The sequence below is a fragment of the Sphingosinicella sp. BN140058 genome (assembly GCF_004135585.1).
In the GTDB taxonomy this organism is placed as follows: domain Bacteria; phylum Pseudomonadota; class Alphaproteobacteria; order Sphingomonadales; family Sphingomonadaceae; genus Allosphingosinicella.
Genome location: NZ_CP035501.1, coordinates 2624517 through 2733845, shown reverse-complemented (window position 1 = coordinate 2733845; position 109329 = coordinate 2624517). Strand labels below are relative to the sequence as shown.

General features: G+C 65.7%; 117 protein-coding genes, 2 tRNA genes and 2 pseudogenes (2 of these 121 running past the window's edge). 57 read left to right on the top strand and 64 right to left on the bottom strand.

The annotated features are described in order from the left end of the window. Window positions 1-2295: the 5' portion of a pitrilysin family protein gene (locus tag ETR14_RS12455; RefSeq protein WP_129384939.1), read on the bottom strand. Its footprint begins 567 nt before the window's first position; the window shows 2295 of its 2862 coding nt (coding positions 1-2295); it begins with the start codon at window positions 2293-2295; the stop codon falls past the left edge of the window. A gap of 333 nt (window positions 2296-2628) precedes the next feature. Here ETR14_RS12455 and ETR14_RS12450 point away from each other — a divergent pair, with 333 nt between their 5' ends. From ETR14_RS12450 to ETR14_RS12440, 3 genes are all read left to right on the top strand, one after another. Beyond that, window positions 2629-3345 (top strand): Crp/Fnr family transcriptional regulator, encoded by a 717-nt coding sequence (locus tag ETR14_RS12450; RefSeq protein WP_129384937.1) that lies wholly within the window; start codon window positions 2629-2631, stop codon window positions 3343-3345. 83 nt (window positions 3346-3428) lie between these two features. Further along, a complete protein-coding gene (locus ETR14_RS12445) occupies window positions 3429-3611 on the top strand; it encodes a hypothetical protein (RefSeq protein WP_129384935.1) in 183 nt (60 codons plus the stop codon). A 111-nt stretch (window positions 3612-3722) separates the two neighbouring features. Continuing rightward, window positions 3723-3923: a hypothetical protein gene (locus ETR14_RS12440; protein WP_129384933.1), complete on the top strand. Its 201-nt coding sequence runs from the start codon at window positions 3723-3725 to the stop codon at window positions 3921-3923. A gap of 27 nt (window positions 3924-3950) precedes the next feature. Here the strand turns inward: ETR14_RS12440 and ETR14_RS12435 are convergent, their stop codons facing one another. Further along, window positions 3951-4841, bottom strand: a complete 891-nt coding sequence (locus ETR14_RS12435) for a DMT family transporter (RefSeq protein ID WP_129384931.1) — start codon at window positions 4839-4841, stop codon at window positions 3951-3953. Window positions 4842-4874: 33 nt separating this feature from the next. Here ETR14_RS12435 and ETR14_RS12430 point away from each other — a divergent pair, with 33 nt between their 5' ends. Then, a complete protein-coding gene (locus tag ETR14_RS12430) occupies window positions 4875-5201 on the top strand; it encodes an HNH endonuclease (protein WP_243455886.1) in 327 nt (108 codons plus the stop codon). 16 nt (window positions 5202-5217) lie between these two features. On the opposite strand, the gene ETR14_RS12425 is transcribed toward ETR14_RS12430, so the two are convergent. Beyond that, a complete protein-coding gene (locus ETR14_RS12425) occupies window positions 5218-5784 on the bottom strand; it encodes an HNH endonuclease (protein ID WP_129384929.1) in 567 nt (188 codons plus the stop codon). Between the two features lie 166 nt (window positions 5785-5950). Between ETR14_RS12425 and gluQRS the strand changes: the two genes are divergently transcribed. From gluQRS to ETR14_RS12385, 8 genes are read left to right on the top strand one after another with little or no spacing between them, the layout of a single operon-like run. Continuing rightward, on the top strand, window positions 5951-6817 hold the full coding sequence (gene gluQRS / locus ETR14_RS12420) for a tRNA glutamyl-Q(34) synthetase GluQRS (RefSeq protein WP_129384927.1): 867 nt from the start codon (window positions 5951-5953) through the stop codon (window positions 6815-6817). 9 nt (window positions 6818-6826) lie between these two features. Next, the gene (locus tag ETR14_RS12415) at window positions 6827-7030 is read left to right on the top strand and encodes an HIG1 domain-containing protein (protein ID WP_129384925.1); all 204 of its coding nucleotides are present in this window, start codon (window positions 6827-6829) and stop codon (window positions 7028-7030) included. A 3-nt stretch (window positions 7031-7033) separates the two neighbouring features. Further along, entirely contained in the window at window positions 7034-7606 is a 573-nt protein-coding gene (locus ETR14_RS12410; RefSeq protein WP_129384923.1) for a cob(I)yrinic acid a,c-diamide adenosyltransferase, read from the top strand. Between the two features lie 46 nt (window positions 7607-7652). Next, window positions 7653-8936, top strand: a complete 1284-nt coding sequence (gene egtB / locus ETR14_RS12405) for an ergothioneine biosynthesis protein EgtB (protein WP_129384921.1) — start codon at window positions 7653-7655, stop codon at window positions 8934-8936. After that, on the top strand, window positions 8933-9895 hold the full coding sequence (gene egtD, locus ETR14_RS12400) for an L-histidine N(alpha)-methyltransferase (protein WP_129384919.1): 963 nt from the start codon (window positions 8933-8935) through the stop codon (window positions 9893-9895). The genes egtB and egtD overlap by 4 nt, the downstream gene beginning before the upstream one ends. Before the next feature lie 57 nt (window positions 9896-9952). Then, window positions 9953-10249, top strand: coding sequence for a YggT family protein (locus ETR14_RS12395; protein ID WP_129384917.1), 297 nt, complete (start codon window positions 9953-9955; stop codon window positions 10247-10249). Between the two features lie 7 nt (window positions 10250-10256). Then, window positions 10257-11147, top strand: a complete 891-nt coding sequence (gene folD, locus ETR14_RS12390; protein WP_129384915.1) for a bifunctional methylenetetrahydrofolate dehydrogenase/methenyltetrahydrofolate cyclohydrolase FolD — start codon at window positions 10257-10259, stop codon at window positions 11145-11147. A 16-nt stretch (window positions 11148-11163) separates the two neighbouring features. After that, window positions 11164-11787 (top strand): MarC family protein, encoded by a 624-nt coding sequence (locus tag ETR14_RS12385; RefSeq protein ID WP_129384913.1) that lies wholly within the window; start codon window positions 11164-11166, stop codon window positions 11785-11787. A gap of 3 nt (window positions 11788-11790) precedes the next feature. On the opposite strand, the gene ETR14_RS12380 is transcribed toward ETR14_RS12385, so the two are convergent. Beyond that, window positions 11791-13557, bottom strand: coding sequence for an AcrB/AcrD/AcrF family protein (locus ETR14_RS12380; protein WP_129384911.1), 1767 nt, complete (start codon window positions 13555-13557; stop codon window positions 11791-11793). A 115-nt stretch (window positions 13558-13672) separates the two neighbouring features. Between ETR14_RS12380 and ETR14_RS12375 the strand changes: the two genes are divergently transcribed. Continuing rightward, window positions 13673-14074, top strand: coding sequence for a GtrA family protein (locus ETR14_RS12375; RefSeq protein ID WP_129384909.1), 402 nt, complete (start codon window positions 13673-13675; stop codon window positions 14072-14074). After that, window positions 14074-14802: a bifunctional 2-polyprenyl-6-hydroxyphenol methylase/3-demethylubiquinol 3-O-methyltransferase UbiG gene (locus ETR14_RS12370; protein ID WP_129391792.1), complete on the top strand. Its 729-nt coding sequence runs from the start codon at window positions 14074-14076 to the stop codon at window positions 14800-14802. Before ETR14_RS12375 ends, ETR14_RS12370 begins: the two co-directional genes overlap by 1 nt. Here ETR14_RS12370 and ETR14_RS12365 read toward each other — a convergent pair. The 6 genes from ETR14_RS12365 to ETR14_RS12340 all read right to left on the bottom strand — a co-directional run bounded on the left by ETR14_RS12365 (window position 14736) and on the right by ETR14_RS12340 (window position 21937). Continuing rightward, window positions 14736-15806 (bottom strand): glycosyltransferase family 2 protein, encoded by a 1071-nt coding sequence (locus ETR14_RS12365; RefSeq protein ID WP_206186033.1) that lies wholly within the window; start codon window positions 15804-15806, stop codon window positions 14736-14738. The two genes, ETR14_RS12370 and ETR14_RS12365, sit on opposite strands and share 67 nt — an antisense overlap. Further along, window positions 15806-17371: a hypothetical protein gene (locus ETR14_RS12360; protein WP_129384905.1), complete on the bottom strand. Its 1566-nt coding sequence runs from the start codon at window positions 17369-17371 to the stop codon at window positions 15806-15808. The genes ETR14_RS12365 and ETR14_RS12360 overlap by 1 nt, the downstream gene beginning before the upstream one ends. Window positions 17372-17516: 145 nt before the next feature. Beyond that, window positions 17517-19469, bottom strand: a complete 1953-nt coding sequence (locus tag ETR14_RS12355; RefSeq protein ID WP_129384903.1) for an HWE histidine kinase domain-containing protein — start codon at window positions 19467-19469, stop codon at window positions 17517-17519. A gap of 132 nt (window positions 19470-19601) precedes the next feature. Continuing rightward, a complete protein-coding gene (locus ETR14_RS12350; protein ID WP_165356421.1) occupies window positions 19602-20189 on the bottom strand; it encodes a septation protein IspZ in 588 nt (195 codons plus the stop codon). Beyond that, window positions 20186-21370, bottom strand: a complete 1185-nt coding sequence (gene rlmN / locus ETR14_RS12345; RefSeq protein WP_206186032.1) for a 23S rRNA (adenine(2503)-C(2))-methyltransferase RlmN — start codon at window positions 21368-21370, stop codon at window positions 20186-20188. Before rlmN ends, ETR14_RS12350 begins: the two co-directional genes overlap by 4 nt. A gap of 78 nt (window positions 21371-21448) precedes the next feature. Beyond that, on the bottom strand, window positions 21449-21937 hold the full coding sequence (locus ETR14_RS12340; RefSeq protein ID WP_129384897.1) for a hypothetical protein: 489 nt from the start codon (window positions 21935-21937) through the stop codon (window positions 21449-21451). Window positions 21938-22068: 131 nt separating this feature from the next. Between ETR14_RS12340 and ETR14_RS12335 the strand changes: the two genes are divergently transcribed. From ETR14_RS12335 to ETR14_RS28345, 6 genes are all read left to right on the top strand, one after another. Next, on the top strand, window positions 22069-22746 hold the full coding sequence (locus ETR14_RS12335) for an outer membrane protein (RefSeq protein ID WP_129384895.1): 678 nt from the start codon (window positions 22069-22071) through the stop codon (window positions 22744-22746). Window positions 22747-22889: 143 nt separating this feature from the next. Continuing rightward, window positions 22890-24002, top strand: a complete 1113-nt coding sequence (dnaN, locus tag ETR14_RS12330) for a DNA polymerase III subunit beta (RefSeq protein WP_129384893.1) — start codon at window positions 22890-22892, stop codon at window positions 24000-24002. Window positions 24003-24118: 116 nt separating this feature from the next. Beyond that, window positions 24119-24778: a hypothetical protein gene (locus tag ETR14_RS12325; protein WP_129384891.1), complete on the top strand. Its 660-nt coding sequence runs from the start codon at window positions 24119-24121 to the stop codon at window positions 24776-24778. A 92-nt stretch (window positions 24779-24870) separates the two neighbouring features. Further along, a complete protein-coding gene (gene recF / locus ETR14_RS12320) occupies window positions 24871-25929 on the top strand; it encodes a DNA replication/repair protein RecF (protein ID WP_129384889.1) in 1059 nt (352 codons plus the stop codon). A 53-nt stretch (window positions 25930-25982) separates the two neighbouring features. Beyond that, window positions 25983-27254, top strand: coding sequence for a M48 family metallopeptidase (locus tag ETR14_RS12315; protein ID WP_243455885.1), 1272 nt, complete (start codon window positions 25983-25985; stop codon window positions 27252-27254). Between the two features lie 19 nt (window positions 27255-27273). Continuing rightward, on the top strand, window positions 27274-27414 hold the full coding sequence (locus ETR14_RS28345) for a hypothetical protein (protein WP_165356420.1): 141 nt from the start codon (window positions 27274-27276) through the stop codon (window positions 27412-27414). Window positions 27415-27434: 20 nt separating this feature from the next. On the opposite strand, the gene ETR14_RS12310 is transcribed toward ETR14_RS28345, so the two are convergent. After that, window positions 27435-28334: a DMT family transporter gene (locus ETR14_RS12310; protein ID WP_129384887.1), complete on the bottom strand. Its 900-nt coding sequence runs from the start codon at window positions 28332-28334 to the stop codon at window positions 27435-27437. A 10-nt stretch (window positions 28335-28344) separates the two neighbouring features. Next, window positions 28345-29346: a low specificity L-threonine aldolase gene (locus tag ETR14_RS12305; RefSeq protein ID WP_129384885.1), complete on the bottom strand. Its 1002-nt coding sequence runs from the start codon at window positions 29344-29346 to the stop codon at window positions 28345-28347. 144 nt (window positions 29347-29490) lie between these two features. On the opposite strand from ETR14_RS12305, the gene ETR14_RS12300 reads away from it, so the two are divergent. Both ETR14_RS12300 and ETR14_RS12295 read left to right on the top strand, forming a co-directional pair. Continuing rightward, entirely contained in the window at window positions 29491-29919 is a 429-nt protein-coding gene (locus ETR14_RS12300) for a PilZ domain-containing protein (protein ID WP_129384883.1), read from the top strand. Window positions 29920-29922: 3 nt separating this feature from the next. Beyond that, a complete protein-coding gene (locus ETR14_RS12295; protein WP_129384881.1) occupies window positions 29923-30246 on the top strand; it encodes a PilZ domain-containing protein in 324 nt (107 codons plus the stop codon). Between the two features lie 37 nt (window positions 30247-30283). Here ETR14_RS12295 and ETR14_RS12290 read toward each other — a convergent pair whose 3' ends face one another. Then, complete coding sequence (locus tag ETR14_RS12290) at window positions 30284-30589, bottom strand: hypothetical protein (RefSeq protein WP_129384879.1); 306 nt, start codon at window positions 30587-30589, stop codon at window positions 30284-30286. Further along, window positions 30564-31349 carry a Crp/Fnr family transcriptional regulator gene (locus ETR14_RS12285; RefSeq protein ID WP_243455884.1) on the bottom strand — a complete coding sequence of 262 codons (786 nt, stop codon included), beginning with the start codon at window positions 31347-31349 and terminating at the stop codon, window positions 30564-30566. Before ETR14_RS12285 ends, ETR14_RS12290 begins: the two co-directional genes overlap by 26 nt. Window positions 31350-31633: 284 nt before the next feature. Here ETR14_RS12285 and ETR14_RS12280 point away from each other — a divergent pair, with 284 nt between their 5' ends. From ETR14_RS12280 to ETR14_RS28340, 3 genes are all read left to right on the top strand, one after another. Further along, window positions 31634-31840: a cold-shock protein gene (locus tag ETR14_RS12280; protein WP_129384878.1), complete on the top strand. Its 207-nt coding sequence runs from the start codon at window positions 31634-31636 to the stop codon at window positions 31838-31840. Between the two features lie 82 nt (window positions 31841-31922). Then, on the top strand, window positions 31923-32123 hold the full coding sequence (locus ETR14_RS12275) for a hypothetical protein (RefSeq protein WP_129384876.1): 201 nt from the start codon (window positions 31923-31925) through the stop codon (window positions 32121-32123). A 197-nt stretch (window positions 32124-32320) separates the two neighbouring features. Then, window positions 32321-32494 carry a hypothetical protein gene (locus ETR14_RS28340; protein WP_165356419.1) on the top strand — a complete coding sequence of 58 codons (174 nt, stop codon included), beginning with the start codon at window positions 32321-32323 and terminating at the stop codon, window positions 32492-32494. Between the two features lie 37 nt (window positions 32495-32531). On the opposite strand, the gene infA is transcribed toward ETR14_RS28340, so the two are convergent. From infA to ETR14_RS12255, 4 genes are all read right to left on the bottom strand, one after another. Beyond that, on the bottom strand, window positions 32532-32795 hold the full coding sequence (infA, locus tag ETR14_RS12270) for a translation initiation factor IF-1 (protein WP_129391783.1): 264 nt from the start codon (window positions 32793-32795) through the stop codon (window positions 32532-32534). Window positions 32796-33122: 327 nt separating this feature from the next. Beyond that, entirely contained in the window at window positions 33123-33329 is a 207-nt protein-coding gene (locus ETR14_RS12265; protein WP_129384874.1) for a hypothetical protein, read from the bottom strand. A gap of 134 nt (window positions 33330-33463) precedes the next feature. Next, window positions 33464-33538: transfer RNA gene (locus ETR14_RS12260), tRNA-Thr, on the bottom strand. Window positions 33539-33794: 256 nt separating this feature from the next. Then, window positions 33795-35588 (bottom strand): aminopeptidase P family protein, encoded by a 1794-nt coding sequence (locus tag ETR14_RS12255; protein ID WP_129384872.1) that lies wholly within the window; start codon window positions 35586-35588, stop codon window positions 33795-33797. Between the two features lie 166 nt (window positions 35589-35754). Here ETR14_RS12255 and ETR14_RS12250 point away from each other — a divergent pair, with 166 nt between their 5' ends. Both ETR14_RS12250 and ETR14_RS12245 read left to right on the top strand, forming a co-directional pair. Then, the gene (locus ETR14_RS12250) at window positions 35755-37830 is read left to right on the top strand and encodes a S9 family peptidase (protein WP_129391780.1); all 2076 of its coding nucleotides are present in this window, start codon (window positions 35755-35757) and stop codon (window positions 37828-37830) included. 65 nt (window positions 37831-37895) lie between these two features. Then, window positions 37896-38288, top strand: coding sequence for a thioesterase family protein (locus ETR14_RS12245; RefSeq protein WP_129384870.1), 393 nt, complete (start codon window positions 37896-37898; stop codon window positions 38286-38288). Between the two features lie 18 nt (window positions 38289-38306). Here ETR14_RS12245 and ETR14_RS12240 read toward each other — a convergent pair whose 3' ends face one another. The 7 genes from ETR14_RS12240 to ETR14_RS12210 are packed head-to-tail and all read right to left on the bottom strand — an operon-like array spanning window position 38307 to window position 44419. Further along, entirely contained in the window at window positions 38307-40391 is a 2085-nt protein-coding gene (locus ETR14_RS12240; protein ID WP_206186031.1) for a S9 family peptidase, read from the bottom strand. Window positions 40392-40416: 25 nt separating this feature from the next. Beyond that, complete coding sequence (locus tag ETR14_RS12235) at window positions 40417-41559, bottom strand: GNAT family N-acetyltransferase (protein ID WP_129384869.1); 1143 nt, start codon at window positions 41557-41559, stop codon at window positions 40417-40419. Then, window positions 41552-42295: a glycerophosphodiester phosphodiesterase family protein gene (locus ETR14_RS12230; RefSeq protein ID WP_129384867.1), complete on the bottom strand. Its 744-nt coding sequence runs from the start codon at window positions 42293-42295 to the stop codon at window positions 41552-41554. Before ETR14_RS12230 ends, ETR14_RS12235 begins: the two co-directional genes overlap by 8 nt. Further along, complete coding sequence (locus tag ETR14_RS12225; protein ID WP_129384865.1) at window positions 42267-42728, bottom strand: RidA family protein; 462 nt, start codon at window positions 42726-42728, stop codon at window positions 42267-42269. The genes ETR14_RS12230 and ETR14_RS12225 overlap by 29 nt, the downstream gene beginning before the upstream one ends. A gap of 31 nt (window positions 42729-42759) precedes the next feature. Further along, complete coding sequence (locus ETR14_RS12220; RefSeq protein WP_129384863.1) at window positions 42760-43521, bottom strand: SDR family NAD(P)-dependent oxidoreductase; 762 nt, start codon at window positions 43519-43521, stop codon at window positions 42760-42762. Continuing rightward, window positions 43518-44156: an HAD family hydrolase gene (locus ETR14_RS12215; protein ID WP_206186030.1), complete on the bottom strand. Its 639-nt coding sequence runs from the start codon at window positions 44154-44156 to the stop codon at window positions 43518-43520. The genes ETR14_RS12220 and ETR14_RS12215 overlap by 4 nt, the downstream gene beginning before the upstream one ends. Next, window positions 44153-44419 (bottom strand): DUF3572 family protein, encoded by a 267-nt coding sequence (locus ETR14_RS12210; RefSeq protein ID WP_129384861.1) that lies wholly within the window; start codon window positions 44417-44419, stop codon window positions 44153-44155. Before ETR14_RS12210 ends, ETR14_RS12215 begins: the two co-directional genes overlap by 4 nt. Before the next feature lie 16 nt (window positions 44420-44435). Here ETR14_RS12210 and ETR14_RS12205 point away from each other — a divergent pair. Next, window positions 44436-44795, top strand: a pseudogene (locus ETR14_RS12205) (response regulator); the annotation flags it as partial. Window positions 44796-44914: 119 nt separating this feature from the next. Here ETR14_RS12205 and ETR14_RS12200 read toward each other — a convergent pair. Next, a complete protein-coding gene (locus ETR14_RS12200; protein ID WP_129384857.1) occupies window positions 44915-45382 on the bottom strand; it encodes a MarR family winged helix-turn-helix transcriptional regulator in 468 nt (155 codons plus the stop codon). Between the two features lie 88 nt (window positions 45383-45470). On the opposite strand from ETR14_RS12200, the gene ETR14_RS12195 reads away from it, so the two are divergent. Further along, the gene (locus ETR14_RS12195) at window positions 45471-46211 is read left to right on the top strand and encodes a thioredoxin family protein (RefSeq protein ID WP_129384855.1); all 741 of its coding nucleotides are present in this window, start codon (window positions 45471-45473) and stop codon (window positions 46209-46211) included. Window positions 46212-46221: 10 nt separating this feature from the next. Continuing rightward, entirely contained in the window at window positions 46222-46887 is a 666-nt protein-coding gene (locus ETR14_RS12190) for a glutathione S-transferase family protein (RefSeq protein WP_129384853.1), read from the top strand. 149 nt (window positions 46888-47036) lie between these two features. On the opposite strand, the gene rpmG is transcribed toward ETR14_RS12190, so the two are convergent. Then, a complete protein-coding gene (gene rpmG / locus ETR14_RS12185; protein ID WP_008602901.1) occupies window positions 47037-47204 on the bottom strand; it encodes a 50S ribosomal protein L33 in 168 nt (55 codons plus the stop codon). Between the two features lie 195 nt (window positions 47205-47399). Here rpmG and ETR14_RS12180 point away from each other — a divergent pair, with 195 nt between their 5' ends. From ETR14_RS12180 to ETR14_RS12165, 4 genes are read left to right on the top strand one after another with little or no spacing between them, the layout of a single operon-like run. After that, complete coding sequence (locus ETR14_RS12180; protein WP_129384851.1) at window positions 47400-47732, top strand: hypothetical protein; 333 nt, start codon at window positions 47400-47402, stop codon at window positions 47730-47732. A 4-nt stretch (window positions 47733-47736) separates the two neighbouring features. Then, the gene (locus ETR14_RS12175; protein ID WP_165356418.1) at window positions 47737-48303 is read left to right on the top strand and encodes a TMEM165/GDT1 family protein; all 567 of its coding nucleotides are present in this window, start codon (window positions 47737-47739) and stop codon (window positions 48301-48303) included. A gap of 60 nt (window positions 48304-48363) precedes the next feature. Continuing rightward, window positions 48364-50319, top strand: a complete 1956-nt coding sequence (locus tag ETR14_RS12170) for a S9 family peptidase (RefSeq protein ID WP_129384848.1) — start codon at window positions 48364-48366, stop codon at window positions 50317-50319. 54 nt (window positions 50320-50373) lie between these two features. After that, entirely contained in the window at window positions 50374-51972 is a 1599-nt protein-coding gene (locus tag ETR14_RS12165) for a cisplatin damage response ATP-dependent DNA ligase (RefSeq protein ID WP_129384846.1), read from the top strand. Window positions 51973-52007: 35 nt separating this feature from the next. Here ETR14_RS12165 and ETR14_RS12160 read toward each other — a convergent pair whose 3' ends face one another. Next, window positions 52008-52760 (bottom strand): DUF1134 domain-containing protein, encoded by a 753-nt coding sequence (locus ETR14_RS12160; RefSeq protein WP_129384844.1) that lies wholly within the window; start codon window positions 52758-52760, stop codon window positions 52008-52010. A gap of 193 nt (window positions 52761-52953) precedes the next feature. On the opposite strand from ETR14_RS12160, the gene ETR14_RS12155 reads away from it, so the two are divergent. Then, window positions 52954-53046: transfer RNA gene (locus ETR14_RS12155), tRNA-Ser, on the top strand. Window positions 53047-53945: 899 nt separating this feature from the next. Here ETR14_RS12155 and ETR14_RS12150 read toward each other — a convergent pair. From ETR14_RS12150 to ETR14_RS12125, 6 genes are all read right to left on the bottom strand, one after another. Further along, on the bottom strand, window positions 53946-54788 hold the full coding sequence (locus ETR14_RS12150) for an HNH endonuclease (RefSeq protein WP_165356417.1): 843 nt from the start codon (window positions 54786-54788) through the stop codon (window positions 53946-53948). Window positions 54789-55325: 537 nt separating this feature from the next. Beyond that, window positions 55326-55739: a hypothetical protein gene (locus ETR14_RS12145; protein ID WP_129384840.1), complete on the bottom strand. Its 414-nt coding sequence runs from the start codon at window positions 55737-55739 to the stop codon at window positions 55326-55328. Between the two features lie 22 nt (window positions 55740-55761). Continuing rightward, complete coding sequence (locus ETR14_RS12140) at window positions 55762-59988, bottom strand: RHS repeat-associated core domain-containing protein (RefSeq protein ID WP_129384838.1); 4227 nt, start codon at window positions 59986-59988, stop codon at window positions 55762-55764. A 64-nt stretch (window positions 59989-60052) separates the two neighbouring features. Further along, entirely contained in the window at window positions 60053-60280 is a 228-nt protein-coding gene (locus ETR14_RS12135) for a hypothetical protein (RefSeq protein ID WP_243455883.1), read from the bottom strand. 174 nt (window positions 60281-60454) lie between these two features. Next, window positions 60455-61051 carry an SOS response-associated peptidase family protein gene (locus tag ETR14_RS12130; RefSeq protein ID WP_243455882.1) on the bottom strand — a complete coding sequence of 199 codons (597 nt, stop codon included), beginning with the start codon at window positions 61049-61051 and terminating at the stop codon, window positions 60455-60457. A 106-nt stretch (window positions 61052-61157) separates the two neighbouring features. After that, window positions 61158-61502, bottom strand: coding sequence for a hypothetical protein (locus ETR14_RS12125; protein ID WP_129384837.1), 345 nt, complete (start codon window positions 61500-61502; stop codon window positions 61158-61160). Window positions 61503-61738: 236 nt separating this feature from the next. Here ETR14_RS12125 and ETR14_RS12120 point away from each other — a divergent pair, with 236 nt between their 5' ends. Further along, window positions 61739-62833: a phosphatase PAP2 family protein gene (locus tag ETR14_RS12120; RefSeq protein ID WP_206186028.1), complete on the top strand. Its 1095-nt coding sequence runs from the start codon at window positions 61739-61741 to the stop codon at window positions 62831-62833. 93 nt (window positions 62834-62926) lie between these two features. Here the strand turns inward: ETR14_RS12120 and ETR14_RS12115 are convergent, their stop codons facing one another. Together ETR14_RS12115 and ETR14_RS12110 are read right to left on the bottom strand one after the other, a co-directional pair. After that, window positions 62927-63364 carry a hypothetical protein gene (locus ETR14_RS12115; RefSeq protein WP_129384834.1) on the bottom strand — a complete coding sequence of 146 codons (438 nt, stop codon included), beginning with the start codon at window positions 63362-63364 and terminating at the stop codon, window positions 62927-62929. Between the two features lie 327 nt (window positions 63365-63691). Continuing rightward, on the bottom strand, window positions 63692-64837 hold the full coding sequence (locus ETR14_RS12110; RefSeq protein ID WP_206186027.1) for a GGDEF domain-containing protein: 1146 nt from the start codon (window positions 64835-64837) through the stop codon (window positions 63692-63694). A gap of 268 nt (window positions 64838-65105) precedes the next feature. On the opposite strand from ETR14_RS12110, the gene ETR14_RS12105 reads away from it, so the two are divergent. Both ETR14_RS12105 and ETR14_RS12100 read left to right on the top strand, forming a co-directional pair. Continuing rightward, window positions 65106-65666 (top strand): GAF domain-containing protein, encoded by a 561-nt coding sequence (locus ETR14_RS12105; RefSeq protein ID WP_129384832.1) that lies wholly within the window; start codon window positions 65106-65108, stop codon window positions 65664-65666. Between the two features lie 54 nt (window positions 65667-65720). Beyond that, entirely contained in the window at window positions 65721-67550 is a 1830-nt protein-coding gene (locus ETR14_RS12100; RefSeq protein ID WP_129384831.1) for a diguanylate cyclase, read from the top strand. Window positions 67551-67597: 47 nt separating this feature from the next. Here the strand turns inward: ETR14_RS12100 and ETR14_RS12095 are convergent, their stop codons facing one another. Then, entirely contained in the window at window positions 67598-68866 is a 1269-nt protein-coding gene (locus tag ETR14_RS12095; RefSeq protein ID WP_129384830.1) for a trehalase family glycosidase, read from the bottom strand. Between the two features lie 59 nt (window positions 68867-68925). Next, a complete protein-coding gene (locus ETR14_RS12090; RefSeq protein WP_165356416.1) occupies window positions 68926-71427 on the bottom strand; it encodes a TonB-dependent siderophore receptor in 2502 nt (833 codons plus the stop codon). 153 nt (window positions 71428-71580) lie between these two features. On the opposite strand from ETR14_RS12090, the gene ETR14_RS12085 reads away from it, so the two are divergent. From ETR14_RS12085 to ETR14_RS12060, 6 genes are all read left to right on the top strand, one after another. Further along, on the top strand, window positions 71581-72489 hold the full coding sequence (locus tag ETR14_RS12085; RefSeq protein WP_129384828.1) for a LysR substrate-binding domain-containing protein: 909 nt from the start codon (window positions 71581-71583) through the stop codon (window positions 72487-72489). 111 nt (window positions 72490-72600) lie between these two features. Further along, window positions 72601-73932, top strand: coding sequence for a glycerate kinase (locus ETR14_RS12080; protein WP_206186026.1), 1332 nt, complete (start codon window positions 72601-72603; stop codon window positions 73930-73932). Next, on the top strand, window positions 73929-75185 hold the full coding sequence (locus tag ETR14_RS12075) for an MFS transporter (protein ID WP_129384827.1): 1257 nt from the start codon (window positions 73929-73931) through the stop codon (window positions 75183-75185). Before ETR14_RS12080 ends, ETR14_RS12075 begins: the two co-directional genes overlap by 4 nt. After that, window positions 75185-76234, top strand: a complete 1050-nt coding sequence (locus ETR14_RS12070) for a zinc-binding dehydrogenase (protein ID WP_129384826.1) — start codon at window positions 75185-75187, stop codon at window positions 76232-76234. Before ETR14_RS12075 ends, ETR14_RS12070 begins: the two co-directional genes overlap by 1 nt. Further along, window positions 76231-77205 (top strand): Gfo/Idh/MocA family protein, encoded by a 975-nt coding sequence (locus ETR14_RS12065; protein ID WP_129384825.1) that lies wholly within the window; start codon window positions 76231-76233, stop codon window positions 77203-77205. Before ETR14_RS12070 ends, ETR14_RS12065 begins: the two co-directional genes overlap by 4 nt. Next, complete coding sequence (locus ETR14_RS12060; protein WP_129384824.1) at window positions 77202-78896, top strand: glycoside hydrolase family 36 protein; 1695 nt, start codon at window positions 77202-77204, stop codon at window positions 78894-78896. The genes ETR14_RS12065 and ETR14_RS12060 overlap by 4 nt, the downstream gene beginning before the upstream one ends. Before the next feature lie 60 nt (window positions 78897-78956). On the opposite strand, the gene ETR14_RS12055 is transcribed toward ETR14_RS12060, so the two are convergent. The 3 genes from ETR14_RS12055 to ETR14_RS28335 all read right to left on the bottom strand — a co-directional run bounded on the left by ETR14_RS12055 (window position 78957) and on the right by ETR14_RS28335 (window position 81368). Further along, on the bottom strand, window positions 78957-79337 hold the full coding sequence (locus tag ETR14_RS12055; protein WP_129384823.1) for a hypothetical protein: 381 nt from the start codon (window positions 79335-79337) through the stop codon (window positions 78957-78959). 211 nt (window positions 79338-79548) lie between these two features. After that, window positions 79549-81144, bottom strand: coding sequence for a PAS domain-containing protein (locus ETR14_RS12050; RefSeq protein ID WP_129384822.1), 1596 nt, complete (start codon window positions 81142-81144; stop codon window positions 79549-79551). A gap of 83 nt (window positions 81145-81227) precedes the next feature. Continuing rightward, the gene (locus ETR14_RS28335; protein WP_165356415.1) at window positions 81228-81368 is read right to left on the bottom strand and encodes a hypothetical protein; all 141 of its coding nucleotides are present in this window, start codon (window positions 81366-81368) and stop codon (window positions 81228-81230) included. Window positions 81369-81592: 224 nt separating this feature from the next. Between ETR14_RS28335 and serS the strand changes: the two genes are divergently transcribed. Together serS and ETR14_RS12040 are read left to right on the top strand one after the other, a co-directional pair. Then, window positions 81593-82852, top strand: coding sequence for a serine--tRNA ligase (gene serS / locus ETR14_RS12045; RefSeq protein ID WP_129384821.1), 1260 nt, complete (start codon window positions 81593-81595; stop codon window positions 82850-82852). A 121-nt stretch (window positions 82853-82973) separates the two neighbouring features. After that, window positions 82974-83525 (top strand): alpha/beta fold hydrolase, encoded by a 552-nt coding sequence (locus tag ETR14_RS12040; protein ID WP_129384820.1) that lies wholly within the window; start codon window positions 82974-82976, stop codon window positions 83523-83525. Between the two features lie 9 nt (window positions 83526-83534). Here the strand turns inward: ETR14_RS12040 and ETR14_RS12035 are convergent, their stop codons facing one another. Beyond that, entirely contained in the window at window positions 83535-83834 is a 300-nt protein-coding gene (locus ETR14_RS12035; protein WP_129384819.1) for an SEL1-like repeat protein, read from the bottom strand. Window positions 83835-83926: 92 nt separating this feature from the next. After that, entirely contained in the window at window positions 83927-84769 is an 843-nt protein-coding gene (gene panC / locus ETR14_RS12030) for a pantoate--beta-alanine ligase (protein ID WP_129384818.1), read from the bottom strand. Between the two features lie 87 nt (window positions 84770-84856). Between panC and ETR14_RS12025 the strand changes: the two genes are divergently transcribed. The 4 genes from ETR14_RS12025 to ETR14_RS12010 are packed head-to-tail and all read left to right on the top strand — an operon-like array spanning window position 84857 to window position 87747. Further along, entirely contained in the window at window positions 84857-85663 is an 807-nt protein-coding gene (locus ETR14_RS12025) for a division plane positioning ATPase MipZ (RefSeq protein WP_129384817.1), read from the top strand. Further along, window positions 85629-86090 (top strand): DnaJ domain-containing protein, encoded by a 462-nt coding sequence (locus ETR14_RS12020; protein WP_243455881.1) that lies wholly within the window; start codon window positions 85629-85631, stop codon window positions 86088-86090. The genes ETR14_RS12025 and ETR14_RS12020 overlap by 35 nt, the downstream gene beginning before the upstream one ends. Window positions 86091-86119: 29 nt before the next feature. Further along, the gene (gene pgmG / locus ETR14_RS12015; RefSeq protein WP_129384816.1) at window positions 86120-87502 is read left to right on the top strand and encodes a phosphoglucomutase/phosphomannomutase PgmG; all 1383 of its coding nucleotides are present in this window, start codon (window positions 86120-86122) and stop codon (window positions 87500-87502) included. Beyond that, window positions 87502-87747: a hypothetical protein gene (locus tag ETR14_RS12010; RefSeq protein ID WP_129384815.1), complete on the top strand. Its 246-nt coding sequence runs from the start codon at window positions 87502-87504 to the stop codon at window positions 87745-87747. Before pgmG ends, ETR14_RS12010 begins: the two co-directional genes overlap by 1 nt. 110 nt (window positions 87748-87857) lie before the next feature. Here ETR14_RS12010 and ETR14_RS12005 read toward each other — a convergent pair whose 3' ends face one another. After that, on the bottom strand, window positions 87858-88859 hold the full coding sequence (locus tag ETR14_RS12005) for a ligase-associated DNA damage response exonuclease (protein WP_129384814.1): 1002 nt from the start codon (window positions 88857-88859) through the stop codon (window positions 87858-87860). A 64-nt stretch (window positions 88860-88923) separates the two neighbouring features. Here ETR14_RS12005 and ETR14_RS12000 point away from each other — a divergent pair, with 64 nt between their 5' ends. Beyond that, window positions 88924-89109, top strand: a complete 186-nt coding sequence (locus tag ETR14_RS12000) for a hypothetical protein (protein WP_129384813.1) — start codon at window positions 88924-88926, stop codon at window positions 89107-89109. Between the two features lie 45 nt (window positions 89110-89154). Next, on the top strand, window positions 89155-91608 hold the full coding sequence (locus ETR14_RS11995) for a ligase-associated DNA damage response DEXH box helicase (protein ID WP_129384812.1): 2454 nt from the start codon (window positions 89155-89157) through the stop codon (window positions 91606-91608). Window positions 91609-91643: 35 nt separating this feature from the next. Here ETR14_RS11995 and ETR14_RS11990 read toward each other — a convergent pair whose 3' ends face one another. The 6 genes from ETR14_RS11990 to ETR14_RS11965 form a co-directional block, all read right to left on the bottom strand. Beyond that, entirely contained in the window at window positions 91644-92750 is a 1107-nt protein-coding gene (locus tag ETR14_RS11990) for a YihY/virulence factor BrkB family protein (RefSeq protein WP_129384811.1), read from the bottom strand. 33 nt (window positions 92751-92783) lie between these two features. Continuing rightward, window positions 92784-94175 (bottom strand): M20/M25/M40 family metallo-hydrolase, encoded by a 1392-nt coding sequence (locus tag ETR14_RS11985; protein ID WP_129384810.1) that lies wholly within the window; start codon window positions 94173-94175, stop codon window positions 92784-92786. A gap of 82 nt (window positions 94176-94257) precedes the next feature. Continuing rightward, window positions 94258-94815, bottom strand: coding sequence for a cation transporter (locus ETR14_RS11980; protein WP_129384809.1), 558 nt, complete (start codon window positions 94813-94815; stop codon window positions 94258-94260). Between the two features lie 83 nt (window positions 94816-94898). Next, window positions 94899-96041, bottom strand: a complete 1143-nt coding sequence (gene ispG, locus ETR14_RS11975) for a flavodoxin-dependent (E)-4-hydroxy-3-methylbut-2-enyl-diphosphate synthase (RefSeq protein ID WP_129391760.1) — start codon at window positions 96039-96041, stop codon at window positions 94899-94901. A gap of 79 nt (window positions 96042-96120) precedes the next feature. Next, window positions 96121-96339: a toxin-antitoxin system HicB family antitoxin gene (locus ETR14_RS11970; protein WP_129384808.1), complete on the bottom strand. Its 219-nt coding sequence runs from the start codon at window positions 96337-96339 to the stop codon at window positions 96121-96123. 7 nt (window positions 96340-96346) lie between these two features. Beyond that, complete coding sequence (locus ETR14_RS11965; protein ID WP_371416798.1) at window positions 96347-97261, bottom strand: SPFH domain-containing protein; 915 nt, start codon at window positions 97259-97261, stop codon at window positions 96347-96349. Between the two features lie 137 nt (window positions 97262-97398). Between ETR14_RS11965 and ETR14_RS11960 the strand changes: the two genes are divergently transcribed. Both ETR14_RS11960 and ETR14_RS11955 read left to right on the top strand, forming a co-directional pair. Further along, a complete protein-coding gene (locus ETR14_RS11960) occupies window positions 97399-98325 on the top strand; it encodes an isoaspartyl peptidase/L-asparaginase family protein (RefSeq protein WP_129384807.1) in 927 nt (308 codons plus the stop codon). Window positions 98326-98390: 65 nt separating this feature from the next. After that, window positions 98391-99242: a S1/P1 nuclease gene (locus ETR14_RS11955; protein WP_129384806.1), complete on the top strand. Its 852-nt coding sequence runs from the start codon at window positions 98391-98393 to the stop codon at window positions 99240-99242. Between the two features lie 86 nt (window positions 99243-99328). Here the strand turns inward: ETR14_RS11955 and pal are convergent, their stop codons facing one another. Genes pal through ETR14_RS11925 form a run of 6 tightly spaced genes read right to left on the bottom strand, consistent with a single transcriptional unit; the run spans window position 99329 to window position 103809 of the window. Further along, on the bottom strand, window positions 99329-99868 hold the full coding sequence (gene pal, locus ETR14_RS11950; protein WP_243455880.1) for a peptidoglycan-associated lipoprotein Pal: 540 nt from the start codon (window positions 99866-99868) through the stop codon (window positions 99329-99331). A gap of 18 nt (window positions 99869-99886) precedes the next feature. Further along, window positions 99887-101224, bottom strand: coding sequence for a Tol-Pal system beta propeller repeat protein TolB (gene tolB, locus ETR14_RS11945; protein ID WP_129384805.1), 1338 nt, complete (start codon window positions 101222-101224; stop codon window positions 99887-99889). Beyond that, window positions 101221-102216, bottom strand: a complete 996-nt coding sequence (locus ETR14_RS11940; protein ID WP_129384804.1) for a cell envelope biogenesis protein TolA — start codon at window positions 102214-102216, stop codon at window positions 101221-101223. Before ETR14_RS11940 ends, tolB begins: the two co-directional genes overlap by 4 nt. Then, window positions 102216-102659 carry a biopolymer transporter ExbD gene (locus tag ETR14_RS11935; RefSeq protein WP_129384803.1) on the bottom strand — a complete coding sequence of 148 codons (444 nt, stop codon included), beginning with the start codon at window positions 102657-102659 and terminating at the stop codon, window positions 102216-102218. Before ETR14_RS11935 ends, ETR14_RS11940 begins: the two co-directional genes overlap by 1 nt. A gap of 2 nt (window positions 102660-102661) precedes the next feature. Further along, a complete protein-coding gene (gene tolQ, locus ETR14_RS11930) occupies window positions 102662-103351 on the bottom strand; it encodes a protein TolQ (RefSeq protein ID WP_243455879.1) in 690 nt (229 codons plus the stop codon). A gap of 2 nt (window positions 103352-103353) precedes the next feature. Continuing rightward, on the bottom strand, window positions 103354-103809 hold the full coding sequence (locus ETR14_RS11925) for a YbgC/FadM family acyl-CoA thioesterase (RefSeq protein ID WP_129391748.1): 456 nt from the start codon (window positions 103807-103809) through the stop codon (window positions 103354-103356). A gap of 124 nt (window positions 103810-103933) precedes the next feature. Here ETR14_RS11925 and ETR14_RS29550 point away from each other — a divergent pair, with 124 nt between their 5' ends. Genes ETR14_RS29550 through ETR14_RS11915 form a run of 3 tightly spaced genes read left to right on the top strand, consistent with a single transcriptional unit; the run spans window position 103934 to window position 104700 of the window. Beyond that, on the top strand, window positions 103934-104068 hold the full coding sequence (locus tag ETR14_RS29550; RefSeq protein WP_256370206.1) for a hypothetical protein: 135 nt from the start codon (window positions 103934-103936) through the stop codon (window positions 104066-104068). Further along, window positions 104061-104273: a helix-turn-helix transcriptional regulator gene (locus tag ETR14_RS11920; RefSeq protein WP_129384802.1), complete on the top strand. Its 213-nt coding sequence runs from the start codon at window positions 104061-104063 to the stop codon at window positions 104271-104273. The genes ETR14_RS29550 and ETR14_RS11920 overlap by 8 nt, the downstream gene beginning before the upstream one ends. Before the next feature lie 7 nt (window positions 104274-104280). Then, window positions 104281-104700, top strand: a complete 420-nt coding sequence (locus tag ETR14_RS11915) for a hypothetical protein (protein WP_129384801.1) — start codon at window positions 104281-104283, stop codon at window positions 104698-104700. Here ETR14_RS11915 and ETR14_RS29545 read toward each other — a convergent pair. The 8 genes and pseudogenes from ETR14_RS29545 to ETR14_RS11880 form a co-directional block, all read right to left on the bottom strand. Further along, window positions 104642-105409 (bottom strand): DUF3089 domain-containing protein, encoded by a 768-nt coding sequence (locus tag ETR14_RS29545; RefSeq protein ID WP_256370205.1) that lies wholly within the window; start codon window positions 105407-105409, stop codon window positions 104642-104644. The two genes, ETR14_RS11915 and ETR14_RS29545, sit on opposite strands and share 59 nt — an antisense overlap. Before the next feature lie 109 nt (window positions 105410-105518). Further along, a pseudogene (locus ETR14_RS29735) lies at window positions 105519-105845 on the bottom strand (DUF3089 domain-containing protein); the annotation flags it as partial. Between the two features lie 17 nt (window positions 105846-105862). Beyond that, on the bottom strand, window positions 105863-106885 hold the full coding sequence (gene ruvB / locus ETR14_RS11905) for a Holliday junction branch migration DNA helicase RuvB (RefSeq protein WP_129384800.1): 1023 nt from the start codon (window positions 106883-106885) through the stop codon (window positions 105863-105865). Beyond that, window positions 106882-107484 carry a Holliday junction branch migration protein RuvA gene (gene ruvA, locus ETR14_RS11900; RefSeq protein ID WP_129384799.1) on the bottom strand — a complete coding sequence of 201 codons (603 nt, stop codon included), beginning with the start codon at window positions 107482-107484 and terminating at the stop codon, window positions 106882-106884. Before ruvA ends, ruvB begins: the two co-directional genes overlap by 4 nt. After that, on the bottom strand, window positions 107481-107978 hold the full coding sequence (gene ruvC / locus ETR14_RS11895; RefSeq protein ID WP_129384798.1) for a crossover junction endodeoxyribonuclease RuvC: 498 nt from the start codon (window positions 107976-107978) through the stop codon (window positions 107481-107483). Before ruvC ends, ruvA begins: the two co-directional genes overlap by 4 nt. Window position 107979: 1 nt before the next feature. Then, complete coding sequence (locus ETR14_RS11890; RefSeq protein ID WP_243455878.1) at window positions 107980-108399, bottom strand: endonuclease domain-containing protein; 420 nt, start codon at window positions 108397-108399, stop codon at window positions 107980-107982. 50 nt (window positions 108400-108449) lie between these two features. Beyond that, complete coding sequence (locus ETR14_RS11885; protein WP_129384797.1) at window positions 108450-109193, bottom strand: YebC/PmpR family DNA-binding transcriptional regulator; 744 nt, start codon at window positions 109191-109193, stop codon at window positions 108450-108452. Between the two features lie 130 nt (window positions 109194-109323). Next, window positions 109324-109329, bottom strand: partial view of a DUF2312 domain-containing protein gene (locus tag ETR14_RS11880; RefSeq protein ID WP_106511960.1) — the end only. It continues 237 nt past the right edge of the window; 6 of the gene's 243 nt are visible here — the last part of the coding sequence; the start codon falls outside the window, past its right edge; the stop codon is at window positions 109324-109326.

Genomic DNA, 109329 nt, shown 5'->3' with positions numbered 1-109329 from the left:
ATCGGCTGCGCCCCGGGCCAGCGAGGGCAAGGCTGCGATCACCGCGGCCTGTCCCGAACCCGGCATGTCGACGATGATCGTGCGCACCGGCCGAGCCTCGCCGGCGCGTGCCGCCGGTGCCTGCGGCGCCGGCCCCGCGCCTTGCCAGCCGCCGAACAGCGCCTGGGCAAGCGCGGTGGAGCGGTCCGCATCGATCCCGCCGGAGACGATGAGAGCGGCATTGCCCGGGTGCCACCAGGTTCGATGATGGCGGACGAGATCGTCGCGGGTCAGGGTCTGAAGCGACGTCGGCGTTCCGTTGGCGATCGTTCCGTACGGCGCGCTGCCGTAGACGAGCGGCGTCACCACCAGGCTGGCGAGGGCGCCCGGATCGCGCACCGCGATCGACAGTCCGTCGAGCGCCCGCTTGCGTTCACGCGCCAGTTCCGCCTCGGGGAAGGTCGCATGGGTGGCAACGTCGAAGAGGATGCGCCCGGCCGCTTCGAGATTCGCCACCGGAGCGGAAATCGACAGGAAGGCGCCGTCGGGACCGGCACCGCTGCCGATCTCCGCGCCGAGCGATTCGAGCTCGGCGGCGATCTGCTGGGCAGTGCGGGTCGGGGTGCCGCGGGTGGCAAGCGTCGCGGCCATCGACGCCAGGCCTGCCTTGGCTCGTGGATCGGTCGATGCGCCCCCCTTCACCACCAGCAGCATGGACGCGATCGGAACATCACCGGTCCTCGCCGTGACGACGCTCAGGCCGTTCGGCAGCTTCTCCTGTGCGATCACCGGCGGCGTGACCGGCACTGCGGCGCTGGGCACGGGCGGCTGTTGCCGCGCGCCCTCGTCGGCGAGGCTGTGCGGCGGCCGTGTCGCTGCCGGAACGCGTCCGAAGGCCGGCATCGGCACCGGATTGGCCCAGGCGTCCGCCGCGCCGGCCGGACGCTGCGCCTCGCTCAGATAGCGAAAGTCCACCGCCGCGTTCGGCGCCAGATAGGTTCGTGCAACCCGCTGGACGTCCGCCACGGTGACCTTCTGCACGGCGGCGAGACGCGCGTCCGCCGCGCGCGGATCGCCGGTGCGGACCAAAGCTTCGCCAAGCTCGAACGCGCGCCCGCTGAAGGTTTCGCGTTCGCGCAGGGCGGCCGCGAGCAGTTCGGTCTTGGCTTCGGCAAGTTCGGCGGCGGTCACCGGCGCCTCGCGGACGCGGGCGATCTCGCCGGCGAGGGCGGTCTCGACCTCTTCGACCCCCTTGCCGCCGGCGAGGATTGCGTAGGGGGCATAATAACCCTGCTCCTCGACGTCGCTGAGATCGCCGACGATCGAGGTGGCAAGCTGCCGGTCGTAGACGAGGCTGCGGTTGAGCCGCGAGCTGTCCCCGGCGGTCAGGATCATGTCGAGCACGGCAAGCGCCGGCATATCGGGGTGGGCCGAGCCGGGGATCCGCCACAGCGAGCCGACCACCGGCAACGGCACGTTGGGCGCGTACATGGTGACTTTGCGGGGTGCCGAGGGCATCGGATCGCGCGCCGTGATCGCAAGCGGGATGCGGTTCGGCCGGCTCGGGATGGCGGCGAAATAGGTATCGACCCAGCGCTGCAGCTGCGCCTCGTCGAAATTGCCCGACACGATCAGGGTCGCCGTGTCCGGACCATAAAAGGCCTCATGAAAGGCGCGCGCGTCAGCGAGTGTGGCCGCATCGAGCTGCTCGATACTGCCGATGCCGGGCCGCCGGTGCGGCATGCGGTCCCAGCCCTGCTCGTTCAGCAACAGGCGAAGCCGTCCGTACGGCGGCGCAAGCACACGCTGGCGCAGTTCCTCCTTGACCACGTTGCGTTCGGTCTCGAACACATTCTCGTCGACGACGGGCAGGGCCATCCGCTCGGCATGCGTCCACAGCATCGTCTCAAGATAGCGGGCGGGAACGATCTCGTAATAATTGGTCCGGTCGTACCAGGTCGACGCGTTGCGGACGCCGCCCACATCCTCGGTGAGCTTGTTGATCATGTTATAGGGCATGTTCCGCGTCTTGCGCGACAGGATGTGCTCGAACAGGTGCGCAAAGCCGGAGCGCCCTTCCGGATCATGCTTCGAGCCGACCTCGTACCAGACGGACACCGCGACGTTGGACGTGCTCGCATCCTTGATCGTGATCACCCGGAGGCCATTGGCGAGCCGCCTTTCCTTGAAGGCGATCGGCGGAACGGCGATCGCCTGAGCCGCTTTGGCGGGGCGCGCAGCCGTATCCCGGGCGCCTGCCGGGGCTGGGGCGATCGCCAGGATCATGCCCATCCCCAGCAAGCCGGCTTTCGTCATCCCGCGCATCCCAGCCTTCCTCTCTCTCTCCCTTGCGTGTCGCAGCGATAGGGCGAAGCGGAAGACGCGGCCAGCGCCAAGGCGGCACAGTTTTGGCGATTCTTGCTTTTCGAATGCAGCGACGCTTCCCGGCGCCGTGCCAATCGTGCCCGAAAAGCCGCAACATCCGGAAATTGGAGGAGAAAGACTCGCAGCTAATCTAGATAAGCGCGCGCCATATCGGCACCACTTATGCACCTGCGCCGGGCGGGGGGCGCACGCGATTGGCGTGTCCGGAATTCCTCGTCCAAGCGAGGAGTAGACGTGCCGGACGTGCATCCGACATTCGGGAAAATGATCAAGCGGCTCGAAAGCCGTTCGCCGCTCTCGGACTCCGATCGGGAGGCCCTGGCGTCCCTTCAGCACAGTGTCCGCAAGGTGCCGACCGGCGGCCATCTGGTCCGCGACGGCGAGCCGCCGGTGCACTGCGCGCTGCTGCTCTCCGGTTACGCCTATCGCTACAAGATTACCGGCGAAGGCGCGCGGCAGATCGTCTCTCTGCACATGGCCGGAGAATTCGTCGACCTGCAGAACAGCTTCCTTCAAATCTCCGATCACAGCGTGCAGACCCTGACCGAAGCCGAGGTGGCCTTCGTGCCGATGCAGGCGATCCGGGACATCACCCTCGCCCATCCAGGCGTGGCCCGCGCGTTGTGGGTCGACACTCTGATCGATTCATCGATCTTTCGCGAGTGGGTCGTCAATGTCGGCCGCCGCGACAGCCGGACCCGCGTCGCCCACATATTGTGCGAATTCTCGCTGCGGCTGGAGGCCGCCGGTCTTGCCAAGGACCATCGCTACGAATTGCCGATGACCCAGGAACAGCTCGCCGATGCCGTCGGCCTCACCTCCGTCCACGTCAATCGGGTGCTGCGCCAGCTGGGCGAGGAAGGCCTGATCAGCCGAGACCGGCGATCGATCACCATCGAGAATTGGCCCCGGCTAAGGGAAGCGGGCGACTTCAACGAACGCTATCTCCACCACGATTTCGTCGCGGCGGCACGGAACTGATCCATCTTGTTGCGCGTGGTACCTGTTTGGGATCACGGTGGCGCTTCGCTTTGTAGAGTTCCACCCCGAGTCGGAGCGGGGCCATGTCCAGAAGAGAGTCGATCCGCCACCACGCCGATCGTGCATTTCAGGAGCTCGAACGGGCGCGGTCAGCATCCACCGAGGAAGCAGCGATGGCGCATCTCGAGCTGTCCGAACTGCATCTCGGGCGAATGCACAGCCTGACCGAGGCGCCGGTTGCACACCTTCAGGTGGTGCCCAACTAAACGCCGTTCCCGCCAGGAAGCTCGGCAAACTCTAACGCACGTGAGTGCAGTCCTCGCGTGAACCGTGCACAAACCGAGTCTCGACATTGCGTCACTGGGGACAGGTGAACGATGCGCATCGGCGACGAGATCAGCTTTCACTCGCAGCGCGCCAGGATCGAACTCGATCTGGCGGCACGGGCGGGGTGTGCCCGTGCGGCCCAGGCCCATTTCGGACTTTCGCAGCTGCACCTGGACCGCATGCGGGATCTTGCCGAGACCCGCGACAGGTCGCCAAAGCCGCGGCGCCCATCCCTCTCCGCCGCGACTTGAGGGGCGCGCTCCGCCGAGCGCGTCCCTCTACCCCTCTTCGGGCTCCGGCAGCCGGATAAGCACCAGCGCCGCGGCGATCAGAACGGCGCCGATCGCGTCGGCTGCGCCGAGCCGCTCGCCATAAGCGAACCAGCCGATCACCGCCGTCGCCGCCGGCTGGGTAAGCAGGGTCAGGCCGACGACGACCGGCGACAGATGCCCGACCGCATAGACGAGCAGGCCCTGGCCGATCAGCTGGCTGCCGAGGGACAGCAGGATCAGCGGAGTCCAGGCCTCGGGCAGGATCGCCTCGCCGAGCAAAGCTGCGAACAGCAGCAACGGTATCGCACCGGCGATCGTGGCGATGGCGAGCACCGGCATCGGTGCCACCGTGCGCCGCGCCCGATCGATGACGACGAGGTAGAGAGCGTAGAAGAAGCCTGCGAGCAGGGCGAACAGATCGCCGCGCAGGTTCTTCGGCGACATTTCGTAGCTCGAGCCGAGCAAAAGGGCGGCACCGGCGCCGGCGAGCGCCAGCGCGACCCACTGTATCCTCTGCGGCAGCTTGCGCAGCACGACGAAGCCGTAGAGCATCAGCAGGAAGCTCGAGCAATTGCCAAACAGGGTGGCGTTGGCGAGCTTGGTCATGTGGATGCCGACATGCCAGGCGGCGAGATCGGCCGCGAAGAACAGCCCGCTGACCGCGATCACCGCAATCAAGCCCAAAGACGGCGCCGCCGTCCCCCGCAGGCCCGGCCGGGCGAGGATGAGCAGGAACGGCGCGGCAAGGGCGAGACGCCAGAAGCCGGCCGCGACCGGCCCGACGTCGGCGAGCCGCACCATCCACGGCCCGAAGGCGAGCATCAGGTTCGACACCAGCAAGGCCGGAAAGGCGAAACGCGCCGCGCGTGCGGCCTGAAGGCGAGTGGCGTCGTGCATGAATCCGTCGCTCCGGCTAAGGGTGCCGGTACCATGCCGTCAAGGAAAGCCCGCCTGCAGGACCGTCAAACGCCGTCCCCGGTGGAGGCGCCTGCCGGCTGCTTTTTATGCGAACGGCCGCTCGGACAGCGGATCGAGTGGCACCACCCGGTGCCGAAGAGCCGGGGCGGGCGGGAGACGGTTGCCGTTCATCCGATCTGTCACCGCACCATTCATGCGGCACTCGACAACACGGCGCTGGCGCGGGACTTTGCCAGTGCGGATGCCCTGCGCGCCCATCCGGAGATCGCACGATTTCTCGGCTGGGTGAAGGACAAGGCACCCGATTTTCACGCTCCGACCCGGCGGAAGCGGCGCTGACCGACGCGGTCCCTCCCTACGCCTCCAGCTCGATGTCCCAATAAAGGTAATCGCGCCAGCTCTCGTGGAGGTAGTTGGGCGGGAAGCTGCGGCCATTTTCCTGAAGCTGCCAACTGGTCGGGCGGTAGGGCCGCCGGAACAGATGCATATGCGCCTCGGCGGGGGTCCGCCCGCCCTTGCGCAGGTTGCAGGGCGCGCAGGCGGTCGCGACATTCTCCCAGGTCGTGCGCCCGCCCTGGGCACGCGGCACGACGTGATCGAAGGTAAGCTCGCGGATGTCGCCGCAATATTGGCATTCGAAGCGATCGCGCAGGAACAGATTGAACCGGGTGAAGGCCGGGTTTTCCGACGGCTTCACATATTGCCGAAGCGCGATCACCGACGGCAGCTTGAACGAGCGGGTGGGGCTGTGCACCTCGCGCGCATATTGAGCGACGATGTCGACCCGCTCCAGGAACACGGCCTTGACCGCGGTCTGCCATGGCCACAGGCTGAGCGGATAATAGCTCAGCGGCGTGTAATCGGCGTTCAGCACCAACGCAGGGCATGAATCAGGATGTCTGAGAAGGTCGGGATGGTACATGCGCTCGGCGACGGCCTCCGTGTCCCGAGGAACGACCTCGAACGACCCCGCCTGTCGCACCCAGGACGGAGAACGAAGCGTCCCCTGTCCAGCACCTCCTTTCATGAGAAGGTGACATGCGCATGACAGCATGGCCGGTGACTCGCGGTCAAGGGGCAAAGCACTGATGCAGATCGTTTCTCGGTTCGCGCCGAGCCCGACCGGGCGATTGCATCTCGGCCATGCCTATTCCGCCCTGCTCGCGCACGATCATGCGCGAGAGCGCAGCGGCGCCTTTCTGCTGCGCATCGAGGACATCGATCCCGGACGCGCCCGCGCCGTCTTCGTCGACGGGATCATCGAGGATCTGATCTGGCTCGGCCTCGAATGGGACGGCGAAATCCTGTTCCAGTCGGAACGCCTGCCGATCTACGCCGAGGCTCTGGACCGGCTGAAGGATCGCGGCCTGGCCTATCCCTGTTTCTGTACGCGCTCCGAAATCGCGGCCGAGGTCGCGGCAAGTGCGTCGGCGCCGCACGGGCCGGACGGACCGCTCTATCCCGGCACCTGCCGGCGGCTCGACGCCGGAGAGCGGGCGCGGCGCATCGCGGCCGAGCCGCATGCCTGGCGGCTCGATACGGCTCGCGCGATCGCCGCCACCGGGCCGCTCTACTGGCATGACGGCGACACCGAGGTGCTGGCGGAGCCGCAGGCGTTCGGCGACGTCGTGCTCGCCCGAAAGGACGCGCCGACCAGCTACCATCTCGCCGTCACCGTGGACGATGCCGCCCAGGGGGTCACCGACGTGGTGCGCGGCCGAGATCTCTACGCCGCCACCGACGTGCACCGGCTGCTCCAGGCCCTGCTCGACCTCCAGACGCCGCTCTACCACCATCACGCTTTGCTCACCGGCAGCGACGGCCGGCGCCTTGCCAAGCGCAATGGGGCCCCGACCCTCGCCAGCTTGCGGGAATCGGGCACCGATCCGGCGGCGCTGATCGCCGATCTGCGCATGGGCCAATTGCCAGGTGGATATTCTACGGCGGGCGCCTAGATAGGGGCGATGGACGTCTTTCTCTTCCTGCTGATCCTCCTCGCCGCCGGCGCGACCCTGTTCGTCCTCGCCAAGGGTGTGATCGGGATGGCGCAGCAGAAGGATCTGACCGGCGAACGCTCGCAGCAACTGATGCGCAAGCGGATCATGTATCAGGCGATCGCGATCGTGTTCATCATCCTGTTCTTGATGATGGCGAGCGGAAGGTCCTGATCGCTGGTCCGGCTCAATCGAATCTACACCCGCACGGGTGACGAAGGCCTGACCGGGCTCGCCGACGGATCGCGCATCTCCAAGGCGCATCCGCGGGCGCAGGCGATCGGCGACGTCGACGAAGCCAATTGCGCGATCGGCATCGCTGCGCTCCACGTCAGGGGCGCCGACCATCAGGCGATGCTCGGCGCGATTCAGAACGAGATGTTCGATCTCGGCGCCGATCTCGCCACCCCGGGCGAGGATTTCGCGCCGACCGAGATGAGCCTGCGGATCGTGCAGGCGCAGATCGATCGTCTGGAAGCGGAAATCGACGCGATGAACGCCGCGCTGGAGCCGCTCCGCAGCTTCATCCTCCCCGGGGGCAGCGGCGGCGGCGCCCACATTCATCTCGCCCGCGCCATCGTCCGCAGGGCCGAGCGCTCGGCGGTTGCCGCCGCGGCCGAGATGCCCCTCAACCCGCTCGCACTCACCTATCTGAACCGCCTCTCGGATCATCTGTTCGTGCTCGCGCGCCGCGTCGCGCAGGCCGATGGCGGCGATATTCTCTGGCAGCCGGGCGCGACGCGCGGTTAACCTGCATCAGGATGATGGCAAGACTCCTCGTCCGGGGGGAAAGACAATGGCGACACAGGTTACCACTTCGCAGGGCTCATCCCTTTCGCAGGGCTCATCGCTTCGCGACCGCTTCGAGGCGGTGCGGGCGCTGAGCCGCGGGATCGCGGCACCGCTTTCCGACGCCGACGCGACCCTTCAACCCTGCCCCGATGCTTCCCCGGCGAAATGGCATCTCGCCCACACCACCTGGTTCTTCGAGACCTTCGTTCTGCGCGACCATGTCGAGGGCTATCGGCGGCAGGACGAGCGCTGGGCCTATCTGTTCAATTCCTATTATGATGGCGAGGGCGCGCGGCATCCCCGCGCCAAGCGCGGCATGCTCAGCCGCCCGTCGCTCGCCGAGATCCTCGACTATCGCGAGCGCATCGAGGAGGCGGTGCTCGGCGCCTTCACCCTGCTTCCCGCGCCAGCGCTGCACTTGCTCGAGCTCGGCCTCCATCACGAACAGCAGCATCAGGAATTGATGCTGACCGATCTGCTCGCGACCTTTTCGGAAAACCCGCTCGGCATTGCGCTCTGGCCGCGCGAGGAGGAGCGACCCGACGCCGCCGAAGCGATGGGCGGAGCCCGCTTCGGCGGGGGAACTGCCGAAATCGGCAATGGCGGCGACGGTTTCGCATTCGATTGCGAGACGCCGCGCCACCCGGTTCTGCTGCGGCCGTTCGAACTTGCCGACCGCGCCGTCACCAGCGGCGAGTGGATCCGCTTCATCGAGGCGGGCGGGTACGAGACGCCCGGCCACTGGACTGCCGACGGCTGGGACTGGGTGAAGCGCAATGCCATCCGCGCGCCGCTTTACTGGGATGCGGGCGCCGACGGTTATTTCCGCTACGGGCTGGACGGGCTCCACCCGGTCGATCCCGCCGAGCCGGTCGCCCATGTCAGCTGGTACGAGGCGGACGCGTTCGCCCGCTGGGCGGGCGCGCGCCTGCCGACCGAAGCGGAGTGGGAAGCCGCCGCCACGGGCTGCGATCCGCTCGCCGGCAACCAGCTGGATCGGCCGGGCGCCGTTCGCCCCCGGCCAGCCCACGGCGAGACCCGGCTGAAGCAGATGTTCGGCGATGTCTGGGAGTGGACGGCCAGCCCGTTCACGCCCTACCCCGGCTTCCGTGCCGCCGAAGGCACGGTCGGCGAATATAACGGCAAATTCATGGTCAATCAGTTCGTGCTGCGCGGCGGCAGCTGTGCGACGCCGCGGGGGCATGTGCGGGCATCCTACCGCAACTTCTTCTACCCCCACCAACGCTGGCAATTTTGCGGCCTGCGCCTCGCAAGGGACATCCGATGAACGAGCTTCGCCGCCCGCCGACCGATCCTGCATTCCGGGCCGACGTGCTGGCCGGCCTCGCCGCGCCGATCCGGGCGATCCCGGCGCGCTGGCTGTACGATCATCGCGGATCCGAATTGTTCGAGGCGATCACCGAATTGCCCGAATATTATCTGACCCGCACCGACTTCGCCCTGCTCGACAGGCACGCCGGCGATGTCGCGCGGATCGCCGGCACCGGCGACGTGGTCGTCGAGTTCGGCTCCGGCTCATCCACCAAGACGCCATTGCTGCTCCGCGCCGTCGCGCCGGCGGCCTATGTGCCCGTCGACATTTCCGGCGCGTTCCTGCGCCAGTCAGCGGACGCGCTGCAGGGGCTGTTCCCAAGCCTTCCCATCCACCCGGTCGAGGCCGATTTCATGCGGCCCTTCCAACTGCCGGCGGCGGTCGCGATGCGGCGGAAGCTCGGCTTCTTTCCCGGTTCGACGATCGGCAACATGGTGCCCGGCACGGCGGTCGACCTGCTGCGGGCGATGCGCCAGACGCTCGGCGTCGGCGCCTTTCTGCTGATCGCGATGGACCGGGTGAAGCCGATCGAGACCCTGCTCGCCGCCTATGACGATGCCCAGGGTGTCACCGCAGCGTTCAACCTGAACCTCCTCCACCGGATCAACCGGGAGCTCGACGGCGATGTGCCGGTCGAGGCCTTCGCGCATCGCGCGATCTGGAATGACGGCCTGTCGCGCATCGAGATGCACCTCGAGGCGATGGAGGACGTCCGCTTCGAAGTGGCGGGTGCGCGCTTCGAGATGCGGCGCGGCGAAACCATCCACACCGAGAACAGCCACAAATACGGCCCGCGGGATGCGCGGCTGCTGCTCACCGCGGGCGGCTGGACCGTGACGGACGAATGGACCGCCGAGGGCGACACCTTCGCCATTCTTCTCGCCCGCGCCGATCCGCTGCGCTTCGCGCCGTGATCCATTGCCCGACCGGGCGCAGGCCCCTACATGGGCCTCTCGCTCGGGGAGAATAGAATGTTGCCGGCCCTCTTCGGAATTGCCAATCTGCTGCTTACGGTGGTGATGTACGTCATCATCCTCCAGGCGATCCTGAGCTGGTTGATCGCCTTCAACGTCATCAACACCCACAATGACGGCATGCGCTCCTTCCTCACCGCCCTGGACCGCCTCACCGAGCCGCTCTACCGGCCGATCCGCCGGATCATGCCGGATTTCGGGGGTATCGACCTGTCGCCGATGGTGGTGATCCTGCTGATCATCATCGTGAAGGATTACCTTCTCCCCGGCCTTCTCGTCTCGCTCTACACCTGAGGATCCGATGGGCGCCGACCTGATCGACGGGAAGACCTTCGCCGCGCGGCTTCGCGAACGGGTCGCCGAAAAGGTACCGGCCTTCGCGGCCGCGCTGGGACGTGCGCCCGGCCTTGCCGTGGTGCTGGTCGGCGAGGACCCGGCGAGCCACGTCTACGTCCGCTCCAAGAACAAGGCGACGCTGGCGGCCGGCATGGCGAGCTTCGAGCATCGGCTGCCCGACACCGCCAGCCAGGAAGAGCTGATCGCCCTCGTCGAGCAGCTTAACGGCGACGACAATGTCGACGGGATCCTCGTCCAGCTACCGCTTCCGGCAGGGATCGACGACAAGGCGGTGATCGAGGCGATCGATCCCGACAAGGATGTCGACGGTTTCCACGTGATCAGCGCGGGACGGCTTGCGGTCGGCGAGGCCGGGCTGGTGCCATGCACGCCGCTCGGCTGCCTGATGCTGCTCAAGGACCGGCTCGGGGACCTTTCCGGGCTGGATGCGGTGGTGATCGGCCGTTCGAACATCGTCGGCAAGCCGATGGCGCAGCTGCTGCTGGCGGAGAGCTGCACCGTGACCGTCGCCCACAGCCGCACCCGCAACCTGCCGGACGTGGTCCGCCGCGCCGACATCGTCGTCGCCGCCGTCGGCCGCGCCGAGATGATCACGGGCGACTGGCTGAAGCCGGGCGCGACGGTGATCGACGTCGGCATCAACCGGCTGGGCGGTGACGACGGCGGCAAGGGACGGCTGGTCGGCGACGTCGATTTCGCCAGCGCGGCCGCGGTCGCCGGGGCGATCACGCCGGTGCCGGGCGGTGTCGGGCCGATGACCATCGCCGTCCTGCTCCGCAACACGCTGGTCGCGGCCTGCGCACGTGCGGGGCTTCCGGCTCCCGAGGGATTGTGAACATGGGGCGAGTGGCGTGATCGAGCTCTTCGTCTCCGCCTTCGTCACCTTCTTCGTCATCATCGATCCGCCCGGCTGCGCGCCGATCTTCGCCGGCCTCACCCGCGACACCCCCGCCACCCACCGTTTCGCCATGGCCTGGCGCTCGGTTGCGATCGCCTTCGGAATCCTGCTGTTCTTCGGCCTGCTCGGCGAAGATCTGCTGCGGGCGCTCGGAGTCAGCCTGGCGGCGTTCCGCATCGCCGGCGGCATCATGCTGTTCCTGATCGCACTGGAGATGGTGTTCGAGAAACGGACCCAGCGCCGCGAGACCCGCGCCCAGGAGGTCAATTCCGATCCGACGCATGACGACATCTCGGTCTTCCCGATGGCGATCCCGATGATCGCCGGGCCCGGCTCGATTGCGTCGATCATGCTGCTTGTGGCGCGCAGCCACGGCGTTCACGAGACCGCGATTGTGCTCGGCGCGCTGGCCTCGGTGATGCTGCTGACCCTGCTCGCCCTGCTCGCCGCCGGCCCGCTGATGCGCCTGATCGGTCAGAAGCTCGAAGCGATGCTGACCCGCCTGCTCGGCGTCATCCTGGCCGCGCTCGCCGCCCAGTTCGTGATCGACGGCATCATGGTCAGCTTCAAGGTCTGACCGTCAGCCGATCACGCGGTACATGCGATACGGTGAATCCTTGGGCAGCGGCACCCGCTCCAGCCAGGCCGGCAGCTTGTTCCGGACGAGCTGCATGTAGAAGCCGTTCTTTGCATAAGCGGCGTAGACGGTCGATTCGGCCATGCCCGGACAGATCAGCACGTAGGTGATCTTGCGCCGGGCAATCACGCCATGGGCATGGTCGACGGTGCCGCGGAAGCTCTTCATCACGTCGAGGATATCGGCACCGTTGCGATGGTAAGGGCCGGCGACCGCATCATGATGGGTGACGGTGATCAGGCGCGGCCCGAGATCGACGAAGGTCAGCACATAGCCTTTCGGCTGCTGGGCGATCGGGCGCAGGGCAGCGAGGGTCGGGCAGCTGCCGTTCGCCTTGTTGGCGATCGCGGAGACCTTCGACTGGGGCTTGGGGATGAAACGGGTGGCTTCCTGCGGCAGGATCCCTGACACGAGCAGGAAGACGGCGACTGTTCCGACCACGCGCAGGAGCATCCACCGGCTCGTGCCGAGACTCGGGACGATCAGCCAGCCGAGCGCGGTCGCGCCGGGGATGGAGAGCAATTGCGCGGCCGGGCCGGCCCGGCTCTGCCAGAGGAGCAGCAAGGCGGCGAGCAGGGCCGGCGCTGCAACCGAGGACCAGGCGACCACTTTGGCGGGATCGCGGCGGTTGCGCCAGATCATCAAGCCATAGCCGATCAGCCCTGCCACCGGCATTGCAACAACGGTGATGCCGATCTGCCAGCCATGGGTGTAGAGCGGCCGGGCTTCCCGGACATTGTCGAGCCACATCGCCGCAAGCTCCGGCGAAACGCCTTCGAGCCGCTGCAGGCAGTGCGGCCAGGCGAGCGCGTAGAAGGCGGCGAGGGTCGCTCCGGCGAGTGCCGCCAGGCCGAGCCGCAGCGGCCAGCGCTGGGGTGATGCGAGGGCCAGGGCAACGCAAAGCGCCCCGGCCAGCACCATCACCGACAGCCAGACCGGGGAAAGCGCATCGCAGACCGGCGCCCGGTTGGCGTAGGAAGCGAAGACGAGAAAGCCGACGCCACAGCCGCCGGCCAGGCTGAGCCCATAGGTTGCGAGCCGCCGCGCCTCGTCCCGATCGCGCAGCCAGAGCAGCCCCGCGGCGGCGCCGAGCAAGCCGAGGTACAGCAGCATTTCCAGCCCGATGGCCAGCGAGAAGGCGGTGGCAAGCCCGAGGATGATCCCGCCGCGCGCGCGCTTGGGATCGGCAAGCCCCATCACCGCCACCGACAAAGCCGCAAGCTGCCAGCCGTGATGATCGATCCTGAGCGGCGACCACATGCCACGGGCGCTGTGTGCGCAGAGCAGAAGCGCCATCGCGAGCCCGTAGGCATGGGGCGCGATCAGCCGCCGCACGGTGACGGCGACCGCGGCCATGGCGACGCCCAGCGGCAGCAACGGCGCGACCGTCACCGCCCAACGCTCGGCTGCGGCCCCGCCGAGCAAGGGGGCAAGGGCGAGCTTGATGCCGGCGATCGGAAGATCGACGATCCGCGACCAGTGAATGTCCGCGCCGTAAGGCGGGTTCAGCCGATATTGGCGAAGATCGTACCAATCCTGCCCGCCCAGCAGGGCACGGACCTGCATCATCCGGATATTGTCGTCCGTGTCGCTCAGCCCGAAGCCGCGGATCTGCCCCCAGCGGCTGAAGATGAGCAGGCCGCAGGTGACCAGCCAGACGAGGAGCAGCCACCAGCGCCAGTGCTTCTCAAGCCTGTCCAGCGCGTTCATCTCTCTGCTGCCCCTTCCCAATACTCCGCTGCGGCCTTAATCGCTGCATCGCAAAGGGCAAGCGAGCCTTGGCGCGTCGGGCTCTTCCCGGATGAACAGAGAGATTTCCTGCAGCATGAACGAATCGAGCGCGGCCGGGCTGATATCGCAGCTCATCCGCTTCGCCCTGGTCGGCGGGTTCCTGACCGGTCTCAGCGCCGTCGTATACTGGTTTCCGGCCACCTTCCTGGGCGTCCCGCCGATCGCCGCGAATTTCCTCGGCTATGTCGCCGCGGTGATCGCCGGCTGGTTCCTTCACGGCAAGGTGAGCTTCGCCGGCCACGGCAGCCGCGACAATAAGGGCGTGCGGACGTTCCGCTTCATCATCGTCTCGCTGATCAGCCTGGCGCTGAACACGCTGTTCGTCTGGTTCCTGACCGGCCCGATGAACGGGCCGACCTGGTGGCCGGTGATCCCGATGTTCTTCGTTACTCCGCTCGTCACCTTCACACTCAACCGGCAATGGGTATTCGGCTGATGGAACGCATCGTCTACGATCGGATGGCCGAGCTCGACAGCCGGCATTGGTGGTATCGCGCCCGCCGCGACATCCTTGCCACCCTGATCGCCCGCAAGATCGATCTGCCGGCGGCCCCCCGCATCCTCGAGATCGGCTGCGGCACCGGGCACAATCTCGAGATGCTCCAGCGCTTCGGCCGTGCCGACGGGATCGAGATCGATCCGGCGGCACGCGCGCTCGCCGCCGAGCGGCTGGGCCGGCCGATCGGCGATTCGCCCTTGCCCGCGCTCGCCGGGGTAGAGGACGGCGCCTACGATCTGGTCGCGATCCTCGACGTGCTCGAACATGTCGAGGAGGATCGCGCGGCGCTGCAGAGCATCGCGCGCAAGCTGAAGGCCGGCGGCCGGATCCTGATTACCGTGCCGGCGCATCCGTGGATGTGGAGCGCCCATGACGTCGTCAACCATCACAAGAGGCGCTACACCCGCGCCACCCTGCGGGCCGTGATCGGCGCGGCCGGGCTAAAGATCGAGATGATGAGCTGGTTCAACAGCCTGCTCTTCCCGCTCGCCGCGGCGGCGCGGATCGCCGGGCGGATCACCCGCAAGGAAGACAGCGACGACGCGCTTCCGGCCAAGCCGGTCAACAGCCTGTTCGAAGCGATCTTCGGGTTGGAACGCTATGCGGTCGGGCGGATGCCGCTGCCGCCGGGCGTGTCGCTGGTCGCGATTGTGTCCTTGGGCTGATCGGCGGACGGCGCCGCATCGGAGGCCTCCTCTGCGGCGTGGGCGACGTGGCCGAGGCGGCCATGGTTACCGGCGTGGCCGGCAATGTCGGAGACGATGTAGAGCGGCCGCCGCTTCGATTCGATGTAGAGCCGGCCAAGATATTCGCCGATCATGCCGAGCACGAACATCTGCACCGCGCCGAGGATGACGACGACCAGCATCAGCGACGTCCAGCCCTGGATGGCGCTGCCGGTGAGAAAGCCGATCGCAATGTAGCCGAGCAGCAGCACGGAGGCGGCGACCAGCCACAGGCCGATATGGCTCGCCATCCGCAGCGGCGCGGTCGAGAAGCCGGTCACCGCATCGAGCGCGAACCGCATCATCTTCGACAGCGGATATTTGCTCTGCCCGGCATGGCGCTCGGCCCGATCATAGGCGATCGGAACCTGCCGGAAGCCGACCCAGGCGACCATCCCGCGAATGAAACGCGCCTGTTCGGGAAGCGCCAGCAAGGCATCGAGCGCACGCCGGCTCATCAGCCGGAAATCGCCGGTGTCGAGCGGGATCTCGATCTCGGCGAGCCTGGACAGCAGGCGATAGAAGATCTTGGCCGTGGAGCGCTTGAAGGCGGTCTCGCCGGCGCGCGCGCGTCGGACGGCATAAACCACGTCGGCGTCGCGCGCCTCCATCTCGGCGAGCATCTCGCCGAGCAATTCGGGCGGATCCTGAAGATCGGCATCGATGATCAGGATCCGCGCCCCGGAGCAAAGATCGAGGCCGGCGGTCAGCGCCAGCTGATGGCCGTGGTTGCGCGACAGGTTGATGCAGACGAGATGGGGATCGGCGGCGGAGAGAGTCTGCATCAGCGCCCAGGAGCGATCCCGCGAGCCATCGTTGACGAGAACGATCTCGTAGGAATCGCCGACCGCGCCGGCGGCGGCCCGGCTGAGCCGGCCATGCAGCTCGCCCAGACACGCCTCTTCATTGTAACAGGGAACGACGATCGAAAGCGCGAGGGCCATCAGGGTATCCGGGGCTGGGTACGGTCGACCACCCGATAGAGCACGGACCGGCCGTTGCGCCAGAGCGGCTCTAGCCCCTTGGTGAGACTCGGATCATAGGCCGGCGGCTGGATCAGCCAGACATAATCGAAGGCCTTGCGCGGAAACCGCTCCAGCGCCTGGTTCAAGGTCCACCATTTCTCGCCCCGGCAGAGCCGCCCGAGCACCTGCTGGGACGGATCCCGGGTGAACCAACCGCCGTCCGGATAATGGGCGGTGAGCAGCTGGGCCCCCTCCATCGACCATTGATCGTTCGAGAAGGCGCTCTTGCGCACCAGAGCGACGGCGGGGAGGTGTTCGAGTCGGGTCATCGCCCAGCTCTTGCGGCAATTGACCCCGACGAACGATACGACCCGGGCATTTTCGGGAATGTGATCGATCGCGGCCAGTTCGGCGTCATAGGCCTTGTCGTAGAGATACAGGCTCGCGGTGGTGCCGGCGGTGCGAACGGCGAAGAAGCCGAGCCCGGCGATGGCGAGGATCGTGCCCGTCTTGCCGCCCCAGTTACGCCGGAAGCGGATCGCGATCACCGCGACCGCGATCACGAACGGCGCAAGCCGCATGTCGGCGTAATTGGAGCCGAACACGATGCGCGGCAGGCAGATGTAGACGAGCGCCAGAAAGAGAGCGGACGCGGCCAGGTTGCGCGAATATTCCAGCCGTCGCCACCACAGCAAACCGAGCAGCAGAACGAGGCCGATCACCGCCAGGGAAGCCTTGTCGAACAGCTCCCACCGATCCCGAAGCGCCATCAGCACCCAATTGAGCTTCTGGCGCCACAGGAACCATTGCCCGGTATAACCGGTGACGTGATCGCCGCTGCGCCAGGCGAGCATCAGCAGCACGGGCGGACATAAAGCGATGCATTGCACGCCGGCGTTGAAGCCTCCGCGGAAGAAGCCGCGCCTGAGATCGAGCTGGCGGATGAACTCGGCGGAGAAAGCCATCACGCCCAGCGTCCCCCAGCCGAACGTATGCGCCACCCAGATCAGGACCGAGATCGGCACGAACAAGGCGGCGCGCAATTTCAATCGACCCTGCCGCGCTAGCCTGAGCCAGAAGGCGAAGGCGAGCAGGGCAAGCCCCATCGACAGCGCGAAATTGATGAAGCCGAACATGAGCGGGTAGTTGAAGACCAGGGGCAGCGCGAAATAGACGGTCGGCGGAATCCGGCCATGAACCTCGGACGCGACCCACAGCATTCCGGCGGTGGTGATCATCGCGGTGAGGATGACGATGAGCTTCACCGCCGGTTCGAGACCAAGGACCTTGGCAAGCGGGACGACCAGCAGATCGACCCCCAGATTGCCGATCAGCGCCCATTTGAAATCGTAGAATTGCTGCAGAACGGGGGACCGCGCGATTTCGAGCTGAACGTGGTAACGGCCCATATGGCCGGGGAGGTCGACGAGCGGGGGGATGTTCGGCCACAGCAGCGGCATCGCCGATGCGAGCACGATCGCCACGAGAAGCCAGGGATGCTCCCACCAATGCCGGGCCTCTGCTTCGGGCGAAACGCGTGTCATGTTGTTGAGAGTGCTCGTCGGGGAAAGTCTGCCGCTGACTTCCCCAGCCCGGGCGGAAGATCAACCGGAAAGTTCGTTCCTTCGGCTTGCGCGCGCGTCTTGAGGCCGGGAAGGTCCCGTCGAGCCCCGCATGTGGGAGAATGGCTCAGCCGAGTTCAACGGCCCTGACGGTCTCAAGCGTCGCCTGGATGGAGCAGCGAACACCGTCCGGCTCGAAGGTCAGGTCCGCGCGGCCGTTCAGATCCGACCCGAGCCCCTTCTCGATCAGGCGCGAGCCGAAGCCGCGTCGCAGCGGCGGCGTGACCGGCGGGCCGCCGCGTTCCTTCCAGTCGAGCAGCAGGTTGCGTTCATCGAGGCGCCAGCTGATCGAGATCGTCCCGCCGTCCTTCGACAGCGCACCATATTTGGCGGCATTGGTGCCGAGTTCGTGCATCGCAAGAGCCAGGGCCAGCGCCGCACGCGGAGTCACCCAGAGCGGTTCGCCCGACAGCAGGAAGCGCCCGCCATCCTCGGAAAGATGCTCGGTGGCATCGCGGACCACATGCTCCAGATCGGCGCGTTCCCAATTCTGCTCGGTCAGCAGAGTGTGGGCGCGCGACAGTGCAAGCAGCCTCGATTCGAAGCGGCTGCGCGCCTCGGCTACGCTGATGTCCCCCTTCAGCGTCTGGAAGGCGATCGCCTGAACACTGGCGAGGCTGTTCTTCACGCGGTGGTTGAGCTCGTTGATCAGCAGGCGCTGATGCTCTTCCGCCACCTTGCGCTCGTGAATATCCTCGGTGGACCCGTACCAGAGCTCGATCGCGCCGTCGCTGCCGCGCTGCGGAAAGGCACGGGACCGCGCCCAGCGGATGCTGCCGTCGCGCATCATCAAGCGGTGTTCGACGTCGAAATCCGCGCCGCTCGCAACCGAGCGACGCCAGGCGTCCCCAGTCGGCGCAATGTCGTCAGGGTGCAGGCCCTCCGTCCAGCTGTCGCCGAGGCCGGTGGTGCCCGTCCACTCCGCCCATCGGTCCGCAACCCGGTTGAGGCTGCCGTCGGCAAGCGCCGTCCAGGTTACCTGAGGATTGAATTGGACGGTACGGCGATAATGGTCTTCGCTGTCGCGGAGCGATCGCTCGGCCCGTGCACGTTCCACCGCGGACCAGGTGCGCTCGGCGACGTCGCGCGCGATCGCTGCCTCGGCCCGCCGCCAATGGCGCGGCTGCGGCTCGTGAACGTAGAGCAGCGCCTTCAATTCGCCCTCGCGCACCAGCGGCACGGTGATCAGCGCGCGAACGCCCATCGTCTCCCACATCCCGACGATGCCCGGCCGTTCGGTCGGAACGTCACGGATATCGGCGAGCACCAGCACCTCGCCGGAGCGCAGATAGGCCAATGCTTCCTCGCCGAATGCGCCGAGCTCGACCCGGCTTCCGGCCAGTCCAGCACCAGGCTCGCGAGACCAGTCGCTGCGCACGACCGCAACGCCCGTCGCTTCGTCGACCTCCGCGTAGCCGACCCGCGGCGCCTTCAGGAAATCGCCGAGCAGAGCGGTGGAAATATGCTTCACCTGCTGCGGATCGCCCTCGCCCCGGAGCGCGTCGGCAAGACGGATCTGGAAGGACAGACGCCGCTCGGCCAGCACTGCGCGCGTGACATCGTCCCGCTGGGTCATGATCCCGCAGACCGTTCCGTCCTCCGCGACGAGCGGGTTGAGCGTGTAGGTCCAGTATGTCTCCTCGATCACGCCGTTGCGCGTGATCGGAATCTTCTGCTCGGCGACGACCATCCCCTCGCCGGTGTCCATCACCTGTGCGAACTGGGGGCCGAGCCAGTCCCAGAGGCGCGCATAGGCCTCGGCGGCGGGGAGCCCCAGCAGCCGCTCCTCGGGCGCGCCGAGCACGTCCGCAAAGGCATCGTTGTAGAGCAGGGTCAGCTCGGGGCCCCAATATACGGCGCTGGCCGTGCTCGAGCGAAGACAGATTTCGAGGGCGAAGCGAAGCCGGTCCGGCCAACGTTCGATCGGCCCCAGCGGGGTTTCCGTCCAGTCGCGTTCGCGAATGGCGTTGCCCATCCGGCAGAAGCGGGCAGCCCGCTGAATCGACGAATGGACAGCCATGAACGCGAAGCTCCCCCGAACAGAATGCGCAGTCTAGCCCGTGCGGGTTGCGCGAGGAAGGACCAACATAGCCCGTAATGGGCGTTCCCAGCGGATCGCGAAGATTTGACCGCGCAATCGGACGATGCGGGGCTAGGTGCGGCTGAACATCTGCCCGCGGGCATAACGAAACACGAGAACGATCAGGCCCATCATCAGGAAGAAATCGACGAAGGTCGAATAAAATAGCCACACGTCGGTGCTGGCAATCTTGGCGACGACGTAGTTGAGCCCCGCCATCAGCAATCCGACCACGCCCATTCCCAGGGCGAGCCGACCGGGATCGAGATCGCTGTAGGGCAAATACCGGCACAGGCCCTTGCCGAGCCGATTGCCGCCAAGCAGGCCGTCGCCCAGAAACAGGATCGCGCTGATCACGCCGACGATGCTCGTCCGCATCTTCACCGCCATGTCGTCCTGGAACAACAGCGCCAGCCCGGCCGAGATGAGCAGCATGAATACGCCGAACAAGGCAAGCCCGCCGACCAGATCGACCTTGACGAAGCGTTGGGCGACGACGAGGGCGATGCCGGCGCCGGCGCCGACCAGTGCGGCGGTGCTGAGATCGGTCAGCTTGGCAACGACGTAGAATAGCAGCCCGAGCGCGACGTCGATGAGGATCGGTATCTTGTTGCGATCGAGAACACCGGGATCGTAGCCGGGCGGAAGAGCCCTGCTCAAGCGAGCGCCGCCTGCTTTTCCTCGGCGATCCGATCCAGCTCCGCCCGGCTCTTCTTCTCGGCCGCCGACTTCAGCTGCCCGCAGGCCGCCATGATGTCGCGGCCGCGCGGGCGCCGGATCGGGGCCGAGATCCCGCCTTCGTAGACGATGTCGGAGAAACGCTGCACGCGCTCGCCGGAGGAGCATTCGTACAAGGCGCCGGGCCACGGATTGAACGGGATCAGATTGACCTTGGCCGGCAATTTGTACTTGCGGATGAGGCGGACGAGCTCGCGCGCGTCCTCGTCGCTGTCGTTCTTGTCCTTCAGCATCACATATTCGAAGGTGATGCGGCGGGCGTTGTTGGCGCCGGGGTAATCGGCACAGGCCTGAAGCAGTTCCTCGATGCCGTATTTGCGGTTGAGCGGCACGATCTCGTCGCGCACGTCCTTGGTCACCGCGTGGAGCGAGACCGCGAGATTGACCCCGATCTCCTCGCCCGCTTTGGCCATCATCGGCACCACGCCCGACGTCGACAGCGTGATCCGCCTCCGGGAGAGGCCGAGGCCATCACCGTCCATGACGATCTTCAGCGCGTCGCGAACATTGTCGAAATTGTAGAGCGGCTCCCCCATGCCCATCATCACGATGTTGGACAGCATGCGGCCTTCCGGCTGCGAGGGCCATTCGCCGAGCGCATCGCGCGCCAGCATGACCTGGCCGACGATTTCGTTCGGACGCAGATTGCGGACCAGCCGCATCGTACCGGTATGGCAGAAACGGCAATTCAGGGTGCAGCCGACCTGGGAGGACACGCACAAAGTGCCCCGGTCCGCATCGGGAATGAACACCATCTCGAAATCATGGCCGTCGTCGGTCTTGAGCAGCCACTTGCGGGTGCCGTCGGTCGAAACCTGCTGGACGACGATGTCCGGCCGGCCGACCTTGAAGCGCGCGCCGAGCCAGGCGCGCTGCGGCTTGGCGATGTCGCTCATCACATCGAAATCGGTCGCCCCGCGATTGTAGATCTGATGCCAGATCTGCTTCGCGCGCAGCTTCGCCTGCTTGAGATCGAGGCCCGCTTCGACAAGCGCGTCGCGAATCTGCTCGCGCGGCAGGCCGACGAGATCGACACGACCATCCTCGCTCTCGAAAGCGGGACGCGGAACGGGAACCGGGTCGATCAGACCGGGAATTGGCATGGGAGCTGTCATGAGAAGCCCCATGTAGGGGAGAAAGGTGGTTTTTTCTAGGCCATTGAGGCCCGGGACTCCGGTTCGTCAGCGACGCCGGGCGCATCCGATCGCGGCCGCGTCGGCCGCGGTGGCGGCGCCGCGAAGGGCGTAGGAATCGCGGACCAGCTGCCCGCGCTCCGATCGGGTTTCGACAGTCATTTCGACGCCGGCGCGCATCGATGCCAGAATGTCGGCGTCTGCGAGCGCATCGGGCGCCCAGGCATTCGCGCCGCCGCCGGCGAGCTGGAACGTCCGTTCATCGATCCGCAGCAAGACGGCCGAACCCGGCCGCTTCACATGGCTGAGGCGGAAATGAACCTGCCCGTTAACGCCGCGGCCGGGCCACCAGCCGATCGATGCGAATGCCCCGCGGGGATTGTTCCTGGCGGTCCGTTGCGGCTCCGAGATCGCGTAGCAGCGATTCTTTTCCGCGAAAGCGCCCCAAAGGCCGAACACGCCAAGGCTTGCCTTCTGGGCTGCGGCAGGCGCCGCAAACACCAGAGAAAGCAGGAGAAACGGCAGCGTCCGGAGCATAAATGAGCATGAGCCCACCTGTTGCCCGAATGCAACAAGAATCGCCGTTTAGGTACGGTTAATGAAACCTTTCACCCAGGGGGAACGCTAGGCGGTCCGTTCACACGAACACCCAAGATGGAGTGATTGTCATGCGTAGCTATCTCGTCGCCGCCCTTCTCGCCGGCAGTTTCGCCACCCCGGCGCTCGCGCAGGAAGCATCGCCGTTCACCGGCCCCCGCATCGAGGGGATCGTCGGCTACGATGCTCTGAAATCGGGCGACAGCAACGACGACAATGTCGACACCAGCGGCGACAATGGCGACGAATCGATCGAGGGCGTGACCTACGGCGTCGGCGTCGGCTATGATATCGACCTCGGCGGCGTGGTCGCCGGCGTCGAAGCGGAATATTCCGATTCGAGCGGCAAGCAGGAAGCCGACGAGAGCCTCGACGGCATCAACTTCACCTCGCGGGTGGCGACCGGCCGCGACATCTATGTCGGCGCGCGCCTCGGCTATGCCGTTACCCCGCGGACCCTGCTCTACGCCAAGGCCGGCTACACCAACACCAGCATCGAAGCCGGTTTCCGCACGGCCGACGATCGCTTCGAATTCGACACCAATGTCGATGGCTGGCGCCTCGGTGCCGGCGTCGAGCAGCTGTTCGGCCCCAACGCCTATGGCAAGCTCGAATATCGCTATTCCAACTACAACAATCTCGATTTCAGCGACGATTTCGACCTCGACGGCCTCGATGCCGAGAATCTCAGCACCGACATCAACCTCGATCGTCATCAGGTTGTCGCGGCCTTCGGCGTGCGCTTCTGATCGCCTCCGTCCAGCGCGAGACCGAACATGCGAGCGGCCGGGGATTTATCCCCGGCCGTTTTCGCGAGCGCCGCACTACCCTCTAGCGAGAAAGGCGGCGCCGCTTTACAACCCGCGGGCAAGTACCATTTTCGGGGGATTCCATGAAGGCGACGATCGAACGGGCTACGCTCCTGAGGAGCCTCGGCCACGTCCAATCCGTGGTGGAGCGCAGGAACACCATCCCGATCCTGTCGAATGTCCTGATCGAGGCGAGCGAAGGCGGCGGCCTTCGGCTGATGGCAACCGATCTCGATCTTCAGATCAACGAGACCGTCGAGGCGCAGGTCACCCAGGCAGGGGCGACCACCGTGTCGGCGCACACCCTGTTCGACATCGCGCGTAAGCTGCCCGAGGGCAGCCAGGTCGAGCTCAGCGCCTCCGAAGGCAAGATGCAGGTTCTCGCCGGCCGCGCCCGGTTCAACCTGGCGACGCTGCCGCGAGACGATTTTCCGGTGATTGCCGAGGGCGAGCTTCCGACCCGCTTCGAGCTTCCGGCAACGACGCTGAAGCAGATCATCGACAAGACCCGCTTCGCCATCTCGACGGAAGAGACCCGTTATTATTTGAACGGCATTTTTCTGCACGTGTCCGACGAAGCACAGCCCGTGCTCAAGGCGGCGGCGACCGATGGCCACCGGCTCGCCCGCGTCACCGTTCCGCGCCCCGGCGGCGCCGAGGGCATGCCCGACGTGATCATCCCCCGCAAATGCGTGGCGGAACTCCGGAAGCTGCTCGACGAGGTTGACGGCAGCGTGCAGGTTTCGCTGTCCGAGACCAAGATCCGCTTCGGCCTCGGCACCGCGATCCTAACCTCGAAGCTGATCGACGGCACCTTCCCGGATTACAGCCGCGTGATCCCGACCGCCAACGACAAGCTTCTGCGCATCGATCCGCGCAGCTTCGAGGAAGGCGTGGACCGCGTCGCGACCATCGCCAGCGAGAAAACCCGTGCCGTCAAGATGACGCTCGACCGCGACCGAGTCACCCTGTCGGTGACCAGTCCCGAAAACGGCACGGCGGCCGAAGAAGTGTCCGGCGACTACACCTCCGACGGCATCGAGATCGGCTTCAACGCCCGCTATCTGCTGGACATTCTGGGCCAGATCGAAGGCGATACGGTCGAGATGCACCTTGCCGACGCAGCGGCACCGACGCTGTTGCGCGAGAATGACAATGCGCCGGCGCTGTACGTGCTGATGCCGATGCGGGTGTGATCGCCGGGGCCGCCTGTGCCTGTCTGATTGCTCTTGCCGGGGCGCAGGGTCCGGGAGCCGCTGCGGCGCAGACCCGCGGTGTCGCAGGGAGCACGGCTCCGGCTTCTCCCGAGGCGATGCGGATCGCCCGCGCGCTTACCGCCCTCGCCTATCCGGCGGATGCGCTGCGGGCGATGAACCTGCGCACGTGGGAAATCGCTACCCGCACCGCGCTCGAGAACGATCCGGGCACAGCGGCTCTCGAGGCGGAATTTCCGGGCATCCGCAAGGCTGCGATCGACGCGGCGCGGCCGATCGCCCGCCTCGGCGTCGACGCATTCGTCACCAAGATGCTGGAACGAAATGCGGAGATCTTCGCGGCACGGCTGACTCCGTCCGAGATGAGGGCGGCGATCGAAATGTACCAGGTCCCTGCCGTGCAGAAGATGCTGCTTGCGGTGCTCGAAGGTGTCGACATTCGGCCCATTGCCGCGGCCGCCGTCGACAGCGTGGCTTCGACAGGGGCACCGAACATCGATCCGGCAGCGATCAAGCGCGAGGAACGCGCCTCGATGCGCCGCACTGCGGCCAAACTCACGCCGGCCGAGACGATCGCGATCATGCGATTCGAAAAAGCGCCGTGGTTTCCCAAGCTGGTCGCGGCCCGCACCGAGATCGAGCGCGAAACGATGCAGGCGGTGAATGCCCCCGATCCAGCATGGATCGAAAAGCAGCAGGCTGCCATGCGCCATGCCATCCTGGCCTTCGCCGACCGGCCGCAAGCCGCCACCCAATAGCCCCGCTTTACTGCAAGCGGCGGAAGCATGACCGTTCAACCCGATTGCTAACAAGACTTGCCTGAGACGCGGATGATGCGCATCCCCGAACCGTGCCGCTCACCCGCCTTTCGCTGACGAACTTCCGATCCTATCCCGACGCGCTGCTGGCGCCGAGGCCGGGACTGGTCGTGCTCACCGGCGAGAACGGCGCCGGCAAGACCAATATCCTCGAGGCCGTGTCCATGCTCTCGCCGGGCCGAGGGCTACGCGGCGCGGCGCTGACCGACATGGCGCGGAGCGACGGTCCCGGCGGTTTCGCGATCGCAGCGCGGGTCGACGATGTCGAAATCGGCACCGGTACCGCGTCCAATGCGCCGGAGCGGCGACAGGTGCGGATCAACGGTGCCGCCGCTTCGGCGACGTCGCTGTCGGAGTGGCTCTCCATCCTTTGGCTCACGCCGACGATGGACCGGCTTTTCCAGGAGGGGGCGAGCGGCCGGCGGCGCTTTCTCGACAGGCTGGTGCTGGCGGTGGATCCTGCCCATGCGGTGCACGCGGCGCGCTACGAAGCGGCGATGCGGGCACGCAACAAATTGTTGGCCGAGGAGCGCCCCGATCCCGATTGGCTGACCGCGCTCGAGGCACGGATGATCGAGCATGGCGCAGCTTTGTCCGCCGCCCGCGCGGGCGCCGTGGAATCGCTCGGCGCCCGCCTTGCCGAAGCGCCGGAGGGTCCCTTCGCGCGCGCCGGCTTGCGGCTTCAGGGCGGGGAGGAGGACCTGGCCTTCACTCTTCGCGCCGGCCGAGCCCGGGACGCTGCCGCCGGACGCAGCCTCACCGGACCACATCGTACCGATCTTTTCGTTACCCACCTCGCCAAGGATCAGCCGGCGGCGCTCTGCTCGACGGGGGAGCAGAAGGCGCTGTTGCTCTCGATCATTCTGGCCCACGCGGATCTCGTTGCCGATCGCGCCGGCCGCCGACCGGTTCTCCTGCTCGACGAAGTCGCCGCGCACCTTGATCCGCGGCGCCGGGCGGCCCTGTTCGACAGGCTGCATGCGGGTGGCGGACAAGTGTGGATGACCGGAACGGAAGCCGCCTTGTTCGAGGAGGTCGGTGCGGATGCCAGCCGGTTCGAAGTCGCGGACGGCGCAATTCAAGCTGGCTGACGTCCCCTTTCCTTTTGCACGCGGGCAGGCATAAACCGGTCTGGGAGGGCGACATGATGATCGACATTCTTGCGACTGCCGCCAGTGTGGGTTTCGATCCCGACCTCGCCACGCGGGCGTATCTCGACAGCCTTACCGGTCCGGCGCGCGCGCGATCAGACGCCTATTTCGAGGGTGGATACTGGCTGTTGCTGTGGGGCATGCTGGTGTCTCTCGCCAGTGCCTGGACCATGCTCCGTTCCGGCTGGTCGGCGTCTTGGTCTCGCTGGGCGCAGCGCGTAACCCGCCGCCGCTGGCTGCAACCCGCGCTCTATGCTCTGCCGTTCGTGCTGGTCTCGAGCCTGATCGTGCTGCCCTGGACGATCTACACGGACTGGTATCGCGAGAAGCAATATGGGCTGATGAATCTGGGCTTCGGCGGATGGGTTGGCGAGCAGGTGACGGGTCTTGGCGTGACGTTGGTCGTGACGGCGATCGCCCTCGTGATCATCTTCGCGGTTATCCGAGCCACGCCGCGAAGCTGGTGGCTGTGGGCGAGCGCGACCATGGCCCTGTTCCTGGCGTTCGGAGCGCTGATCACGCCGGTCTTCATCTCGCCTCTGTTCAACACCTACGAGGCGATGCCGGAAGGGCGTCTGCGCGATCAGATCATCGGAATGGCGAAGGCCAATGGAGTCCCCGCAGAGAATGTCTATGTGTTCGATCAGTCCAAGCAGCACGACCGGATTTCGGCCAACGTCTCGGGTCTCGGACCGACAATAAGGATCTCGTTGAACGACAATCTGCTCCGTCGCGCCACTCCGGCCGAGGTCAAGGCAGTGATGGGCCACGAACTTGGCCATTACGTGCTCGGCCACATCTGGATCCTGATCGGCTGCGTCAGTCTGATCTTCCTCGGCGGTTTCCTGCTGCTTTGGTGGCTGACTCCGCGGATCCTGGCACGATGGGGCGAGCGCTGGGGCGTGCACGTACCCTCCGACCCGGCGGTGATGCCGCTCTTCACCGCCGTGCTGGCGGTCTACGTCGTGCTCGCGACACCGGCGGTCAACACTCTGGTGCGCACCGAAGAAAGCGCCGCAGACCGCTTCGGCCTCGATGCGGCACGGGAACCGGACGCCTTCGCGTCGACGGCGATGAAGCTTTCGGAATATCGCAAGATCGAGCCCGGTGTGCTGGAAGAGGCGATCTTCTTCGACCACCCGTCGGGCCGCACCCGGGTTCGCGCCGCGATGCGGTGGAAGGCGGAGCACCTGGCGGAGCTGCCCGCGGCGCAGCGTGCGGTGATGCGCCCGGCTCCGGCAACGGTCGCTTCACCGATGCGTTGACCGGCAAAGGAGAATGACGATGGGCGATCAGGACCGCGGCGCTCCCGGCAATGCCGAGCCGCCGGGTGAGGGCGAGAGCATCGACGACGCCGCGCGCGACGCCGTCGAGGAGATCGAGAAGACCGGCAACGATCATGCCGGCACCGGCGACGGCGGCTGAACGCGATCAGGCGAACGCGATCAGGCCGAACGCGATTTCAGGGCGATCACCAGACCGGAGAGTGCAAGCGCGCCGCCGGCGACGGCAAGCGTCGACCAGTGATAGTCTTCGAACACGGTCGACAGCGCCATGGCGATGATCGGGATCAGCACGCTCGAATACGCCGCGCGGGCCGGGCCGATGGCGCGAATGATCCCGAAATAGAGGGTGAACGCGATCGCGGAGGCGAGCAGCCCGAGATAGACGAGCCCTGCCCAATAGGCTGGGCGCATCTCGACGGTTGGTGATCCATGCAGCGTCAGGGCGATCGCCGCATTGCAGAGCACGCCATAGGCCATTCCCCAGGCGATCATCGCCGAGATCGGCCGTCCCCGCATCCGCTCCGTTCCCTGCATCACGTTCGAAACGGACGCGGATAATACGCCGAGCAGGGTGACTCCGATACCGATCATCACCTCCACGCGCGAGGTCTCACTCGCCCGCAACTCCTGGAGAAAGAGCAGGGCAACTCCGGCGACAGCGATGAGCGAACCGGCAACGAAGCCGCCGGTCAGGCGCTGCTTCAGGAACAGCCAGCCGAACACCGAATTGGGGACCAGCAGCAGCGCGAACACGACGGCCACTAGCCCCGAGGTGATGTGATGCTCCGCGGCATAAACGAAATTGAAGTTGAGGCAGAATTGCGGAATGCCGAACAACAGCGCAAGGAGATGGCCTTCGCGCCCGATCCGCAGCGAGGCACCGCTCCAACGCGCATAAGCGAACATGGCGAGGCCGGCGATGGCGAAGCGGTAGGTGACCGACCACGCCGCCGGAACGACGCCGAGCTGATCGCGGATCACCAGCCAGGTCGATCCCCAGATGCAGGTGACCAGAAGGAAGGGGAAGAGGATCTTCGGCTGGAGCAGTCCAGCCTTCACGGCCTGCCCTTCATAAGGCGGCGATCGCTTCGGCGAGCCGATCGACGGCCTGCCTGTCCGAATCCCAGCTGGTCACCAGACGGGCCTCACCCACGCCCCAATCATAGAAGTCGAACCCTTGATCGCGCAGGCTCTTCGCTTCCGCGGGACTGACCCGCAGGAACACTTCATTCGCCTCTACCGGCAGCACGAGCCGTTCCCCCGCTGCCGCCGCGAGCCGGGCCGCGGCATCGTTCGCGGCACGGGCGTTGCGCAGCCAGACGTCATTCTCCAGCATCGCCAGCACCTGGGCGGCCATGAACCTGCCCTTGGACAGCAGATGCCCCGCCCGCTTGCGCCGGTAGAGGGTCTCCTGGCGGTGGCGCTCCCCGAAAAAGATCAGCACTTCCGCCGACATCCCGCCATTCTTGGCGAAGCCGAAACTCAGCGCGTCCACGCCGGCCTTCCAGGTGATGTCGGCCACCGGGCAGCCGAGACGCACCACCGCATTGGCGAAGCGAGCACCGTCCATGTGCAGAGCGAGACCGCGTTCGCGCGCCAGTGCGCCGAGGGCCGCGACTTCGTCCGGCGTGTAGACGAGGCCATATTCGGTGGCATTGGTGATCGAGATGGCGGCCGGCTGCGCCTGATGGACGTCGTTGCGGATGGTGTCGAGCAGCCCGCGAACCGTGCCCGGAGTCAGCTTCGCACCGGTGCCCTCGCCGAGCAGCAGCTTCGCGCCGTGGGTGTAGAATTCGGGTGCGCCGCATTCGTCATTCTGGATGTGGGCGTCGCGATGACAGACGACGCTGCCCCACGGCGGACACAAAGCGGCCAGTGCGAGTGCGTTGGCAGCGGTTCCCGTCGCCACCCACAAGGCAGAGACCTGGGTCTCGAACAGATCGGAGAAGACCGTGTCGAGGCGCTGGCTCCAGCGATCGCCGTCATACGCCGTGTCGAGACTGTTGGCGGCGGCCAGAGCCGCCATCACTTCGGGGCAGACGGCGGCGGCGTTGTCGGAAAAGAATCGCATGAGCGGCGCATAGAGGCTCGGAGCCGGAGGGGAAAGCGAGCTCCCGTCCGGTGCCGGCACGGGCAATTTTCTACGCCGCGTTTACCATGGGTTAGTGGCAAGCGCGTAACGCTGCCATCCAGGACTCTTCGAGGAAGTGGTTGGATGGGCGTACAGAATTTCGTGGACGGTTCCGCTGCCGGCAAGCGCACGGCGAAGCGGGCGCGCGTCTTGCTGGCCGCCAAGCTTCAGATCGGCGCCATCGAGATCGACGTGCGTCTGCGCGATCTTTCCCGCAAGGGCGCGCTGATCGAAGCGCAGCGCGTCCCGGCCCAAGGCGTGGAAGTGACCTTCATCCGCGGTTCGCTCTGCGTGCCGGCACGGGTGGCATGGAGCGGCGAAGGCCGCGCCGGCCTCGAATTCGGTTATCTGGTCGACGAGAGCGAAGTCCTGGTCCAGCTCAAGCGCACCACCACCGATCAGAATCAGCCGCGCTTCCGCCGCCCGGCGCTGGGCGAGGACATGAGCGCCCAGGACAGGAAGCTCGCGCAGATGTGGGGCATTTCGGTAGGCATCTCGATTCCCGGGGAATGATCTATGGGTCTGATCGGCGAGCTTTCGACGCAACCCTATGGCGAGATCCGAAAGGCGGATCGCACCGAGGTGGTGCTGGGTGCCGGTTTGCGCCAGCGCGGAGCGACCGCGATCACCATCCAGATCCTTGACCTCTCGACCCACGGCTTCCGCGCCGCCACCCATCTCGAACTCGCCGAGGGTACCGACGTGTGGCTGAAGCTGCCGGGGCTCGAAACCTGGCACAGCCGGGTCGTCTGGATGCGGGGCCATCTGCTCGGGTGCGAGTTCGTGCGGCCGTTGCATCCGGCCGTGCTCAACATGGTGGTGGGCAAGGCCGGACGCTGATCGCCGCGGCTGCCGCGCAGCTTTTTGCGCCCGCGGCCTACCGCTCGGGGCGCGGCAACGGCTGACTCTCTTCGAGGCGCTCGGCGCGACCATCATATTTCCGCGCCATCTCCCGCAACAATTCCGCCACGCCCGGCGTGGTCGACGCCGCGGCTTGCCGTCGGCACATGGTTGCGAGATTCCGGAAGGACTCGGCCGAATTATCGTGGGTCATTCGAAACGGAGCCTCGATCTGGCCGTGAGCACGGAACGTCTCGATACGCCCGTAACCTTGATCCAGATCAAAGCGCAAGGCTAACCATGGCTTGCCGACCTTTTCAGGCCGCGTGGAGGTATGCCGCATCGAAATCCGCGATGGCCCGCATGCGCGGCCAGTCCGCAATCCGGATATGCCTGCGGTCGCGGGCGATCGCCCCCTGCGACTCGAGCGCGCGGAGCATGCGGTTGACGTGCACGCTCGTCAGCCCCGTCGCGTCCGCAATCTGTTCCTGCGTCATCGGAAGCTCGAACGCGGAAGGCGAGCCGAAGCCCGCAGCCTCGCACCGTGCGGCGAACTCACACAGCATATGGGCAACGCGGGTCTTGGCATCGCGGCGACCGACGTTCAGGACCCATTCCCGAAAGATCGAGGCATCGATCAGGGTATCACGCCACAAAGCATCGTTGATCGCCCGGCTCCGCGCCGCAAGTTCCCTGATCGCCCCTTTGGGGATCCACCCGACCACGGCTTCGGTGATCGTCTGGACATTATGATCGGCCAGCGCGAGCAGCAGATGCTGAAGATCCAGCATGTCTCCGGGAAGATGGAAGGACACGATCTGCCGAGCCCCGTTGGCAGCGAGCTTGTGCCTGCAGGCAAAGCCGGACAGCAGCACGCAGCATTCCGTAGCAGGTCTTCCGTCGCGAACCAGATAGTGCCCCGCTTGGACGGTTTTTACCGAGCACGGCAAGGCAAGGACATATTGTACGTCTTCATCCGATACGGTTCCCAGGCGCTGAAGCTTACGGGCAAGGGGATTCAATCCCTCCAATTCTACAACACCCATAAGCCCCTCAGACGCATGCCAGTGGTCGACGCTAACATCGCGGCGCAGCAGGCTCACTGATCTGGATTAAGTCCCCTTTAAGCACAAAGATCGGGTGCGCTGATTGTCGGCTCGGCAGCGACTTCAAGTCGCCACCGAGAGCTGAAGGGTCTTATCGGGGTGTGGCTCAAAGGACAGGCGGCAGCAGCGTTGGTTGCAAATTCCACGTCAAGAGCGTAAACCGGTATCGCTACTAGTCGCAAATTGACGGGTTCTGGCGCTTTGCGGCACCTTTTTCCTTCTCTCGCCTCTCCTAGCATTGGGGCGCCGACGCTCGGTTCTCCTCAAGAAGGAAAAAGTCGATGACCATTGGAACAGTCAAATTCTTCAACACCGAGAAGGGCTATGGCTTCATCCAGCCGGAAGGCGGCGGAAACGATGCGTTCGTGCACATCAGCGCTGTGCAGGCGGCCGGCATGACCACGCTCGACCGTGATCAGCGTGTTTCCTACGAGCTCGAGACGGATCGCCGCGGCAAGACCAGCGCCGTGAACATTCAGGCGGCCTGAGCCTGCGGGGGTTTGGCGGGAGCGGCGGCCCGGCCGCAGCTTCCGTCCCTGAAAGCCGGGGGGCCTAAGGAACGAACCTGATATGTCCTCCAACCACGATTTCTACAGCGCGCGTGCCGCCGAGGCGCGCGCCGATGCGAATTCCGCCAAGCTCGATAATGTTCGGGATCGCTGCCTCCGTTCGGCCGAGGCGTGGGACGCGATGGCCGCACGCGCGCACCGCAGCGAAGTCTTTCGCGCCAAGCAGGAAGAAGAGAAAGCGGCCCTGCGCCTCGACGCGTGACCGTCGGCGGGGTCGTTCGATGCGGTCGCCGGCATCCGAGTTTCTGCAACGCGTTCAGCGTGTTCTTCGCGGCGGCATGCGCCGGGCGGAACGCGCTTTTCTCCGTGGCTGCGCCTTATTTGGCGACCGCATGGGATATGTGGAACGATCGTGAACCGCACGCTTTAAGGCCGCAGCTCAGACCTTAGGGCGCCAGCATGATCGAAGCCGAATATTATCGCGAGCAAGCGGATCAATGCCGGAGGGACGCTGCCGAAAGCCGCAACCCGCAAGCACGCCGTCAGCTCGACCAACTCGCACATTATTACGAGCGCCAGGCGCGATGGGCCGTGGGCCCGGAGCCAGCGCACGGCCCGATCCAGCGGGCCTGATCGAACACCGCGCGCCACCCGGCGCGCGGCAATTCCGTCACCGACGGAAAGATCGGCGGGGGCCGCCGGGCCCCTGCCCCGGAGTCCGCTCGCGGAACACGATGCGGCCCTTGCTGAGATCGTAGGGTGTCATCTCGACATGCACGCGGTCCCCGACAACCGACTTGATACGGAAGCGCCGCATCTTGCCGGCGGTGTAGGCGATGATCCGGTGGTTATTGTCGAGGCTCACGCCGAAGCGCCCGTCAGGATAGATTTCGTCGATCAGACCTTCGAGGGTCAGCAGCTCTTCCTTCACCATGCTCAGCAAGCCGCCTGAAGAGTGAGGACGCTGATCGCGCGTCGGGCGGGACTGAACACCTTGTCGGTTTCGTTCATCATCTGGATTTTCCTTCTGTGGCGTGCCGCCACCGGCCCGCTCGGCTAGGAGAGGCGGGAAGAAGGAAAAGGAGCCGCAAAGCGCCAGTGACCGTCCGTTGCGACTGATAGCTGTCGCGAGATGGGTGTTTTGGGCGCCGAATGCAAGCATGACGGGCCGCTTTCCGCATGCCCGGGCAATTCGCCGCGCGGCTGGATGCCGGCCGGCGGCGTCTGCCGCAAACCGGCCCGATAGGTCAGCAAATCCGCATCACGCGAGAGGTTGCTCAGCGGCTGCCCCAGCCCTCGCCTCGAGGCAGATCTTGCGCAGCTGACGCGTGATGGAGTGGCCGGACAGATGGGCTTCGACGTTGGCGAACCCTTCGCCTTTCAGACGTGCCCTGATGCTCTGCACGGAAGTGTGCTCGCCCGTGCGGGCGAGCTCGAACGCTCGTTCGAGGATGGTGACGCTGCTCATGCTGCCGAGATGGGCCCTGTGCCTGCGCAAGCCAAATGAAATTGTCTCACAAGCGCGCTCGAGCGCGACGGAAAGGCGGCGTCTACGACGTGGAGGTCGATCGGACGGAGGACCAAGACGTCTCCGACGGGCGATGGTGCTGCCGGTGAGGATTGAACTCACGACCTCAGCCTTACCAAGGATGCGCTCTACCACTGAGCTACGGCAGCATCATCGCCTGTCGGGAGACGGCGGCCCTATTGGCTGCGGCGGCCGGCGCTGTCAAGGCAGCTTGCGCCAAGTCCTCGCCGCATCGTATTTTTCCGGAATGAGCAAAGCCGATGAAGACCGTGCCCGCCGCCTCGCAGAAGCCCTTCGCCAGAACCTCCGCCGCAGGAAGGCACAAGCGCGCGGAGACGAGCCGCCAGTAACTCCGGAGAGCTCGGACCGACCCGATTAGACGCAGGCGCCGTCTTCCCCCGCGGCTCAGAGCGGCGCGCAGGCCGCCCTTGCCCATTCCAGAACCTCACCGTCGAGCTGCGGCCCGACGATCTCCAGCACGCGCGCGTGATAGCTGTCGACCCAGGCGCGCTCCTCCCGGGTGAGGAGATCGAGGTCGATGAGGGTGCGATCGATCGGTGCCCAGGTGAGGTTTTCGAAGCCGAGCATGGGCTTTTCCGCGCCGTCGATGTCCCGCGGAACGACGAGGACGAGATTTTCGATTCGGATGCCGTAGGCGCCGGTCTTGTAATAGCCTGGTTCGTTCGAGAGGATCATGCCGGCACGCAGCGGCTCATCGCCTCCGGCCTGGCCGCTGCCGACCGGCGCGATTCTTTGCGGCCCTTCGTGAACGGCGAGGTAGGAGCCGACTCCGTGTCCGGTGCCGTGCGCGTAATCGACACCGGCTTGCCAGAGGAACTGGCGGGCCAGCGTATCGAGCTGGCTGCCCCGCGTGCCGTCGGGGAAGAGCGCGGCCGAGATCGCGATATGGCCCTTCAAGACGCGCGTGAACCGGTCGCGCATCTCGGCGCTCGGCGTTCCGATCGCAACGGTTCGGGTGACGTCGGTGGTGCCGTCGGGATATTGGCCGCCGGAATCGACCAGATAGAGCGAGTCCATCTCGATCCGACGGTTCGTGTCCTCGGTCACCCGATAATGGACGATCGCTCCGTTGGGCCCGGCGCCTGAAATGGTATCGAAGCTGGTGTCGCGCAGGTCCCCGCAGGCTTGACGGAAGTCCTGCAGCTTCGCCGCGGCGGAAAGCTCGTCGACCTGACCGCCGGGCGCTTCGATCGACAGCCAGTGCAGGAAGCGGGTGAGCGCCGCGCCGTCTCGCGCCTGGGCGGCGTGGTGGCCTGCGATTTCGACCGGATTCTTGATCGCCTTGGGGAGAACGGCCGGATCGCGCTTGGCGACGGTGCGAGCGCCTGCGGCTTCGAGGGCGCCGAAGATCGCGGCGACGGCACGCTCCGGATCGGCGATCACCGTCTTTCCGGCCATCCCGCGAAGGTGCGGTTCGAACGCATCCCGTTCGTGGATCCGCACCCCGTTGCCGAGATGCTGGCGAACGTCTTCGCCCAGCTTCTCCGACGCGACGAACAGGTCGGCGGTACCGTCGTGATGAACGAGCGCGAAGGACAAAGCGACCGGCGTGTGCTCGACATCCTGACCGCGCACATTGAACGTCCAGGCGATCGAATCGAGTGCCGACAGCACGGCGGCATCGGCCTGCTCCGCCTTCAGCCAGTCCGCCATCTCCTGGCGCTTCGCGGCCGACGATTTGCCGGCCAGCGCATCGCCGTGAACGACCAGCTTGGCGGGCGACGGCGCCGGCTTCCCGGACCACACCCGGTCGATCGGATTGCGCTCGACCGCCACCAGCTCTGCACCCCGGGCGGCGAGCGCCTCGCGGGCACGGGCGACCCAGTCGCGGGTGTGCAGCCACGGATCGTAGCCGATGCGGCCGCCATTCGGCGCGTGGTCCTTGAGCCAGTCGGCGACGCTGGTCTGCGGGACCGACTGGTAGCTCCAATGCTGCCCGTCCACCTGATCGCGAACCTGCAGCGTGTAGCGGCCGTCGGTGAAGATGGCGGCTTCCTGAGGCAGCACCACTGCCGATCCGGCGGAGCCCTGGAAGCCGGTCAGCCAGGCGAGCCGCTGGGCATAGCTGCCGACATATTCGCTCATATGCTCGTCGGTGAGCGGCACCACGAAGCCGTCGAGGCGATCGGCCTTCAGCTGCTCGCGCAAGGCCTGGAGGCGGGCTTCGTACGTCGACATGTGCAATCTTCCCTAGGCTGCTGACCAGGCGCTAAGTAAGCCCTATCGGGAGACAGCGCCAGTCTGGCGCCCATCGGGGGATCGCACCTTGAAGCCGTACATGTTCCTGCCCATCCTCGCCCTTGCCGCGCCGTGCGCGGCCTTCGCGCAGCCTCAGAAAGCCAGCATGACCAAAGCTTCGAACCTTCCAGCACCGCCCAAGGCCCAGCAGCGTCCCCACAGCTACAGCCGCCACGGCTATACGATCGAAGATCCCTATTTCTGGCTGAAGGACCAGGGTTACCCGAAGGTCGATGATGCCGACGTGCTCGCCTATCTCAAGGCGGAGAACGCCTATTTCGAAGCCGCGATGGCGCCGCACGAGCAGCTCGTCACCACCCTGTTCGAGGAAATGAAGGGCCGGGTGAAGGAGGACGAATCGTCCGTGCCTGCGCGGGATGGCGACTATCTCTACTGGTGGGCGTTCAAGCCGGGCGCGCAATATCGCACCTGGTATCGCAAGCCGGTTGCCGGGGGTGCCGAGCAGGTGATCCTGGACGAGGCCGCCGAGGCCGAAGGCAAGGAATATTACCGGCTCGGCGCGCTCGAGGTCAGCCCGGACGGCCGGCTCGGCGCCACCCTGGTCGACGACAATGGCTCGGAGCGCTTCCAGCTCCGCATCCGCGATCTCGCCACCGGCAAGGACATCGAGACGGTGACCGAAGTCGGGATCGGCTCGCCGGTCTGGACCAGCGACAGCAAGGGCGTGGTGTTCACCGAGGTCAACGACAATTGGCGATCCTACCGGGCACGCTACCACCGGCTCGGCACGGCCGTGGCCGAGGACAAGACGCTCTACGAGGAAACCAAGGAGCTCGGCTTCACCGTCAGCCTCTCCCGCGCGCAGGATCGCAGCCTGATCTTCATCTCGACCGGCGACAATGCCACCAACGAGGTGCGTTTCGTTCCGGCCGCCAATCCGCTCGCGCCGCCGACCCTGATCTCGGCGCGCAAGCCCAAGCGGCAATATTCGGTCGACGCCGCGCACGGCAAATTGTGGATCGTGACCAATGACGAGCACGTCAATTTCCGTCTCGCCGAGGCCGAGCCGGCCAAGCCCGAGGCATGGAAAACGGTGATCCCGGGCTCCGACCGGGTCTATCTGCGCGGCGCCACCGCCTATCGCGACCACCTCGCCATCTCCGAGCGGGTCGACGGCCTCGATCAGCTGGTGCTTCGCAGCTATGCCGGCAAGGAGGAGCGCATCCCGTTCAAGGAAGCGAGCTACAGCGCGTCTTTCGCCGGCAATGCCGAATTCGCTCCCGCCGCCTATCGCCTCAGCTATTCGTCGATGGTCACGCCGCAGACCGTCTACGATTATCACCCGTCCGACGACCGGCTCGAGACCCTCAAGGTCCAGGAAATCCCGTCCGGCTACGATGCCAGCCAATATGCGACCGAGCGGCTGATGCTGCCGACCCGCGACGGCAAGCAAGTGCCGGTCTCGATCGTCTACAGGAAGGGCTTCGAGAAGAACGGCAAGGGCAAGCTGTTCCTCTATGCCTACGGCGCCTATGGTTATGCGATCCCGCCGAGCTTCTCGACCTCGCGGGTCAGCCTGCTCGACCGCGGCTACGCTTATGCGATCGCCCACATTCGCGGCGGCGACGATCTCGGCTACGGCTGGTTCCTGGACGGCAAGCTCGACAAGCGCACCAACACGTTCAACGACTTCGTCGACGCGGCCAAGGGCCTGATCGCCAAGGGCTACACCGCGCCGGGCAAGATCGGAATTCAAGGCGGCTCGGCCGGAGGCGAGTTGATGGGCGCGGTCGCGAACATGAACCCGGAATTGTGGGGCGCTGTCGTCGCCGACGTGCCGTTCGTGGACGTGCTCAACACCATGCAGGACGAGAGCCTGCCGCTCACCCCGGGCGAATGGCCGGAATGGGGCAATCCGATCACCGACAAGGCGGCGTTCGAATATATTCGCTCCTACAGCCCCTACGATCAGGTCAAGCGACAGGCCTACCCGCCGATGCTGATCACCGGCGGCCTCAACGATCCACGCGTCACCTATTGGGAGCCGGCCAAATGGGCGGCCAAGCTGCGCGACACCAAGACGGACGACAATCTGCTGCTGCTCAAGATCAACATGGGCGCGGGCCACGGCGGCAAATCGGGCCGCTGGGACCGTCTGCAGGAAGTGGCGGAAGCCTATGCCTTCGTTCTGACCCAGATCGGCGACGACACAGCGAAGTAGCCGCACGAAGGCGAACTGCCGGCGCGCCGGCAGTTCGCCGCGACGGCCAAGCAGGCAAGGGCAGGATGACTCCGTTCCATCTCAGCATCACGGCCACCGAGGACGACATTGACGAGCTCGGCCACGTCAACAATGCGGTTTGGGTGCGCTGGATCCAGGACATCGCCACCAGCCACTGGGCAGCGATTGCGCCGGTCGAACATCAGAATGCCTACGTCTGGGTGGTCACCCGGCACGAGATCGACTATCTGCGCGCGGTGCTGCCGGGCGAAACCGTGACCGGGCGCACCTGGATCCCCGACGCACCGCGCGGCGCCCGCTTCGATCGCCATGTCGAATTCACCGGTGCCGACGGCAAGGTGCGGGTGCGGGCGAAGACCACATGGGCGATTCTCGACAAGGAGACGGGGCGACCCTTGCGGGTGCCGCCGGAGGTCGCCGCACCGTTCATGGCGTGACCTCCGGCGCCGCCGGGTTCAGTTCGCGCCTGTCGCTCCGCTCCGGGCCGCCGCCGGCGCGCCATTCTTGTACTTTTCGAACCAGGCGAGGATCGCCGCAGCCTTGGCTGCGCTTTGCGAGGGGCGGCTGGCGATGGTGCCGTGGCCGGCGCCGGGCACCTTCACCAACGCAGTCGGAACGCCGCGCAGCTGCAGGGCGGTATAATATTCCTCGGACTGGCTGACCGGCGTGCGATAATCCTCGCTGCCGACGACGACCAGGGTCGGGGTCTTGACGTTGCCGACCAGCGACAGCGGCGACCGGTTCCAATAGGCCTGTTGGTCTTCCCACGGATAGGCGCCGAACCAGTAGCGCGCGAAGAAGGCGGGCCCGTCGGCGGTCAGCGCCTGGCTGGTCCAGTCGATTACCGGCTTCTGGGTCGCCGCGGCCTTGAAGCGATCGGTCTTGCCGACGATCCAGCTGGTCAGCACGCCGCCGCCGGAGCCGCCGGTAACGAACAGGCGATCGGGGTCGACAAAGCCGGCCGCGATCGCGGCATCGACCGACGCGATCAGGTCGTCATAGTCGCGGCCGGGATAGGCATGGTGGATGAGGTTGGCGAAGTCCTCGCCATAGGAGGTTGAACCGCGCGGGTTGACCGACAGGACGGCGTACCCCGCGCTCGCATAAAGCTGGTTGTCGGTGGCGAACGACGGACCATAAGCCGAGAATGGGCCGCCGTGGATCTCGAGAATGAGGGGCAAGCGCTGCCCCTCGCGCCAGCTCGGCGGCAAGGTGAGCCAGCTTTCGATCTGACGGTTGTCGAACGAGGTCGCGGTGAGCTTGCGAACCTCGCCGAGGCGCTTGCCGTCGAGCAGCTCGGCGTTGAGCCGGGTGAGCTGGCGTTTCGCGCCGGCGCGATAGAGGGCGACGTCGGAGGGACGGCTGGCGCTGCCGCTGGTCGCGGCGATGGAACCATCCTTCGCGACCGAAAAGCTGCCGCCGGTGTAGGGACGATCCTGGGCGCCGCCGCTCAGTCCTTCGGCGACGGTGCGGATGGTGCCGTCGAGAGCGACTCGTGCGACCTTGCGCTCGCCATGATCGTCATAGGCGATGAAGATCGAACGACCGTCGGATGCCCAGATCGGCGATTCCGCCGAGCGGTCGAGGCGCTCCGTCAGCGCCCGGCGGCCGCTGCCGTCGCGATTCATCACGTAGAGGACGTCGTTCTGGTAGCCGAGCCGCTTGTCGTCGAAGCCGGTGAACGCGATCAGCCGCCCGTCGGGGGAGATTGCGGGCTGGTTGTCCGGTCCGAAGCGATCGGTGAGCGCCGTGATCCCGCCGCCGACGACGTCGAGCGCGTAGACTTCCGTGTCGAGCGGCTCCTTCGCCCAATCGGGCGAACGGTTGCTGCTGAACAGGATCGCGCGCCCGTCCGGAGTCCAGGACAACGGGCCGTTGTCGTGGACAGAGCCGAAGGTCAGCTGGCGTGGCGCGCCGCCGTCGCCGGAAACCAGGAAGATGTGGCTGAAGCCAGGCTTCAGATAGCCTTCCTCATCGGTCCGATAGGTGACGTCGGAGTGGATTTCGAGCGGCTCCGCCCATTTGGCGCCCTCCGGCCTGGGCGGCAGCGAACCGAGCTTCATCCCCTCGCCCGGCACGAACATGGCGTAAGCGATCTGCCGGCCGTCGGGAGACCAGGCGATGCTCGTCGGCGCGTCGGGCAGGTTGGTGATCCGCACCGATTCGCCGCTGGCCATCCAGCGCACGAAGAGCTGCGTCGAACTCCCCTCGCCCGACGATATGTAGGCGAGACGCTTGCCATCGGGAGACCAGCGCGGCTGGCTATGGGAACCCGGGCCGGCGGCAAGCGGCATCTGCTCGCCGGTGCGGGTGTCGACCAGCCAGATGGACGGGCGCATGCGATCGGTCATGATGTCGCCGGAACGGCGGACATAGGCGATCTTCGATCCGTCGGGGCTGATCTGCGGATCGGTTGCCGCCTCGAGCGAAAACAGATCCCGCGCTTCGAACGTTCGGGACGGTCCTTCCGGCGGCGCCGCGAGCGCCGGCGAGGCGGCCGTGCAGGCCAGAAGCAGGGCGCAGGACAGTCTCAGCATCATATTCCCCTTGGTTTTTCAGGAGGCTTTATGCGTGAGGCTCTCCCTTGCGGAAAGGCGTGAAATCCTCGAGCTGCTCGATCTCCTCCGCAACCGCTTCGCGCTCGGCCTGCAGGAAATCGGCGACCGCCTTGCGGAAGCTCGGATTGGGGATGAAATGCGCCGAAAAGGTCGGCACCGGCCGATAGCCGCGGGCAAGCTTGTGCGAACCCTGAGCACCCGCTTCGACGCGCGTTAGGCCGCGTTCGATCGCAGCGTCGATCGCCTGATAATAGCAGATCTCGAAATGGAGGTGCGGAACCTCGGCAACGGCACCCCAATAGCGGCCGTACAGCGTATCCGCGCCGATCATGTTGAGCGCACCGGCGATCGGCACGCCGTCCCTGAGCGCGAAGATCAAGAGGATTCGATCCGCCATCCGTTGCCCAAGCAGGGAGAAGAATTCGCGGGTCAGATAGGGCCGCCCCCATTTGCGCGCGCCGGTATCCTGGTAGAAGGTCCAGAACGCGTCCCAATGCCGCTCGGTGATCGCGGTGCCGGTGACGTGCTCGACGGTGAGGCCGTCCAGCGCCGCAGAGCGCTCCTTGCGGATCGTCTTGCGCTTGCGCGACGACAGCGCGGCGAGAAATTCGTCGAAGCTGCGATAGCCTTCATTCTGCCAATGGAACTGGCTGTCGGTCCGGATCAGCCAGCCTGCGTCCTCGAACGCCGCGACGTCCGCCGGGGCGAGAAAGGTGGCGTGGGCGGAGGAGAGATCGTTCTGGCGCACCACCGTTTCGACCGCACGGATCAGCAAGGGTGCCAGCGCCGGATCCCGGGTCAGCAGCCGCGGCCCCGGCACCGGCGTGAACGGAACCGCGATCTGCAGCTTGGGATAATAATCGCCGCCGGCCCGCTCCCACGCAGAGGCCCAGGCGTGATCGAAGACATATTCGCCCTGGCTGTGGCTCTTCACATAAGCCGGGGTAACGGCGGCGAGATGCCCGTCGGCATCCTCCACCGCGATCGGCAGCGGCTGCCAGCCCGCCCGCGCCGTGGCGCTGCCCGATTGCTCGAGCGCAGCCAGAAAGGCGTGGGTGACGAAGGGATTGCCGGTGCCGGCGCAGGCATCCCATGCCTCCGCATCGAAGCTCCCGACCCCGGCGCCGATCCGCGCAACGACTTCAGACATGCGATCCTTCGGAAAGCTCGTGAATGATCTGGTCGGCGGCTGCGGCCGCACGGGCGCGCTCCGCAGCGGTTCGCACCGTCCAGGTGAAGACCGGCTTGCCGCGGTTGCGGAAAGCGGCGGCAAAGGGGGAAGGAAGATCGCGCACGTCGTAGGCGAGAAAGTCGGGTCGCGCGCGCAGAAGTGCAAGATGCCGCTCGGCCCCCCCGCGCAAACCCGCCTTGCCCTGCTCGCTGACGACCAGGCCGCGCAGGAGGTGCGGCGCGTTGCGGGCGAGCCAATGCGGCACTTCGGGGTTGAACGACATGATCCCGACCGGGCCCGGGTAAGATCGAACGGCGGTCGCGACCGCAGCCGCCAGCCGGCGCGCGTGCCCATGCCGCGCCTTGACCTCGATCAGCAAGGGCACCCGGCCAGCGATCAGATCGAGGATGCCGGACAGCGGCTCGATCCGGTCCTCGCCGTCCCGAAGCCGGATCTCAGCGAGTGCAGCGGCCGTCAGATTCTTCACCGGGCCGCGCGCGAGGGTCAGGCGTTCGAGTGTCGGATCGTGAAACACCATCGGCACGGCATCCGCGCTCGCCTGAACGTCGAGTTCGATGCCATCACCGGCGGCGATCGCGGCTTCGAAGGCGGCGCGGCCATTCTCGATCCGCCCACCGCCGTGCAGCCCGCGATGGGCGATCGGGCGGGCGGCGAGGAGAAAGGGATCAGGCCGGCCGGACGGCGACGACGGCATCGATCTCGACCGCCGCACCAAGCGGAAGAGCGGGAACTCCGACGGCGCTGCGGGCGTGGCGGCCGGCGTCCCCGAACACCTGCTCCATCAGCTCGGAGGCGCCGTTCGCCACCTTGGGTTGATCGGTGAACGATCCCGCGCTGGTGACGAACACGCCCAGCTTGACGATCCGCTCGACCCGATCGAGGCCGACCGCCTTCTGGATCTGGGCCAGCAGCATCAGGCCGCAGGCACGGGCCGCGCGCACGCCATAGTCGAGATCGCGGTCCTCGCCGAGCCGCCCGGTGAGGAGAGCGCCGTTCTCGAACGAGACCTGCCCGGAGATGTGGAGCAGGTTCCCGACGAGCACGGTCGGCACGTAGGCGGCCACCGGTGCCGCAGCTTCCGGCAGGGTGATGCCGAGCTCGGCCAGGCGGGAGGAAATATCGGTCATGGTTTCAGCCTCAGGCAGTGGCGGGGACGGGTCAAGCGGCGGGCGTATTGCGCGCGATGGCGAAGCCGGCGAAGCTCTGATTGACCGGCATGATCTCGATCCGGTTGAGATTGACGTGGGGCGGCTGGGTCGCAACCCAGAAGATCGTCTCGGCGATGTCTTCGGCCGTGAGCGGATCCATGTCCCGGTAGAGATCGTCCGAGGCTTGCTGATCGCCGCCGGTGCGCACCGTCGTGAATTCCGTCTCGACCATGCCGGGCTCAATCGAGGTCACGCGAACGCCGGTGCCGTGCAGATCGCAGCGCAGGTTGAGCGAGAATTGGGTCACGAACGCCTTGGTGCCGCCGTAGACGTTGCCGAACTTGTAGGGATAGGTTCCCGCGATCGAGCTCAGGTTGATGATCGCGCCCTTGCGCGACACCAGAGTCGGCAGCAGCTTGTGGGTGATCGTGACGAGGCCGAGGATATTGGTATCGATCATCTCGCGCCATTTGTTCAGATCCGCCTCCTGGGCCGGCTCCATGCCGCGGGCCAGCCCGGCATTGTTGAGCAGGATGTCGACGTCGCGAAAGCGCTCCGGGAGCGCCGCGATGGCGCCATCGATGGCAGCCTCGTCGCGCATGTCGAGCCGGATCGCATGAACCTTGTCCGCACCGAGCTCGGCGACCAGGGCGTCGAGCCGCTCCTGACGTCGGCCGGTGGCGATCACCTGATGGCCTGCACCGACGAAGCGGCGGGCCGCGGCCGCGCCGATGCCGGAGGTTGCGCCGGTGATGAGAACGGTGAAGCTCATTCCTGTTCCTCTTTGAGCGATGCGGGGCCTTCCGCGAAGCGCGCAGCGATCCAGCGTGCCGCTTCGCTCCAGTCGTCGATCCGCGCATGGGCATGCGAGGCAGGCGGGACCACGGCGGCGAGCTTGGGCTCGCCGACCATATGCAGGCGCCACACTTCGGGAGCGTGAGTCGCGACCGATTCGTGGTGAACCGCGAGATCGTCGACGAACACCACGGCCGACGGCTGCATCTGCTCGATCAGCTCCTTCACCGGCCGCCCTTTGCCGCCGCGGTTGCAGAGCACCCGATGGCGGATCTCGAATCGCCCGAGCTGTTCGATCCGGCCCGCCTCATGCTCGTCGCCGACGTTGGTGAGGATGACGATATCGGCATGCTCGCCGATCGCCGCCAGCGCCTCGGCGGCGCCGGGCACGATATTCTGGCGCTCCATCTCGGTGCGGAAGAAGCCGTCCAGCAGCGGCCAGATCTGCTCCTCCGGCAGCGCCTCGCCCGACGCGGTGCGAATCGCCTTCTGGAAGCTGTCCGTATAGAGATTGAAGGAGAGATCGTGCGCTTCGCCCAGCCACTCCGCGAAGTGGGAGATCATGTTGAGCAGGACTTCGTCGCAGTCGGTGATCAGCAAGGGACGGCTCACGAAGCGAGCCTCCGCCCGGCTTCGACCAATGCGGCCGGCGAGACGCCGAGCGCCTCGGCGCAGGCGACGAGATCGGGCTCGTGCGATTCGAGAAAGCCGATCACTGCGGCAAGCAGGCTCGGATCATCGATTCGTTCGCGCAGATCCTGCGGGGTGAGGCCAGTCAGCGCCAGCAGCCTCTCGGCACGCGGCTGATCGCTCAGCGCCCAGCCGAGTGCGGCAAGGGCAAGAGCTTCGGGATTGTTTGTGTCGGGAATCGTCATCGCCTAATGAGGGCCGGTGGTACAAAAAATCCTCGTTGTCGAGGACAACGAACTCAACCTGAAACTCTTCTGCGACCTGTTGCGGGCGCACGGCTATGCGGCCGAGCCGGTTCGCGATGGTCGCGAGGCGATCGAGAAGGCGCGCAATTTCGCGCCCGACCTGATCGTCATGGACATTCAGATGCCCCATATCAGCGGCCTTGAACTGATCGAACAGCTCAAGCAGGACGACGAATTGAAGGCGACTCCGATCATGGCAGTGACCGCCTACGCCGCCAAGGGCGACGAAGAGCGGATCCGCGACGCCGGCGCCGAGGGTTATGTTTCGAAGCCGATCTCGGTGATGAAGTTCGTCGCCGCGGTGGCCAGCCTACTGGACGCGGCAGCCGAGCGGAACGGGTCCGGGGAAGAGGGCGAATCGGCGCCGCTCACGCCTGAGGAGGACGTGGCCCCACCGGATCGCGGAAGGATCGCACCGAAATCGGCCAACGACCTTTAGAAGTCGAAGGCGGTCTGGACGGCCTCCGCGGCTTCGTCCAGCTGGCGGCGCAGTCGATCGCGCGCGTCGGCGCCGCCCAGACTTGCCACCACAGCGGCCTGTGCCTGCTGCCACAAGGGATATGATGCGCGAAGGACCCGATCGCCCTCGGCTGTGAGCCGCACGATGCGAACCCGTCTGTCCCCTTCATGGCGGCTGATCGCGACCAGCCCCGCTTTGTCGAGCAGCTTCAGATTGCGCGACAAGGTGGCGGCATCGATCGCCAGGATGTCGGCGATCCGGCCCATCGGCTGCCCGCTCTCGCCCGCAGCGGCGATCGCACTCATCAAGGTGAGCTGAGTCGCTTGAATACCGAGCGGACGCAGCGCCTCGTCATAGGCCCGGGTGATCACCCGGGCTGCGCGGCGTGCCCGGAAGCACAGGCAATCGGTGCGGATGGCATGCGCCACCTCGAGAGCTTTCATCCGATACTTGTATATGCAACTATTCTGCGCGACAAGGTGGTGGAACGTGATTCGTACCGCTGGGCACCTACTTCGCAGGGAGAGCGTGATGGAGAGACGGATTGTCAGCCGCGAACAATGGCTGGCGGAGCGTAAGGCGCACCTCGCCAACGAAAAGGCGCTGACCCGCGCCTACGACCGGCTGATGGAGGAGCGACGCACCCTTCCCTGGGTGCTGGTGGAACAGGATTATGTCTTCGATTCGGAGGCTGGCCCGGTTCGCCTCGCCGATCTGTTTCAGGGGCGCAGCCAATTGGCGGTACAGCATTTCATGCTTCCGCCCGGCGGCGAGATCTGCCCCGGCTGCGCATCGACGGCGGACCTCGCCGATCCGTCGCGGCGCCATTTCGAACATGCCGATCTGAGCTTCGCCGCCGTGTCGCGTGCGCCGATCGCGGAGATCGCCGCCGCCAGGCGCCGGATGGGCTGGACCTTCCAATGGGTGTCGTCCGCCGGATCGCGCTTCAACTACGATTATGGAGTGTCCTGGACACCCGAACAGATCGCCGCCGGCGACGCGCCGTACAATTATGGCTCCGACACGGCCCCGATCGAGGATCTGCACGGCCATAGCGTGTTCGCGCGCGACGAGAGCGGCGCGATCTACCACACCTATTCCACCTATGCCCGCGGCGCGGAGAGCGTCAGCGGCGCTTTCGGCTGGCTCGACATGGCGCCGAAGGGCCGCAACGAGGGCGACCAGATCATGAGCTGGCTGCGCCGCCACGACGAATATGAGGACGGGGCAGCAACCCACGCCTGCTGCGCCGCCGCCCAAGCCGCAGAATAGGAGAAACGCCATGATCGAAGTCACCGCATTTCGCTGGGTACCGCCATTCGCCGCCGGGCTCGTCCGCGATCTCCGGGTCCGCTGGGCCCTGGAGGAAGCAGGACTCCCTTACCAAGCCAAGCTGATCGGCCAAGGCGATCAGGACAGCCCGGCCTACCGCGCGATCCAGCCGTTCGGGCAGGTTCCCGTGCTCGAGGAAGACGGCCTTACCCTGTTCGAATCGGGTGCGATCCTGCTCCACATCGGCGAACGCTCGGAGACGCTCCTGCCGAAGGATCCGGCGGCGCGCGGCCATGCCATCCAGTGGATCTTCGCGGCGCTCAACAGCATCGAGCCCCATGTCCAGAACCTGTCGCTGATCGATCTCTTCTACGCGAACGAGGAATGGGCGAAGCTCAGGCGGCCGGGCGCGTTGCAGATGGTGGAGCGCCGGCTCGATGCGCTCGCCGCGCGTCTGGGCAGCCGGGACTATCTCGACAGCGATCGCTTCACCGCGGGCGATCTGATGATGACGACGGTGCTCCGCCTCCTGCGCCACACCGATCTCGTCGAGCAGCGTCCCGCGCTCCACGCCTATCAGCAACGATGCGAATCACGCTCTGCCTTCCAGAAGGCACTGGCAGACCAGATCGCGCCGTTCGCCGAAAACGCACCGGTTTCCGAAGCCGCCGAGTAGAAGCTCATCATCTGAGGTCGGGGCGGCTAGCTCCGACCTGAGCTGTGCGCCAGCCTCTCGCCGCGCCCGACGCGGAAAAAGGCGCCTGCCGCTTGCGCGGGGACGCCTCTCAAGCCAGCTCGGCGCGAGGGGAGACCCCCTCGCAGGCCTTACTTGATCTTCGCTTCCTTGAACTCGACGTGCTTGCGCGCGACGGGGTCGTACTTGCGGAAGGTCATCTTCTCGGTGATGTTCCGCGGATTCTTCTTGGTCACGTAGAAGAAGCCGGTGTCGGCAGTGCTGACGAGCTTGATCTTGACGGTTGTCGGCTTGGCCATGACAGCCTCTTCAGATTGGAAATGGATGAAAAAAAGCGGCGCAGCCGCCGCTTTCATGCGGGGCTGCCTCTGCCCCGACGGCGACGGGATGTCAAGCCGCCCGTGGCGCGCCGCCCTGCGCAGTCACCCCTGCCCCAACCTTCATCGTCCGGTAACCATGTCGGCGCATGATGCCGGGGCAAGGCGGAGAGTGAGATGCAACACGGTCAAGATGCGATGCTGCTGGTCAGGGCGGAACTGTGCGACCGGCTGGAGACCCTCTCCAATCTGACCCGCCGCATCTCACCGCGCGACTTCGCCGCGCGGGTCGAGACGATTCGCACCCTCGCCGCCGCTTACGGGCTTACTCCGGTGGTGCGAGTCGCCGAAGCGCTCGAGCGCGCCGTCGGCGAAACCCCGTCGGACATTCGCGCCTGCCCGACCGCGTTGTACCTCACCCGTCTTCAGGATGCGATCGGCTGCACGGCATTGGACGAGAAGGCCAGCCAGGCACTGCTCGCCTCGGTATCGGTGCGGCTCGGCGCCTGAGCGCTTGGACGCGCTCCTCTCCGCCTTCGTCGCGGCCGGTCTCGCCGAGTGGGGCGACAAGACCCAGCTTCTCGTCGCGGCTCTGGCCGCGCGTCACGCCCGCCCTTGGCCGATCCTCGCCGGGATCGCGCTTGCGGCTTCCGTTCACGCCGCGGCCGCCGCGTTCGGCGGGATCGTTGTTCATGATTGGGTGACGATCCGGGCGCTGACCCTGCTCACCGCACTCGCGCTGCTGTTCGCCGGCGGCGCCGGCCTGTTCCCGCGCAAAGCGCCCAAGCTCCTGATCGGCGCACGCTGCGGCGCTTTCCTCGCAAGCTTCGCCTGCTTCTTCGTCGCCGAGTTCGGCGACAAGACCCAGTTCCTCACCTTCTCGATCGCGGCGCGTTTCGATTCGTTCGCGTTTGCCGCCGCCGGCGCGGTCGCCGGCGTGCTCACCGCCGCCTTGCCGGCGCTGCTGCTCGGCGCCCGCCTGACCGCGGTGGTACCGGTCAGGACCCTTCGCCTTGGCGCCGCCGCATCATTCCTGCTGTTCGGCTGCATCCTGGCGCTCAACGCTCTGATTCTCGTCTGATCATTGTTCTTTTACCGGTACCGGCGCTAAGAAGTTGATCCTACGGGCAGGGGGCTGCTGATGACGAGACGATGGCTTGCCGCCGCGCTTTCCGGCGCGGCGATGATGTTGACGATTGCAACCGGGGCGGCCTTTGCTGCACCGGAAAAGGCGGGCGCCGCCGGCAAACCCGTCCGGATTCCGACCGCGGAACTGGCGCGAACGCCGCTGATCTCGGCGCCGGCGCTGTCCCCCGACGGCAATCTGCTGCTGGCGACGCTCGGCACGCCGCGCGAATCGGTCCTCGGCATCATCGAACCGGCGACCGGCAAGATCACGCCGTTCCGGCTTCCCGACGGTTGGGAAATCGCCTCCTATCGCTGGGCGGGCAACGGCACTGTGCTGATCAGCGCGGGCAAGACGACCCCCTGGCTGGACGACGAAGCCTATATGACGCGGCTGCTGGCGTACGATGTCGCCACCGCCAAGACCCGCTTCGTCGGCAAGCGGGAGCAGGGCCTGGAAGGCGACGACATCCTTTATGTCGATCCGGACGGCAAGTGGCTGCTCCTGTCCATCCAACGCACCGTCTACGACTGGCCGTCGGTCTATCGAGTCGAGCTCGACGGAGACGGTTTCAAGCAGGTGGTCGCGCCGCGCACCGGCATCTGGGAATGGTATGCCGATACGAACGGCTTCGTACGCGCCGGCACCGGGATCGAGGGCGACAAATGGGTGATGGTCTATCGCAGCCCCGGCGCGAACCGCTTCCGCTATGCCGGCAAGGCACGGATCGACGACGTCAAGGCGTCGCTCGGGCTGCTTCGGTTCGGGCTCGACAGCGACAAGGGCTACATCCTGTCCAGCGAGAAGACCGGGCGCGACGCCGTCTATGAATTCGATTATGCGAACCTGCAGACCGGTGCGCTCGTCTTCGAGGCGCCGGAGAACGATGTCTCCGACTTCACCCTGAAGCCCGACGGCACCGGGATCAAAGCCGCTTATTATACCGACGTCCGCGATCGCGTGGTCTGGTTCGATCCCGAACGGAAGGAAGTTCAGGACGCGATCGACAAGGCGGTCGGCGAAAAGGAAGCCTGGATCGTGTCGCAGAGCCGCGACGGCCAGAAGATGGTCGTGCTGGTGACCGGCACCAACGATCCCGGAACCTATTACATCTTCCAGAACGCCGCCGGCGTAATGCAGCGCCTGGCGATGGTGAACGAGAAGGTGCGTGCCTACAAGCTCGCCGCATCGAAGCCGGTCGCCTACACCGCCCGCGACGGCCTGAAGATCCCTGCCTATCTGACCCTGCCCAACGGGCGCGAGCCGAAGAACCTGCCGCTGATCATCATGCCGCATGGCGGCCCCTACGGCGTTCGCGACCGCGGCGACTATGATCCGGAAGTCCAGCTTCTCGCCAATCGCGGCTATGCGGTACTTCAACCCAATTATCGGGGCTCGGAGAGCTACGGCCGGACGTTCGAGGACAAGGGCGCGGGCCAGTGGGGCCGCGCCATGCAGGACGATCTCGACGACGGCATGGACTGGCTGGTGAAGCAAGGCATCGCGGATCCCAAGCGCGTGTGCATCGTCGGATCCTCCTATGGCGGCTATGCGGCGATGTGGGGCGCGACCCGCAACCCCGAACGTTATCGCTGCGCGGCGAGCTTCGCCGGAGTGATGGACGTGCCGCGTCAGCTCAAATATTCGCGCGATTTCTTCATCAACGCGAAATCCGCGCGGAAGTGGAAGGACCGTGTCCGCGGCGAGCAGAGCTTCAACCTCAACGACATCTCGCCGATCGGCCAGGTGTCCAAGCTCTCCGTTCCGGTCCTCGTCACCCATGGCGACAAGGATCAGCGAGTCCCTCTGAAGCAGTCCGCGCTGTACGCGAAGGCGCTCGAGAAGGCCGGCAAGCCTTTCGAATATCACGTCTATCCGGGCGAGGGCCACGGCCTCACCAATCCCGACAACCGCAAGGATTATTTCGACCGGCTCGAAGCCTTTCTGGCCAAGCACAATCCGGCCGATTGACGATGCGCTGCGCGGGCGCGGGAAACCGCGGCCGCGCGGATCGTTACGGACGCGATGCGCGACTTTTCCCAGCTTCTCGACGCCCTCGTCTACACGCGTTCGCGCAACGGCAAGCTGAAGCTGATCGGCGACTATCTTCGCCGCACCCCGGATCCGGACCGCGGCTATGCGCTCGCCGCGCTGACCGGCGAGCTCGACCTGCCGGCGGTGAAGAGCGCCGCGATCCGCGGCATCGTCGAGGCGCGCGTCGACCCGGCTCTGTTCTACATGAGCTACGATTATGTCGGCGATCTCGCGGAGACCGCCTCCCTGTTGTGGCCGAAGCAGGCCGAACAGCCGCCCGAGATCGACGACGGCAGCCTGCGGATCTCGGCCGTGATCGAGCGGCTGCAGAGCCTCGGGCGGGCCGAGGCGCCGGGCGCGCTCGCCGGGATGCTCGACCATCTGGATGCGAGCGGCCGCTACGCCCTGCTCAAGCTCGCCACCGGCGAACTCCGCATCGGCGTCTCGGCGCGCCTCGCCAAGACCGCGCTCGCGCAGGCTTTCGGTCTCGATGTCGATGCGGTGGAGGAAGTGTGGCACGGCATCGGACCGCCCTATCTGCCGTTGTTCGCCTGGGCGGAGGGCCGAGGCATCCAGCCGACGTCGGAGAACGTGCCCGTTTTCCGGCCCTTCATGCTGGCGCATCCGCTCGAGGACCTGCGGGTGTCGCTGGTCGATTATGCCGCCGAGTGGAAGTGGGACGGCATTCGAGTCCAGATTGTCGGAGTTGCCGGCCAGACCCGGCTCTACAGCCGCGCGGGCGACGATATCACCGGCAGCTTCCCGGAAGTGGCCGAGGCCTTCGCGCATGACGGAGTGCTCGACGGCGAATTGCTGGTCAAAGGCGAGGCGCAGGGGGCGGACGAGCATGGCGGTGCCGCCGCAAGCTTCAACGCGCTCCAGCAAAGGCTCGGCCGCAAGGCGGTTTCGGCCAAGATGCTGCGCGACTATCCCGCATTCGTCCGGCTGTACGACATCCTGTTCGACGGCCGCGAGGATCTTCGCCAGCAGCCCTGGGACGCGCGCCGCCAACGGCTGGAACGCTTCGCTGCCGACCTTGATGCCGACCGCTTCGACGTGTCGGCTTTGATCGAAGCGGCGGATTTCGAAGCGCTCGAGGAGATCCGGGCCGGTGCCCGCGACGTCGCCATCGAAGGCGTGATGCTGAAGCGCCGCGACAGCTTGTATCTACCGGGCCGAAAGACGGGCCTGTGGTACAAGTGGAAGCGCGATCCGCTCACCGCCGATTGCGTCCTGATGTACGCGGCGCGCGGCAGCGGCAAGAGATCGTCTTATTATTCCGATTTCACCTTCGGCTGCTGGACTCCGGAGGGCGAGCTGTCGCCGGTCGGCAAGGCCTATTTCGGATTCACCGATGAAGAGTTGATGTGGCTCGATCGATTCGTCCGCAACAACACGCTTCAGCGCTTCGGCCCGGTACGCGAGGTCGAGAAGAGCCTGGTGCTCGAAGTGGCGTTCGATTCGCTGCACGAATCGAAGCGCCACAAGTCTGGCCTCGCGATGCGCTTTCCCCGGATCTCGCGGATACGCCGCGACAAGCCCGCCGCCGAGGCCGACACGATCGAAGGCCTGAAGCGGCTGGTCACGTGACGACCGCCGTCGCGGCGGCCTGGCCGCCGCGACGCTTAGAAGGGCAGCCAGCGATTCTTCTGGCTGAAGCGCATGTAGCCGGCATTGACGCCGAGCCGGGCGCCGACGCCCAGGCGCACCGGGATCAGCACGACGTCGCCGCGGCGCAGGTAGCTCGCCGTGAATCCGCCGACGACATAGGCATTGCCCTCGGCCGCCGGGTAGCGACGGAAGATCCGTTCGCCGTCGTGAAGGTTGTAGACGAGCACGAACACCTTGCTGGCGTCGGCGCCGAAATCGAAGCCGATCGACGGGCCGGTCCAGAAGATCGGCCGGTCGCCCTCGACCTGATGATGGAGCGTGCCCGAGCCGTAGCGGACCCCGGCGACGAAGGCGCCGCCGGCCTCACGGCCGGTGATATAGGCGCTCGGTTCGCCCTGGTCCTTGAGCAATTTCTCGATCATGTCGGCAAGGCCCTCGGCGCCCTTGCCGAACACGCCTTCGGCCGCGGTGAACACGTCCTTGCGCGGCACGGTGTCGCCGCGCGAAGCCGCGCTCGCGCGCTGGCTCGCGCTCCCGCTCTGGCTGTCATAGGTCTCGGGTGTCGCCGTGGTGGTGGTGGCGGTCGCCGAGTCCCCGGTCTCGCCAGTGTCGCCGGCATCGACCGGCGCCCATTCCCCCGATGGCGCCGGCTGCGATTCGGCGGCGCTGTTGGGGTCGACATTGGTGATCTGGGCGCCGGCGGCACCGGCGCCCCCGAGCGCGAACGCCGCCGCAGCGGCGAGCGTCAAAAGATGAGTCTTGAACATGTTAAGCCCCTCGGCCCCGCAAATTTGGTTAGCGAAGGGTAACCGCCGCCAGGTTTCATCACAATGAATGGAGGCCGATCGCGCGATGGGCCGAATCGATATCGAGCCGGAACGACATGAAAGCTTCACAACCGTGTTCACGACCGGTTGAACCGCGGCCAAGCCCTCGCTATAGCCGCGCTTCGGCGCATCCGGAGACGTGGGTGAGTGGCTGAAACCAGCGGTTTGCTAAACCGCCGTAGGGGGATTACTCCTACCGAGGGTTCGAATCCCTCCGTCTCCGCCAAGATCATGCGTCACGCCGTCTCACCGCATTCCATCTAACCGGCTCTACCTAATGGGCGTTCTCGTTCTGTTGCATCCATGCGTCGCTTGCTGTCTCATCGCAACTCGACTAGGAATGGGGAACGAAATTCCCTGATCGGGAGCTAGGGCATGAAGCGCAATGCGCTCACCGTGGCGACGGTGAAGACCAAGAAGGCCGCCGTCTAAACGGCTGCGCGAGCAGGCCGCCCGCGCGAAGCACATCGACGATCGGCGCGCCGCGGGTTTGGCGGCGATCCTAACCGAGCTGGAGGGGATCGACCGATTGAGGCGGCTCATCGCCATCCTGAAAGCCGATGCGCCTTCCGATCCACCCGAACGTGTCTCGACATTCCTCCAGTGGGCAGCCGGTCACCTGGAAGCCCGGGAGAGCGGCCTGGCCGCCGAGGTTCTCAATCTGCGGTTTGAACGCGAGAGACTTTTTCGGCGACTCCGACGATTACGGGTACTATCGTCGGGATCGGTGAGGCCTCACCATCTTGTCCGCTTTGAGGACCTGTGGATCTCTCCGTCTGTTGCTAGTGTTCCCTATGGTATTCGCTCCGATCATGGTAGCCAAAAGCTGCTCTTGGGGATCATCGGCACGATCATTACCGTCGGAGCACTTACGAGCCTTGGTCAGGAGCCCCCCCCCGGCGAACGCCTCCCCGGCCGATGTCTCGACAAACTTCTCGACCGCTTTCGAGGTCGACGCGAACGGAGTCGATCCCGTGACCGCCTGCGCTGCTCGAGGAGTGGCCTACTTCAAAGAGATCGGTTCCTATCCGGTGTTATATTCCGCGCCCGACGCGGGCAGAGCGGCTGAGGACGTCGCGATGGAACGCTGCCAGCGAGCCACAATGGCGGTCCCCCGCTGACTGGTCATGCGGGCTCGCTCGAGCCTCTCTTCTCGCGGGTTAGCTTGCCCTTCATTCTCTGTAACTGCCGCTCCGCGTGTTGAGGGATAATCCGAGCGAACGCGTATCCATCGGGATGCAGGGGGAAGCTAAATAGGCTCTCCCGAACCACGGCGAGCGCGCCTTTCGGATACCGCCCCATTCGCCCGCCCTGAATCGATCCGACTTCTAGGCGATCCAATACCATCACAAGTGAACCGTTCGGGCGAACTCGTAGGCCGGTCTCGTTTCTGTCGATGAAGAGGCCACGAGCGAACCTAACGAGTTCGTCTGTAAAGTCGGCTTCAAGCGCGATCCTGCCCGCTTCCGTTCGGATGCTCAGGCGCGTCCCTTCGTACCGGTAATCCCAAACCTGTGTTGAGACTGACAAAGAACCGTGATCAACCCGGAGCAGGGTTCGACCCTCGTCGTCGGTTAGGCGGGCTGAGAACGTCACTCCCCCCTCCTCATGATGCACAGTTAGGAAGCTGTTCCCATTAATCGAGAGCACGTGAAAGTCTTCCCCGCCCTCGCCGTCTTTAACTATCAGATTTCCCAGATGGGTCTCAATGGCTTCCCCACGCGCGAGGGCGTAACCGGGCGTCATCCCGCGGCGGAGGTTGTGCGGGTTGGCTCGCCGGGCCGCTACGGAATTTCTGCTGAGACGCCCGGAGGTCTTGTCTTGGTGGTGATTGGGGCAAAGAAGCGCCAGATTTTCGACCGCGTGCTCTCCTCCCTCTGCAAACTCCACAATGTGGTCGTAGTGGAAGATGGGCATGCCGCATACGACGCAGCCGAACCCGCAGCTCCGGCGGACTTCGCGCTTCACTGCTTCGGGTATCGTTCGAGACCGGCCCTTCATCGAGAGAGCACCGGCATCGGGTTCACGTGCTGGCTACCCAGCGCAAGCACACCCCTTACCCTTATGGCAGGTCTTATCCCGAGCGATGCAGCTGTCTCCGCAGGCCTTCCCTTTGGAGCAGACCTTGCAGCAGGCGAAGCCGGGCGCGGCATAGGCCGCACCGCTCAGGCGCGGGTTCAACGATGACGGGCCGAGCACGAGCGTGAGCGCCGCGGCTAGCACTGAGAAACGCTTCATGATCTTCCCTCAAGCTCGAAGCTGCCGACAGGTGTTCTAGCTAGGGTAGGACCTAGTCGTACATCGGATCCATACGGAGAGCATCGAAATCGAGACGTTCGGCTTTAGGGCCGGCTAGTCCGACGCTCGTAGCGCATTTGCCAGCACGGGGAGGGCCGTATCGTCATAGAACCCACCACCCCATCACGGCCTTTCCAGATTGAGAGGCCCTGCAACCCGCCAACATTCTATCATTGGTCGCCCCCTCAGTGTACGCAATCACGGCGCTCAGACAATAATAATCAAGTTGAACCTTGCCCCACCCTCGTAATCGTGGAATTGCACGGCCCGTGATAACGCATCTAGTGCATAGAACGGAAGCATATTGCTGTCCTGTATCGTCGATGTGTCATATACAACGTTATAATTGAGGGGCGGAAGCCAGGAGAGGTCTTCGAGCTGGTCACTTAGTGCCGCAAGTGCATGCTTCGCACCTTTTGGAAACTTGAAGAAAGATTCCAATTTATTAGCGATCTCCTCCCAGTCCGCATCCTTGGAAGGGCTGAGCACCACAACCCGGAACCCAGACCCTTGCTCCTCGATCTCTCGTAAAATGCATTTAGCTTGGCCTCGCGGCCTTACTATTACCACACCGGATGAGCGGGTCGACGTTCCCAGATCAGGTAAGATTGGTGTAGCCATTCTGCCTCCTTGAAGGTCGCCATCAGTGCGCCGGTGGTACGACTATGATCGGCATGAACCATGAATAGTGAGATGGTGTGTACCAAACCACCCCGAAATTTCCCGAGTCAACAACAATCCTCCTGTCCCCTTTCGTGGGATCGCCCGGCGTAGGAACGACAGCCTCGTAGTATCTTCCCGTCGGCCGAGGAAGAAACGCGTGCGGCCCCCTATTTTCATAGGGCTTCAAGAAGACCGCCTTATTCTGATTGGGGAACGCAGACTTGAGCTGGTCTCTCACGATGGCGAAAACTTGCCTCACCGACGATAGCTCAGAGGACGATGGAGCATAGTTTCCAGATTGCAATGTGGGATCCCATGGGAGGGGGATTTGCGTTGGGAAGCGTCTGGTCGTGCCCGGAGTAGGACCTCCAACAAAGCTGCTTTGCCATACGATTACTGGAGGCGCATAGATTGTTATGGCACCGCCGGGCCCAGCTAATCCGGACGGGGGATTGTTGCAGAACTTGAGGCAATACGACCCACCCGCACCGCCGCCCCATCCGCCTCCGCCGCCTCCCCACGCCAGTGGCGATGATACGCTGAGATGTCTAGCAATACCGCTCCCGCCTTCACAGTTTGCTTCAATGTGAGACCCCGTACATTGAGTTCCAGTCGGATCCGTGAGATTGACTGGATCTCCTCGTACGTAGCTGTACGCATTTAGTCCATCTTCATACCCGATTGGATCCGTCTGCAGGAACCTGCCGATCGTGGGTGAGTAGATGCGTGCCTTGAAATTGTACATTCCGATCTCGGGTAGCCACACTTGGCCCGTGTAGCCGAAACGCCCACGATTGTTCGGGTCTGGAATGCCGTACTCATCGTATCTGTTGATTTGCTGCACCGTACCCGCTCCATCGCTCCAAGCGATGACCGATCCGCGCTCGTCTGCATGCAAATAGCGTCGATCGCTTGTGCCGGCTCCTTCGTACCAGACGATCGGCTCGTCGGTACCAGGGCCGAACACGTATCGACGCTCGATGGGCGTGCCGGCAACGTTCGTGCGCTCGGCAATGAGATCAACGCCATCGTAGCTGAACAGCTTGCCGCCGATGGAGGAGAGATTGCCAAGCGGGTCATAACCGATCGTCTCGGTGCCGGCCTTGGCGAGGCGGCTCTCGGTGGTATATTGGTACGTCTTCACCCCGTCGGAGGTGAGGTTGCCCTTCCAATCGTAGGTGAGCGCCGTTCCGTTGACCTTCGTATATTGGTTGAGGCCGTTCGTCTCGACCGTCTGGTTCGTGGCCCCGGCCCAGGAATAGAGATCGTTCGAGCGGGTGTTGCCAACGATTTGCCCTGCCGGATTGTAGCTGAAACTAAGCGTTAGATCCGCAGCGGTACCCGCCATGTTCTGAGCGAGCGTCTGGAGATTCCCATTTCCATAGACATAACCGGTCGTGGTGAAATTCCCACGCGTGATGCTTTTGCGACGGCCCAATGCGTCATAATCGTAACGGGCCAGCTCCTGCGTAACTCCGGTCGTGCAATTGACCTCGCTGATCGTCAGCGCTTCGCCCGTGTTCAGATAATCGTAGCCGATGCACAAGTCGGGCCAGCGCATGCTCTTGCGTGCGCCGTTCGCATAATAAGCGAAGGTAATCGCGGGAGTCGTCCCATCCTGCTGGCTGGTCTTGCGGCCGAGTGCATCATATCCGAATGTTCGCGTTTGCCCGAGGCCATCCGACGCCGTCTTGAGCCGCCCGAGATTGTCGTACGTGTAGGTGATGTTCGTTTCGAGCGGGGCCAGATTTGAGAAGCTCTTCCCCTTGACCCTGCCGAGGCTGTCGTAGTTGAAATAGATCCATTTGCTGTCGCGCAAGCGCTTGCTGGCGACGAGGTCAGACGAACGCGTTCCTCCGGCGACGCTTTCGTAATCGAGCTGCTCATAGTCGATCGCATTGCCGGCGTTCGATCCCTTGGCTGCCATGGGATAATAGGTGCGGAAAAGGCGACTGTGACCGTCGTAATCATAGATGGTCGCATTGTTTTCGCCGTCGGTTATGCTTCTGACGAGGCCGTTGTCGGTGTACGTCGTTTTGGCATCGAGGGTTTGCACGCCAGCGACGCCGCCGGCACTCCATTGCTCGATCACCCGGCTCGCTGCATCATAGACCACCACGTCAACGCGGTCAGGCCCGTACGGGCCAATGTTAGAATCAGGCAAGCAGACGTCCGTGGCGAGGCCAAAACGTGCCGGGTTCATGCGAAACGCTGTGCATGCCGGACGTCCCAGAGCGTCATATTTCGTCTCCGTGCGGGAAACGACTGTCGAGCCGACGCTCGACGTCTGGACGACCGGACGCCCATTCGCGTCGTACACGGTGTCCGCGCTCTCGAGCGAGATCATGTTGACGAAATGTGACGGCTCCTGACCATAGGCCGTGCCGACTTCGACCCTTGTAGGAAGACCATTCGTGTACGTGTTGCGGACTGCCCTGTAGGCCATGGATCCAGCGCCGTCCGGATCGGGTGACACCGAGCCCACTACCTGGCGCGCGCCATTGTAGAAATAGCGGGTCACGTCCACGTTCCCCGGTAGAGGTCCATTAACCGTCTGCACGTTGCCGATCGGGTCGAATGTCGTGGTGGTCACTGACGTTAAACTAGCGGTGAGCGGCCCATCCCCGCTGGTCACGCTCGTGACGTTTCCGTTCGCATCGTAGGTGTAATCCGTGCGGGTCTCGTCAGTGGTACCGGCGCACTGCGCCGCCACCCCGTTCAATGCCGCTTGCTGGGTCTGGCAGGCGCGGACCGACTGGAGTTGGTATTCTCCGTTGGTGAGTTGGTAGATGTAACGCGTCTGCGGACGCGGCGCGTTCGCGACCGGCGCTTGCAGGGTGACGGACGTCACACCGCCGTGCGTCGGGTCATAGGTATAGCTCGTCGTTTGGCCCCTGGCATCCGTGGTGGTGAGGGGCTGGTTGCAGGTGACAGGATTCGTGCAATTCGGCTCATACGTCGCCGAGGTGACGACCGGAAGAGCGGTCCATCCTGGCTTGGTGACGCGTTGCGTTTGCGTGATATTGCCGCGGGCATCGTAAGTGAACTGGGTGTAATTACCCTCGGGCTGGGTGATGCGCTCAACGCGCCCCGCGCTGTCGTAGGAATAGCCGATCCCCGGTTTCGCCGGCTCGTTGGCAAGCCTAGGGAAGTATACAGCGGTTGGACGACCCGTCACGAGATCAGAAACGACAGTCTGAACGAGGGTATTGCCGTTCACGACGTTGGAGATGTTCATCGTAGCGGTGTTGCCGGAGACCGTTCGCGCGTAGGTGGTCGTCACCCCTGAGTTCGTCACTGAGCTCACTTGCCCAGCATTGCCGACCGTCGCGGAGAGCGTGTCCTGGGCAGCGCCGGGGCGTCGTATCGCATAATTCGGGCCGTTGGTTACGTGCCAGACGTTACTGCCCGTGTCCGTGATGTCCGTGCCGCCTGATTGAGGATATGTGTAGGTGACGCTGGCTAGAGCCGAGGAACCGACCACATTGTTGTAGAACTTCGCTCCTGTACGGCGATAGAAGCTCGTAGGCGGATTGCCGCTTCCGCTTGCGGCCCCTTCATAACTGAATTCTATAGAGTAACCAAAGCTGTTGGCTACTCTAGTAATGCGTGGCGTATACGTACAGTCTGGCGGCACATCCAGAATATCAGAAGGAATACACAGCGACCAGAATTCATATTCCAGATTTACAGTAATGCCATCTGGTGACCTGATACTGGTTGGTATCAACATGCAATTACTCTGCTCGGAATCATTGCAGAAGTTGCTTATGGGGGTATCGCCGCCGCTTGGATCTCCGAAGTTAATGACACTGCCGTCCGAGGTGCGATATGCGTAAGACGCATCGCCGCCGATAAGAACTGCTCCGCGCGCCTCAGCTCCTGGGAACTTATCAACCCGAGTGCCAAGAACAACCCGAATGCCAGAACTGCTCTTTTCAAGTCGGATGTTGTCCCACTGACTAGTTCCCCGCTGGCTGTATGAGCCAATACTTCCTACCATCCGTAGAAGCGCAAGCTCAGCTTGCCCTGTCCCGATTGAGCCTTCCTTGAAGCTCGTGACGAAGTCTCCTCCAACGACGTCCACGCCATTGGAGTCGAGGTGTCTGAACGTCGGCAAATTCGTCTGAGCGTAAGAGGGGTCCGCGAGCATCGTAGTGGCAAGAAGGGCGCACGAAAGCGCGCCGGCCCGACGGGTCGTCGTCATTGATCATTCTCCGATGTGGAGGGGCAGCGCTTGCCGCCGGAAAGGGAAAGCGGTGGAGGGCTTATTACCCAGCCGGTTTAGTAACCGTGACCGTCGCGCGGTTGTTCGCCTTGTCGTGCGTATAATCAGCCTTGACGCCGTTATTGACAGTGCCGCTACGCTCGACCTTTACCAGACGGCCTTTGGCGTCGTAAGTGTACTTGATGGTCTCGGTGGCATACGCGAGCGCAGGAAGCGCTACAGCGGCTACTGTGGCAAGGATCAGTCTGGCCGTATGTACTCGATTTTTCATGAAGCCCCCTTCAATCGCGAAAGCAATCGAGCACGCCAGCAAGGTTCGTGTCAATGGCGGCAGCCCATGATTTGTATCTCCAAAATGGATGTTTCCCGGCAATGAGGGTGCTGCCGCTGACGCCGCTCGCGCTCGATTACCACACCGCCGTAACGCTACTTAGGAAGTGACGCGCTAAGTCACGCACATCAGCTGCGAGGGGAAGGCCGCGGCGAGCGAGCAGACATCATCTGTCTCTCTCCGGAGCCAACGATCCTCATCCTCCTCATGCAGGATGACTGGGCAAGCCTTGGGGTGAACCCGGCCGACGATGTGCGTCGAGGGATCGCCCTCGTAACCACAGGTGAGGAATGCAAACGCCTTGCCTGTCTCGGTTGGTCGCCATACGCCCGCAAAAGAGAAGATCGGCCGCGAGGGCACCGAGAACCAGCGCGCCAGCTTCGAGCCTTTCTCGCCCTCCCACTCACAGAAGTCCGTCACCGGCACCAGGCAGCGCTTTGCCGGGTCCTCGAGCGACGATCGCCAGAACGGGCTCGAGAGGTTGCGAACGTTGGTGACCTTCTTGTCCAGCATCTTGCCGCTTGCACCGCGGACTTTGGTCGGAAAGCCCCATGCCGCGGTGTCGAGCACGCGCTGCCCAACTTCCTCCCGAACCATCCACCCGATGCGATCGGGGAAGAGCTCGGGCGGCGGGAGCGGCGTCGGCTCAGGCATGACTATCGCGGGATCGATGCCGAACCGCAGGGCAAGCTCCTCCTGCTTCGCGCTCATCCTGTAACGGTTGCACATGCCAAGACCTCCCCCAATCAGCAAAACTCAGGGATGGCCTGCGGGGAAGCTCCCCGCAAACGCCAGGCATGTCTTCAAAGCCGCCGGATCAGTCGCAGTAGGTGGTGACACCGTACTTCTGGCAAGTGCGCGACCTACCGTTAGCGTCCCGGATGTAGGTCGTGTTGCCATAGGTCTGAGCGCTGGAGCCGTTCGGGCCGTAGGTGGTGTTGCCCTGCCGCTGATACGTCGAGCCATTTGGTCCGTAGGTCGTGTTGCCGAACCTCTGGTAGGTCGATCCGTCGGAGCCGAAGGTGGTGTTGCCCTGGCGCTGATAGGTCGTCCCGTTCGAGCCGAAGGTCGTATTGCCGAAGCGCTGGTAGGTGGTGGATTGCGCCACTGCACCTGTGCCGATGACCAGCGCCGCAGTGGCGAGGACCGCGCGAAGCTTCATCCTGACTCTCCCTGTTGGAGTCGTTGGCTACGCGTTACGCATTCTTAGCATGACCAATGATCGCTTACTGCAACCGAATACCAGATGGGCGCTGGGGCTGCTCAAGCCATGGTTGAGAGCTGACCTCAAAATAGGACTGGTCATTTTGCCAGATTCTGCGGATGATCTACTTAGAGCTCCCGAGTGACGTCGTAGAAAGTCGAGGGGCTCGATTCATTATCCTCATGGAGGGAATTATGAACGGCGGAACGACAAGACCCCTATACGACCTTCCAGGAGAAGACCGGTTTTCGCAGGTCGAGCCCGCCGCTGGCTATTGGAATCACTGCCCAATCCTGAACTCGTTATCGACTCGCGAAATCCGAGATGAGGTCGGCTCTGCGCCGCAATACCCGGAGAGTCCTGCTGCAGAACTTCAGATTTTGCGAGAATTGAATTCCCATAGAGATGATGCAGGATTTTTGGCTGCCGACACTCGGAATCCGCTCAGCTCCTTTCTGACGGACCCCAGATATTTCCGGTTTGCGCCGGCGGGTGCGGTTCTCCGAGCTGGTGCCAGAGGTGGCGCTAAGCCCATCGAGACGGGCCTAGAGCTCGCCACTCTATTCGAAGCCGAGACACCCGGGCTTTGGCATCGGCATGTGCTGAATGTGCTGTTTGACCCACGCGACCCGACTGGGCCAGCGTCTCTGTCACCTCCACGGCAAGCGTTGGTTTGGGCTGCTCTTGACCTCGCCATTTCCAACGCACTGATCGCGGCGTGGTACTACAAATGGCTGCGCGGCGACGAGGAGCAACGGATTAAATATCGTCCACGGCCCTACGAGCTCGACCATAGCTTCGACGTTTTGTTCTCGTCACGGCCGATGTTCAACGCAGACGGCTTTTTCGTAGATCGTGATCCCGCCGTACCGCGTGATTTGCCAAACCCTTCGCCGGGTACCCCGCGCCACCCTGCTTACCCGTCGGGGCACAGCACCTATTCAGCAGCAGCAAGCGAGGTTCTGGCATGCCTCTTCCCAGACTTTAGAGACGACTTCGAAAAACTTGCGAACAATATTGGGTGGGCACGATTGTGGGGCGGCGTGCATTGGCTTTCGGATCACACATTCGGGCAGCAGGTCGGGCTTGCAGTGGCCCGCTTGATCATCGAGCAGTTGAACGCAACGGGCATCGGTGAGAGGTCAAGCGCACCTCTAAATCCTCCTACACCAGATACCGTGGAGCGTGACGCTTCCGCGTTCGCGCGTAGCTGCGATTCGGCCATCAGCGAGTTCCGTAATGGTGTTTGGCGGCGCGATCAGGTTCATTCCATCCAAAACTTGGTGTAATCACCGAACCAGTGCGGCGGGCGGGATCCCCGCTCCGCCCGCTGACGCGACCTCCAACCTTTTCCAGCCGCCGTTCATGAGCTTCGGCGACGTTCAGGCAGAGCCTTGGACCCCGGTAGCAATGGCAATGCACCTGTCCATGAAGCCGCTCTCGAACCGGGTGGGGCCGTCATCGTCGACCAGGGGCACCATGCCGGCGCACTGAAGCAGAGCCCGATTTACGTCGTCACCGCCTGGCTGCCCCTCCGCGGCGAAACTGCGCCCGTTGCTCGCCATGTAGTGAGATAAGGCAGCTAAGCGGAAGTGACAGGACATGCCCAGAACTGCGCCTTGGCCTATGGTGTACCCCGATCCCTGCAAGTCGTCGGCAACAGCCGCCACCATCTCCACGACGGTGTTCGCGTCCGTAGCAAGCTCAATGGCCTTCGATGCGTGTAGCAGGAGCTCCACGCTTACGGGCACCTGATTGACCTGCTCGATCAGGCTCGGCGTCGCGCCCGACTCGACCGCTGCCTTCGTCCGCTTGGGCATCGCTGCTCTGCGCCGTCCACGTGTGAGAACAGCCCGTGGGGCCCGCCCGGCTAGGCTTATGGCTCGTACGAGTCGTACGACATCGCACGACCATTCGCGCGCACCCGTCTTCCCGCGCTCCCTCAGCGTAGATGGGTAGCGGAATGGGGAACGGTCGCTCAAAGGCAACATTTTTCCCTCTGAAGTTCTGCGGACTCCGTCTCCGCCATCTTTGCCCCCCGGCCGGCACCCATTTGCGTGCGCACGACCTTCCCGATTTAGTGCCGTCACCTGAGCGACCGGCAAGCGTTTGCTGCAAGCAGTCCGAAACGTATGTGCAGCGCCGGATCAGCCGCAGGCGCGCGCGGCTCGCCAATCATGGCGCACGGGCGGCGGCGCAGCGGCGACGAGGCAGGCCGAACGGCCAAGCGCCTTTGCCCGGTACAAGGCCGCGTCCGCAGACGAGAACAGGCTTTCGAAATCGCGGCCGTGGACCGGATCGACCGCGACGCCGACGCTGACGCCGACACGGGCGGTGTCGCGGCCGAGATCGTAGGAGCGGGTCGAAAGCGCAGCGCCGATCCGCTCTCCTTTCTCTACGGCCGCGGCACCGTCGAGGCCGCTCGTGACGACGACGAATTCGTCGCCGCCGATCCGGGCGACGAGGTCATCGGGTGCGGTTGCGCCGAGCAGGCGATGGGCAAGCTGGCGCAGCAGCGCGTCGCCCGCGGCGTGGCCATACGTATCGTTCACGCCCTTGAAACCGTCCAGATCGAGATAGAGCAAAGCGGTCGGGCCGTGCGCATCTCGAAGAGCGAGCCGCCGCTCGACTTCCTCTTCGAGACCGGCGCGGTTCCGCAGGCCGGTGAGCGGGTCATGCAAGGCGAGCTGCCGATTGGCATGCTCCGACTCCATCGTGCGCACCAGCAGGCCGTGCAGGCGGAAGGCGGCGACGGTCACGGCATAGCCGTAAGCCGGGATCTGCAGTGCGATCACTGCGAGGATCGGCTCCCCCGACAGGAATCCACCGATCATGCAAGGTCCAAGGCTCAACGCGATCATCACGGCGACCAGCCGCGGCGCCGAGAAATTTCGAAAGGCGATGCCACCGGCCATGGCGGCGGCCGAGAGGCAGGCGAGCGTCGATGCGACGAAATCGCCGCTGGCGAGGCTGATCAACGCGCCATAGCCGACGGACGCGGCCCAGAGCACCGCAAGCGCGATATAGAGGTCAGTCCGAGGCCGCCCACCAGCAGCGATCGCGCGGTGCGCATGGATCAGCAGGGGCAGACGAACGAGGCCGAGCGCGATCTCGATCGCGGCCCAGAGCAGGAATGGCCAGGTCGGGATCCGCACCCCGATTAGTGTCGACACGGCGATCGTGTTGAGCACGCCGCCGAGGAATATCGGCACGCCTCCATACAGGCCCTTCACCAGCGACGGCTGGATCTCCGCCCTGATGTCGCCATTGGTCTCGACGAGCCAACGCGTCACGCGCCACCTTGGCAAGGTGGCCTTTTCCCCGGATTCACTCACGATCGGCCCTGCATCTCGGCCGCTCCCCCCCGGGATCGGTCCCAACACCCTGATAGACGATAATGGTTAACGAGTCATTGCCGATACGGTATTACCCACAGGATAAACGTGCCGCGGCAACGCCTTGAACGACGATGCGCGATCCGGCGGTTAACCCATCCTTAGCCAAGATCGGCGATTCTGAGGCGAGACCTTTCTCGCAGCCTCCATTCAGAGCCCTCCTCTCATGCGCCGATCCTTCTACGCCCCGGCTCCCTTCCCGGACGACGAACATGCCCGGCAGCGGATCGTGAACGCTCTCCTCGACACCGACCTCGATCGCGGACGGCTGCGCCTGCTCGTCGAGGAAGCGGCGCGGCTCCTGTCCGTACCGATCGCCGCCGTCACCATTCTCGACGGTCCGCGCCAATGGCTCGCCGCCTGCGTCGGTCTTCCGGTCGAAACGACGCCGCGCTGCCAGGCTTTTTGCGGTTACACGATCGAACGACGCGGCACCCTGTTCAGCGTCGCGGACGCGCTTGAGGACGAGCGCTTCGCCGGGAATCCGCTGGTTACCGGAGCCCCGCACATTCGCTTCTATGCCGGAGCGCCCCTCATCCTCGAAGGCGCGGCGATCGGTGCCCTTTGCGTGATCGATATCGCACCGCGGCCCGCCCCGAGCGAAGCACAGGCGGCGCACCTGCTTCGGCTCGCCGAGGTCGCCACGGCCTTCCTGGAACTGGATCTGAGGGCCGGCGGCGGCGATGCGGCCCGCACCCCCGCCTCAAGCGGCGCGGGCGCGCTATAATAGATCAATAGGTTCGCCCGCGTTGCCCGCGGCTTTGCTTGCGAAGGATTGTTCGTGCCGAAATCACTGGGAGTACGCATAGCCGTTCTGGGGGTGTCGATCGTCCTCACCCTCGCGGCTGTCGGTGCCCTGCTCACCCGGGCAGGGTCGCGTACCGAGCAGAGCATCGTCTGGGTCGCGCACACCCAGGACGTGCTACGGCATATCGCCGAACCTGTGGACCGGGTGCGCAAAGCCGAATCGGACCTGCGCGGCATGATCCTTTCCCGGGATCGGAGCTTCGTCGACGGTCTCGATGCGAGCTTGGAGCGTGCCGAGCGGGACCTGGATGCGCTCGTCCGGCTCACCCGCGACAACCCGGAGCAGAATATCCGCGCCCGCGGGCTCCGCCGGGCGATGCTCGAGCGCATTGCCTATCTTCGAGGCGGGCTGAGCGCGAACCAGACGGCGCTTGCGGCCGAGGAAATGCGCCGCCGCGCGCACGAATCCCGCCTGTTGATGACCGAGGTCGACCGTCGCCGCGAAGAGATGCTCGAAGCGGAACAGGCGCTGCTCGCCAGCCGCATGCAGGAAGCTGCGAACCTGCTGTCCTGGAACAAGCACCTCGTCCTGCTTGGCGGCGGCGTGGTGGCCGGTGTCGTCCTGCTGATGATCCTGATCGTCGCGCGTGGTGTCCGTCGTCCCACGGGCCGCATGCTCGCCGCGATGCACGATCTTGGTGCAGGAGCGACCGCGACGCGGATCGACGTTTCGGCAATGGGATCGCGGGAGTTCAGTGCGCTGGCGGGCGGTTACAACGCCATGGCCGAACGGCTCGAGCAGGCGATGGAGCGCCAACGTCATAGCGACGACGAATTGCAGACGATCAACGGTCAGTTGCAGGCACGAAGCGAAGCCCTCCACGCCCGCAGCGAGGTAATCGCCTCCCTCAGCGCGATGGCGCATCGCATGCAGGCAGCCCGGACGGACGATGAATTCGCGGACGTGATCGGCTGCTTCGTACCGGCAGTGCTGCCCGAGCTCTCCGGTGGAGTCTATGCCCACAACAATTCGCGCAATCAGCTGGTCCGCATCGCCCGCTGGGGCGACGGCGATTCGCTGCCGTCGAGCTTCGCGCCCCACGAATGCTGGGCGTTGCGCCTCGGCCAGGGCCATACCCTCAGTGGCGGAGGCGCCGACATCGTCTGCGCGCACGTGCGCGGCGAAGAGGTCGCCTACCATTGCGAGCCCTTGCTCGCCGGGGGCGAAGTGATCGGATCGATCCATCTCCGCGGTGCAATCAGTCCCGAGAGCCGCTTCCGGCTGGACGCGCTGGCCGAGAATATCGCGTCGGCCCTGGTCAACTACCGGCTCCAACGCGATCTGCGCGAGCAGACGATCCGCGATCCACTGACCAACTTGTTCAATCGCCGCTATCTCGAGGAGACGCTCGCGGTCGAGATCGCCCGTGCAACCCGTGCCGACAGCGCTCTGACCGTCGTCATGTGCGACGTCGATCATTTCAAGCGGTTCAACGACGAGCACGGGCACGATGCGGGCGATCACGTCCTCCAGGCCGTTGCCGAAGAGATGCGCCAGCACTTCCGCGATGGCGACGTCGTCTGCCGATACGGCGGCGAAGAGTTCACGATCATCGCCCCGGGCGCGTCGCCGGAGGTGCTGACTCCGCGGATCGAACGGCTGCGGCTTGCCATCGGCCATCTCCAGCTTCGCCACGCCCAGCAAACGCTGGGCGCGGTGTCGATGTCGTTCGGCCTCGCCAGCTGGCAGAAGCAGATGGGTCAGGACGGCGAGGCCCTGCTCCAGACCGCGGATGAAGCCTTGTACCGGGCCAAGCGCGCCGGGCGGAACCGATCCGTCATCGCGCAGCAACTCGCCGCCTGATTTCCTGCTGGGGGCTGATCGGGCGGCCGCAGCCTGGGAAGGAAGGATCAGCCTGGCGTCTGCCATGCCAGGGCGATGGCGGCGGTCCAGGAGAAGTCGTCGCCGCCACTGCCGGAGCCGTCGAGCGGGCTGAACGCCTCGTAGAAGCCAGTGTCGCGGATTAGGGCGAGGGTGTCGGAGCGCACTCGTTCGGCACGCGCCCGATGGCCCGCCTCCGCCAGGCCGTGGCCGATCATCCAGTTGACCACCGCCCAGACCGGGCCACGCCAGTAACGGATCATCTGAAAGCCGGGGTCATCGGGATCGAGGCTCGGCACCATGTAGCGCACGCGACCCGCAATACGATCGAAATGGGCGAGCATCGCCTCATCGGACTGGGGATCGCGAAGCCCGGCGTAGAAGCTCAGGAACGAGGCGCTGGTGACGTAGCCGGAGGAACGGCCGGTGCGCAGATCCCGGGAGCACCACGTGCGGCGTTCGCCATCCCAGAGGTAGTGGATCCCAGCCTCGGCGCGCGCGATCCATGCTGCGATCTCGTCGCCGTCGCGCCCGAGCGCCTGCGCCAGCGCGAGCAGATCGCGGTTGGCACGCAGCAGGATCATCGACATGCCGACGTCGGCGACCTGGAATGGATTGCTGCGCGCGATCGCCGGATGGTCCCACCCCGCAGCCCGCCCGAACTGGACGAGGGCAAGGTAGCGATCATATTCGAGCTTGGTGGGACGCATCTTGGCGTCGAGATGGCCTGTGTCGCGCCGAACATAGTCGCCGACGTTGGAGACATCGATCGATTCGCCCGGCGCATCCCATTCCGGCGAATTGTCTCGCCCGGTCTCCCACGGATGCATCGCCACGACGACTCCGTGGCCGCCGGGATCACGATGGTCCGCGAACCAGCGGTGCCAGGCGAGCAGACCGTCGAACAAGGCTTCGGCGCGCGCCTGATAGGCGTCGGCCTGGCCCGCGGCGAGCGCACTCTCCCACAACTTGCGAACGATCGTCGCCGCCACAGGGGGCTGGGTGATCCCGGACGTTGGCGGTGTCCGCCCGCTGTCCCACACGCCCGGCCCGGGAAAGTAGCCTTCATCCTCCTGCCAGAAGACGATGTGGGGCACGAAGCCGCCGGGCCATTGCGCGCGAAACAGAGACTCTATCTCGATCCAGGCGCGATCCCGATCGAAGGTATCGAAGCCGAGCGCGACGAAAGCCGAATCCCAGTTCCACTGGAATGGATAGACTCGTCCGTTCGGCACCGTGTAGCCGCCGCGATCATTGGCTTCGAGGATCGCGCGCGCCGTGTTGAAATCCTGGGTCAAACCTGCCTCGGTACGAGAAAATGGCGGGACGGGCTGTGCCGCCCCGCCAGGGGAGGAACCTAGAAGGCGATGCTGAGCCGCGCGGTGATCCGGCGCGGCAGCACCGGCCGACCGACGAAGAATGCGCCGCCGGCCGATTGCGAGGAATCCTGCCGCGGAGATCCTTCGGTGGTGGCGTCGCTTTCGAGCAGGTTGAAGACGTTGATCGCCGCGCGAATCGCGACACCCCGCACCGGGAACTTCACGCCCGCATCCAGATTGACCACGTTGAAGCCGTCGAGCTCGATGGCATTGTTCGCAGCGGTGAAATTGTCGCCCGTATAGTTGGTGAACACCGAGAAATCGAAGCGATCATCGTCGTAGAACAGGCCGGCATTGTAGAGAATGTTGGGCTGACGCTCGAGCTCGTTGCCGACGTTCGCCGGCGTGGTGTCGAAATCCGTATATTTGTGGTCCTGCAGCGTGAGGTTGCCCTCGATCCGGAGGTTCCTGAACAGCCTTATGAGCGCCGTCGCCTCCAGCCCATAGCTCTCGGTCCCGACCAGATTGACCCGCTCGGTCAGCCCGCCGGCACCATCGTTGACGAACAGCACCTGCCGCCGATTGTCGAGCTTGGTGTAGAAGCCGGCGAGGGTTCCGGCGAAACGGCCGCCGTCGAACTTGAGGCCCGCCGAAGCCTGCTTGATGATCTCGCCCTCGTAGGACGCGGCCTCACCGAGCGCATTGAAGGTGACCGAGCGGATCTCCGGGAAGAAATAGCCGCGCGACGCATTGGCGTAGAGGCTGAAATTGTCGCTGAGGCGATACAACGCGCCGGCGGCAACCGCCCATTCGGTCGTGTCGACCTTGGCGGTGAGGAAGGTGTCGTTGCCCCAGATAACATCGCGCAGTGCGGCGGCGAGGTTCGGGGTCGCACTGTCGGTCACGAAGGTGGCGGTGCGCTCGCGGCGGATATCGCCTACGAAATGCTCGACCCGGGCACCGATGTCGAACGAGAATCGCCCGGCTTCGATCTGGTCCGCGACATAGGCCGCATAGCGCTCCGCCTGATGGCGGTTGTTGACGTAGCCGGCCCCGGCATTGAGCAATCCGTCGGCGGAGACGATGGTCACTGCGCCGGTATTCGGATTGCGTACCGATAGGTTGATCAGCCTTGGGCGGTTGTTGAATTCCGCCAGGTAAGTGGAGGTGACGTTGACGTCGCGCGCCCTCGCGTTGGCATAGAAGCCGCCGAGGGTGAAATTGTGCTGGAATGCACCCGTGGTCGCCTTTGCCGTCAGGTTGAGCTCGGCGCTGAAATCCGTCGCGGGACGATTGCGGTCGGTGGTTCGATTGGCGAACAGCAGATAATCGGTCGGCACCGCCGCGCCATTGTCGGCGAAGGTGAAGCTCGCATTGGCGAGGGATCCAAGACCGCGATTGGTGAGGAATCCCTGCAAGGATTCGGGCACGTTGATGATTCCGTCGCCGTCGGAAAACAGGCCGAACCTGTGCTTGTAATCGGCATAGCGGACGCGGCCATTGATCCCGATGCCTCCGAAATCATTGTCGAAGGCAAGGCCGACCATGCCGCCTTTGGTGGTCACACCTTCGGTGATCTCGGTTTGGAAGCGCCCGTCGGGCGTGTTGAAGCCGAGGCGGCCGGCTTCGGGCCCCTGGACCGAGTAGACAATCTTGCCGTCATTGCCGCGCACACGATTGCGAGTCGTCCCGTCGAGCGGGATCGGCAGGTAGAATTGGGTTTTATCGTCGATATACTGGCCGAACACGGTGAAGGAGCCTCGGCCGCTGTTGAATTCGTACTTGAGGTTGCCGCGAAGCTGGAAACCCTCGGTCGGGAGGCCGGTACGGATCGGCCCCTCGTCGGTGCGCACGAAACCGGAGAAGGCGTAAAAGAGATTGCCTCCGGCCGGCCCGTTCACGGCGAAATCGGCGCGCATGCGGCCGCGCTCCGCCCATTCGAGCTGGGCAATGCCGTGATGCTCGGGGCCACCCGTCGTCGAGATGTAGTTGATCAGGCCCGCCACCGATCCGGGGCCGAAAAGGTTGGAAACGCCGCCGCGGACGAATTCGAGGCGCTGGATGCCGAGATCGTTGCGCGCATAGACGTCATACGCCGAGGAATTCAGGCCGAAGGTGCTGAAGATCGGCATTCCGTCGTACATGAGCGGGGTGAATTGATATTGGCCGCCGGACGGCAGGCCGGCAACGAACACGTTCGACGCGACCTCGCCGCCACCGGCATCGGCCTTGATCGTCGGAATCGTGTTCAGGATGTCCGCCTGGCTGCTGACGCTCAGCTTCTGAAGCCGCTCGTCTCCGATCGTCGTCACGGCAAGCGGCGTGTCGAGCGCGGGCCGCCCGACGCTGGTGCCGGTGATGATGATTTCCTCCTCGTCGGCGGCAGAAGGAGCGATCTCGTCCGCCTGTGCCGCCGGGGCAGCATCCGCAGCGGCGTCGCCGCCCGCCGGGGCCTGCGCAAGCACAGCCGCGGGCGCAACCATCGTCAGCGCAGTCGCCGCCAGCCAGCCGGCGCGGAGCCCGTGATGAAGCCTCTTCATGATCGTTCCCTCCTCCTGCAAGGCCGGATGACGTTCCGGCTGCGCAGCGTTGACCGCTGTCGTTCTGCAAGCGTGATGGTTCGCCCGGCAGGTCGCTAGCCTGTCTTCCTGCAACGATCTGTTGCCGGATCCGGAACGAGGCATTAACCTTTCATGATGCTCGATCTCGGCGATCTGATGGTCTTCACGAAAGTGGTCGAGACCGAGAATCTGACCCGGGCGGGGCAGGATCTCGGTCTTCCCAAGTCGACGGTGAGCCGGCGGCTGACCCGGCTCGAGGAGCATCTCGGGGTACAACTTCTTCACCGATCGACGCGGGCAGTCACGCCGACCCAGGAAGGCCAGCTCTTCTTCGAATATTGCCTGCGCTCGATGGGCGTGTTGCGGGATGGCGAGCGCGCGCTGCTCGATCGACGAAGCACGCCCCAGGGCGTGGTTCGGATCGCCATCCCCTATGTGCTCGGCCAGAGCCTGATCGGGCCATTGCTCGCCGAATTTCTGCAGCAATTCCCTGATGTGCGTCTGGTCAGCGTATTGTCCGACGACGCCATCGGACTGTTGCGGGCCGGGTTCGATGTCGCCCTCGCAGTCGGCCCTTTCCCCGATTCGGGGCTGATCGCGGTGAAGCTTGGCAGCACCGGCTGCGGCATCTTCGGCGCACCCGGCTATTTCGAACGCAAGGGAATGCCGCAAAGCCATGTCGAGTTGCCGCGCTTCGATCTGCTCGCCAGCGGCACCGTCGATCGTCGCCACCGTTGGGCGTTGCACAAGGACGATCTGGAAGTCTCCGTCGATTTCCTTCCCCGCCTGCTCTGCAACGATCTGCTGCTGCTACGCCAAGCCGTGCTCAGCGAACTCGGTATTGCGAGTCTGCCCGCCTTCCTGTGCAAGCGCGATCTCGCCGACGGCCGGCTGGTCGAAGTGCTGCCCGGCTGGCAGGCGGCCGACATGCAGTTCTTCGCCCTGTTCGCCGACCCGAAGGGGGTGCCGGTTCGGGTGAGAACGCTGATCGACTATCTGGTCGAACATCTTCGCCCCACCCTGTCCTGGGATCTCGTCTGAGTTGCCGATGCTGGAACACAGCGTTGCATTCACAGCCTCTATCGGCGGGCTCAGCTAGAGGTCAGCTTTGCGGTCGAGCCGACCCGAGACCGGCTGGGAGGACGATCCGCAGTGCACGACAGAGACATCGGCGTGACCGACACGGCGCAAGCCGACGACAGGATGCGTGCCGATCTGTTGGCTTTGTTCGCCGAAGCGGTTCGCGCCGTGTCGGCCGAAGTGGCAATGCCCGCGCGAATCCCGGCGTCGCCGCATGGCCGCACGCTCGTCATCGCGGTGGGCAAAGGCGCCGCCGACATGATGCGCATCGCGATCGAGCGGATGAGCGATCGCGCGGTGAAGGGCCTGGTCGTCACCCGTCACGGTCACCTGCCGCCGGGCGACGTGCATTGGCCGAATGTCGAGGTGATCGAGGCCGGTCATCCCTATCCGGACGAGAATAGCGTCCGGGCGGCGGTTCGTGCCTTGGAACTTGCGGGAACCCTCCAAGCGGGGGACCGCATGCTGGTGCTGCTGTCCGGCGGCGGCTCGGCCCTGCTGGCGGCACCGGCCCCCGGCCTCAGTCTCGCCGACAAGCAGGCGATGACCCGTTCGCTGCTCCAGTCCGGCGCGACCATCGAAGAGATCAACCGGGTGCGAAAGCATCTTTCCGCGATCAAGGGCGGGCGCCTTGCGGTGGCCGCCGGCGCCGCGGCCGTGACCACCTGGATCATCTCGGACGTGCCTGGAGACGACCCATCCTTCGTGTCCTCAGGGCCGACCGTCGCCGACAACAGCAGCCTCGAAATGGCGCGCGAGATCATCGAGCGTTACGGGATTCGCCCCTCCGCCGAAGTCGCCGCCGCGCTGCAGGATCCGGCTAACGAGACTCCCTCGGCCGACAGCCTCGGCCTTGCCGGCTGCGAAACCCTGGTCATCGCCAGAGCGCGCGACGCGCTTGCCGGCGCCGGGCGGCTCGCGGGCGAGATCGGCTACCATGTCACCGATCTCGGCGATCAGCTGCAGGCGGAGGCGCGGCACCTCGGCGCCAGCCATGCCGCGCTGTCCCGTCGGCTCGCCCGAGCCGGCGGGCCGCGCCGCGCAGTGCTCTCCGGCGGCGAGACGACCGTGACCGTGGTCAACAAGGCGGGACGGGGCGGACGCAACCTCGAATATCTGCTCGGCCTCGCCATCGCCCTCGACGGGGAACCCGACATCTGGGCGCTGGCCTGCGATACCGACGGGATCGACGGCACCGAGCATGCAGCGGGCGCGGTGGTGACTCCGACCACCCTCGCGCGCGCCGCCCAGGCAGGGCTCGATCCCGCATCGTACCTTGCCGAAAACAATGCCTTCCTGTTCTTCGAAGCGCTCGGCGACCTGGTAGTAACGGGGCCGACCCTCACCAACGTCAACGATTTTCGCGCGATCCTGATCCACCCGGCCGGAGGCGCCGACGCATGAGCAGCCTGGCCGCCGACGCACCCCGCCCCGTCCATCCTCGTTACCCCTGGGCGCTGGTCGCATTGCTGTGGATGGTGGCCTTCCTCAACTCCGCGGACCGATCCATTCTCCCCGCCGTCCTGCCCCAGCTGCGCAGTGAATTCGGGCTCACTCCGACCCAGCTGGCGCTGTTCGGATCGGTGTTTTTCTGGATCTATGCGGTCGCCGCCTTCTTTTTCGGTCGGGCCGGAGACTCTGCGCGGCGCTCCCGAGTCATCCTCTACGGCCTCATCTTCTGGAGCATCGCGACGGGGCTCACCCCGCTGTCCACCGGATTCGTGATGCTGCTCGCCTTCCGCGGCCTCGTGGCGCTGGGTGAGGCCAGCTACTATCCGACCGCGACGGCGCTCATCGGCGACTGGCATCGCCCGGAAATGCGCAGTCGCGCTCTGTCGCTGCACCAGACGGCGGTGTTCGCCGGTGCCGGCCTCGGCGCCCTCTTCGCGGGCATGATTGCCGATCGCGTCGGCTGGCACGCGCCGTTCGTGCTGTTCGCCGCGATTGGGCTGGCGCATGCGTTCGTCCTTGTCCGCTTCCTGCGCGATGCGCCGATCCGCCGCACGGCCGCCGTTGCCGGGAAAGGACGCGAACCGATCGGGATCGTGCTGCGGATACCGCCGGCGGTGATGCTGTGCGCGGTCTTCTTTCTGGGCACCGGTGCCTCGACGGGCCTGACCTTCTGGGCGCCGACCTACGTTCACGACGCGCTCGGGCTCGATCTCGGCAGTTCAGCCCTCTGGGGCTCGGCCACCATCAATCTCGCCGGTTTTCTCTCGGTGCCGCTGGGCGGGCTGCTCGCCGACACCCTTGCCCGGCGAACGCCGGTCGGTCGCTTCTACACGCTTGCGATCGGCCTTTCGGCCGCCGCCATTCTGCTGTTGCCGCTCGCCTGGGTCACCACCGCGATCGGCGTCGGCGTCGTGCTGCTCGCCACCAGCATCGGCAAAGGCCTGTTCGACGGCTGCATCTACGCGTCGATGCACGACGTCGTGCCGCCCCAGGCGCGCGCGACGGCCGTCGGCATGATGACCCTGTGCGGCTTCATCGGCGCCGGGATCACGCCGATCGCAGTCGCGACCGCGGCAGAGCGCTTCGGCATGGCGGCCGGCATGACGTCACTCGCCGCGCTTTACGTCGTTGCGGTGGTCCTGATCCTGCTGATGCGGAACGCGATCCGGCGGGCGGCGCTCGCCAATGCGCACGAGGTGGCTTGATGAATCCTTCGGCCCTCCGGCTGGACGCGCCGCGGGCGCTCGCCTTCGAACTCTTGGCGCCCGCCCGCCCGGGCCCCGGCGAAGTGCTGATCCGCACCCTCCATTCCGGCATCTCGGCCGGCACCGAATTGTCCCAGTATCGCGGTACCAACCCGTTCATGCACAAGAGGTTCGACGAGGCGCGGCGCCTGTTCGTTCCTTCGGAAGCGGCAAGTTGGCCTTATCCGGTGCGCAACCTCGGCTATGAGGAGGTCGGCGAGATCGTCGCGGTGGGGCCGGAGGCGGAGGGCGTACAGGTCGGCGACCGCATCTACGGCACCTGGGGACACCGAAGCCACCATGTTGCAGACGCAGGCTGGGCGCGAGACCGGCTGATGCCCCACGGTGCCGATCCCCTGATCGGCATCTTCTCACATATCGGCGCCGTCGCACTGAACGGGGTTCACGATGCCCGGCTGCGGATCGGCGACGTGGTTGCGCTCTGGGGGTTGGGCGTTCCGGGCCAGATCGTCGCCCAGGCGGCCCGCGCAAGCGGCGCCCGGGTGATCGGCATCGATCCCGATCCGGTGCGCCGGGAGATCGCCCAGCGGCTCGGCGCCGCAGAGACCCTCGATCCCGGCGGCGGAGCTGCGGAGCGGATCAAGGCGATGACCGGCGGGCGCGGCGCCGACGTCTGCATCGAGGTTTCCGGTGCGGCGCCCGCGCTGGCCGACGCGATCCGCGCGGTCGCTTATGCATCGCGGGTGGTCGCGATGGGATTCTTTCAGGGCGAAGTGGCAGGGCTTCGGCTCGGCGAGGAATTCCACCACAATCGGGTGGAGCTGGTCTGCTCGCAAATTTCCGGAGTGGCGCCCGAAGCCTCCCACCGCTGGTCGAAGCCGCGGCTGTGGCGGACGGCGGTGGAACTGCAGCATTCCGGAATCCTCAACCTGCTGCCGTTGATCACCCATCGCGCAGCCTTCGAGGAGGCGCCGGCACTCTTCGCCCGTCTCGACGCGGGTGAGCCGGGCCTGCTCCAGGCCGTCCTGGACTTCGGCGCCGTTGCATGACGTTGCGCGTCGCCATACTCGGCCCCGGCGGCATTGCCGCTCGCCACGCTGCGGCGGTGCGGGCGCTCGCGCCGGACCTTGATCTGGTCGGCGTCTGCGGCCGCGATCCGGCGCGCGCGGCGGCGTTCGCGCACACGCATGGCGGCGCCCCGTTCACAGACCTTGACCGCATGATCGGTGCCGTCGCGCCCGATCTGCTGATCGTCGCGCTACCGCCATTCGCCCATCGGGGCGAGGCCGAGCAGGCCGCAAGGCGGGGCGTTCACCTGCTCGTCGAAAAGCCGCTAGCGCTCGACATTGCGACCGCGAATCGGATGGTCGCCGCCGCGCAGGCCTCCGGGATCGTCGCCGCGAACGGGTTCATGTATCGTTTCGGTGACGCGGTCCGCCGCTGGAAAGCGCTCGACACCGGGCGGCCTGCCGTGTTCGCCGGTGCCTTCCACTGCAACGCGCTCCATGCCGATTGGTGGCGGGAGGAGGCGAAGTCCGGCGGCCAGTTGCTTGAGCAGATCATCCACCTGATCGACCTCGTTCGCCACTGCGTCGGAAATCCGGATAGCGTGTATGCCCGCCGCGGCAACCTCTTCCATCGCGCCGTGGCGGGCTATGACATCGAGGACGTCTCGGCGATCCTGTTCGGCTGGGACGACGGGCGGATCGCAACGATCAATGCATCCAACGCCTCGGTGCCCGGAGTCTGGCACAAGAGCTGGTCGATCATCGCCGAGCGCATGACCGGCCGCTTCACCGGCTGGAACGATGCCGAGTTCACGCCCGCGACAGGCGGCGCGGCATCGCAGACCGCTACCGGCACGACGGATCCCTTCGTTGCCCAACTGGCCGATATCGCCGAGGCGATCCGCGATCGCCGCGCACCGGCGGTGCCGCTTGCCGAAGGCGCCGCGACGCTCAGACTGGCTCTGGCGGCGCGGCAGGCAGCCGACGAAGGTCGGGAGCTGCGACTGACATGAGGCTGCTCGACCGCCGCGGAGTCCGCTTCCCGACTCCGCAACCGCTCATCGACGGAACCGTCCCGCGCCACGATGCGGTGCACGAAGAGGAAGGCCATATCGTCTGGGCCCTTGCCGACGGCGGCCGCATTCTTCTCGACGTCAAAGCCGAGGACGGCGCGACCCGGATCGATCTGCGTGTCGAGAATGTCGGCCGTCCCCTGGCCTCGCTCGGCCTGCGCTTCGAGGGTATTACCGGCGTCCGCCGCTATCTGCGCAACGGCTATCAGAGCTGGGATGGCAGCTGGTTCGTCGAACCCGGCACGCCGGCCGGCGACGGCCCGCCTGCCAAGGCGCCCACCCTCGGCTTCGCGATGACCGCCTTGCTCCCGGAAGCCAATCTAGGCGGCGCGGTCCTGCTCGGCGCGGACCGCCACGACCGGTTCCAAATCCGCTTCCGCTTTGGAGGTAACGCGGAGTCGATGCGGATGGACGTCGAGACTCTGCTCGATCGCACAGGCGAGACGCAGGCGGAGACCCTCTGCCTGTTCGAAGGCGACGCCGTCGAGGAGACGTTGCGACTTTGGTCGCGGAGAGTCGCTGCCGCCAGTCCGCTGCCGCCGCGAAAGCCGGCGCGGCTGACCGGCTGGTGCTCCTGGTACAATCTATATGCGGCGATCGACGAGGACGTGATCCGCGAGCACCTGCTTGCCGCGCAGGCGTTTCGCGAGCGCAACGCTGTTCGGCTCGATATCTTTCAGATCGACGACGGGTTCACGCCAGAGATGGGCGATTGGCTCTCGGTCAAGCCGCAATTCCCGGGCGGCATGAAGCCGCTGCTCGCAAAGATCTCCGCGGCGGGCTTCCGTCCCGGCCTGTGGATTGCGCCCTTCCTGGTCGGGAACCGAAGTCGCCTGTTCGCCGAACATCCGGATTGGGTGGTGCAGGACAGGACGACCGGAAGCCCGTTGGTGGCGATGCATTTCTATGGGGAGTTCCGCTGGCACAAGCGCTCGGAGGAATATCATGTGCTCGACATCACACATCCGGACGCGGCTGCCTACATGACCCGGGTGTTCCGGACCTGGGCGGAAGATTGGGGCGCAGGCTATATCAAGGCGGATTTCCTGCTCCACGGTGCGGAATACGGACCAGAGCGCGCGCTCTGGCACGAGCCCGGACTCTCCCGCATCGCAGTCTGGCGACGGATGATGCTCCTGATCCGGGAGGCGATCGGACCCGACGTGATCCTGTCGGGCTGCGGCTGCCCGCTCTGGGCGGGCGTCGGGCTCGTCGACGCCGTCCGGATCGGGCGTGACATCGGCGTCACCTGGAATGGCGACTATTCCGCCGAAAGCCTGCTGCGCGACCTGCAGAGCCGCAACCATGCGAATGGCATTCTATGGCAGGCGGACCCCGATTGCATCCTGCTCCGCGACCGCTTCCACGCGCTCAGCGACGACCAGATCAATCTGCTCGCCCGGTTTGCGGCCGGCGCAGGCGGAGTAACGATGACCAGCGACCATCTCGGCGAACTCCGGCCCGACCGTGAGGCGCTTTTCGCGACGCTTCTCGGGTCTTCGGTGATCGGCTGCGATTTTCCGGAACTGGGATCCGAAACGCTCCAAATCGATCAGCAACTTCGGACGGAGCACGGTCCGGGCGCGTTTCAGCGCTTTCGGCTTGGGGCGGATGCGCGGATGGTAGGCTGAACACAGAAAAAGGGCCGCGCCGGCGAACCGGGCGGCCCCCCCGCGTTCAGGCGAACGCGCTCATTTGGCGGCGCCGGAGATCGCCGCTTCGATCTCAGCCTTGGTGAGGCCGACGGCATAGCCGCCCGGCACCTTGGCAAGACCGGAGGCTTGCGCCTGGACCAATCCCTTTTCCGTTGCGATCACCACACCCTGCGGAGTGACGTCCCGAACCGTTCCGATGGTCGCGCCGCTCTTGTCCTTGACCGTTGCGCCGACCTCGATCGCGGCGCCCGCCGCGGCATCGGCAGACGCGGGTGCGGCGTCGCCGCTGCCCGCGGATGCGCCGGTCGTCGTCGTTTGATCGGTCGCGCCTGCGCCGCCGGCTGGCACGTCCTGGGCCTGCGCAGCAGCAAGGGGCGTGAAGGAAAAGACGGCGGCAATGGCGATGGTGCGTAGCATGGTAGATCGGGTCTCCTGTGGAAGAGACCCCATCGGCTAAAGTCCCGCTTCGGAGCTGTATTCTGACTTTCGGTGTGGCGTTCGGTTACGGAGCCGGATTGAAACGGCTCCGCGACGAAGCGCCGCGAGACGTCGATCAGCGGAAATCAGCTCGTGGCCGGCGCGGCTTCGGAAGCTTAGTCGCCGGCGCGAATCGGTGTCGCCGCCCGACTCAGTGGGCCCCTGGCTCTTCCACAGCGCGCGGCAAGGTGAAGCAGAACCGACACCCGCCGTCAGCCGCGGCGGAGGCGTGGATGCGCCCGCCATGCGCCTCGACGATGGTGCGCGTGATCGACAGCCCGACGCCCATGCCGTGGGGCTTGGTCGAGGAAAACGGCTCGAACAGCCTTCCGGCGATTTCCTCCGAGAGACCAGGTCCGGTGTCGCTCACGCAGAGTTCCGCGAACGCCCCCTGCTCGGACGCCTCGATGCCCAGGCGCTGGTTGGTACGTCCCTCCATCGCTTCTGCGGCATTGCGAATGAGGTTGATCAAGACCTGCTGAAGCTGGATCGGATCTCCCCGCACAAAGAGGGGTGGCGGAACCGTGATGTCGAGCATCGGCGGCTCGCGAAAACTCAGCAGCGCGAGCCGCAGCGCATCGGCGACCAATGTTTCGACAGCGACCGCCTCGGCATCCGCCGGCCCGCGCATGCACATCTGGCGGAGACGGCGAATGAGATCGCCCGCGCGCAGGCTCTCGTTCTTGATCGCCGCAAGCGCCCCAGACAAGGGATCGTCGGCGGGGGAATCGCGGCGTGCAAGCAGACGTTGCCCGACCCCTGCGTAGTTGGCGATCGCGGTAAGCGGCTGGTTGAGTTCGTGGGCGAGCGTAGACGCCATCGTTCCCATTGCGCTCAGCCTGGAGACGTGGATCAACTCGGCCGTAAGTTGCTGGACATTGTGCTCGGCCTCTCGCTGTTCCGTGACGTCATGGCCCTGCCGAAAGACACCGATCACCGTCCCATCGACGTCCCGATAGGGATGTGCGACCCAGTCCACGGTTCGCGCAAGCTCCCGCTGGCCGGGCCTCTGCGGAACCCTGACATGGACTCCCGGTACGTTGACCGGCGATCCGGATCGGAAGACGTCGTCCATGTTCTGGAGCGCCGGCGTGCCGAGCACCTCCGGATAGACGTCGGCGAGCCTGCGGCCGAGCAATTGGTCGCGCGTGCGTCCGACGAACTGCTCATAGGCCTTGTTGACGAACTCGTAGACATGCTCGGCCCCGAGCGAGATCGCGATCAGGCTGGGACTCTGCTCGAAGAAGCCATGGAGGCGGTCTCGCTCCTGCAGCACCCGCTTGCGATCCAGCACCCGCTCCGTCGTCTCCGTCGTCACGCAAAGAAGGCCGCGGACGCCTCCGCCATCGAGGAGAGGCGTGTAGGAGAAGCTGAAATAGCCGAACTGGGTGTAAGCACTGCGCCAGGTCAGGAAGGGTACGTCCTCCGCCTCGGTGCTCCGCCCGGCGAGCGCAGCGTCGACATAGGCGCCGAAGCGGTGCCACTCGTTCGCCCAGAGTTGCCGGAGCGGAACACCCAGCGCGTCGCGATGCTGCGGCCCCAGGATGTCGGCAAAAGCCTGGTTGAACAGGATCGCCAGGTCCTCGCCCCAGCAGACGAACATCGGATGCGGCGTGCGCAAGACGATATCGACGGCGCTCGCAAGCACTGGCGTCCAGCTGTCGGGCGCACCAAGCGAGGTCGACGCCCAATCATAGCTGCGCACGGCGTCTTCGAAGGCCGTGTCCTGCACATAAGAAGAAGCCATCGGGTCCCCATTCGCGGCCCGATCGCAAGTAGGACGTGCACCGCGCTCCGTCCAGAGATCCGCAAAGCTTTCGAAAAGCGCGATCAGCGCCCCGTCACACGCGCCTGATATTCTTTCAAGGCACGCTTGCGACGTTCGTCATCCATCTGGCGATCCATCCAAATGGGGGTGAACGTGTAGCGTTGCAGCTCTTCGGGAAGGGTAACTTCGGCCAGGTTACGCATACGCACCATCTCTCCGAACCGGGTCCTGCCGTCGTCGCTGCCCGAAGCGACTCGGCAGAGACTCGGCGACGCGCTAATTATCGTGCAATTCTCGTGCTCTAACCAGATGCGATTCGCTAGCTGTGGGGAACACGGTAAGCCTCTCCAGAGGTGCCGCGATGCCCGATCGGAGTGCGCCCGAGGGAGGATTGGCATGACGTGGGCTCGCCTGCTAGGCGCAGTTCATGCTGAGCCTGACTTTCATTCGTGAGAATGCCGAGGCGGTGCGCACCGCCGCCGCGCAAAAGAACGCCGCCGTCGATGTCGATCGGCTGCTCGAACTCGACGGCGAGGTGCGCAGCCTCAAGAGCCGGATCGACGAGCTTCGTCGCCAGCGAAACGAGATCAGCGCGAGCTTCAAGACCGCGGATCCTGCCGACCGGCCGGCTTTGGGGGCCAAGGCAAAGGCCTTCGGCGCCGAAGCCGCGGAAGCGGAAGCGGCCCTTGCCGAGAAATCGGAGGCCTTGAACGGGCTGCTGCTGCGCGTGCCGAACATCCCCTGGGACGGTGCACCGGTCGGACCGGACGAGAGCGCCAACGTCGTCATCCGGACCGAGGGCACGCCGCGCCAGTTCGATTTCGAGCCGCGGGATCATGTTGCTTTGCTGGAGATGAACGATTGGGCCGATCTCGGCCGGATCACCCAGGTCGCCGGCTCGCGCCAATATTGTTTGAAGGGCCGCCTGGCTCTGCTCGAGCAGGCGCTGATGTTCCACGCGCAGCAGAAGCTGGCGGCCGACGGTTTCACCTTGATGACGGTACCGGCGCTCGCACGGCCGCAGGCTTTCGTCGCCACCGGTCACTTCCCCGGCCACGAGGAAGAAGCCTATGAGGTGCCCAAGGACGAGCTTTATCTCGCCGGGACCGGCGAGATCGCGCTCACGTCGTTGCATTCGGGCGAAATCCTGGACGCGGCACAGCTTCCGATCCTTTATGCCGGCTATTCGCCCTGCTTCCGCCGCGAGGCCGGCAGCGCCGGCCGGGACGTGCGAGGTTTGCTTCGAGTCCACCAATTCCTGAAGCTCGAGCAATATATCATCTGCGAAGACGACCCTGAGATTTCCGCCGGCTGGCACGCGCGCCTACTCGCCAATGCCGAGGGGCTGCTCCAGGATCTCGAAATCCCCTATCAGGTGGTGGAGACATCGACCGGCGACATGGGTCTCGGCAAGTTCCGGATGAACGACATCGAGAGCTGGGTGCCGACCCTCGGCAAGTATCGCGAGACCCACAGCTGCTCGACGCTGCACGATTGGCAGGCGCGCAGGGCGAATCTGCGCTGGCGGGACGGCGAGCGAAAGGTGCGGTTCGTCCACACGCTCAACAACACGGCCCTCGCCTCTCCGCGAATCCTGGTGCCGTTGCTTGAGAACCACCAGGAAGCCGACGGCCGCGTGCGCCTGCCCAAAGCGCTTCAGGGCCTGATGGGCGGCGAATATCTCTGATCCGGACAGCAATCCGCCGCCACTGAGGCTTCTCGTCCGGGAGCCGCTGGCCCTGCTCGGCCGTTTCTACCGCGCCTTCGGACCGATCGGACCGTTCGGGCCTGCCGACGGCCAACCGCTGATGGTGCTGCCGGGCTTCCTTGCCACCGATCGGAGTACGCTGGGCCTGCAAAAGGCGCTTGCCGGGGCCGGATATCGGGTCACCGGCTGGGGTCTGGGGATCAATCGCGGGGTCAGCGCGCGCACGCTGGATGACATCGTTGCCCAAGTGGAGCGATTCGGCGGCGGCCGACCGACGATCCTGGTGGGCTGGAGCCTCGGTGGCATCTATGCGCGGGAGGTCGCCAAGAAACGGCCGGATCTCGTCGCCAAGGTAATCACGATGGGTTCGCCCTTTTCGGGCCATCCCCGCGCCAACAATGTCTGGCGTTTGTACGAGTTGATCGCGCGCCATCCGGTCGATGCGCCGCCTATCGAGGCGGAGCTGGCTCAAAAACCTCCGGTGCCGACGATCGCCTTATGGTCGAGGAAGGACGGCATCGTCGCGCCCGCAGCGGCGCGCGGGCAAGATGGAGAGCGCGATCGGGCGATCGAGCTCGAGTGCAGCCACATGGCCTTCGCAGTCAGCTCGAAAGCGTGGCCGCACGTCGTCGCGGCCGTCCGGGACGGCTGACGAACAGGCTCAGGCGGCCCGGCGCATTCCGGTTTCGGACAGCCAGGCGCGGGCCTGACGCTGCGCTTCGGCGATCTCGCGCGCCGTCATCTCGTCGGCGATTTCGGCGCGGCACATCTGCGCTTCGCTGCTGCCGTTGAGCGCGGCGAGATTGAACCATTTGTGCGCTTCGATCAGATCGACGCTGATGCCATGCGATCCCGTCGAGTAGGCGACGCCCAGCTCGTAGAGGGCGTCGATATCGCCCTCGCCGGCATCGGCAAGACGGCTGTTGAGCAGAAACTCTGCGGATTTCATACTGATGGCCATGACATGCCCCCATTGGTTTTGGCGTTGGGGACAGAGTGCGCCTTCGTCTACGAAGAAAAGGTTAACGCCGCGATCACCTTCTTTACCTACGGTCAGCCGACCGGAAGATTGTCGATCAGCCGCGTCCGCCCCAACCGGGCGGCGGCAAGAAGGCGCGCAGGACGATCGACATTCATGACCGGCTGCAGCGACACCGCGTCGCGAAGCTCGACATAGTCGATCGGATCGAAGCCGGCCTTCGCCAGCTTTTCCCGTGCGCCGGCCAGCGCAGCCGCGACATCGCCGCCTGCCTGGATCGCACCCGCCGCCTCACCCAGCGCGCGCGGCAAAGCCCGAGCGGCCCGCCGCTCCTCCTCGGTAAGGTAGGCGTTGCGCGACGACAGAGCGAGGCCGTCTGCGTCGCGCTGAGTCGGCACGCCGACGATCTCGACCGGAAGATCAAGGTCGCGCACCATCTGACGAATGATCGCGAGTTGCTGATAATCCTTCTCGCCGAACAAGGCGATGTCGGGCCGGACCTGGTTGAAGAGCTTGGCGACCACCGTCGCCACGCCCGCAAAGTGGCCAGGCCGCGCTTCGCCGTCGAGCGTATCGGCGATGCCGCCGCCGACGCTGATCGTGGTGGCATGGCCTTCCGGATACATGGTGGCGACGTCCGGCGCCCACAGGATCTCGCACCCTTCCTCCTCCAGCATGCGCGCATCGGAGGCCTCGCGGCGGGGATAGGTGGCGAGATCCTCATTGGGTCCAAATTGGGTCGGATTGACGAAGATCGAGGCGACGACGTGCCGTGCGCGCCGCCGGCCTTCCGCGACCAGCGCCATATGTCCGGCGTGGAGCGCGCCCATCGTCGGCACGAACGCGATCGTGCCGCCCTCCGCGCGCAGCTCCGCAATCGCTTGCCGCAGCGAATCGATGTCACGGACCGTTTGCACCGCCGGGAGGCCTCCGATAGAGAATCTGGTGAGAGCACGGCCCCTTGCGGGTCGGAACGAGCAAGATCAAGAGGAAGCATCCCGACCATGGCTGGCGCAACGCCGCATTTCATCGTTTTCGCCAATGAGAAAGGCGGCACCGGCAAGTCGACGACGGCCGTTCACGCCGCGGTGGCGCTCGAGGCGACCGGCCGGCGGGTCGCCGCGCTCGACCTCGACACGCGGCAACGCACGCTGGGCCGCTACCTCGACAATCGCGCCGACACGATCAAGCGGACCGGGATCGCCCTGCCGATGCCGCGGCACGCGACCTTCGATCCCGAGAAGCACGCGCTCGACGCTCTGATCGACGAGATCGGCGGCGACGTCGACGTGGTCGTGATCGACACACCGGGCCGCGACGACGCCTACGCGCGCCAGGCGATGCTGCGCGCCGACACTTTGGTCACGCCGATCAACGACAGCTTCGTCGATCTGGATCTGATCGGCCAGGTCGACCCCGAGACCTACCGGGTCAAACGGCCGAGCTTTTATGCCGAACTGGTCTGGAACAGCCGCACCCAGCGGGCCAAGACTCACAATGCGACGGTGGACTGGGTCGTGCTTCGCAATCGCATGCAGCACATCGAGGCACGCAACATGCGCAGGGTCGGCGAGGCGCTGACCGAACTCTCCCGCCGGGTCGGCTTCCGCATCATTCCCGGCCTTGGCGAGCGGGTCATCTACCGCGAGCTGTTTCCGCGCGGGCTGACCCTGCTCGATCTCGCTCAGATCGGCGAAGTCGGCATCGCCCATATCGCCGCCCGTCAGGAATTGCGCGAGATGGTCGCGGCGCTCGGCCTGCCGGCGCAGGAGCGCGATGCGGCTGCGCCGCGTGCTGCCGCGGCAGGGTGACCCCGCCGTGCCCGGCTTCCTCTTCCTGATCGCGGCCGGCGGCCTGCTGTGGGCCTATGCGACCGGACGCCTGAAGAATTTCACCTATGAGGACGGCGCCGCGGCCGTGCTGTTCCTGCTGGGACTGCGATTCCTCACCACGGGAAAGCTGCTCGTCGGCGGCGGTCTCATGGGAGGCGCCCTGTTGTGGGCCGCCCATCGGCGCCGGCAGCTCGCCCGGTCGGCCTCGATGCCCGTCGAGGACGCGCGCCGCCTGCTTGGGGTCGGCGAACATGCCACCCTGGATGAAATCCGCACCGCCCACCGCAGGCTGATCGCCCGGGTCCATCCGGACACCGGTGGGTCCGCCGAGCTTGCCGAGCGCGTCAACGTCGCCCGCGACACGCTCGTAGCCGACATGCACCGCAGGACGCCGCGCGCATCCTGATGAACGTCCACTCCATTGAAAAAGAGACAATGAGCCGTACCCTCAATTCCACCGCCCTGCGCGAGTACGACATTCGCGGGATCTATGGAGAGACGCTTCACGAAGAAGACGCTTATGCGGTCGGGCGCAGCTTCGGAACCGTGGTCCGGCGCGCCGGCGGTGCCAGGGTGGCGGTCGGGCGTGACGCGCGGTTGAGCTCGCCCGGGCTCGAAGCCAATCTCGTCCGCGGCCTCGCCGACAGCGGAATCGACGTGGTTCGGATCGGTGTCGGGCCAAGCCCGATGCTCTACTTCGCCGAAGCGACGCTTGGCGTGGACGCCGGCATGATGGTGACCGGCAGCCACAATCCATCCAGTTACAACGGCTTCAAAATGGTCCTCGGACACGGTGCGTTCTTCGGCGAGCGGATCCAGGCGCTCGGCCGGATGAGCGCGGCGGGCGACTGGGAGCAAGGTGCGGGACAGGTCACCGAGCAGGACGTCAGCGAGGACTATATCAACCGCCTCGTCCGGGATTTCGGCGGCCGCCCCTTCCGGATCGGCTGGGACGCCGGCAACGGCGCCGCCGGCGCGATCGTCGAGCGATTGGTGAAACGCCTGCCCGGCGAGCATTTCACGCTCTACACCGAGCTGGACGGCCGTTTTCCGAACCATCATCCCGATCCCACGGTCGAGAAGAATCTCGCCGACCTGAAGGCGCTCGTTGCCGATAAGAAGCTCGATTTCGGAGTCGCTTTCGACGGCGATGCCGACCGGATCGGCGCGGTGGACGGCGAAGGCCGCGTCGTCTGGGGTGACCAATTGCTGTCGATCCTGGCCGAACCGGTGCTTAAGGCTCTGCCGGGCGCAACCATCATCGGCGACGTCAAGGCGAGCCAGATCCTGTTCGACCGGATCGCCGCGCTCGGCGGGACACCGTTGATGTGGAAGACCGGACACAGCCTCATCAAATCGAAGATGAAGGAGACCGGTGCGCCGCTCGCCGGGGAGATGAGCGGCCACATCTTCTTCGGCCACCTCTGGTACGGGTTCGACGACGCGCTGTACGCCGCCATCCGTCTGATCGAGGCGGTTTCGGCCCTCGGCGGATCGCTGACCGCCCTGCGATCGGCAATGCCGGCGCTGGTCAACACGCCAGAACTACGCTTCCAGGTCGACGAGAGCCGCAAGTTTGCGGTAATCGACGAAGTGCTCGCCCGGCTCGAGGCCGACGGTGTCGCGATCGACCGGACGGACGGTGCGCGGGTGCTGACCGAAGACGGCTGGTGGCTGCTTCGGGCTTCTAACACCCAAGACGTGCTCGTCGCCCGGGCCGAGGCGCAGGACCAGGCCGGCCTCGACCGGCTGCTCGCAGAGATCGATCGGCAGCTCGCACTGTCCGGTCTGGAGCGCGGGCCGGAGGCGGACCATTGATGCCCAAAATCTATCCCGAAGCGCTGCTCTTCTGCATCCTGTGGGCGGCGCTCGCCTTCTTCGGCTGGTCCAGGATCGGCTGGCAAGCGGCCGCGGCCCTGACCGTCGGCCTGTTCGTGATCATCATGCCGGCAAGTGCCCTCACCTTGTCGCGCACCGGCAATTTCGCGGTCGAGCGGGGTGTGCGCTGGTCGATCCTCGCGGTGGCGGCGCTGATCACTCTGGCGCTGGCGGATCTGTCCTGAAGGCGTTTTCCTGAAGAGCAGCGGGTCGATATCGCAGCTCGTGCTCAGCTGGACTCCCCCTCTCCTTCCTCGCTTCGCTCGCTTTCCTCTCCCATGAAGGGGAGAGGAGCTTAGTCGTCCTCGTCCTCGCGGCCGACCAGATTGAGTTCCCGCGCCTTGATCTGGCGGGTCATGCACCAATGCATCAGCGCGTCTTCGCGGCCGTGGGTTATCCACACCTCGCGCGGCTTGAGTTCGGTGATGGTGTCGGTGAGTTCGTCCCAGTCGGCATGATCGGAGACGATCAGCGGAAGCTCGACATTGCGTTGACGGGCGCGCTGGCGAACCCGCATCCAGCCCGACGCCATGGCGGTGATCGGATCGGGGAGACGCCGGGACCAGCGATCGTTGAGCGCGCCCGGGGGGGCAACCACGATCCGGCCCCGCAATTCGTCCTTGCTCACACCGGTTGCCGGGCGGACGTCGCCGAGATCGACCCCTTGCTCGGCGTAGAGATCGCACAAGCGCTGGAGGGCGCCGTGGATGTAGATCGGATCGCGATAGCCGCGGCCGCGCAACTCGGCCATCAGCCGCTGCGCCTTGCCGAGCGCATAGGCGCCGACCAGCACGCAGCGATCGGGATTTTCGTGCAGGCGCAGCAAGAGCCGGTCCATCTCGCTCGCCGTATCGGGATGACGGAAGACCGGCAGGCCGAACGTCGCCTCGGTGACGAAGACGTCGCACGGCACCGGCTCGAACGGCAAACAGGTGGGATCGGAGCGGCGCTTGTAATCGCCCGACACGACGACACGCTCACCGGCATGTTCGAGCACGATCTGGGCCGAGCCGAGGACGTGGCCGGCGGGGACGAAGCTGATGTCGACCTCGCCGATCCGGATCACTTCGCCATAGTCGACGGCCCGCCCGCCCGGCTGCGGCCCGTAGCGGCATTCCATGATCGCCAGCGTCTCGGGCGTCGCCCACACGTCCTCGTGGCCGCCGCGGGCGTGATCGGCGTGGCCATGAGTGACGAGCGCGCGCGCCTTCGGCGTCGACGGGTCGACCCACGCATCGGCGGGCTTGACGTAGATGCCTTCCGGAAAAGGCTCGATCCAGGAACCGAGACGGGCCATTGAGAGCTATATGGTCCGAAACCTCGCAGCCGCAACGGCTGCGGGCGCGATGAAGGAGCGGATCATGGATCTTGGCGGAGCAAGCTGGGGACTCATCAACATCGTCGGGCCGCTGCTTCTGCTGCTCGTTCTCGGCTGGGCGTTTCTGCGCAACCGGAAGTCGCGGGGCGGCATCGATCGGACCGAGCGGAGCACGCGCGATGCTTATGATGCCGAGGAGCGCGAGCGCAGGGAGCGCGACGGCATCTGAGCCCGCCCTCTCGCGCATTGGCCGCTTCATGCCTAGATCGGGTGGATGGCGCGCCCCTTGAGTGAAGTCACCGATGCGCAGGCCTGCGCTCCTGCCCTACTCCCGGTGGTCGCCGACTGGTTTGCCGCCAAGGGCTGGGCGCCGCGCCGCCATCAGCTCGATATGCTCGCGGCCGCCCGCCGGGGCCGTAATGCGCTGCTGGTCGCCGCCACCGGGGCCGGCAAGACGCTGGCAGGCTTCCTGCCCACCATCATCGACCTCGCGCAGACTCCCGCCGACGGCTTGCACACGCTCTACGTCTCGCCGCTCAAGGCTCTCGCGGTCGACGTGCAGCGCAATCTGCTCACGCCCATCGAGGAGATGGGCCTGCCGATCCGGGTGGAGACGCGGACCGGCGACACGCCGGCAGACCGCAAGGCCCGCCAGCGGGTGCGGCCGCCGCAGATCCTGCTGACCACGCCGGAATCGCTGAGCCTGCTGCTCAGCCACGAAGACAGCGCCTTCCTGTTCGCCGGCCTGAAAACGATCGTGATCGACGAGGTCCATGCTTTCGCCACCGGCAAGCGCGGCGATCTGCTCTCGCTGGCATTGGCCCGACTGCAGAAGCTGGCACCGGGGCTGCGCCGGGTGGCGCTGTCGGCCACGGTATCCGATCCCGAAGCCTATCAGGGCTGGCTCGCCCCGCATGCCGATGTGGAGACGGTCGATCTCGTGCTCGGCGATCCCGGTGCCGAGGCCGAAATCGCGATCATGCTGCCCGAGGATGAGCGTATCCCGTGGTCGGGCCATTCCGGCCGCTGGGCGACCGAGAACGTGATGCGCGAGATCGAGCGTCACAAGACCACTCTGATCTTCTGCAACACCCGCAGCCTCGCCGAGCTGATCTTCCAGGATCTGTGGACCGCCAACGAGCAGCACCTACCGATCGGCATCCACCATGGCTCGCTGTCGATCGAGGCCCGGCGCAAGGTCGAGGCGGCGGTGTCGGACGGCCGGATCCGCGCCCTGGTCTGCACCGCCAGTCTCGACCTCGGCGTCGACTGGGGCGACGTCGATCTCGTCATCCAGATGGGCGCTCCGAAGGGTTCGTCGCGCCTGCTGCAGCGGATCGGACGCGCCAATCACCGGCTCGACGAGCAGAGTCAGGCCATCCTCGTGCCCGGCAACCGCTTCGAATATCTCGAGGCACGCGCCGCACTCGATGCGATCGACGACGGCGAGCTCGATCCGGAAATCTTCCGCCCGGGTGCGCTCGACGTCCTTGCTCAGCACGTCATGGCGGCGGCCTGTGCGGGCCCGTTCAGCGAGGCGGAGATGCTGGACGAGGTGCATTCGGCGGCGCCCTATGCGGGCCTGTCGGCGGAGCTGTTCGGCCAGGTTCTCTCCTACATCGAGAATGGCGGCTATTCGCTCCGCGCCTACGATCGTTTCCGTCGCCTCTCCCGCGAGGCCGACGGGACCTGGCGCGTTGCCCATCCCCGCTTCATTCAGCAGCACAGGATGAACGCCGGAATCATCGTCGATGCGCCCCTGCTGGACGTTCGCTTCCGCAACGGCCGCAAGCTCGGTACCGTCGAGGAATATTTCGCCTCGACGCTGTCGCCGGGGGACACCTTCTACTTCGCCGGCCTAGTGCTGGAAGTTGAACGGATCGACGGCACCGACCTGTTCGTCCGCGCGTCGTCCAAGTCCGCGAGGATTCCGACCTATGTCGGCGCCCGCATGGCAATGTCGACCAATCTCGCCGATCGCGTGCGCCACTTCCTGTGCGATCGCAGCCAATGGAGCCGCTTTCCGGAGGACGTCCGCGATTGGCTGGACGTCCAGGGCTATCGCTCGATCCTGCCCCAGCCGGACCAGCTGCTCGTCGAGACGTTTCCGCACGAGCATCGGCACTACATGGTCGCCTACAGCTTCGAAGGCTGGAACGCCCATCAGTCGCTCGGCATGCTGATCACGCGGCGGATGGAGAGTGCGGGGCTGAAGCCCCTGGGCTTCGTCTCCAACGATTATGCGCTTGCCTGCTATGGTCTGGAGCCGATCCCCGACCCAGCCGCCTTGTTCTCACCCGACATTCTGGAGGACGAGTTCGTCGAATGGGTGCAGGGCTCCAACCTGTTGAAGCGCGCCTTCCGCGAGGTGGCGATGATCGGCGGGCTGGTGGAGCGCCACCATCCCGGCAAGCGGAAGACCGGCAAGCAGGTCACGTTCTCGACCGACCTCATCTACGACGTCCTGCGGCGCTACGAGCCCGATCACCTGTTGCTGCGCGCCGCCTGGGAGGATGCGCGCACCCGCCTCACCGACGTCGGCCGCCTCGCCCGCCTGCTCGATCGCGCCCAGGAGACGATGGTCCATGTCGAACTCGACCGGGTCTCGCCGATGGCGGTGCCGGTGCTGGTCATCGTCGGGCGCGAGGCGACCTCGACCGGCCATTCCGAGGATTCGCTGCTGATCGAGGCGGAGAGCCTGGCGGCGATGGCAATGCGGCGGGACTGATCGGCCTCCGGCGGGTGGGCCGGAGGACGAAGGATCTAGGACCTGCCGGCTCCGGCTTCGGTCGCGTAGTGGAAATGCTTGGGGGTAGGCGGCTTGCGGCGGCGCTTCAGGAAGGCGCCGATCGCCGCGCCCCCGGCGAGCAGGGCGATCGGGCCGAGCCTGTTCTTCCGCGGGGTAACGGGTGCCGCAGTCTCGGCATGGATATGCGGCTGCGGCGCCTCGTCCTTGGCTGCGCCGCCGACTTCATTGCCCGGTTGCGGCCCGGCGCTTGCGGCGAGCGCCGGATCCTGCGCGGCCTGCTGCCGCTCGAGCTCGGAATTGAGCTCGCCGCCCATCAGCAGGATGTAGCCGGTGAGATAGAGCCAGGTCAGGAAGACGATGACGCCGCCGAGCGATCCGTAGGTGGCGTTGTAATTGCCGAAATTGGACACGTAGAGGCTGAAGCCGAGGCTGGCGAGAATCCAGACGAGGGTCGCGGCGGCCGAGCCCGGCGTGATCCAGCGCCATGGCGCATCCGGGCGGTTCGGGGCGTAGCGGTAGAGCAAGGCGATGCCGGTGCCGATGATCGCGGCGGCCGCCAACAGGAAGACAATTTGCAGCGTGACGTGCAGCACCGGTGAACTGAACGGCAGGAGGTTCTCGATGAAGCCGACGGCGGAGATGGCGAGCGCGCCGATCAGCAGCATCGCGATCATCCCGACGGTGATCACCAGCGACAGCGCGGTGCGCACGATGAAGCTGCGCGTGTCCTTCACCTCATAGGCGATGTTGAGCGCGGTCACGATCGCCGCGGCACCCTTGCTGGCGCCATAGAGCGCGATTGCAATCGCAACCAGCAGGCCGATGTCCTTGCCGCTTTTGTCGCCGGTGATCGCCTGCAGCTGATCCGAGATGATCGTCGCCGCCTCGCGCGGCAGGGTTCGGGCGAGTGTCTGGATGTGGCGCGCGACGGTTTCCGGATCGGCGACGAGGCCATAGGTCAGCACCAGCGACGCGAGCAGCGGCACGAAGGCGAGAAACAGATAGAAGCCGACGCCGGCGGAGAGGAGGCCGACATTGTCGTCGCCGGATTCCTTCCAGGTTCGGGTCAGAACCTGGCGCCATTCGGAAAGAGCGGGCCACGCGACGGGTTTGATTGCCATGAGGCGAGAACCGCGCCCCGGGGCGGCGGTTCCTTATTTCACGCCGCCGAGCGCGACCGCGAGCGTGTGGATATGGTCTACCGACTCGTAGAAGCTCTTCACCGGAATACGCTCGTTGAGGCCATGGGCGAACATCTCGTCCGGTTTGATGAAGATCGCCGACGATCCCCAGGTCGGGATGCCGGCGCGGCGGTAGATCACGCCGTCGGTGCCGCCCGATTCCAGATAGGGCGCGATCGGGATGCCGGCATGCCGGGCATGAACGTCCTTGTCGATCGCCGCCATGACGTCCGCGCGCGGTTCCGAAATCGGGCTTTCGAGCGGGTTGCCGGTGGTTTTCACCGCAATTGCCGCATTGCCGATCACCCGCACCAATTGCTGACGCACGTCCTCCACCGGAACGCCGGGAAAGATGCGGCAATTGATCTTGGCCGTGGCCTTTTGGGGAAGCGCGTTCTCGGCATGGCCGCCGTCCAGCATCGTCGCCACGCAGGTGGTACGGGTCGTGCCGACGAAAGAAGGATCGACGAACAGAGCGTCGGCCGCCTCCTTGTCCTGCGGATTGGCGGAAAAGCGGCGCAGCATCTCGCCCGTCTTGCCGGGCGTCACCTTGCCGACCGCTCCGAGATGCGCGCGGGTGAGCGGGCTGTCCATGACCGGGAAGCGATATTGGCCGATCCTGGTCAACGCTGCGGCCAGATCGTAGATCGCATTGTCCGGGCGGGGACGCGAGCTGTGCCCGCCCGGGTTGGTGACGGTGAGATCGAACGTCGCATAGGTCTTCTCGGCGCCCTGGACGAGGTAGATCGCGGCCTTGCCGTCCGCGCTGAGCAGACCGTCACCGGCATCGGTGTTGATCGCATATTCGGCGTTCTTGACCCAAGGGTGGGCCGCGATCAACTCGGTGGTGCCGAACGTTGTTTCCTCATCGCCGACGAAGGCGAAGACGAGCGTCCGCTCGGGTTGGCGCCTGGCCTGTTTGATCCGCAGGATCGTCGAAGCCAGCGCGACCACGCCGGTCTTGTTGTCGAGCACGCCGCGGCCGAAGAAATAGCCGTCCTCCTCGACGAGCTTGAACGGATCCCGGGTCCAGTCCTCGGGCCGGGCATCGACCACGTCCATATGGGCCGAGAAGACGATCGGCTTGGCGCTGCCGTCGCGGCCGGGGATGCGGACGAGCATGCCGGTGGTTTCGCCCTTCGGCAGCATCGCGATGTCGTCCTCGGCCACCCCGCCCGCGCGCAGCACGCCTTTCAGATAATCGGCGACGGCGGGAACCTGTCCCTTGCCCTGCGCGGAGCGGAAGCTCGTCACCCGCTCCAGCATGTCCCGCGCCGGCTTCTCGTGCGGCGCGCCGGTCTGGGCATCGGCCGGCAAGGTGATCAGGGATGCGGCAGCCGCCGCCAGTGTCACGATCAGGCGCATGGGGCTCCCCGCTTCGTTCGAACGAAGTGCCTTTGTCGCCGCTTCCCGGCGGCCTGGGCAAGCGGAAAACCGCGGCCGAAGCCTATTCGGCGGCGTGCGCCGGCGTCGCGCGATGGAATTGCGGCCACGCCTCGCGGATCACGCGAAGCGAGGAGCGGATGAACAGGAACGCAATGATCGCCGCGATCGCAGCGTCCGGCCACGGCGCGCCGGTCAACGCGACCAGCGCGCCGGCGGCAAGCACGCCGATATTGGCGAGGACGTCGTTGCGCGAGCATTCGAACGTGCTCGACAGGTTCACGTCGTGTTGCCGGTACGGCCACAGCAAGCCGACGCAGCTGAGGTTCACGACCAGCGCCATCGCACCGAAGACCAGCATCAGCCCGGAGACCGGCGGAATGCCCCAGACCAGCTTGACGATGATCTCGACGATGACGCCCAGCCCCAGGAACAGGATGAAACCACCCTTGAGCAGGGCCGAGCCGGCCCGCCACCGCAGCGACCGATCGAGCGCGTAGAGACTGATGCCATAAACCAGGCCGTCGCCGAGCATGTCGACCGAGTCCGCCATCAAGGCCGCCGAATTGGCGATCAGGCCGGCGCCGAACTCCACCACGAACATCATCAGGTTGAGCATCATCACCACGACCAAAACGCGGCGGATATCCTTGTGAAGCGCAATCCGCTCGAGCTCGTGGCCCTTGCCGTGGCAGCAATGGCCGCTCACTCGGCGGCGACCCCGATCGGCCCTGCCGCCTCCGCCGCCGCACGATCCGCTTCGATCTCAGCCGCCTTGGCCTCGACCAGACGGACGATGTGCTCGACCATGTCCTCGTCGCGGACATGATGGTCGGTAACGCCGGACAGGAACACCATATGCTTGCCGTTGCCGCCGCCGGTGATGCCGATGTCGGTCTCGCGCGCCTCGCCGGGGCCGTTGACGACGCAGCCGAGCACCGACAGCGACATCGGCGTGCGAATATGTTGCAGCCGCTCCTCGAGCGTCTGGACGGTTCGGATGACGTCGAAGCCCTGACGGGCGCAGGACGGACACGAGACCACACGGACACCGCGGTTGCGGATGCCGAGACCCTTCAGGATCTCGAAGCCGACACGGACCTCCTCCTCCGGCTCGGCCGAGAGCGACACGCGGATCGTGTCGCCGATCCCGAACCAGAGCAGCGAACCGATGCCGATCGCGCTCTTCACGGTGCCGCCGCGCAGGCCCCCGGCCTCGGTGATGCCGAGGTGGAGCGGACAATCGACGGCTTCGGCGAGTTGCTGGTAGGCGGCAACGGCGAGGAAGACGTCGGATGCCTTCACCGCGACCTTGTATTCCCGGAAATCATGGTCCTCGAGCAGCCGGATGTGGTCGAGCGCGCTCTCGACCAGGGCCTCCGGGCAGGGCTCGCCATATTTTTCGAGCAGGTCGCGCTCCAGGCTGCCGGCATTGACTCCGATGCGGATCGCGCAGCCGTTGGCCTTGGCGGCGTTGACGACTTCGCGGACGCGGTCGTCGGAGCCGATATTGCCCGGATTTATCCGGAGGCAGGCCGCGCCGGCGTCGGCGGCCTCAAGCGCGCGCTTGTAGTGGAAGTGGATGTCCGCGACGATCGGCACGCGCGCGGCGCGCACGATCTGCTTCAGCGCCGCGGTCGAGGCTTCGTCCGGGCAGGAAACGCGGATGATGTCGGCGCCGGCTTCCTCGCAGCGCCGGATCTGATCGATCGTCGCCTTCGCGTCCGCGGTGATGGTGTTGGTCATCGTCTGCACGGTGACGGGCGCGTCGCCACCGACGGCAACGTTGCCGACCATGATCTGACGGGAAGGACGACGCGCGATGTCGCGCCACGGACGTACTGACATCCCGTCCATATAGAGAATTGAGTCGCAAGGCGAAAGCCGGGCAGAGTGCGGTAGCCGCACGTGCACCGGAAACGCATGCTCACTCCTCGCTTTCGCCACTCTCCTGGCGGGGCGGTCTTCCACGGCGGCGTGCCTCGGGCGGGGCGATCCGCACGCCGCGACGCTGGAGCGCCTCCCGAAGGAGGCACTCGATCTGGGCGTTGACGCTGCGGAACTCGGCCCCGGCCGTGCGCTCGAGCGCGTCCCAGAGGGCCGGCTCTATGCGCAACGGAAAGGATTTCTTGGGGGGCGGGGCCATGATCCTGCTACTGGTAGAGGGTCCCCGTGTTGACGACGGGCTGCGTGTCGCGTTCCGAGCAAAGCACGACCATCAGGTTCGACACCATCGCCGCGCGGCGTTCGTCGTCAAGCTCGACCACCTGCTTCTCGGACAGCATCTGGAGCGCGCTTTCGACCATCGTCACCGCACCGGTGACCAGCTTCTGCCGGGCGGCGATGACGGCCTCGGCCTGCTGGCGGCGCAGCATCGCCTGAGCGATCTCCTGTGCGTAGGCAAGGTGGGTGAGGCGGCATTCGTCGATGGTAATGCCGGCGACGGCGACGCGATCCTGCAGCTCCGCCTTCAACTCCTCGCTGACCACGTCGGCATTGCCGCGCAGGGTCGTCTCCTGATGTTCGATGTCGTCATAGGGATAGCGGGCGCCGATCGCGCGCACTGCGCTTTCGATCTGGACGAACACGAACTTGTTGTAATCGTCGACGTCGTACAGCGCCTGGGCGGTGTCGGTGACCCGGAACACGACGTTGGAGGCGATCTCGATCGGGTTGCCCCGCAGATCGTTGACCTTCAGCCGTTCGGACGTGACGTTGTGCACCCGCGTCGAGATCTTGGTGCGGGTCAGCCACGGCAGGCACCAGCGCAGGCCGGCCGTGCGGTCCGTGCCTCGGTAATCGCCGAAGAGCAGAATGGCCGCAGCCTGGTTGGGCTGCAGGAAGTAGAAGCCGCCCAGAACGAACAGCCCGATCAGCAACGACGTCGCCATGATCAGTACGCCGAGCAGCCGCGCCCCGGATGCGGTCACCGCCAGTCCGCCCCCGATCGCGACGACCGCGAGCAACACCACCAGCAGCATCGCATAGCCGCTGGACGTGTGCGCCGGCGTCTCGCGCGACAGACGCAGCGCCCGCAGATCCGAACTCCCCTGAGACATGGTCATCATTCTTCCCTCCTGAATGATGATATCATAATTATATCGAAACCGGTGAGCAAGGGGAATCCGCGCATGTTGCCTTGCCGCCCGTGGGCGCCACAGATAGGGACGCGTGCGATACCCCTAAGTCCTTCCGGAGCTTGAAGATGTCCGATTCGCCGACCCCCTGGAAGCTGGTCATCCACGGTGGGGCCGGAGTGATCGAGCGCGATCTTCTGTCCACGGACCAGGAGCAGGCGATCCGCGCGGCGCTCGACAAGGCGCTGCGCACGGGCGGTGCGATTCTCGACCGCGGCGGCAGCGCGCTCGATGCGGTCGAGGCAACCGCACGCGCGCTCGAGGATGATCCGCATTTCAACGCCGGTCGCGGATCGGTGTTCACCTATCAGGGCACGATCGAGATGGACGCGGCAATCATGGATGGCCGCGATCGCAACGCCGGCGCGGTCGCCGGAATCAGCGCGACCCGAAACCCGATCAGCCTCGCCCGTGTGGTGATGGAGCAGAGCCCGCATGTCTTCCTCAGCCGAGAGGGCGCCGATCAATATTCGCGCGATCACGACCTGGAGCAGGCGCCGCCTGAATATTTCGCGACGCCCGAGCGCCGCGCCGCCCTCGAAGACATGCGCGCCCAGCCGGACGTGTTCGACGCAGACCTGAAATATGGGACGGTCGGCGCCGTCGCGGTCGACCGCAACGGCCACGTCGCGGCCGCGACTTCGACCGGCGGGCTTACCGGCAAGCGCTGGGCGCGGATCGGCGACTCGCCCTTGATCGGTTGCGGCACCTATGCCGACGACCGCGCAGGCGCCGTCTCCTGCACCGGAGCCGGCGAGTATTTCATCCGTGCGACGGTGGCGCAGGAGATCTGCGCGCGAATGCGCATGCTCGGCGAGGACGTGCAGACGGCGGCCGACACGGTGATCGGCGACGTCGGCGCGCTCGGCGGCACCGGCGGGGTGATCGTGGTGACCCCCGCAGGCGAGTCCGCCTTCGCGTTCAACACGCCCGGAATGTATCGGGGCGTCGCCTCGGCCGGGAGCAAGAAGGTCGCGATCTACGGCGACGAATGAATCGTCATCCAAGCGTCACGGCAGCGGCGCATGGCCGCCCGTCTGCAGCGTATGAGTAACCCAAGATGTTGAAGCGTATCCTCCCCTTTTTCGCCCTGCTGATCATGGGCACCCCGGCCTCTGCCTGGTGGGATTATGGACATCACACGGTCGGCCGCATCGGCTACATGCTGGCCCGGCCGGAAACCCGCGCGAAGATCGACCGGCTGATTGCGAAGTCGCAAACGCTCGAGACGCCGACCTGTCCGATCCGCGACATCGAAGATGCCGCTTACTGGCCGGACTGCATCAAGGGCCTCAAGGAGCGGTTCAGCTACAGCGCCAGCTGGCATTACCAGAATGTCGACATCTGCAAGCCGTTCGACCTGGAGGGGCCTTGCCGCGACGGCAATTGCGTTTCTGCGCAGATCACGCGCAACGCGAAATTGCTGGCAGACGAGACCCTGCCGACGCGCGAGCGGCTGATGGCGCTCGCCTTCCTCGCCCACTTCGTCGGCGATCTCCACATGCCGCTCCACGCCGGTGACAAGGCCGATCTCGGCGGCAATCGGTTCGGCGCCAATTACGGCGTGATCGCCGGACGGACCAACCTTCACACCATCTGGGACGGCTATCTCGCCGATCGCGGCATCTCGACTCCACCTGGAGGCGCTGCCGCGCTGGTGGCCGAGATCCCTTCGGCGGAGCGGCCGGCGATTGCGGCCGGCAGCGTCGAGGACTGGAGCCGGGAGAATTGGCAGGTCGCCCGGGATCTCGCTTACGGCTCGGTGATGGCCGATCCGTGCGGCCCCGCCTCCGCGGAGCGGCCGACGATCGACGAGGCGACGACGCAGCGGCTGATCCCGGTCATCCGCCAGCGCATCGCCCGCGGCGGGATCCGGCTGGCCCGGCTGTTGGACGAGGCTTTGTCGGGGTAAGAGGGGGCGTCGGGCGAACCTCCCGGCGTGGAGAGCCTTGGACGACTCCCCCTCTCCTGACCTCTCCCGTGAAGGGGAGAGGATCGTTATTGCGGGACCACGGTTACGGCGCGGCGGTTCAGGGCCCAGGCGCTTTCGTCGGAGCCGAGCGCCTCGGGCCGCTCCTTGCCCCAGCTGATCACACTCATTCGGCTTGCCGAGATGCCGCGGCTCTGCAGATAGGCGGCCGCGGAATTGGCGCGGCGCTCGCCGAGCGCAAGATTATATTCGCGGGTTCCGCGCTCGTCGGCGTGACCTTCGATGGTAACCCGCACGTTCGGATTGGCCTGCAGCCAGGCGGCCTGCGCGTCGAGCACTGCGCGATCCTCGGCATCGACCGAATAGCTGTCGGTTTCGAACAGGATGCGGTCGCGGCCCTGGCCGACGGTGCGGATGAAATCGGCCTGCGAGCCCGGCACGACGGCATTGCCGACGCCGCCATTGGGATCGCCGGTCCCATCGGCGCCGGTTCCGTCCGCGCCGACCGGGGCGGGCGGGAGCTCCTTCGGCGCCTTCTTGGCGCAGCCGGCGGTCATTGCGAGCGCTGCGGCGATCGCGACGATCTTGAGGCTGGCTGAGTTCATCATCTTCTCCTTGCGTTGATCTTAGGGAAGCAGCGGACCCCAGGTCGGGTCCGAGCCTTCCAGCGGGGTCGGGATGCGACGCTCGTTGACGCCTGTGAGATCGACCTGCCACACGCTCGAGCCGCCGCTGCGGCCCTGGCTGGTGCGGAAGAACTGGATCACGCGGCCGTTCGGCGACCAGGTCGGCGCCTCGTCCTGCCAGCTGTTGGTGAGCAAACGCTCGCCGCTGCCGTCCGGAGTCATCACGCCGACGCGGAAATTCCCGGCGATCTTGGTGAAGGCGATGAGGTCACCGCGCGGGCTCCACTCGGGAGTCGCGTAGGAGCCTCCGCCGAAGCTGATCCGGCGCTGGTTCGAGCCGTCGGCGTCCATCACGTACAGCTGCTGCTTGCCGGAGCGATCGCTCTCGAACACGATCTTCGAGCCGTCGGGAGAATAGCTCCCGCCGACGTCGATACCCGGCGTGTTGGTCAATCGCTGCGGCTGTCCGCCGCTGGCGGAGATTCGATAGATGTCGGTGTTGCCGCCGACCGCCATCGAATAGAGGATCCAGCGGCCATCGGGCGAGAAACGAGGCGCGAAGGTCTGGTTGGCGCTCTCGGTCACCACCCGCTGCCGGCCGGTGCCGATATCGTAGATGTAGATGCGCGGCCGGTTCTCGATGTAGCTCAGATAGACGATCTGCTTGTAGTCCGGCGAGAAACGCGGAGTCAGAACGGTCGACTGGCCGTTGGTCAGGAAGCGGTGGTTGGCGCCGTCGGAATCCATGATGGCGAGGCGCTTGATCCGGCGATTCTTCGGCCCGCTCTCGGCGATGTAGGCGATGCGGCTGTCGAAGAACGGGCTTTCGCCCGAGAGCCGGGCGTAGATCGCGTCGGCGCATTTGTGCGCTGCCCGTCGCCAGTCGCGCGGCGCGACGACATAGCCCTGGCGGGTCAGTTCAGACTTGAGCGCGACGTCATAGAGATAGCAGCCGACGGTGAGCTGACCATCGGAATTGGCGCGGACGAAGCCCTGGACGAGGGCGGCAGCGCCGGTGCCCGACCAATGGTCGAAGGCCGGGGCGGTGACTTCGGGGAAGCTCACCGCACGAACGCCGCCCGGGCCGACCGGCTTGAACAGGCCGCTGCGCGACAAATCGCCCGCGACGACCTCGGCGACCTGGCGACCGAGGGCTTCGGTGGTGCCCGCAACCGTGTTCGCGACAGCGGGTGTCGGCATCACCGGCACGGCGATGGTCATGTCCTCCGCACTGGTGTCCGTCACGTCCACGCTCAGCGGCGAATCCTGGGCGGCTGCGCCGGTTGCGCCGAGTGCGATTGCGCCAAGGCCGGCGAGCAGGGAGAGTGCGGTCTTCATTGCGAAAGCCTCTTGTCGAATGCTGGCCTGATCACTTTCCAGGCGTCGTAAAATTCTGCCGGGAGCCGGAACGGTGCGGCAAGGCGGATCGCCCTCAGCGCCTGCTCCTGATGGAGCTTCACCTGGGCACGGTTGCTCGGCGTGATGCCGGTAGTCTGCACGTCGCCGACGTCGATGACGGCGCCGGTACGGGAGAGTCTCACCGTTACCAACGTCCGCAGCTGGTCGGCGTCGGCGCCGGTGGGCGACTTCCAATGCGGCCGCAGCTGGTCCCGGATCGCCCGCTGTAGCGACGCTTGCACCGCCGGTCCGGCCTTCGCCGCCGGCGGCGCGGTCGAGCGGCTCTGGGACGGGTTCTCGTTGATCCCGTTCAGAAGACCGCTGAGGCGTCCGGTTGGGCGGGCGTTGGGAGAAGCCTTCTGCTGGGTACCGCCGCTGCCGCTCGCCGCCTTGGGGTTCGGGCGCTGCGGCGCTGCCTTGGGGGCGGCAGTCTTCGGCGCTGCTTTGGGCTGTGCGGCCTTAGGCTGGGCCGGCCTGGCCTGGGCCGGCTTGGGCGGCGCGGGCCTGGGCTGGGCGGGCCGCGGCGGTGCAGGCTTGGGCGGCTGCGCCTTGGGTTGCGGTACCGGCTTCGGCGCCGGCGCCGGTTTGGGGGTGGGACGCGGCGTCGGCGCGGGCACCGGCGGCGCCGGCCGGGGCTCGACCCGGGGTTGCGGCTGTGGTTCCACCTGCGGGGTTGGCAGCGGCTCCGGCATCGGCGCGGGTGCCGATGGCTCGACCGGCCCTTCTTCCTCGGCAAGCTTGGCCGCGGGTTGTTCGGCGGTGGGGCTCGGCGACTGACTCTCCAGCGCGACCTCGTCCACGAACGAGACTTCGATCGGATCGGCCTGCGGCTTCGGGATCTTGGCGGTGGCGAGGCCGAAGGCGAGCAATGCCAGCAGGGCGGCATGCCCCGCGAACGCGATGCCGAAACCGGTGGCCTCCGCCCGATCCATTACCGGCTCTCGCCGGAGGCGACGCTGACCAGGGCGACCTTGCGCAGGCCCGCGGCATTGATCTCACCCATGACCGACATCACCCGGCCATAATCGAGGCCGCGATCGGCGCGGAGGAACACGCGGGGACCGCCCTCTTCCTTGGAATTGCCGGCGAGGGTGGCCAGCCGTGCGCCGAGCTCCTCGGCCGGCACTTCCTGATCGCCGATGAAGATCGCGCCGGCGGGATCGAGCGAGATCGAGATCGGCTCCTGCTCCTGATCGAGCGCGCCCGCCTTGCTCTCGGGCATGTCTACGGGGACGCCGGCGACCAGCAGGGGTGCGGTGACCATGAAGATGATCAGCAGCACCAGCATCACGTCAACCATCGGCGTGACGTTGATCTCCGCCATCGGCGTCCGCCGCCCGCGCTGACCGCCGCTATGGAGAGGGCCCATCGCCATCGTCAGCCCTCTTGATCCAGTTCGCGGCTCAACGTGCCGTGGAAGCCGTCGGCGAAGCGCTGGAGGCGCGCTTCGATCCGGTTCACGCCGTAGGTCATGCGGTTATAGGCGATGACCGCCGGAATCGCCGCAAACAGGCCGAGCGCGGTGGCGAACAGCGCCTCCGCGATGCCGGGCGCAACCACCGCCAGGCTGGTATTGTTGGCGCCGGCGATCGACGTGAAGCTGCGCATGATGCCCCACACGGTGCCGAACAGGCCCACGAAAGGCGCCACCGATCCGACCGTCGCCAGTATGTTGAGCCGGCTGGCGATGCGATCGACCTCGGCGCCGACCGCACTGTGCATCGCGACTGCAAGCCGCGCCCTCGTACCCTCGCGATCGACCTTGCTGCCGGCGGTGGAGCGGCGCCATTCGGCGATGCCGGCGGCAAACACCTTGGCGCTCGGCGTGTCGACCTTGCCGCGCTGCTCGTAGAAGCGGTCGATATCGTCCGCCTTCCAGAAATCCTTCTCGAAACGTTCGCTCTCCGACGACAGCCGGCGAACCTTCAGCCAGTGACCGATGATGATCGCCCAGGTCCACAGGCTGGCGAGCAGAAGGCCGATCATCACCGATTTGACGATGATGTCCGCTTGAAGAAACAGAGCGACGGGCGACACTGCACCACCCGCCAGTTCGACATTGGCCACTCTCAAACCTCTCCTTGCAACCGCTCGAACCGTTCGACCCACGCACGCGGCTGGCGCTTGGGACGGCCTTCGGGACTGAGAAACGCCGCCGTCACCAATGCGTCGGTGAGCATTTCCTCGCCGCGCATGACCCGTTGATGAATGAGCACGCTCGCCGCGCGGATCTCCTGGAGCTCGGTTACGATCCGCAGATCGTCGCCGAGCTTGGCCGGCAGCTTGTAGCGGATCGACACGTCGGCGACCGCATAGACGCCCTCGCCCGCCTCCAGCGTGCCGCGCTGATCGATGTCGAGCGCGCGCAGCAGATCCGAGCGCGCGCGCTCCATGAAGCGCAGATAGTTCGCGTAGTAGACGATGCCTGCGACATCGGTGTCCTCGAAATAGACGCGCAGGGGGAAATGATGGGTCCTCCCCTCGAACCTGCCTTCGGCCGGGCGCAAACTCTCTCCGATCGTCACCCCGGCGGCTCTAACCACCCGCACCGCAGGGGGAAAGCGTTAACGGGCCGCTGGCTGTGAAAATGCAATTGACCCGATGTAACGCCAAGGTTACATGTCACCTAGAGGTTACAAGGCTTCGCAGATGATCGGCAAGGCTTCAGTGATGCTGGCGGCAAGGGCTTCGGATCGGGGCGCGCGCGTGCTGCCGATCCGCGGGGATATGTCGACGCTCGCGGCGTGCGATCGTCTCGCCCGCCGCACGGCCGGTGATGGCTGAGACCCTCTCGAACCGCCTGCGGGCGCTCCGGACGGAGCAGAATTTGACCCAGGCGGACCTTGCCGAACTGGTGGGGGTCAGTCGCAAGACGATCAACACGGTCGAGAACGGCGTGTTCGTGCCGTCGACGATCCTTGCCCTCAAGCTTGCCCGCGCGCTCGGCCGCAGCGTGGAGCAGCTCTTCTCCCTGGGCGAGCCGGAGTGATAGACGAATGAACGACAAGATCGTGCGCGCCGAGCGGGACTCGCGCAGCAGGGCCCTGATCATGGCCGCCGCTGCCCTGATCATCTTGCTCAATGGCGCGATTCAGTTCGGCAACCACGCCTATTCCGATGCGAACGCGCGCGGCGCGGCGTGGATCGTCCTCGTCCTGCTGTGGATGATCGTGCTCGCCTCGGGCGGGGCGCTGTTCGCCGGCCGTGACCGCCGGCGCCTGATCAACGACGAACTGTCGCTGCTGAATCGCGCCAGCGTCGTTGCTACCGGCTTCTACGCCGCCATGCTCTCCGCTGTGGCGGTCTATGCCGGCGACTGGTTCCGGCCGATCAGCGTCCAGGATGCGATCCGCATGATCACGGCCGTCGCGCTTGCCGCGGCGCTTTCGCGCTACGCCTGGCTGGAGCTGCGCTGACCCGCCCGCCGTCCGCCTTGGCCGCGGCCTGCGCTTCGACGAGGCGGATGAGATCGCCCTGGGCGACGTTGACGTCGATCAGGTGCAAGCCCCAGCCGGGATTGACCTTGCCGAGCATGTAGACATCGCCGGGGATCGTATCGGTGCGGGCGTCCGCCGGATCCGCGTTGACGGTGATCGCGAGATAACCGACCTGACCATCGTGAACGCAGGTGCCGCTCACCAACCCCTCGGTGCGCAGGAAAGGTGTCGGCGGAGCACCCTCCTTCGACCAGGTGATCGCTTCGGCGCCCGGCCGCGGCGGCTGCATCGCGAACCAGTAGGAATCGAGTGGCGCACTTCCGCCCGCAAGTGCGGCCGGGTTGGTGCAGCCTGCGGTCATGCCCGGGCGGGGCGCCCGGCCGAACAGCGATCCCGCCGGGGGCGGCGTCTCGGCCCGGAACGACATGTAGGTGATGACGCAGCCGGTCTCGCCGACGCGGGTGCAGAGCGGCGTCGCCTTGAACGTGCCGCCCACAGTCTTCCCCTCCGGGACTTCGACGGTCCACCCGAGCAGCATCGCCGAAAGCATCTTCTTGGCCGCGGGCTTGCCGTCGATCTCCTCCGCAAGGAGCTTTGAGAGCAGGATCGAACCCTGGCTGTGGCCGATCAGCACGAACGGCCGCCCCTTGTTGCGGTGCGCGAGGAACTCGCGCCAGGCGGCCAGCACATCGCCATAAGCGAGCGCGAAGGCCGGCTGGACGTCCTCGCCGGCAAGCGCGCGGGATCGAGGCCAGGGTCGCCTGGCGATAGACCGGCGCGAAGGTTCGGCAGACCGCGCCGAAGCGGGCGAACTGGGTCAGTGCGGCGGCCGCCTCCTCCGGTCCCGCCGAAAGATCGCTGCTCAGGCCCGGATCGCGCGAGACCGTCGGATAGACGTAGAAGCAGTCGGCCGGCGGATCCTTTGCAGGCAGCACCTCCCCGAGCGAGCCATAGCCGTTGGGGTTCAGGGCCGCGGTGCCGAGCGGACGGGAACAGACGTCGCCGCGTCCCGGCAGGCAAAGCCAGGCCGCGTCCTGGCTGTAATCGGGCCCAGCGGACGCCGGTTGCGCCGCGAGCGGTGCGGCGGTCGCAAGCGCGGCGGCGGCCGCAATGATGAACCTCATCGACCGCGTTCCTTTCCTCAGTCGAACAATCCATCCTGTGCCGTGCGCGGCGGCGTCAGCCCGAGATGGGTCCAGGCGCGGCCGGTCAGACAGCGGCCCCGGGCGGTGCGCGCGATCAGCCCCAGCTGAATCAGGTAGGGCTCGATCACTTCCTCGATCGTGTCCCTTGGTTCCGAGAGACCGGCGGCCAGCGTTTCGACGCCGACCGGCCCGCCCTTGTAGATGTCGGCGATCATGTGGAGATAGCGCCGGTCCATTGCGTCGAGGCCGAGCTGATCGACCTCCATCCGGGTGAGTGCGACGTCGGCTGCCTTCGCATCGACTTCGGTATTGGCGGCGGCATGGGCGAAATCGCGCACCCGCCGCAGCAGCCGCCCGGCAATGCGCGGGGTGCCGCGGGAGCGCCGCGCGACTTCGTGGGCGCCATCCTGCGTCAGCGGCAGATCGAGCAGGCGCGCGGCACGGCGGACGACCTGCTCCAGTTCCTCCACCGTGTAGAAATTGAGCCGCACGGGAATGCCGAAGCGGTCGCGCAGCGGCGTCGTAATCAGTCCCTGACGGGTGGTCGCACCGACCAGGGTGAAGCGCGGCAGATCGATCCGCACCGAGCGCGCCGACGGGCCCTCGCCGATCATCAGATCGAGCGCGCGATCCTCCATCGCCGGATAGAGCACTTCCTCGACCGCCGGGCTCATCCGGTGGATCTCGTCGATGAACAGGACGTCGCCATCCTCGAGATTGGTGAGCAAGGCGGCGAGATCGCCCGATTTGGCGATCACCGGCCCCGACGTGGCGCGGAAGCCGACGCCGAGCTCGCGGGCGATAATCTGGGCGAGCGTGGTCTTGCCGAGGCCTGGCGGGCCAAAGAAGAGGACGTGATCGAGCGCATCGCCGCGGCTTTTCGCCGCCTCGATGAACACGCGCAGATTCTCGCGCGCCGCCTTCTGGCCGACGAAATCCTCCAGCGTCTTGGGCCGCAGCGCAACATCGATGTCCTCGGGCTTGCGGTTGCCGCTCAGCAGACGATCGGGGTCGGTCATCGGGCGGCCTTCTTGAGCGCCGCGCGGACCAGCGCGTCGAGGCTGGCGCCGGGGCCGAGCTCAGCCTCAGCCTTGGCGACGGCGGAAGCGGCTTCGGCGGGGCGGAAGCCGAGATTGGCGAGGGCCGACACGGCATCGGCGCTGACGCTGCCGGGCGGCGGCGGCGCGACGCCCGGTGCGCCGGTGCCGAGCACGACCCCGCCTGCCTTGTCCTTGAGTTCATGCGCGATGCGCTGGGCGAGCTTGGGGCCGACTCCGTTGGCGCGGCCGAGCATGCGATGATCGCCGCTGGCGATCGCGCGGTGGAGTTCGTCGCCCGACAGCGCCGACAGCAGGGCCAGCGCGACGCGGGTGCCGACGCCCTGGACCGAGGTGAGAAGACGGAACCAGTCCCGCTCCTCGCCACTGGCAAATCCGATCAGCCTGATGTCGTCTTCCGACACCTGCATTTCGGTGTGAACGACGACCTCGTTGCCGATCGCGCCCAGAGCGGAGAGGGTTCGCGACGAGGCGAAGACGAGATAGCCGACGCCATTGACGTCGATCACCGCATGATCGGCAGTGAAGCCGTCGAGCTTGCCGCGCAACTTCGCGATCATGCGGCGTGACTCCCGAGTGCGCGGGCGCTGGCGAGATGATGGGCGTGAGTGATCGCGACGGCGAGCGCATCGGCGGCATCGGCGCCGGCGATCTTCACGCCCGGCAGCAGCCGACCGACCATCGCATGGATCTGGACCTTGTCGGCGCCGCCGGTGCCGACCACCGCCTTCTTGACCAGCCGCGGTGCATATTCGCCGACATCGAGCCCGCTGCGCGCAGCCGCGAGCAGGATGACGCCGCGAGCCTGACCGAGCTTCAGGGTCGATTGCGGATTGTCGTTGACGAACACTTCCTCCACCGCGGCCGCCTGCGGATGATGATCGTCCAGGATGGCGAGCAACGCTTCGTGCAACAGGGTGAGCCGCGCCGGCAGGGCGAGCTTCGAATCGGTGCGGACATGGCCGTTGGCAACGTGGCTGAGGCGATTGCCCTCGGCCCGGATGACGCCCCAGCCGGTGCAGCCGAGCCCGGGATCGAGACCGAGAATGATCACGTCAGCCTGCCTTCAAAAGCCCCTCCCCTTCAGGGGAGGGGTTGGGGTGGGGGAGTTCGGTTCGTCCAGCCCATCTGTCCGGTAAGGCGCGCAGCCGATCAAGGATCGTAATCAACACGCCGTCCATATTGGTCATTACGTCCTGATTGGTGAAGCGAATGATGGTGAAGCCTCGTGTAGACAGGAGGCCGTCGCGGCGGCGATCGGCCGCCGCATCATGGGTGTCCCCATCTACCTCGATTATGAGCGCTTTTGCAGGACAGAAGAAGTCCGCAATGAACGGGTCCATTACGGCCTGTCGGCGGAACTTGAAACCTTGAAGCTGAGAGTTGGACAGGTGGCGCCAGAGCCGTTTCTCCGGTTCGGTCGGGTCCCGGCGCATGCGGCGGGCGCGCTCCTGGAGCTCCTGTTCCCTGGTCACGGACTCCCCCACCCCAACCCCTCCCCTGAAGGGGAGGGGCTTCTTGAACGTTACCCCAATTTCTCCATGACTTCGTCGGAGACTTCGTAATTGCCCCAGACGGTCTGGATGTCGTCGTCATCCTCCAGCGCATCGATCAGCTTGAAGAGCTGGCCGGCGGCGTCGCCGTCGACGTCGACCGGAGTTTGGGGGCGCCAGGCCAGCTTGGTGCTTTCCGCTTCGCCGAGCGTCGCTTCGAGCGCCTTGGCGACTTCGTGCAGGCTCTCCTGGGCAGTCCAGATCTGGTGGCCGTCCTCGTCCGATTCGACGTCCTCGGCGCCGGCCTCGATCGCCGCCTCCAGCACCGCGTCGGCGCTGCCCGCGCCCGCGGGATAGGTGATCAGGCCGAGCCGGTCGAAGCCGTGGCTGACCGATCCGGACGCACCGAGGTTGCCGCCATTCTTGGAAAAGCTGGTGCGGACGTTGGTGGCGGTTCGGTTGCGATTGTCGGTCAGCGCCTCGACGATCAGCGACACGCCGCCCGGACCAAAGCCTTCATAGCGAACATCCTCGTAATTCTCGGCGTCGCCGCCCGAGGCCTTCTCGATCGCGCGCTGGATGTTGTCCTTGGGCATCGACTGCGCCTTCGCGGCGAGCACCGCCGCGCGCAGGCGCGGGTTCATCGCCGGATCGGGCGTGCCCATCTTTGCCGCGACGGTGATTTCGCGGGAGAGCTTCGAAAACATCGCCGAGCGCTTTTTGTCCTGCGCGCCCTTGCGGTGCATGATGTTCTTGAATTTGCTGTGGCCGGCCATCGCCGAAACTCACCTTCGCTGAAGTGGAATATGGGTCCGCTCTCTAAGCGACGAAAGCGGACGCGCGCAATGCGAAAGGGCCAGCGCACGTTTCCGCGCGCCGGCCCCTTCGCCCCCCAACGATCCGCGCTTATTC

What these genes read in the sequence shown, in the direction of transcription:
- ETR14_RS12090 (WP_165356416.1), bottom strand. Translation starts at nt 71,427, where the DNA reads ATGAAGAGGCTTCATCACGGGCTCCGCGCCGGCTGGCTGGCGGCGACT.
- ETR14_RS12450 (WP_129384937.1), top strand. Translation starts at nt 2,629, where the DNA reads ATGATCAAGCGGCTCGAAAGCCGTTCGCCGCTCTCGGACTCCGATCGG.
- ETR14_RS11990 (WP_129384811.1), bottom strand. Translation starts at nt 92,750, where the DNA reads ATGGCAATCAAACCCGTCGCGTGGCCCGCTCTTTCCGAATGGCGCCAG.
- dnaN (WP_129384893.1), top strand. Translation starts at nt 22,890, where the DNA reads ATGAAGGCGACGATCGAACGGGCTACGCTCCTGAGGAGCCTCGGCCAC.
- ETR14_RS12360 (WP_129384905.1), bottom strand. Translation starts at nt 17,371, where the DNA reads ATGACACGCGTTTCGCCCGAAGCAGAGGCCCGGCATTGGTGGGAGCAT.
- ETR14_RS12055 (WP_129384823.1), bottom strand. Translation starts at nt 79,337, where the DNA reads ATGCTACGCACCATCGCCATTGCCGCCGTCTTTTCCTTCACGCCCCTT.
- ETR14_RS12250 (WP_129391780.1), top strand. Translation starts at nt 35,755, where the DNA reads ATGACCAAAGCTTCGAACCTTCCAGCACCGCCCAAGGCCCAGCAGCGT.
- ETR14_RS12255 (WP_129384872.1), bottom strand. Translation starts at nt 35,588, where the DNA reads ATGTCGACGTACGAAGCCCGCCTCCAGGCCTTGCGCGAGCAGCTGAAG.
- ETR14_RS11915 (WP_129384801.1), top strand. Translation starts at nt 104,281, where the DNA reads ATGAACGACAAGATCGTGCGCGCCGAGCGGGACTCGCGCAGCAGGGCC.
- ETR14_RS12005 (WP_129384814.1), bottom strand. Translation starts at nt 88,859, where the DNA reads ATGGCCCGTCTCGGTTCCTGGATCGAGCCTTTTCCGGAAGGCATCTAC.
- ETR14_RS12375 (WP_129384909.1), top strand. Translation starts at nt 13,673, where the DNA reads ATGAACGAATCGAGCGCGGCCGGGCTGATATCGCAGCTCATCCGCTTC.
- ETR14_RS29550 (WP_256370206.1), top strand. Translation starts at nt 103,934, where the DNA reads ATGATCGGCAAGGCTTCAGTGATGCTGGCGGCAAGGGCTTCGGATCGG.
- ETR14_RS11970 (WP_129384808.1), bottom strand. Translation starts at nt 96,339, where the DNA reads ATGGCCCCGCCCCCCAAGAAATCCTTTCCGTTGCGCATAGAGCCGGCC.
- ETR14_RS12020 (WP_243455881.1), top strand. Translation starts at nt 85,629, where the DNA reads ATGCGGCTGCGCCGCGTGCTGCCGCGGCAGGGTGACCCCGCCGTGCCC.
- ETR14_RS12060 (WP_129384824.1), top strand. Translation starts at nt 77,202, where the DNA reads ATGAGGCTGCTCGACCGCCGCGGAGTCCGCTTCCCGACTCCGCAACCG.
- egtD (WP_129384919.1), top strand. Translation starts at nt 8,933, where the DNA reads ATGAACGAGCTTCGCCGCCCGCCGACCGATCCTGCATTCCGGGCCGAC.
- ETR14_RS12370 (WP_129391792.1), top strand. Translation starts at nt 14,074, where the DNA reads ATGGAACGCATCGTCTACGATCGGATGGCCGAGCTCGACAGCCGGCAT.
- ETR14_RS11980 (WP_129384809.1), bottom strand. Translation starts at nt 94,815, where the DNA reads ATGATGCTCAACCTGATGATGTTCGTGGTGGAGTTCGGCGCCGGCCTG.
- serS (WP_129384821.1), top strand. Translation starts at nt 81,593, where the DNA reads ATGCTGAGCCTGACTTTCATTCGTGAGAATGCCGAGGCGGTGCGCACC.
- ETR14_RS12430 (WP_243455886.1), top strand. Translation starts at nt 4,875, where the DNA reads ATGCCGTCAAGGAAAGCCCGCCTGCAGGACCGTCAAACGCCGTCCCCG.
- egtB (WP_129384921.1), top strand. Translation starts at nt 7,653, where the DNA reads ATGGCGACACAGGTTACCACTTCGCAGGGCTCATCCCTTTCGCAGGGC.
- ETR14_RS12065 (WP_129384825.1), top strand. Translation starts at nt 76,231, where the DNA reads ATGACGTTGCGCGTCGCCATACTCGGCCCCGGCGGCATTGCCGCTCGC.
- ETR14_RS12000 (WP_129384813.1), top strand. Translation starts at nt 88,924, where the DNA reads ATGGATCTTGGCGGAGCAAGCTGGGGACTCATCAACATCGTCGGGCCG.
- ETR14_RS12170 (WP_129384848.1), top strand. Translation starts at nt 48,364, where the DNA reads ATGACGAGACGATGGCTTGCCGCCGCGCTTTCCGGCGCGGCGATGATG.
- pgmG (WP_129384816.1), top strand. Translation starts at nt 86,120, where the DNA reads ATGAGCCGTACCCTCAATTCCACCGCCCTGCGCGAGTACGACATTCGC.
- ETR14_RS12425 (WP_129384929.1), bottom strand. Translation starts at nt 5,784, where the DNA reads ATGTACCATCCCGACCTTCTCAGACATCCTGATTCATGCCCTGCGTTG.
- ETR14_RS12210 (WP_129384861.1), bottom strand. Translation starts at nt 44,419, where the DNA reads ATGACGATTCCCGACACAAACAATCCCGAAGCTCTTGCCCTTGCCGCA.
- ETR14_RS12275 (WP_129384876.1), top strand. Translation starts at nt 31,923, where the DNA reads ATGTCCTCCAACCACGATTTCTACAGCGCGCGTGCCGCCGAGGCGCGC.
- ETR14_RS12130 (WP_243455882.1), bottom strand. Translation starts at nt 61,051, where the DNA reads ATGAGCGCGAAGCAGGAGGAGCTTGCCCTGCGGTTCGGCATCGATCCC.
- infA (WP_129391783.1), bottom strand. Translation starts at nt 32,795, where the DNA reads ATGGTGAAGGAAGAGCTGCTGACCCTCGAAGGTCTGATCGACGAAATC.
- ETR14_RS28345 (WP_165356420.1), top strand. Translation starts at nt 27,274, where the DNA reads ATGGGCGATCAGGACCGCGGCGCTCCCGGCAATGCCGAGCCGCCGGGT.
- ETR14_RS11885 (WP_129384797.1), bottom strand. Translation starts at nt 109,193, where the DNA reads ATGGCCGGCCACAGCAAATTCAAGAACATCATGCACCGCAAGGGCGCG.
- ETR14_RS12235 (WP_129384869.1), bottom strand. Translation starts at nt 41,559, where the DNA reads ATGTCTGAAGTCGTTGCGCGGATCGGCGCCGGGGTCGGGAGCTTCGAT.
- ETR14_RS12340 (WP_129384897.1), bottom strand. Translation starts at nt 21,937, where the DNA reads ATGCTCCGGACGCTGCCGTTTCTCCTGCTTTCTCTGGTGTTTGCGGCG.
- ETR14_RS12105 (WP_129384832.1), top strand. Translation starts at nt 65,106, where the DNA reads ATGCGCCGATCCTTCTACGCCCCGGCTCCCTTCCCGGACGACGAACAT.
- rpmG (WP_008602901.1), bottom strand. Translation starts at nt 47,204, where the DNA reads ATGGCCAAGCCGACAACCGTCAAGATCAAGCTCGTCAGCACTGCCGAC.
- ETR14_RS12125 (WP_129384837.1), bottom strand. Translation starts at nt 61,502, where the DNA reads ATGAAGCTTCGCGCGGTCCTCGCCACTGCGGCGCTGGTCATCGGCACA.
- ETR14_RS12280 (WP_129384878.1), top strand. Translation starts at nt 31,634, where the DNA reads ATGACCATTGGAACAGTCAAATTCTTCAACACCGAGAAGGGCTATGGC.
- ETR14_RS12265 (WP_129384874.1), bottom strand. Translation starts at nt 33,329, where the DNA reads ATGAGCAGCGTCACCATCCTCGAACGAGCGTTCGAGCTCGCCCGCACG.
- ETR14_RS11985 (WP_129384810.1), bottom strand. Translation starts at nt 94,175, where the DNA reads ATGCGCCTGATCGTGACACTGGCGGCGGCTGCCGCATCCCTGATCACC.
- ETR14_RS12075 (WP_129384827.1), top strand. Translation starts at nt 73,929, where the DNA reads ATGAGCAGCCTGGCCGCCGACGCACCCCGCCCCGTCCATCCTCGTTAC.
- ETR14_RS12200 (WP_129384857.1), bottom strand. Translation starts at nt 45,382, where the DNA reads ATGAAAGCTCTCGAGGTGGCGCATGCCATCCGCACCGATTGCCTGTGC.
- pal (WP_243455880.1), bottom strand. Translation starts at nt 99,868, where the DNA reads ATGATGAACTCAGCCAGCCTCAAGATCGTCGCGATCGCCGCAGCGCTC.
- ETR14_RS12435 (WP_129384931.1), bottom strand. Translation starts at nt 4,841, where the DNA reads ATGCACGACGCCACTCGCCTTCAGGCCGCACGCGCGGCGCGTTTCGCC.
- ETR14_RS12035 (WP_129384819.1), bottom strand. Translation starts at nt 83,834, where the DNA reads ATGGCCATCAGTATGAAATCCGCAGAGTTTCTGCTCAACAGCCGTCTT.
- ispG (WP_129391760.1), bottom strand. Translation starts at nt 96,041, where the DNA reads ATGTCAGTACGTCCGTGGCGCGACATCGCGCGTCGTCCTTCCCGTCAG.
- ETR14_RS11935 (WP_129384803.1), bottom strand. Translation starts at nt 102,659, where the DNA reads ATGGCGATGGGCCCTCTCCATAGCGGCGGTCAGCGCGGGCGGCGGACG.
- ETR14_RS12190 (WP_129384853.1), top strand. Translation starts at nt 46,222, where the DNA reads ATGATCGAAGTCACCGCATTTCGCTGGGTACCGCCATTCGCCGCCGGG.
- ETR14_RS12245 (WP_129384870.1), top strand. Translation starts at nt 37,896, where the DNA reads ATGACTCCGTTCCATCTCAGCATCACGGCCACCGAGGACGACATTGAC.
- ETR14_RS12040 (WP_129384820.1), top strand. Translation starts at nt 82,974, where the DNA reads ATGGTGCTGCCGGGCTTCCTTGCCACCGATCGGAGTACGCTGGGCCTG.
- ETR14_RS12120 (WP_206186028.1), top strand. Translation starts at nt 61,739, where the DNA reads ATGAACGGCGGAACGACAAGACCCCTATACGACCTTCCAGGAGAAGAC.
- ETR14_RS12395 (WP_129384917.1), top strand. Translation starts at nt 9,953, where the DNA reads ATGTTGCCGGCCCTCTTCGGAATTGCCAATCTGCTGCTTACGGTGGTG.
- rlmN (WP_206186032.1), bottom strand. Translation starts at nt 21,370, where the DNA reads ATGCCAATTCCCGGTCTGATCGACCCGGTTCCCGTTCCGCGTCCCGCT.
- ETR14_RS12380 (WP_129384911.1), bottom strand. Translation starts at nt 13,557, where the DNA reads ATGAACGCGCTGGACAGGCTTGAGAAGCACTGGCGCTGGTGGCTGCTC.
- ETR14_RS12195 (WP_129384855.1), top strand. Translation starts at nt 45,471, where the DNA reads ATGGAGAGACGGATTGTCAGCCGCGAACAATGGCTGGCGGAGCGTAAG.
- ETR14_RS12445 (WP_129384935.1), top strand. Translation starts at nt 3,429, where the DNA reads ATGTCCAGAAGAGAGTCGATCCGCCACCACGCCGATCGTGCATTTCAG.
- ETR14_RS11955 (WP_129384806.1), top strand. Translation starts at nt 98,391, where the DNA reads ATGTTGAAGCGTATCCTCCCCTTTTTCGCCCTGCTGATCATGGGCACC.
- ETR14_RS12025 (WP_129384817.1), top strand. Translation starts at nt 84,857, where the DNA reads ATGGCTGGCGCAACGCCGCATTTCATCGTTTTCGCCAATGAGAAAGGC.
- ETR14_RS12135 (WP_243455883.1), bottom strand. Translation starts at nt 60,280, where the DNA reads ATGAAAAATCGAGTACATACGGCCAGACTGATCCTTGCCACAGTAGCC.
- ETR14_RS12290 (WP_129384879.1), bottom strand. Translation starts at nt 30,589, where the DNA reads ATGCGGCATACCTCCACGCGGCCTGAAAAGGTCGGCAAGCCATGGTTA.
- ETR14_RS12325 (WP_129384891.1), top strand. Translation starts at nt 24,119, where the DNA reads ATGCGGATCGCCCGCGCGCTTACCGCCCTCGCCTATCCGGCGGATGCG.
- ETR14_RS28335 (WP_165356415.1), bottom strand. Translation starts at nt 81,368, where the DNA reads ATGCGTAACCTGGCCGAAGTTACCCTTCCCGAAGAGCTGCAACGCTAC.
- ETR14_RS12010 (WP_129384815.1), top strand. Translation starts at nt 87,502, where the DNA reads ATGCCCAAAATCTATCCCGAAGCGCTGCTCTTCTGCATCCTGTGGGCG.
- ETR14_RS11940 (WP_129384804.1), bottom strand. Translation starts at nt 102,216, where the DNA reads ATGGATCGGGCGGAGGCCACCGGTTTCGGCATCGCGTTCGCGGGGCAT.
- gluQRS (WP_129384927.1), top strand. Translation starts at nt 5,951, where the DNA reads ATGCAGATCGTTTCTCGGTTCGCGCCGAGCCCGACCGGGCGATTGCAT.
- ETR14_RS12070 (WP_129384826.1), top strand. Translation starts at nt 75,185, where the DNA reads ATGAATCCTTCGGCCCTCCGGCTGGACGCGCCGCGGGCGCTCGCCTTC.
- ETR14_RS12165 (WP_129384846.1), top strand. Translation starts at nt 50,374, where the DNA reads ATGCGCGACTTTTCCCAGCTTCTCGACGCCCTCGTCTACACGCGTTCG.
- ETR14_RS12140 (WP_129384838.1), bottom strand. Translation starts at nt 59,988, where the DNA reads ATGACGACGACCCGTCGGGCCGGCGCGCTTTCGTGCGCCCTTCTTGCC.
- ETR14_RS11920 (WP_129384802.1), top strand. Translation starts at nt 104,061, where the DNA reads ATGGCTGAGACCCTCTCGAACCGCCTGCGGGCGCTCCGGACGGAGCAG.
- ETR14_RS12300 (WP_129384883.1), top strand. Translation starts at nt 29,491, where the DNA reads ATGGGCGTACAGAATTTCGTGGACGGTTCCGCTGCCGGCAAGCGCACG.
- ruvB (WP_129384800.1), bottom strand. Translation starts at nt 106,885, where the DNA reads ATGACCGACCCCGATCGTCTGCTGAGCGGCAACCGCAAGCCCGAGGAC.
- folD (WP_129384915.1), top strand. Translation starts at nt 10,257, where the DNA reads ATGGGCGCCGACCTGATCGACGGGAAGACCTTCGCCGCGCGGCTTCGC.
- ETR14_RS12415 (WP_129384925.1), top strand. Translation starts at nt 6,827, where the DNA reads ATGGACGTCTTTCTCTTCCTGCTGATCCTCCTCGCCGCCGGCGCGACC.
- ETR14_RS12225 (WP_129384865.1), bottom strand. Translation starts at nt 42,728, where the DNA reads ATGACCGATATTTCCTCCCGCCTGGCCGAGCTCGGCATCACCCTGCCG.
- ETR14_RS12230 (WP_129384867.1), bottom strand. Translation starts at nt 42,295, where the DNA reads ATGCCGTCGTCGCCGTCCGGCCGGCCTGATCCCTTTCTCCTCGCCGCC.
- tolB (WP_129384805.1), bottom strand. Translation starts at nt 101,224, where the DNA reads ATGAAGACCGCACTCTCCCTGCTCGCCGGCCTTGGCGCAATCGCACTC.
- ETR14_RS12315 (WP_243455885.1), top strand. Translation starts at nt 25,983, where the DNA reads ATGATGATCGACATTCTTGCGACTGCCGCCAGTGTGGGTTTCGATCCC.
- ETR14_RS12180 (WP_129384851.1), top strand. Translation starts at nt 47,400, where the DNA reads ATGCAACACGGTCAAGATGCGATGCTGCTGGTCAGGGCGGAACTGTGC.
- ETR14_RS28340 (WP_165356419.1), top strand. Translation starts at nt 32,321, where the DNA reads ATGATCGAAGCCGAATATTATCGCGAGCAAGCGGATCAATGCCGGAGG.
- ETR14_RS12295 (WP_129384881.1), top strand. Translation starts at nt 29,923, where the DNA reads ATGGGTCTGATCGGCGAGCTTTCGACGCAACCCTATGGCGAGATCCGA.
- ETR14_RS12305 (WP_129384885.1), bottom strand. Translation starts at nt 29,346, where the DNA reads ATGCGATTCTTTTCCGACAACGCCGCCGCCGTCTGCCCCGAAGTGATG.
- ETR14_RS11995 (WP_129384812.1), top strand. Translation starts at nt 89,155, where the DNA reads ATGGCGCGCCCCTTGAGTGAAGTCACCGATGCGCAGGCCTGCGCTCCT.
- ETR14_RS12085 (WP_129384828.1), top strand. Translation starts at nt 71,581, where the DNA reads ATGATGCTCGATCTCGGCGATCTGATGGTCTTCACGAAAGTGGTCGAG.
- ETR14_RS12115 (WP_129384834.1), bottom strand. Translation starts at nt 63,364, where the DNA reads ATGCCCAAGCGGACGAAGGCAGCGGTCGAGTCGGGCGCGACGCCGAGC.
- ETR14_RS12145 (WP_129384840.1), bottom strand. Translation starts at nt 55,739, where the DNA reads ATGGCTACACCAATCTTACCTGATCTGGGAACGTCGACCCGCTCATCC.
- ETR14_RS12050 (WP_129384822.1), bottom strand. Translation starts at nt 81,144, where the DNA reads ATGGCTTCTTCTTATGTGCAGGACACGGCCTTCGAAGACGCCGTGCGC.
- ETR14_RS11960 (WP_129384807.1), top strand. Translation starts at nt 97,399, where the DNA reads ATGTCCGATTCGCCGACCCCCTGGAAGCTGGTCATCCACGGTGGGGCC.
- ETR14_RS11965 (WP_371416798.1), bottom strand. Translation starts at nt 97,261, where the DNA reads ATGATGACCATGTCTCAGGGGAGTTCGGATCTGCGGGCGCTGCGTCTG.
- ETR14_RS12355 (WP_129384903.1), bottom strand. Translation starts at nt 19,469, where the DNA reads ATGGCTGTCCATTCGTCGATTCAGCGGGCTGCCCGCTTCTGCCGGATG.
- ETR14_RS12160 (WP_129384844.1), bottom strand. Translation starts at nt 52,760, where the DNA reads ATGTTCAAGACTCATCTTTTGACGCTCGCCGCTGCGGCGGCGTTCGCG.
- ETR14_RS12365 (WP_206186033.1), bottom strand. Translation starts at nt 15,806, where the DNA reads ATGGCCCTCGCGCTTTCGATCGTCGTTCCCTGTTACAATGAAGAGGCG.
- ruvA (WP_129384799.1), bottom strand. Translation starts at nt 107,484, where the DNA reads ATGATCGCGAAGTTGCGCGGCAAGCTCGACGGCTTCACTGCCGATCAT.
- ETR14_RS12240 (WP_206186031.1), bottom strand. Translation starts at nt 40,391, where the DNA reads ATGATGCTGAGACTGTCCTGCGCCCTGCTTCTGGCCTGCACGGCCGCC.
- ETR14_RS12440 (WP_129384933.1), top strand. Translation starts at nt 3,723, where the DNA reads ATGCGCATCGGCGACGAGATCAGCTTTCACTCGCAGCGCGCCAGGATC.
- ETR14_RS12220 (WP_129384863.1), bottom strand. Translation starts at nt 43,521, where the DNA reads ATGAGCTTCACCGTTCTCATCACCGGCGCAACCTCCGGCATCGGCGCG.
- ETR14_RS12335 (WP_129384895.1), top strand. Translation starts at nt 22,069, where the DNA reads ATGCGTAGCTATCTCGTCGCCGCCCTTCTCGCCGGCAGTTTCGCCACC.